Annotated in this window: 104 protein-coding genes, 1 tRNA gene and 2 pseudogenes (1 of these 107 only partly in view); 50 read left to right on the top strand and 57 right to left on the bottom strand. The window is 54.2% G+C overall.

Going from position 1 to position 114,705, the window contains the following annotated elements:
* From OGV50_RS18900 to OGV50_RS18880, 5 genes are all read left to right on the top strand, one after another.
* Nucleotides 1–241, top strand: a 241-nt coding sequence (locus OGV50_RS18900; RefSeq protein WP_032174470.1) for an IS5/IS1182 family transposase, incomplete at its 5' end; no start/stop codon positions are given.
* 243 nt (nucleotides 242–484) lie between these two features.
* Complete coding sequence (locus OGV50_RS18895; protein WP_071259860.1) at nucleotides 485–1,627, top strand: porin; 1,143 nt, start codon at nucleotides 485–487, stop codon at nucleotides 1,625–1,627.
* Nucleotides 1,628–1,918: 291 nt separating this feature from the next.
* Complete coding sequence (locus OGV50_RS18890; protein WP_012133466.1) at nucleotides 1,919–2,749, top strand: MetQ/NlpA family ABC transporter substrate-binding protein; 831 nt, start codon at nucleotides 1,919–1,921, stop codon at nucleotides 2,747–2,749.
* A 62-nt stretch (nucleotides 2,750–2,811) separates the two neighbouring features.
* The gene (gene sfbB / locus OGV50_RS18885; protein ID WP_199976718.1) at nucleotides 2,812–3,828 is read left to right on the top strand and encodes a virulence-associated ABC transporter ATP-binding protein SfbB; all 1,017 of its coding nucleotides are present in this window, start codon (nucleotides 2,812–2,814) and stop codon (nucleotides 3,826–3,828) included.
* On the top strand, nucleotides 3,821–4,480 hold the full coding sequence (locus OGV50_RS18880; RefSeq protein WP_012133464.1) for a methionine ABC transporter permease: 660 nt from the start codon (nucleotides 3,821–3,823) through the stop codon (nucleotides 4,478–4,480). The genes sfbB and OGV50_RS18880 overlap by 8 nt, the downstream gene beginning before the upstream one ends.
* 61 nt (nucleotides 4,481–4,541) lie before the next feature.
* Here OGV50_RS18880 and mnmH read toward each other — a convergent pair whose 3' ends face one another.
* The 5 genes from mnmH to ppiB form a co-directional block, all read right to left on the bottom strand.
* Complete coding sequence (gene mnmH / locus OGV50_RS18875; RefSeq protein WP_200091647.1) at nucleotides 4,542–5,624, bottom strand: tRNA 2-selenouridine(34) synthase MnmH; 1,083 nt, start codon at nucleotides 5,622–5,624, stop codon at nucleotides 4,542–4,544.
* A 99-nt stretch (nucleotides 5,625–5,723) separates the two neighbouring features.
* The gene (purK, locus tag OGV50_RS18870) at nucleotides 5,724–6,791 is read right to left on the bottom strand and encodes a 5-(carboxyamino)imidazole ribonucleotide synthase (protein ID WP_012133462.1); all 1,068 of its coding nucleotides are present in this window, start codon (nucleotides 6,789–6,791) and stop codon (nucleotides 5,724–5,726) included.
* Complete coding sequence (purE, locus tag OGV50_RS18865; protein ID WP_049011469.1) at nucleotides 6,788–7,297, bottom strand: 5-(carboxyamino)imidazole ribonucleotide mutase; 510 nt, start codon at nucleotides 7,295–7,297, stop codon at nucleotides 6,788–6,790. Before purE ends, purK begins: the two co-directional genes overlap by 4 nt.
* Before the next feature lie 118 nt (nucleotides 7,298–7,415).
* Nucleotides 7,416–8,138, bottom strand: coding sequence for a UDP-2,3-diacylglucosamine diphosphatase (gene lpxH, locus OGV50_RS18860; protein WP_200073847.1), 723 nt, complete (start codon nucleotides 8,136–8,138; stop codon nucleotides 7,416–7,418).
* A gap of 2 nt (nucleotides 8,139–8,140) precedes the next feature.
* Nucleotides 8,141–8,635 carry a peptidylprolyl isomerase B gene (gene ppiB / locus OGV50_RS18855; protein ID WP_003021875.1) on the bottom strand — a complete coding sequence of 165 codons (495 nt, stop codon included), beginning with the start codon at nucleotides 8,633–8,635 and terminating at the stop codon, nucleotides 8,141–8,143.
* Nucleotides 8,636–8,808: 173 nt separating this feature from the next.
* On the opposite strand from ppiB, the gene cysS reads away from it, so the two are divergent.
* Nucleotides 8,809–10,194, top strand: coding sequence for a cysteine--tRNA ligase (cysS, locus tag OGV50_RS18850; RefSeq protein WP_049011837.1), 1,386 nt, complete (start codon nucleotides 8,809–8,811; stop codon nucleotides 10,192–10,194).
* Between the two features lie 87 nt (nucleotides 10,195–10,281).
* Here the strand turns inward: cysS and ybcJ are convergent, their stop codons facing one another.
* Nucleotides 10,282–10,494: a ribosome-associated protein YbcJ gene (gene ybcJ, locus OGV50_RS18845; protein WP_047458327.1), complete on the bottom strand. Its 213-nt coding sequence runs from the start codon at nucleotides 10,492–10,494 to the stop codon at nucleotides 10,282–10,284.
* A gap of 1 nt (nucleotide 10,495) precedes the next feature.
* A complete protein-coding gene (gene folD / locus OGV50_RS18840) occupies nucleotides 10,496–11,362 on the bottom strand; it encodes a bifunctional methylenetetrahydrofolate dehydrogenase/methenyltetrahydrofolate cyclohydrolase FolD (RefSeq protein ID WP_012133456.1) in 867 nt (288 codons plus the stop codon).
* A gap of 576 nt (nucleotides 11,363–11,938) precedes the next feature.
* Between folD and fimA the strand changes: the two genes are divergently transcribed.
* The 6 genes from fimA to sfmF all read left to right on the top strand — a co-directional run bounded on the left by fimA (nucleotide 11,939) and on the right by sfmF (nucleotide 18,029).
* Complete coding sequence (gene fimA, locus OGV50_RS18835; RefSeq protein ID WP_024130577.1) at nucleotides 11,939–12,490, top strand: type 1 fimbrial major subunit FimA; 552 nt, start codon at nucleotides 11,939–11,941, stop codon at nucleotides 12,488–12,490.
* A 75-nt stretch (nucleotides 12,491–12,565) separates the two neighbouring features.
* Entirely contained in the window at nucleotides 12,566–13,099 is a 534-nt protein-coding gene (fimI, locus tag OGV50_RS18830; RefSeq protein WP_012133454.1) for a type 1 fimbrial protein subunit FimI, read from the top strand.
* A 44-nt stretch (nucleotides 13,100–13,143) separates the two neighbouring features.
* Complete coding sequence (fimC, locus tag OGV50_RS18825; RefSeq protein WP_012133453.1) at nucleotides 13,144–13,836, top strand: type 1 fimbria chaperone FimC; 693 nt, start codon at nucleotides 13,144–13,146, stop codon at nucleotides 13,834–13,836.
* A gap of 31 nt (nucleotides 13,837–13,867) precedes the next feature.
* Nucleotides 13,868–16,480, top strand: a complete 2,613-nt coding sequence (locus tag OGV50_RS18820) for a fimbrial biogenesis usher protein (RefSeq protein WP_058668727.1) — start codon at nucleotides 13,868–13,870, stop codon at nucleotides 16,478–16,480.
* A gap of 13 nt (nucleotides 16,481–16,493) precedes the next feature.
* A complete protein-coding gene (fimH, locus tag OGV50_RS18815) occupies nucleotides 16,494–17,501 on the top strand; it encodes a type 1 fimbria D-mannose specific adhesin FimH (protein WP_286488706.1) in 1,008 nt (335 codons plus the stop codon).
* Nucleotides 17,502–17,516: 15 nt separating this feature from the next.
* Nucleotides 17,517–18,029, top strand: coding sequence for a fimbria assembly protein (sfmF, locus tag OGV50_RS18810; protein WP_134769656.1), 513 nt, complete (start codon nucleotides 17,517–17,519; stop codon nucleotides 18,027–18,029).
* Nucleotides 18,030–18,084: 55 nt separating this feature from the next.
* Here sfmF and fimZ read toward each other — a convergent pair whose 3' ends face one another.
* The 4 genes from fimZ to fimW all read right to left on the bottom strand — a co-directional run bounded on the left by fimZ (nucleotide 18,085) and on the right by fimW (nucleotide 21,559).
* Nucleotides 18,085–18,717, bottom strand: a complete 633-nt coding sequence (gene fimZ / locus OGV50_RS18805; RefSeq protein WP_012133449.1) for a fimbria biosynthesis transcriptional regulator FimZ — start codon at nucleotides 18,715–18,717, stop codon at nucleotides 18,085–18,087.
* Between the two features lie 602 nt (nucleotides 18,718–19,319).
* On the bottom strand, nucleotides 19,320–20,042 hold the full coding sequence (gene fimY, locus OGV50_RS18800) for a fimbria biosynthesis regulator FimY (RefSeq protein WP_200091662.1): 723 nt from the start codon (nucleotides 20,040–20,042) through the stop codon (nucleotides 19,320–19,322).
* A gap of 19 nt (nucleotides 20,043–20,061) precedes the next feature.
* The gene (locus OGV50_RS18795; RefSeq protein ID WP_286488705.1) at nucleotides 20,062–20,787 is read right to left on the bottom strand and encodes an EAL domain-containing protein; all 726 of its coding nucleotides are present in this window, start codon (nucleotides 20,785–20,787) and stop codon (nucleotides 20,062–20,064) included.
* Between the two features lie 178 nt (nucleotides 20,788–20,965).
* Nucleotides 20,966–21,559, bottom strand: coding sequence for a fimbria biosynthesis transcriptional regulator FimW (fimW, locus tag OGV50_RS18790; protein ID WP_200091669.1), 594 nt, complete (start codon nucleotides 21,557–21,559; stop codon nucleotides 20,966–20,968).
* Between the two features lie 257 nt (nucleotides 21,560–21,816).
* Here fimW and OGV50_RS18785 point away from each other — a divergent pair.
* Nucleotides 21,817–21,893 (top strand) — tRNA-Arg (locus OGV50_RS18785).
* A gap of 57 nt (nucleotides 21,894–21,950) precedes the next feature.
* On the opposite strand, the gene OGV50_RS18780 is transcribed toward OGV50_RS18785, so the two are convergent.
* Nucleotides 21,951–23,402 carry a Cu(+)/Ag(+) sensor histidine kinase gene (locus OGV50_RS18780; RefSeq protein WP_012133444.1) on the bottom strand — a complete coding sequence of 484 codons (1,452 nt, stop codon included), beginning with the start codon at nucleotides 23,400–23,402 and terminating at the stop codon, nucleotides 21,951–21,953.
* Nucleotides 23,392–24,075: a copper response regulator transcription factor CusR gene (gene cusR, locus OGV50_RS18775; protein ID WP_024130574.1), complete on the bottom strand. Its 684-nt coding sequence runs from the start codon at nucleotides 24,073–24,075 to the stop codon at nucleotides 23,392–23,394. The genes OGV50_RS18780 and cusR overlap by 11 nt, the downstream gene beginning before the upstream one ends.
* A 194-nt stretch (nucleotides 24,076–24,269) precedes the next feature.
* Here cusR and OGV50_RS18770 point away from each other — a divergent pair, with 194 nt between their 5' ends.
* The 5 genes from OGV50_RS18770 to OGV50_RS18750 all read left to right on the top strand — a co-directional run bounded on the left by OGV50_RS18770 (nucleotide 24,270) and on the right by OGV50_RS18750 (nucleotide 31,888).
* Nucleotides 24,270–25,652, top strand: a complete 1,383-nt coding sequence (locus tag OGV50_RS18770) for an efflux transporter outer membrane subunit (protein ID WP_024130572.1) — start codon at nucleotides 24,270–24,272, stop codon at nucleotides 25,650–25,652.
* A gap of 31 nt (nucleotides 25,653–25,683) precedes the next feature.
* A complete protein-coding gene (cusF, locus tag OGV50_RS18765; protein ID WP_049011847.1) occupies nucleotides 25,684–26,031 on the top strand; it encodes a cation efflux system protein CusF in 348 nt (115 codons plus the stop codon).
* A gap of 98 nt (nucleotides 26,032–26,129) precedes the next feature.
* On the top strand, nucleotides 26,130–27,407 hold the full coding sequence (locus OGV50_RS18760; protein WP_200091914.1) for an efflux RND transporter periplasmic adaptor subunit: 1,278 nt from the start codon (nucleotides 26,130–26,132) through the stop codon (nucleotides 27,405–27,407).
* A gap of 11 nt (nucleotides 27,408–27,418) precedes the next feature.
* Nucleotides 27,419–30,565, top strand: coding sequence for a CusA/CzcA family heavy metal efflux RND transporter (locus OGV50_RS18755; RefSeq protein WP_200073842.1), 3,147 nt, complete (start codon nucleotides 27,419–27,421; stop codon nucleotides 30,563–30,565).
* A gap of 627 nt (nucleotides 30,566–31,192) precedes the next feature.
* Nucleotides 31,193–31,888, top strand: coding sequence for a flagellar brake protein (locus tag OGV50_RS18750; RefSeq protein WP_012133436.1), 696 nt, complete (start codon nucleotides 31,193–31,195; stop codon nucleotides 31,886–31,888).
* 64 nt (nucleotides 31,889–31,952) lie between these two features.
* Here OGV50_RS18750 and OGV50_RS18745 read toward each other — a convergent pair whose 3' ends face one another.
* Entirely contained in the window at nucleotides 31,953–33,128 is a 1,176-nt protein-coding gene (locus OGV50_RS18745; RefSeq protein ID WP_200075492.1) for a coiled-coil domain-containing protein, read from the bottom strand.
* 407 nt (nucleotides 33,129–33,535) lie between these two features.
* Between OGV50_RS18745 and OGV50_RS18740 the strand changes: the two genes are divergently transcribed.
* From OGV50_RS18740 to OGV50_RS18715, 6 genes are all read left to right on the top strand, one after another.
* Nucleotides 33,536–34,621, top strand: a complete 1,086-nt coding sequence (locus tag OGV50_RS18740; RefSeq protein ID WP_199971344.1) for a YncE family protein — start codon at nucleotides 33,536–33,538, stop codon at nucleotides 34,619–34,621.
* 125 nt (nucleotides 34,622–34,746) lie between these two features.
* Nucleotides 34,747–36,141 (top strand): phenylalanine transporter, encoded by a 1,395-nt coding sequence (pheP, locus tag OGV50_RS18735; RefSeq protein WP_024130568.1) that lies wholly within the window; start codon nucleotides 34,747–34,749, stop codon nucleotides 36,139–36,141.
* Nucleotides 36,142–36,339: 198 nt separating this feature from the next.
* A complete protein-coding gene (locus OGV50_RS18730; RefSeq protein WP_049010302.1) occupies nucleotides 36,340–37,581 on the top strand; it encodes an MFS transporter in 1,242 nt (413 codons plus the stop codon).
* Between the two features lie 15 nt (nucleotides 37,582–37,596).
* Complete coding sequence (locus OGV50_RS18725) at nucleotides 37,597–38,625, top strand: sugar phosphate isomerase/epimerase family protein (protein WP_060815862.1); 1,029 nt, start codon at nucleotides 37,597–37,599, stop codon at nucleotides 38,623–38,625.
* Nucleotides 38,622–39,773 carry a Gfo/Idh/MocA family protein gene (locus OGV50_RS18720; protein WP_200091917.1) on the top strand — a complete coding sequence of 384 codons (1,152 nt, stop codon included), beginning with the start codon at nucleotides 38,622–38,624 and terminating at the stop codon, nucleotides 39,771–39,773. The genes OGV50_RS18725 and OGV50_RS18720 overlap by 4 nt, the downstream gene beginning before the upstream one ends.
* 77 nt (nucleotides 39,774–39,850) lie before the next feature.
* On the top strand, nucleotides 39,851–40,831 hold the full coding sequence (locus OGV50_RS18715; protein ID WP_071259815.1) for a LacI family DNA-binding transcriptional regulator: 981 nt from the start codon (nucleotides 39,851–39,853) through the stop codon (nucleotides 40,829–40,831).
* 3 nt (nucleotides 40,832–40,834) lie between these two features.
* Here OGV50_RS18715 and OGV50_RS18710 read toward each other — a convergent pair whose 3' ends face one another.
* Nucleotides 40,835–42,079: a mechanosensitive ion channel family protein gene (locus tag OGV50_RS18710; protein ID WP_012133427.1), complete on the bottom strand. Its 1,245-nt coding sequence runs from the start codon at nucleotides 42,077–42,079 to the stop codon at nucleotides 40,835–40,837.
* Between the two features lie 74 nt (nucleotides 42,080–42,153).
* A complete protein-coding gene (locus tag OGV50_RS18705) occupies nucleotides 42,154–43,590 on the bottom strand; it encodes an MFS transporter (protein ID WP_200091922.1) in 1,437 nt (478 codons plus the stop codon).
* Between the two features lie 107 nt (nucleotides 43,591–43,697).
* Between OGV50_RS18705 and OGV50_RS18700 the strand changes: the two genes are divergently transcribed.
* The gene (locus tag OGV50_RS18700) at nucleotides 43,698–44,564 is read left to right on the top strand and encodes a helix-turn-helix transcriptional regulator (RefSeq protein WP_200091924.1); all 867 of its coding nucleotides are present in this window, start codon (nucleotides 43,698–43,700) and stop codon (nucleotides 44,562–44,564) included.
* 173 nt (nucleotides 44,565–44,737) lie between these two features.
* Here the strand turns inward: OGV50_RS18700 and nfsB are convergent, their stop codons facing one another.
* The 3 genes from nfsB to OGV50_RS18685 all read right to left on the bottom strand — a co-directional run bounded on the left by nfsB (nucleotide 44,738) and on the right by OGV50_RS18685 (nucleotide 46,461).
* Nucleotides 44,738–45,391 carry an oxygen-insensitive NAD(P)H nitroreductase gene (gene nfsB, locus OGV50_RS18695; RefSeq protein ID WP_047458272.1) on the bottom strand — a complete coding sequence of 218 codons (654 nt, stop codon included), beginning with the start codon at nucleotides 45,389–45,391 and terminating at the stop codon, nucleotides 44,738–44,740.
* A 120-nt stretch (nucleotides 45,392–45,511) separates the two neighbouring features.
* Nucleotides 45,512–45,880: an MmcQ/YjbR family DNA-binding protein gene (locus OGV50_RS18690; protein WP_012133422.1), complete on the bottom strand. Its 369-nt coding sequence runs from the start codon at nucleotides 45,878–45,880 to the stop codon at nucleotides 45,512–45,514.
* Entirely contained in the window at nucleotides 45,880–46,461 is a 582-nt protein-coding gene (locus tag OGV50_RS18685) for a TetR/AcrR family transcriptional regulator (RefSeq protein ID WP_012133421.1), read from the bottom strand. Before OGV50_RS18685 ends, OGV50_RS18690 begins: the two co-directional genes overlap by 1 nt.
* Nucleotides 46,462–46,651: 190 nt before the next feature.
* Between OGV50_RS18685 and OGV50_RS18680 the strand changes: the two genes are divergently transcribed.
* Nucleotides 46,652–47,752, top strand: a complete 1,101-nt coding sequence (locus OGV50_RS18680) for an MBL fold metallo-hydrolase (RefSeq protein ID WP_286488704.1) — start codon at nucleotides 46,652–46,654, stop codon at nucleotides 47,750–47,752.
* A 29-nt stretch (nucleotides 47,753–47,781) separates the two neighbouring features.
* On the top strand, nucleotides 47,782–48,123 hold the full coding sequence (locus OGV50_RS18675; RefSeq protein ID WP_024130566.1) for a RamA family antibiotic efflux transcriptional regulator: 342 nt from the start codon (nucleotides 47,782–47,784) through the stop codon (nucleotides 48,121–48,123).
* A gap of 36 nt (nucleotides 48,124–48,159) precedes the next feature.
* Here OGV50_RS18675 and OGV50_RS18670 read toward each other — a convergent pair whose 3' ends face one another.
* Nucleotides 48,160–50,304 carry a TonB-dependent siderophore receptor gene (locus OGV50_RS18670; RefSeq protein WP_286488709.1) on the bottom strand — a complete coding sequence of 715 codons (2,145 nt, stop codon included), beginning with the start codon at nucleotides 50,302–50,304 and terminating at the stop codon, nucleotides 48,160–48,162.
* A 157-nt stretch (nucleotides 50,305–50,461) separates the two neighbouring features.
* Between OGV50_RS18670 and OGV50_RS18665 the strand changes: the two genes are divergently transcribed.
* Nucleotides 50,462–52,087 carry an alpha/beta hydrolase-fold protein gene (locus tag OGV50_RS18665; RefSeq protein WP_112002148.1) on the top strand — a complete coding sequence of 542 codons (1,626 nt, stop codon included), beginning with the start codon at nucleotides 50,462–50,464 and terminating at the stop codon, nucleotides 52,085–52,087.
* On the opposite strand, the gene OGV50_RS18660 is transcribed toward OGV50_RS18665, so the two are convergent.
* The 5 genes and pseudogenes from OGV50_RS18660 to betI all read right to left on the bottom strand — a co-directional run bounded on the left by OGV50_RS18660 (nucleotide 52,016) and on the right by betI (nucleotide 56,360).
* Nucleotides 52,016–52,264 carry a DUF1158 domain-containing protein gene (locus OGV50_RS18660; RefSeq protein WP_012133415.1) on the bottom strand — a complete coding sequence of 83 codons (249 nt, stop codon included), beginning with the start codon at nucleotides 52,262–52,264 and terminating at the stop codon, nucleotides 52,016–52,018. The genes OGV50_RS18665 and OGV50_RS18660 overlap by 72 nt on opposite strands.
* Nucleotides 52,265–52,332: 68 nt before the next feature.
* Nucleotides 52,333–52,431 (bottom strand): annotated as a pseudogene (locus OGV50_RS18655) (glutamate-cysteine ligase family protein); the annotation flags it as partial.
* A gap of 159 nt (nucleotides 52,432–52,590) precedes the next feature.
* Nucleotides 52,591–54,267 carry a choline dehydrogenase gene (betA, locus tag OGV50_RS18650; RefSeq protein ID WP_286488703.1) on the bottom strand — a complete coding sequence of 559 codons (1,677 nt, stop codon included), beginning with the start codon at nucleotides 54,265–54,267 and terminating at the stop codon, nucleotides 52,591–52,593.
* A 13-nt stretch (nucleotides 54,268–54,280) separates the two neighbouring features.
* Nucleotides 54,281–55,753: a betaine-aldehyde dehydrogenase gene (gene betB, locus OGV50_RS18645; protein ID WP_058668742.1), complete on the bottom strand. Its 1,473-nt coding sequence runs from the start codon at nucleotides 55,751–55,753 to the stop codon at nucleotides 54,281–54,283.
* 13 nt (nucleotides 55,754–55,766) lie between these two features.
* Entirely contained in the window at nucleotides 55,767–56,360 is a 594-nt protein-coding gene (betI, locus tag OGV50_RS18640) for a transcriptional regulator BetI (RefSeq protein ID WP_024130562.1), read from the bottom strand.
* A 282-nt stretch (nucleotides 56,361–56,642) separates the two neighbouring features.
* Here betI and OGV50_RS18635 point away from each other — a divergent pair, with 282 nt between their 5' ends.
* On the top strand, nucleotides 56,643–58,676 hold the full coding sequence (locus tag OGV50_RS18635) for a choline transporter (RefSeq protein WP_047458253.1): 2,034 nt from the start codon (nucleotides 56,643–56,645) through the stop codon (nucleotides 58,674–58,676).
* A 169-nt stretch (nucleotides 58,677–58,845) separates the two neighbouring features.
* Here OGV50_RS18635 and entD read toward each other — a convergent pair whose 3' ends face one another.
* Nucleotides 58,846–59,499: an enterobactin synthase subunit EntD gene (entD, locus tag OGV50_RS18630; protein ID WP_101743894.1), complete on the bottom strand. Its 654-nt coding sequence runs from the start codon at nucleotides 59,497–59,499 to the stop codon at nucleotides 58,846–58,848.
* 48 nt (nucleotides 59,500–59,547) lie between these two features.
* Nucleotides 59,548–61,791, bottom strand: a complete 2,244-nt coding sequence (locus OGV50_RS18625; protein WP_012133407.1) for a TonB-dependent siderophore receptor — start codon at nucleotides 61,789–61,791, stop codon at nucleotides 59,548–59,550.
* 305 nt (nucleotides 61,792–62,096) lie between these two features.
* Here OGV50_RS18625 and fes point away from each other — a divergent pair, with 305 nt between their 5' ends.
* From fes to wzz(fepE), 4 genes are all read left to right on the top strand, one after another.
* Nucleotides 62,097–63,311, top strand: a complete 1,215-nt coding sequence (fes, locus tag OGV50_RS18620) for an enterochelin esterase (RefSeq protein ID WP_058668744.1) — start codon at nucleotides 62,097–62,099, stop codon at nucleotides 63,309–63,311.
* A gap of 29 nt (nucleotides 63,312–63,340) precedes the next feature.
* On the top strand, nucleotides 63,341–63,559 hold the full coding sequence (locus tag OGV50_RS18615) for an MbtH family protein (protein ID WP_058668745.1): 219 nt from the start codon (nucleotides 63,341–63,343) through the stop codon (nucleotides 63,557–63,559).
* Complete coding sequence (entF, locus tag OGV50_RS18610) at nucleotides 63,556–67,440, top strand: enterobactin non-ribosomal peptide synthetase EntF (protein ID WP_286488702.1); 3,885 nt, start codon at nucleotides 63,556–63,558, stop codon at nucleotides 67,438–67,440. Before OGV50_RS18615 ends, entF begins: the two co-directional genes overlap by 4 nt.
* Before the next feature lie 251 nt (nucleotides 67,441–67,691).
* On the top strand, nucleotides 67,692–68,828 hold the full coding sequence (wzz(fepE), locus tag OGV50_RS18605) for an LPS O-antigen length regulator Wzz(fepE) (protein ID WP_286488701.1): 1,137 nt from the start codon (nucleotides 67,692–67,694) through the stop codon (nucleotides 68,826–68,828).
* 72 nt (nucleotides 68,829–68,900) lie between these two features.
* Here wzz(fepE) and fepC read toward each other — a convergent pair whose 3' ends face one another.
* From fepC to fepD, 3 genes are read right to left on the bottom strand one after another with little or no spacing between them, the layout of a single operon-like run.
* Complete coding sequence (fepC, locus tag OGV50_RS18600) at nucleotides 68,901–69,698, bottom strand: iron-enterobactin ABC transporter ATP-binding protein (protein WP_047458235.1); 798 nt, start codon at nucleotides 69,696–69,698, stop codon at nucleotides 68,901–68,903.
* Nucleotides 69,695–70,687, bottom strand: coding sequence for an iron-enterobactin ABC transporter permease (fepG, locus tag OGV50_RS18595; protein ID WP_012133400.1), 993 nt, complete (start codon nucleotides 70,685–70,687; stop codon nucleotides 69,695–69,697). The genes fepC and fepG overlap by 4 nt, the downstream gene beginning before the upstream one ends.
* On the bottom strand, nucleotides 70,684–71,691 hold the full coding sequence (fepD, locus tag OGV50_RS18590) for a Fe(3+)-siderophore ABC transporter permease (protein ID WP_012133399.1): 1,008 nt from the start codon (nucleotides 71,689–71,691) through the stop codon (nucleotides 70,684–70,686). The genes fepG and fepD overlap by 4 nt, the downstream gene beginning before the upstream one ends.
* Before the next feature lie 111 nt (nucleotides 71,692–71,802).
* Here fepD and entS point away from each other — a divergent pair, with 111 nt between their 5' ends.
* Nucleotides 71,803–73,053, top strand: coding sequence for an enterobactin transporter EntS (gene entS, locus OGV50_RS18585; RefSeq protein ID WP_104868940.1), 1,251 nt, complete (start codon nucleotides 71,803–71,805; stop codon nucleotides 73,051–73,053).
* A 43-nt stretch (nucleotides 73,054–73,096) separates the two neighbouring features.
* On the opposite strand, the gene fepB is transcribed toward entS, so the two are convergent.
* On the bottom strand, nucleotides 73,097–74,053 hold the full coding sequence (fepB, locus tag OGV50_RS18580) for a Fe2+-enterobactin ABC transporter substrate-binding protein (RefSeq protein ID WP_286488700.1): 957 nt from the start codon (nucleotides 74,051–74,053) through the stop codon (nucleotides 73,097–73,099).
* Nucleotides 74,054–74,240: 187 nt separating this feature from the next.
* Between fepB and entC the strand changes: the two are divergent.
* From entC to OGV50_RS18545, 7 genes and pseudogenes are all read left to right on the top strand, one after another.
* Nucleotides 74,241–75,417: pseudogene (entC, locus tag OGV50_RS18575) on the top strand (isochorismate synthase EntC).
* A 9-nt stretch (nucleotides 75,418–75,426) separates the two neighbouring features.
* A complete protein-coding gene (gene entE, locus OGV50_RS18570; RefSeq protein WP_286488699.1) occupies nucleotides 75,427–77,037 on the top strand; it encodes a (2,3-dihydroxybenzoyl)adenylate synthase EntE in 1,611 nt (536 codons plus the stop codon).
* A 13-nt stretch (nucleotides 77,038–77,050) separates the two neighbouring features.
* Nucleotides 77,051–77,908 carry an isochorismatase gene (locus OGV50_RS18565; protein WP_012133394.1) on the top strand — a complete coding sequence of 286 codons (858 nt, stop codon included), beginning with the start codon at nucleotides 77,051–77,053 and terminating at the stop codon, nucleotides 77,906–77,908.
* Complete coding sequence (entA, locus tag OGV50_RS18560; RefSeq protein ID WP_012133393.1) at nucleotides 77,908–78,663, top strand: 2,3-dihydro-2,3-dihydroxybenzoate dehydrogenase EntA; 756 nt, start codon at nucleotides 77,908–77,910, stop codon at nucleotides 78,661–78,663. Before OGV50_RS18565 ends, entA begins: the two co-directional genes overlap by 1 nt.
* A gap of 2 nt (nucleotides 78,664–78,665) precedes the next feature.
* On the top strand, nucleotides 78,666–79,079 hold the full coding sequence (entH, locus tag OGV50_RS18555) for a proofreading thioesterase EntH (protein ID WP_200091985.1): 414 nt from the start codon (nucleotides 78,666–78,668) through the stop codon (nucleotides 79,077–79,079).
* Between the two features lie 175 nt (nucleotides 79,080–79,254).
* Nucleotides 79,255–81,360, top strand: coding sequence for a pyruvate/proton symporter CstA (gene cstA, locus OGV50_RS18550; protein ID WP_012133391.1), 2,106 nt, complete (start codon nucleotides 79,255–79,257; stop codon nucleotides 81,358–81,360).
* 60 nt (nucleotides 81,361–81,420) lie between these two features.
* Nucleotides 81,421–81,618 (top strand): YbdD/YjiX family protein, encoded by a 198-nt coding sequence (locus tag OGV50_RS18545; protein WP_012133390.1) that lies wholly within the window; start codon nucleotides 81,421–81,423, stop codon nucleotides 81,616–81,618.
* Nucleotides 81,619–81,699: 81 nt separating this feature from the next.
* On the opposite strand, the gene OGV50_RS18540 is transcribed toward OGV50_RS18545, so the two are convergent.
* Nucleotides 81,700–82,788 carry an oxidoreductase gene (locus OGV50_RS18540; protein WP_071259780.1) on the bottom strand — a complete coding sequence of 363 codons (1,089 nt, stop codon included), beginning with the start codon at nucleotides 82,786–82,788 and terminating at the stop codon, nucleotides 81,700–81,702.
* Nucleotides 82,789–82,918: 130 nt separating this feature from the next.
* On the opposite strand from OGV50_RS18540, the gene OGV50_RS18535 reads away from it, so the two are divergent.
* The gene (locus OGV50_RS18535; RefSeq protein WP_200091987.1) at nucleotides 82,919–84,079 is read left to right on the top strand and encodes a pyridoxal phosphate-dependent aminotransferase; all 1,161 of its coding nucleotides are present in this window, start codon (nucleotides 82,919–82,921) and stop codon (nucleotides 84,077–84,079) included.
* Here OGV50_RS18535 and OGV50_RS18530 read toward each other — a convergent pair whose 3' ends face one another.
* The 4 genes from OGV50_RS18530 to dsbG all read right to left on the bottom strand — a co-directional run bounded on the left by OGV50_RS18530 (nucleotide 84,080) and on the right by dsbG (nucleotide 87,954).
* Complete coding sequence (locus tag OGV50_RS18530) at nucleotides 84,080–84,697, bottom strand: IbrB-like domain-containing protein (protein WP_012133386.1); 618 nt, start codon at nucleotides 84,695–84,697, stop codon at nucleotides 84,080–84,082.
* On the bottom strand, nucleotides 84,670–85,905 hold the full coding sequence (locus OGV50_RS18525; protein WP_012133385.1) for a phosphoadenosine phosphosulfate reductase: 1,236 nt from the start codon (nucleotides 85,903–85,905) through the stop codon (nucleotides 84,670–84,672). The genes OGV50_RS18530 and OGV50_RS18525 overlap by 28 nt, the downstream gene beginning before the upstream one ends.
* A gap of 184 nt (nucleotides 85,906–86,089) precedes the next feature.
* Nucleotides 86,090–86,992, bottom strand: coding sequence for a DNA-binding transcriptional repressor CitR (gene citR, locus OGV50_RS18520; RefSeq protein WP_049011612.1), 903 nt, complete (start codon nucleotides 86,990–86,992; stop codon nucleotides 86,090–86,092).
* Nucleotides 86,993–87,207: 215 nt separating this feature from the next.
* Entirely contained in the window at nucleotides 87,208–87,954 is a 747-nt protein-coding gene (gene dsbG, locus OGV50_RS18515) for a thiol:disulfide interchange protein DsbG (RefSeq protein ID WP_104868933.1), read from the bottom strand.
* A 374-nt stretch (nucleotides 87,955–88,328) separates the two neighbouring features.
* On the opposite strand from dsbG, the gene ahpC reads away from it, so the two are divergent.
* Together ahpC and ahpF are read left to right on the top strand one after the other, a co-directional pair.
* The gene (gene ahpC, locus OGV50_RS18510) at nucleotides 88,329–88,892 is read left to right on the top strand and encodes an alkyl hydroperoxide reductase subunit C (protein ID WP_012133381.1); all 564 of its coding nucleotides are present in this window, start codon (nucleotides 88,329–88,331) and stop codon (nucleotides 88,890–88,892) included.
* Nucleotides 88,893–89,079: 187 nt separating this feature from the next.
* On the top strand, nucleotides 89,080–90,645 hold the full coding sequence (gene ahpF / locus OGV50_RS18505; protein ID WP_012133379.1) for an alkyl hydroperoxide reductase subunit F: 1,566 nt from the start codon (nucleotides 89,080–89,082) through the stop codon (nucleotides 90,643–90,645).
* Between the two features lie 76 nt (nucleotides 90,646–90,721).
* Here the strand turns inward: ahpF and uspG are convergent, their stop codons facing one another.
* The 11 genes from uspG to citC form a co-directional block, all read right to left on the bottom strand.
* Entirely contained in the window at nucleotides 90,722–91,150 is a 429-nt protein-coding gene (gene uspG / locus OGV50_RS18500) for a universal stress protein UspG (protein ID WP_024130553.1), read from the bottom strand.
* A 128-nt stretch (nucleotides 91,151–91,278) separates the two neighbouring features.
* A complete protein-coding gene (yldA, locus tag OGV50_RS18495) occupies nucleotides 91,279–91,368 on the bottom strand; it encodes a small membrane protein YldA (RefSeq protein WP_275148965.1) in 90 nt (29 codons plus the stop codon).
* A 137-nt stretch (nucleotides 91,369–91,505) separates the two neighbouring features.
* Nucleotides 91,506–91,916, bottom strand: coding sequence for a nucleoside diphosphate kinase regulator (gene rnk, locus OGV50_RS18490; protein WP_012133377.1), 411 nt, complete (start codon nucleotides 91,914–91,916; stop codon nucleotides 91,506–91,508).
* A gap of 218 nt (nucleotides 91,917–92,134) precedes the next feature.
* Nucleotides 92,135–92,941, bottom strand: coding sequence for a ribonuclease I (gene rna, locus OGV50_RS18485; protein WP_200091989.1), 807 nt, complete (start codon nucleotides 92,939–92,941; stop codon nucleotides 92,135–92,137).
* A 128-nt stretch (nucleotides 92,942–93,069) separates the two neighbouring features.
* Nucleotides 93,070–94,533 carry a citrate/succinate antiporter CitT gene (citT, locus tag OGV50_RS18480; protein WP_012133375.1) on the bottom strand — a complete coding sequence of 488 codons (1,464 nt, stop codon included), beginning with the start codon at nucleotides 94,531–94,533 and terminating at the stop codon, nucleotides 93,070–93,072.
* Between the two features lie 24 nt (nucleotides 94,534–94,557).
* Nucleotides 94,558–95,466 (bottom strand): triphosphoribosyl-dephospho-CoA synthase CitG, encoded by a 909-nt coding sequence (gene citG, locus OGV50_RS18475; protein ID WP_286488698.1) that lies wholly within the window; start codon nucleotides 95,464–95,466, stop codon nucleotides 94,558–94,560.
* Nucleotides 95,438–95,989 (bottom strand): citrate lyase holo-[acyl-carrier protein] synthase, encoded by a 552-nt coding sequence (citX, locus tag OGV50_RS18470; protein WP_012133373.1) that lies wholly within the window; start codon nucleotides 95,987–95,989, stop codon nucleotides 95,438–95,440. Before citX ends, citG begins: the two co-directional genes overlap by 29 nt.
* Before the next feature lie 3 nt (nucleotides 95,990–95,992).
* Entirely contained in the window at nucleotides 95,993–97,525 is a 1,533-nt protein-coding gene (gene citF / locus OGV50_RS18465) for a citrate lyase subunit alpha (RefSeq protein ID WP_012133372.1), read from the bottom strand.
* 9 nt (nucleotides 97,526–97,534) lie between these two features.
* Nucleotides 97,535–98,443 carry an aldolase/citrate lyase family protein gene (locus OGV50_RS18460; protein WP_024130551.1) on the bottom strand — a complete coding sequence of 303 codons (909 nt, stop codon included), beginning with the start codon at nucleotides 98,441–98,443 and terminating at the stop codon, nucleotides 97,535–97,537.
* Complete coding sequence (gene citD, locus OGV50_RS18455; RefSeq protein WP_012133370.1) at nucleotides 98,440–98,736, bottom strand: citrate lyase acyl carrier protein; 297 nt, start codon at nucleotides 98,734–98,736, stop codon at nucleotides 98,440–98,442. The genes OGV50_RS18460 and citD overlap by 4 nt, the downstream gene beginning before the upstream one ends.
* Nucleotides 98,733–99,809, bottom strand: a complete 1,077-nt coding sequence (gene citC / locus OGV50_RS18450; protein WP_012133369.1) for a [citrate (pro-3S)-lyase] ligase — start codon at nucleotides 99,807–99,809, stop codon at nucleotides 98,733–98,735. Before citC ends, citD begins: the two co-directional genes overlap by 4 nt.
* A 386-nt stretch (nucleotides 99,810–100,195) precedes the next feature.
* Here citC and dpiB point away from each other — a divergent pair, with 386 nt between their 5' ends.
* Together dpiB and dpiA are read left to right on the top strand one after the other, a co-directional pair.
* Nucleotides 100,196–101,857, top strand: a complete 1,662-nt coding sequence (dpiB, locus tag OGV50_RS18445) for a sensor histidine kinase DpiB (RefSeq protein ID WP_012133368.1) — start codon at nucleotides 100,196–100,198, stop codon at nucleotides 101,855–101,857.
* Entirely contained in the window at nucleotides 101,826–102,503 is a 678-nt protein-coding gene (dpiA, locus tag OGV50_RS18440; RefSeq protein ID WP_012133367.1) for a two-component response regulator DpiA, read from the top strand. Before dpiB ends, dpiA begins: the two co-directional genes overlap by 32 nt.
* Nucleotides 102,504–102,859: 356 nt before the next feature.
* Here the strand turns inward: dpiA and dcuC are convergent, their stop codons facing one another.
* A complete protein-coding gene (dcuC, locus tag OGV50_RS18435; protein ID WP_012133365.1) occupies nucleotides 102,860–104,245 on the bottom strand; it encodes an anaerobic C4-dicarboxylate transporter DcuC in 1,386 nt (461 codons plus the stop codon).
* 459 nt (nucleotides 104,246–104,704) lie between these two features.
* Here dcuC and pagP point away from each other — a divergent pair, with 459 nt between their 5' ends.
* Nucleotides 104,705–105,268, top strand: a complete 564-nt coding sequence (gene pagP, locus OGV50_RS18430) for a lipid IV(A) palmitoyltransferase PagP (protein ID WP_049011891.1) — start codon at nucleotides 104,705–104,707, stop codon at nucleotides 105,266–105,268.
* A 187-nt stretch (nucleotides 105,269–105,455) separates the two neighbouring features.
* Complete coding sequence (gene cspE, locus OGV50_RS18425) at nucleotides 105,456–105,665, top strand: transcription antiterminator/RNA stability regulator CspE (protein WP_000034825.1); 210 nt, start codon at nucleotides 105,456–105,458, stop codon at nucleotides 105,663–105,665.
* A gap of 54 nt (nucleotides 105,666–105,719) precedes the next feature.
* Here the strand turns inward: cspE and crcB are convergent, their stop codons facing one another.
* A complete protein-coding gene (gene crcB, locus OGV50_RS18420; RefSeq protein ID WP_024130549.1) occupies nucleotides 105,720–106,103 on the bottom strand; it encodes a fluoride efflux transporter CrcB in 384 nt (127 codons plus the stop codon).
* A 91-nt stretch (nucleotides 106,104–106,194) separates the two neighbouring features.
* Between crcB and OGV50_RS18415 the strand changes: the two genes are divergently transcribed.
* The gene (locus OGV50_RS18415; RefSeq protein WP_275155541.1) at nucleotides 106,195–106,983 is read left to right on the top strand and encodes a deaminated glutathione amidase; all 789 of its coding nucleotides are present in this window, start codon (nucleotides 106,195–106,197) and stop codon (nucleotides 106,981–106,983) included.
* Between the two features lie 129 nt (nucleotides 106,984–107,112).
* Nucleotides 107,113–107,316, top strand: coding sequence for a twin-arginine translocase subunit TatE (gene tatE, locus OGV50_RS18410; protein WP_012133359.1), 204 nt, complete (start codon nucleotides 107,113–107,115; stop codon nucleotides 107,314–107,316).
* Nucleotides 107,317–107,416: 100 nt separating this feature from the next.
* Here tatE and lipA read toward each other — a convergent pair whose 3' ends face one another.
* From lipA to mrdA, 8 genes are all read right to left on the bottom strand, one after another.
* A complete protein-coding gene (gene lipA / locus OGV50_RS18405; protein ID WP_286459456.1) occupies nucleotides 107,417–108,382 on the bottom strand; it encodes a lipoyl synthase in 966 nt (321 codons plus the stop codon).
* Between the two features lie 187 nt (nucleotides 108,383–108,569).
* Nucleotides 108,570–109,544 carry a YbeF family transcriptional regulator gene (locus OGV50_RS18400; RefSeq protein WP_047458193.1) on the bottom strand — a complete coding sequence of 325 codons (975 nt, stop codon included), beginning with the start codon at nucleotides 109,542–109,544 and terminating at the stop codon, nucleotides 108,570–108,572.
* A 300-nt stretch (nucleotides 109,545–109,844) separates the two neighbouring features.
* Complete coding sequence (gene lipB, locus OGV50_RS18395) at nucleotides 109,845–110,486, bottom strand: lipoyl(octanoyl) transferase LipB (protein WP_047458192.1); 642 nt, start codon at nucleotides 110,484–110,486, stop codon at nucleotides 109,845–109,847.
* A 97-nt stretch (nucleotides 110,487–110,583) separates the two neighbouring features.
* On the bottom strand, nucleotides 110,584–110,847 hold the full coding sequence (gene ybeD / locus OGV50_RS18390) for a DUF493 family protein YbeD (RefSeq protein WP_000850547.1): 264 nt from the start codon (nucleotides 110,845–110,847) through the stop codon (nucleotides 110,584–110,586).
* 106 nt (nucleotides 110,848–110,953) lie between these two features.
* On the bottom strand, nucleotides 110,954–112,165 hold the full coding sequence (dacA, locus tag OGV50_RS18385; protein ID WP_286488697.1) for a D-alanyl-D-alanine carboxypeptidase DacA: 1,212 nt from the start codon (nucleotides 112,163–112,165) through the stop codon (nucleotides 110,954–110,956).
* Nucleotides 112,166–112,304: 139 nt separating this feature from the next.
* A complete protein-coding gene (rlpA, locus tag OGV50_RS18380; protein WP_286488696.1) occupies nucleotides 112,305–113,429 on the bottom strand; it encodes an endolytic peptidoglycan transglycosylase RlpA in 1,125 nt (374 codons plus the stop codon).
* A 10-nt stretch (nucleotides 113,430–113,439) separates the two neighbouring features.
* A complete protein-coding gene (mrdB, locus tag OGV50_RS18375) occupies nucleotides 113,440–114,552 on the bottom strand; it encodes a peptidoglycan glycosyltransferase MrdB (RefSeq protein ID WP_012133352.1) in 1,113 nt (370 codons plus the stop codon).
* 2 nt (nucleotides 114,553–114,554) lie between these two features.
* Nucleotides 114,555–114,705, bottom strand: partial view of a peptidoglycan DD-transpeptidase MrdA gene (mrdA, locus tag OGV50_RS18370; protein ID WP_012133351.1) — the 3' portion only. It continues 1,751 nt past the right edge of the window; only the last 151 of its 1,902 coding nucleotides appear in the window; the start codon falls outside the window, past its right edge; the stop codon is at nucleotides 114,555–114,557.

Raw genomic sequence — 114,705 nt, 5'->3', positions numbered from 1 at the left:
GGTAAAAACCTTGAAGCAGCATCCGCGCAAGAACAAAACGGCCATCAACATCGAATACATGAAAGCCAGCATCCGTGCCAAGGTGGAGCACCCGTTTCGCATCATCAAGCGGCAGTTCGGCTTCGTGAAAGCCAGATACAAGGGGCTGCTGAAAAACGATAACCAACTGGCGATGTTATTCACCCTGGCCAACCTGTTTCGGGTGGACCAAATGATACGTCAGTGGGAGAGATCTCAGTAAAAACCGGAAATAACGCCAGAAATGGTGGAAAAAATAGCCTAAATAGGCTGATTCGATGTGTTTGCGGGAAAAAAATCGGCCCAGATCCGCGAAATTTTAATCAGCGAGTCAGCTTGGGAAGAAATGACCTGCTTATTCGCACCTTCCCTAAATAGTTAGCGGGCTATGCCCGTTGTTTTTTACGTTGCCGGTATTTTGCCAGCAGTGCGAATAATGACGGGTAAATCTATCAAGGAAAATATAATGACAATAAAAAAAACAGCGCTGGCGGCATCGATCGGCGCGGCAGTGGCATTAACGTCTTTCGCATCTCAGGCGGAAATCACTGTTCTGAAACAAGATCCACAGGCGGGTAATCCGCTGAGCCGTCTTAACTTCACCGTTGGCGGCAGTATTCGTCCTCAGTTCCAGAATATGGCTGGCGACGACGGTAAAAATGGTTACAAACGTAATGGCTTCGATGGCGGCACCCGTTTCCGTTTCGCGGCTGATTACTATCTGTTTGATGACATTAGCTGGGTCAGCTACTACGAGCTGGGCGTTAACTTCCCGGCGATGTTCAACTGGGATAACCACTACGCAGACGGCGCGAACGACACCACTCGCCGTATGCTGTACACCGGTCTGAAAAGCGATACCTGGGGTACGCTGACTTTCGGTCAACAGAACAGCGTTTATTATGATGTGGTTGGCGTGAAAACCGATATCTGGGACTATGACATGATTGGTCAGGCGCCAGGCAACGGTATCAACGGCGACTACGACGGTTCTTACCGTACCCGTAAATCCCTGAAGTATAAGAAAACAGTCGGCGACGTCGATCTCTACGCGTCTTATCTGTTCAGCGATGATTACAACCCGAACAACGGCCTGCGCTACAAGCGTAAAGGTGGCGGTTCTCTGGGTGCGGATTACCACATCACGGACGATCTGACCTGGGGTACGGCGTGGAACTATACGCGTGCGGAAATGCGCCCAGGTAACGGCGGCGACGGTAAAGACTACGATCAAAATATCGTTGGTACTGCGCTTAGCTGGACGCCGGATAACTGGACTTTCGCGCTGGGCGGCGGCTGGTATCAGAACTTCATGACCACCAAACGCGTAGACGCGCATGACTACTTTGCGGGCGACGCATGGGGTGTTGAATACTTTGCCGGTTATAAATTCCCGATCAACCAGTATGCGGTGAAATCTATTCAGCCGTACTTTATGGGTGACCGTATTGAATATGTGAACGGCCGTAACTACCAGCGTATTGATAATGGCGTTGGTATTAGCTTCCAGCTGGATTATGGTTTCCGCGTGGATTACGAACACGTATTCACCTCCAGCACCGACGATCTGGGCGATATGAACCTGGTTCGTCTGCGTTACGACTTCTAATTGGCGCCTGCCAAACCGAATGCCCGATGGCGCTTGCGCTAATCGGGCCTACGAGTGCAGCGCAATAATAGAGCGTCCAGGCCGGATAAGGCACTTATGCCGCTATCCGGCTTTTTCATTTCTGCTCATCCCCTTTCAACGACATACTCTGCAACATCATGAAATAATTTCAAGGACAACAGGTTGTGAACTGTGTCATGTTAACAAATAGCCTTGTATTCAGGCCCAAATGAACAACGTCGCATCGCACGGCGTACTGCACTGCATCACAACATTTAAAAGGGAGAAGTTATGGGACTGCGTCAGAGTTTACGCGTTGCCGCCGGGGCGCTTTTGCTGGCCTGCGGCCTGCAATTTGCTCATGCTAATAGCGATCCACAGACTATTGTATTCGGCGTCGCGCCGGGTCCGTATGGCGATATGGTCAAACAGGCCATCGCGCCAACGCTGAAAGAGAAAGGCTACAAGGTCGTGGTGCGCGAATTTAGCGACTATGTTCAGCCAAACATGGCGTTATCCAACGGCAGCATTGACGCTAACCTGTTCCAGCACACGCTCTATTTTGAAAAATTCACCGCCGATAAAGGACTGAAACTGACGAAGCTGATCGTCGTGCCGACGGCCGGAATGGGGTTCTATTCCCGTAAAATCAACAGTCTGGACGAGCTGAAGAAAGGGGACATTATTACCCTGTCGAATGACCCGACCAATCTGGCGCGCGGTCTGCGTTTCCTGCAATCAATCGGTCTTATCACCATTAAAGACAATATCGACCCGACGAAAGCCTCCGAGCGTGATATCGCCAGCAACCCGAAAGGGCTGGTGTTTAAACCGCTGGAAGCGGCACAGCTGCCGCGCACGCTGGATGGCGTGACCGGCGCGCTGGTTAACGGTAATTTCGCCGTTGCGGCGGGGCTGGATCTTTCCAGCGCGCTAAAACAAGAGCAACTGGATGAAAACCTGAAAAATATCATTGCCGTACGCAGTGAAGATGCCGACAAGCCGTTCGCGAAAGATATTGTCGATGCGGTGAAATCTCCGGCCTACCGTGCGGTTATTGACGATCCGAAGAATATTTACAGCGCCTTCCAGAAACCGGAATGGATGACCGCAGACAAATAATCGCTGCGCAAGGGAATTAACGGGGCAGCGGCGACTGCCCTTTTCGCATTTCTGAGGTGAGCATGATTGAGATTGAAAAGGTCTGCGTGGATTTTACGGCAGGCCGTGGCGCATCGACCCGCGCGGTGGATGATGTCAGCCTGCGGATAGCGGCGGGCGAAATTTTTGGCATTGTCGGCACCAGCGGCGCGGGAAAAAGTACGCTGCTGCGTACCCTTAATGCCTTAACGCGCCCGAGTCAGGGAAGCGTGAAAGTGAACGGTGTGGCGATCTCTGCGCTGGAAGGGGCGAATCTGCGTAAAGCCCGCCAGCGTATTGGGATGATTTTCCAGCACTTTAATCTGATGCATACCCGCACGGTGGCGCAAAACGTCGCTTTCAGCCTGAAATCCGCCGGATGGGAGCGCAGCAGGATCGCCCCGCGCGTCGCCGAAATTCTGGCGCTGGTCGGGCTGGCGGATAAGGCGAACCGCTTTCCGGTACAGCTTAGCGGCGGTCAAAAGCAGCGAGTGGGGATTGCCCGCGCGATCGCCAACCATCCAGATGTACTGCTCTGCGACGAACCGACTTCCGCGCTGGATCTGGAAACGTCAGCGACCATTCTGGCGCTGCTCAAACAGATTAACGAACAGCTGGGGATCACGATCGTGCTGATCACCCATGAAATGAATGTGATCAAGTCCATCTGCGATCGCGTGGCGGTGATGTCCGGCGGCAAAGTGGTGGAGTCGGGCGACGTGTTTGATGTTTTCGCTCATCCGCAGCACGCCTTCACACAGCAGCTGGTGTCGCACACTCTCAATCTGACGCTACCGGAACGTCTGCGCCAGCATCTGCCCGGTCAGTTACTGAAAATTCTGTTTATCGGTGATTCGGCGGAGCAGCCGGTGTTGTCTGATGTGGCGGTGAAGTTCGGCGTAGCGGTGAACATTCTGCACGGCAAAATTGAATATATCGGCGAACGCGCGTTGGGGATTTTAGTGGTGCAACTGACTGCGCCGCACAACCCGTCAGCGGTGGATGCCGCGGTAGCGCATATTCGGCAACGTACTGCGCAGGTGGAGGTGATTCGTGGATGATTTACTGCCGGATTTAACGCTGGCGTTCAATGAAACCTTTCAAATGCTGAGCATTTCAACGGTGCTGGCGGTTGTCGGCGGGCTGCCGCTCGGCTTCCTTATCTTTGTCACCGACCGGAATCTGTTCTGGCAGAATCGCTTCGTGTATCTGGTGAGTTCGGTTCTGGTGAACATTATCCGCTCGGTGCCGTTCGTGATTTTGCTGGTGCTGCTGTTGCCGCTCACGCAATTTTTGCTCGGCAATACCATCGGGCCGATTGCCGCCTCCGTCCCTCTCTCTGTTGCGGCGATAGCGTTCTATGCGCGTCTGGTCGATAGCGCGCTGCGTGAGGTGGATAAAGGGATTATCGAAGCGGCAGAAGCGTTCGGCGCCAGCCCGATGCGCATTATCTGCACCGTACTGCTGCCAGAGGCCAGCGCCGGTCTGCTACGCGGGCTGACCATCACGCTGGTGAGTCTGATTGGCTATTCCGCGATGGCCGGGATTGTCGGTGGCGGCGGGGTCGGCGACCTGGCGATTCGCTACGGTTATTACCGCTACGAAACCCAGGTGATGATTGTCACCGTGGTCGCGTTGATTATTCTGGTGCAGGTTGTACAGATGCTCGGCGACTGGCTGGCGAAACGCGCCGATAAACGCGACAGACATTAGGGCATAATATTTGTAGGCCGGATAAGGCGTTAGCCGCCATCCGGCAGAATGCCCGCAATCGCTAGTTTTGAAGCCACTGTGCAACGTCCTGCCATATGCCGCGAAAGACGATTTTCGCGGCTTTCTTTTCCAGTTGATAGCGATACATCGGATCGTAGTATTCGTTTAGGAGCGGCACCAGCCAGGCCAGATGCCCGTCGGTACTGCCGCTGGCCTGCTGCATGGCCAGCGCAGCGTCTAGTTTTACCGTCAGCTCTTTAAAACGCTGCAAACCAAGGCGGCGCTGAATGGCGGAAAGCCCATGATGCAGATAGTCGCTGTACGCCAGCCAGCCGTCTTCTTCCCCGCAGGCATGGGTGAAGTCGCGAAGCATGCGGATAAAATACTCTTCGCGCAGCCGCTCCAGACGCAGCTCGAACGGATCGTCCACAACCGCAATGGGTGCCTGCGCCATGCGTTCGCGCAGACATTCGGGCAGATGATTTGCGCCAATCATCCGGCCTTCGTCTTCCAGCACCCACATCTGCAACTCCTGACGGGCGTCGGTTTTCAACATCTCCACGGCGAGATGATTTTCAAAACTGGCCTGACTCAGCTGCGGCTTCAGCGTGCGGCCGAATGACGAACCGCGATGATGCGCCAGTCCTTCCAGATCCACGCCGTTCGGCTGCTGTCGAACCAACTGTGTTTTTCCGCTGCCGGTACAGCCGCCAATTAAGATCATGGGTTTTTGTACCAGCGTGTCGGTGATGTGCATGGCCGCCTGGCGGAGCGCTTTGTAGCCGCCCTGGATCAGCGGATAATCCACGCCGGACTCATGTAGCCATTGTTGTACGATATGCGAACGCTGACCGCCGCGCGCGCAGCAGAGATAACCCCGGGGATGTTGAATACAGGCTTTTCGCCAGGCCTCCAGCCGCCGTTGACGCTCGTCGCCGGCAACGAGTTTATGGCCCAACGCCAGTGCCGCTTCCGGCCCCTGGCGTTTGTAACAGGTGCCGACTGCCGCGCGTTCTTCATCATTCATTAAGGGCAGGTTAATCGCGGTGGGCATGGCGCCCTGCGTAAATTCTATCGGCGCGCGAACGTCGATTAAAGGCGTATCGGCCGCCAGAATGGCGCGATAGTCCGTCCCATCGTTCATTGTGGAATCCTGAAAAAAAACAAACGGCAATGATGGGGATTTTACGCGCTGAAGGAGGAGCCGGAAAAGGATAAGATTCCTTTCCCGGCATTTTATGTATTACTTAAGCTTACTTTGCGCCCAGATGATGCCGCTGGCGTATTCCGGCGGCAGCAAGGGAACTAAGGCTTCCAGCGTTGCGCTTAAGCGATCGGTATCGCTGTCGGTCAGGTTCAGGTGGCCCACTTTACGCCCCTCGCGAACCTCTTTGTCGTACCAGTGCAGATGCACCAGCGGCAGTTTCAGCCAGTCATAATTCAGAGCGCTGCCAATCAGGTTCACCATCACGGACGGGCTGTCCACGACCGGTGACGGTAACGGCAGGCCGGTAATCGCGCGCAGATGCAGCTCAAACTGGCTGATGCTGGCGCCGTTTTGCGTCCAGTGCCCGCTGTTGTGTACCCGCGGCGCCAGTTCGTTGATGAGCAACCCTTCTGGCGTGATAAAACACTCCATCGCCATGACGCCGACATAACCCAGTTCATGCATGATGGCAGAGAGCATGGCTTCCGCCTGTTCCTGCTGTTTTGCGTTGGCCTGTGGGAACGCTACGCTGGTGCGTAGAATCCCATCCTGGTGCAGGTTGTGCGTCAGCGGGTAGAACACGGTGCTGCCGTCATGGGCGCGGGCGCCGACTAACGACACTTCGCCAGAGAAGTTAATGCCCTGTTCAACAATGCACTCGCCGTAACCGTCGTCCGGGAACTGAGCGGTTTCATCCGCGCGTAAACGCCACTGCCCACGGCCGTCGTAACCGCCGACGCGCCGTTTGACGATAGCCAGTTCGCCCAGACGCGCAAATACGGCAGGCCACTCGTCCCGGCTTGCCAGCAACTGCCAGGGCGCCGTCGCCAGCGAGAGTTTGTCAAAAAGCTGCTTTTGCGTCAGGCGGTCGGCAATAATCGGGAAAACGTCGCGGTTGACGAAAGCCGGGTGGCGCGCCAGTTCGCGGGTCAGCGCGGTTTCCGGCCAGCGTTCGATTTCCGCTGTGATCACGCTTTGCTGAACCGGAACGGCGGTAGGTTCCGCGTCCAGCCCGACAGGCCAGACGGTGATGCCCAACGGTTCGCCCGCCTGACGCAGCATCCGTCCTAACTGGCCGTTACCCAGTACGCAGACCTGCTTCATGCCGCACCTCGTGGGTCGGGATTCTCAAGCACCTCATCGGTCTGGGCTTTACGCCAGTCCGCCAGACGTTGGCGCAGGTCTTTATCGTGTGTCGCCAGAATTTGCGCTGCCAGCAGCGCCGCGTTTGCCGCGCCCGCTTTGCCGATCGCCAGCGTGCCGACCGGAATGCCGCGTGGCATCTGGACGATAGAGTAGAGGCTGTCCACGCCGCTCAGCGCAGCGCTTTGCACCGGCACGCCCAGTACCGGCACCAGCGTTTTTGCCGCAATCATTCCCGGCAGATGCGCCGCGCCGCCAGCACCAGCAATAATCACCTGATAACCCTTCTCTTCGGCGCTTTCGGCGAAGCTGAACAGCTTATCGGGGGTGCGGTGTGCGGAAACCACTTCAACGTGGTGTGGAACGTTCAGGATATCGAAGATTTCGGCGGCAAACTGCATGGTAGCCCAGTCGCTTTTGGACCCCATCACGATGGCGACACGCGCCGGATTATTGCGGGAAGACATGCGTCTTAAAACTCCTGTGGTGCACAACTCTCGGCTTTTGAGGGCACAGAGAATAGCACGGAAATACGCCAAGGAAAACGGTTGCGTACCTTATGACGTCGTCAATTCACGGGCGAGGTTAAAACGGGAAATGGAGAAGCTCAACGTCATCCGGCGTGACTTTGACCATCGACCCTTCGCTATGCCAGGCGCCTAAAACAACGCGGAACGCGGGTTTGCCGTTAGCGCTCAGTTCGTGAACGTCCGGGCGATGGGTATGACCATGAATCAGCCATTGCACATGGTGTTTTTCCATTTCGACCACCACGGCCTGTGGATTAACGTCCATGATCTCCAGTGACTTGCTGCTGTTGGCGGCTTTGCTGCCTGCGCGCATTCTGGCGGCAATACGATTGCGGATAAACAGCGGCAGGGCGAGGAACAGCGTCTGTAGCCAGGGTTTGTGAACTTTGGCGCGAAACGCCTGGTAACCGGCATCGTCGGTGCAGAGCGTGTCGCCGTGCATAATCAATACGCGACGACCATAGAGGTCGAGCACCTTTTCCTGCGGCAATAGCGTCATTCCGCTTTCATGGGCAAAGCGTTTGCCGATCAAAAAATCACGGTTGCCGTGAATAAAGAAGCAGGGTACGCCGGAATCTACAACGGCTTTAATGGCTGCGGCCATTTCGCGGTGCAGCGGGTTGGGATCGTCGTCGCCTATCCAGGCTTCGAAAAGGTCGCCAAGAATGTACAGCGCATCGGCCTGGCGCGCGTCACCGGCTAAAAAACGCAGAAAACCGGCGGTGATCGCCGGTTCTTCCGTGCAGAGGTGAAGATCTGCAATAAACAGTGTCGCCACGATTACTCGCTGACGGTCACGTTTTCGATGATAACGTCTTCTTTCGGCACGTCCTGATGCATACCGCTGCGGCCTGTTGATACGCCTTTGATTTTATCAACCACGTCCATGCCTTCCACGACTTCAGCGAATACGCAGTAGCCCCAGCCCTGCATGCTTTCGCCAGAGAAGTTCAGGAAGTCGTTGTCGGCCACGTTGATGAAGAACTGCGCCGTTGCGGAGTGTGGAGCCTGAGTACGCGCCATTGCCAGCGTGCCACGGGTGTTTTTCAGACCGTTGTTGGCTTCGTTTTTGATCGCTTCTTTGGTCGCTTTCTGCTTCATGCCAGGTTCAAAACCGCCGCCCTGAATCATGAAACCGTTAATAACACGGTGGAAAATGGTGTTGTTGTAAAAACCTTCGCGGCAGTAGTCCAGGAAGTTTTTAACTGTTTCAGGCGCTTTGTCATCAAACGTTTTGATTACGATATCGCCGTGATTAGTGTGGAAAGTAACCATTTTTGCATCCTGTTCCGATATAGTGGTGCTTCGACCCCGGTAAGGGTCACATATAGGGGGGTGTTATAGCATAACCGCACGCTGCGATCACCTCGCAAAGTGTGCTGCTTCGATTACGAATAATATGTATCATACGGATATTATTACCCACACACGTCTATACGGAATCTTCGATGTTAAAAATCTTTAATACACTGACGCGCCAAAAAGAGGAATTCAAACCTATTCATGCCGGGGAAGTCGGCATGTACGTGTGTGGTATTACCGTTTACGACCTCTGTCATATCGGTCACGGGCGTACGTTTGTCGCCTTCGACGTCGTCGCGCGCTATTTGCGTTTCCTCGGTTATACGCTGAAGTACGTGCGTAACATTACCGATATCGACGACAAGATCATTAAACGGGCGAACGAAAACGGTGAAAGCTTTGTCGCGCTGGTCGATCGTATGATTGCGGAGATGCACAAAGATTTCGACGCGCTGAATATTCTGCGCCCGGATCTGGAGCCGCGTGCAACGCACCATATTGCCGAAATTATTGAGATCACCGAACAGCTGATCGCCAAAGGTCACGCTTATGTGGCGGACAATGGCGACGTGATGTTCGACGTGCCGACCGACCCGAACTATGGTCAGCTGTCGCGCCAGGATCTGGAACAGCTACAGGCGGGCGCTCGCGTTGACGTCGTTGACGTAAAACACAACCCGATGGATTTCGTGCTGTGGAAGATGTCCAAAGAGGGCGAGCCGAGCTGGCCGTCGCCGTGGGGCGCGGGTCGTCCGGGCTGGCACATTGAATGTTCCGCCATGAACTGCAAACAGCTGGGCAACCATTTTGATATTCATGGCGGCGGTTCCGACCTGATGTTCCCGCACCATGAGAACGAAATCGCCCAGTCTACCTGCGCGCACGACGGCGAGTATGTGAACTACTGGATGCACTCCGGCATGGTGATGGTGGATCGTGAGAAGATGTCGAAATCGCTGGGCAACTTCTTTACCGTGCGCGATGTGCTGAAATACTACGACGCGGAAACCGTTCGTTACTTCCTGATGTCCGGCCACTATCGTAGCCAGCTCAACTACAGCGAAGAGAACCTCAAGCAGGCGCGCTCCGCCCTGGAGCGTCTGTACACCGCGCTGCGCGGAACGGACAAAACCGTTGCGCCTGCGGGCGGCGAAGCGTTTGAAGCGCGTTTTGTGGAGGCAATGAACGACGATTTCAACACGCCGGAAGCCTACTCTGTGCTGTTTGATATGGCGCGTGAGGTGAACCGTCTGAAGAGTGAGGATATGGCTGCCGCGAATGCGATGGCGTCACATCTGCGTAAAATTTCCGGCGTGCTGGGGCTGCTGGAGCAGGAGCCGGAAGCGTTCCTGCAAAGCGGAGCGCAGGCGGATGACGGCGAAGTGGCTGAAATCGAAGCGTTAATTCAACAGCGTCTGGATGCGCGTAAAGCCAAAGACTGGGCGGCGGCGGATGCGGCGCGTGACCGTCTGAATGAGATGGGCATCGTGCTGGAAGATGGTCCGCAAGGGACAACCTGGCGCCGTAAATAACGTCATTGCCGGATGGCGATCCGGCCTACACTGGCATAACCAGTAGGCCGGATAAGACGCGATAGCGTCGCCATCCGGCACTCTGAATCAGGCGACGACGTTAACGCTTTGCCCTGCGAAGCTGACGGTTTGCCCGGCAACAATTTTGCAGCGTTTGCGGGTTTCAACCGCGCCATCAACCTTCACTAAACCTTCTGCAATGGCAATTTTCGCCTGGGCACCGCTTTCGCTCCAGCCTTCCAGTTTGAGCAGGTCGCACAACTCAACGTGCGGGTGCTTGCCTAAAGAGAATGTTGCCATGTTATTTACCTTGTGGATCGTGATATTCAACGCACGCCTGTAGCGTGTTTTCGATAAGTGTTGCGACCGTCATCGGACCGACGCCGCCCGGCACCGGGGTGATATAGGATGCGCGCGCGGCAGCGTCTTCAAAGACCACATCGCCGACCACTTTACCATTTTCCAGTCGGTTGATTCCGACATCAATCACGATGGCGCCTTCTTTAATCCACTCGCCGGGAATAAATCCGGGTTTGCCGACGGCGACAATCAGCAGATCGGCGTGTTCAACATGGCGACGCAGATCTTTGGTGAAGCGGTGAGTCACGGTCGTTGTGCAGCCTGCCAGCAGCAGTTCCATGCTCATCGGGCGACCGACGATATTCGAGGCGCCGATGACGACGGCATTCAGTCCGAAGGTATCGATGTTGTAACGCTCCAGCAGCGTGACGATGCCGCGCGGCGTACAGGGGCGCAGACGCGGCGCGCGCTGGCACAGACGGCCTACGTTATAGGGATGGAAACCGTCTACGTCTTTGTCCGGCGCAATGCGTTCCAGCACTTTGACGTTATCGATGCCCGCCGGTAGCGGCAACTGCACCAGAATACCGTCGATAGTGTTGTCGGCGTTAAGCGTATCAATCAGTTCCAGCAGTTCTGCTTCGCTGGTGGTTTCGGGCAGGTCATAGGAGCGGGAGACGAATCCCACCTCTTCACAGGCTTTGCGCTTACTCGCCACATAAATCTGCGAAGCCGGGTTGCTGCCTACCAATACAACGGCCAACCCTGGGGCGCGAAGTCCGGCCGCGACACGCGCCTGAACTTTTTGAGCAACCTCAGAGCGCACCTGCTGCGCAATCGTTTTACCGTCAATAATCTTTGCTGCCATCAGAGAGAGGATTCCGTCTGTTACATTAAGTCGAAGGGGATGTGGCTATTTTGTCAGAAGCGGGGCGCGCTGTCAGTTATCGTTTGCGTCTTTACGTGTGATCGGTGCAGTGACCGCTGCGATACGGGCTGCGGCGAGGGGCAAAATCCTGTGGGCAATTAATGAGCAACCTAATCAAAATTAACCTAAAAGAAACAATTCATCACCCTGCTAAAATTAGGGGGAATGCCGCGAAAAACGTGGCGTTAAGTGTGATATTGAACACTTTTATATAAAAAAGGCTTAGACCTGTCCTATATCCCAATAAGAATTTACCTGGGCTAATTAAAGAGATTGAAGGTATTTTTCACTTATTGAAATGTTTAATTTATCCCTGTGACGAATTGTCATATTCGTAAAGATTAATTAGTGAATCTAATGCTCAGGAGAGTTGGGGTAAAAAGGTTAGCTAATTCTCTTTCGATATATATCTTTACAGGATGCAGAGATAATTAGCCTGACATTATTATGTCGATTTTGATTCAAACGGTTCCCGCAGGAAACTGGAGCCGAATGTGCGTAATTCAAGGGAAATCCATGAAACTTAAATTAATGACCTCTTCCGTTATTGCTGGCCTGATGTTTGCTGCTGGTGCGGCTCATGCCGATCCGGTAAGCGTTAGCGGCGGTACGGTTCACTTCGAAGGTGAGCTGGTCAATGCAGCGTGTGCCGTTAGCACGAAATCTGCCGATCAGACCGTGACCCTGGGCCAGTATCGTACCGCCAGCTTTACCGCTGTTGGCGATACCAGCGCACAGATTCCGTTCACCATTGTACTGAATGACTGCGATCCGAGCGTAGCAGCGACCGCTGCCGTTGCGTTCTCTGGTCAGGCTGACGGTACAAACGACAGCCTGCTGGCAGTCGTGTCTGGTGACAATGGCACCACGGCAGGCGGCGTAGGGATCGAAATTCTTGATAACACCTCTTCTCCGCTGAAGCCAGACGGCGCGACCTTCTCTACGGCTCAGGCGCTGGTAGAAGGTAGCAACACGCTGCGTTTCACCGCGCGTTATAAAGCGACTGCTGCGGACACCACGCCGGGTCAGGCTAACGCCGACGCAACCTTCATCATGAAGTACGAATAAACCCACCAGGGATTCAGGGATGTGGCAAGCCTCAATGGATGAGGCGCTATCCGGGGACGATAAGTGATACAGCAGATGATTAGCAAAGGCGTGGCGCTGGTGGGGCTGATTTGCGCGATGCCCGCATTCGCGCATACGGTGATACTGGAGAGCGGTAATCTTCACCTGCGAGGCCAGCTGGTAAACGGCGCCTGCGCGGTGAATTCCGAAAGCCAGGATCTCCGTGTACAGATGGGGCAATACCGCACCAATGTCTTTTCTGGCACCGGGAGTTTCGCCCCGACCAGTATTCCTTTCGCGCTGCGATTAACCGATTGTAGTTCAGAGGTTTATAGCCATGTTGGGATCGCTTTTTCCGGTGTGACTCCCGCAGAAGATCCGCAGGTATTCCTGGCGCGCAGCGACACGGCGGCGACCTCCGGTATTGGTCTGGCATTATTTGATGAGGAACAACGGCAAATCATACCCAATTCCTTGCCGCTTCATTATGCCCCTATTTTAACGCAAGAAATGACATTTCATTTCACGGCTCGCTATCGGGCAATCTCGGAAAATATGACGCCGGGAAGTATTCATTCAGATGTGTGGTTTACGCTGGTTTACCCCTGATTTGTTTTCCGGGCGTTGATAAAACGCAAAAGGTATTTTTTGCCATGCTTAATTATATAAAATCAGGCCTTATTATTTTTATTGCCTTATGGACTTCAATGAGTGCGCAGGCGGCCGGGGGAATTGCATTAGGCGCCACCCGCGTTATTTATCCGGCGGACGCCAAACAGACCTCGCTGGCAATTAGCAACAGCGCATCGAAAGAGCGTTATCTGGTTAATTCATGGATTGAGAACAGCGCCGGCGTCAAAGAAAAATCGTTCGTTGTTACACCGCCGCTGTTTGTCAGCGAACCCAAAAGTGAAAACACGCTGCGTATTATTTATGCCGGACAACCCCTGCCTGCCGATCGGGAGTCTTTGTTCTGGATGAACGTGAAAGCGATACCGTCGGTGGATAAAAACAGCCTTGAAGGCAAAAACGTCCTGCAACTGGCGATCCTGTCGCGCATTAAGCTGTTTGTTCGCCCTGCCAATCTGCCGCAGGTGCAGGAAGACGCGCCAGGAATGCTGCAATTCTCCCGTTCCGGGAACCACCTGAAAATCACCAATCCGTCTGCTTACTATCTCACGCTGGTCAATCTCAAAGTGGGAAATCAGAAGGTTGATAACGTCATGGTCGCGCCGAAGAACAATACCCAGATTCTGCTTCCGGCAGGCGCGCAGGGAAGTGTGACGTTCCAGACGGTAAATGATTACGGTGCGCTGACACCGGCGAAAACGGTTAGCTTGCGCTGATCGGAACGTGTGAAGCCACACTGAGAAAACGATGAAGAAGATAACGTATCTTCCCGGTTCACTGCCGGGGTATACGCCACATCTGACGGGGGTGGCGTTGTCCATACTGGCGGCGCTCTATCCGGCGATAAGTCATGGCGAAAGTTACTTTAACCCGGCTTTTTTGTCGGCAGATGCTGCGTCCGTGGCAGATTTGTCACGTTTTGAGAAAGGCAATCACCAGCCCCCGGGCATCTATCGGGTGGATATCTGGCGCAACGATGAGTTCGTCGCGACCCAGGATATTCGCTTTGAAACCTCGTCGACGAAAACCGGTGAAAAATCAGGTGGATTAATGCCCTGTTTTGATCTGGCGTGGATCAAAAGGCTGGGGGTAAATACCACCGCCTTTCCTGTGCTTGGGCAAAGCCAGGAGGAGACCTGCATCAATTTGCCAGAGGCGATTCCCGGCGCTGAAATCGCTTTTGATTTTTCCTCAATGCGTTTAAATATCAGTCTTCCGCAGGCGTCAATGCTGAACAGCGCGCGCGGGTATATCCCGCCGGAAGAGTGGGATGAGGGGATTCCCGCCGCGCTTATCAACTACAGTTTTACCGGCAGTCGCGGGACGAACAGCGACAGCTATTTTTTAAGCCTGATGAGCGGCCTGAACTATGGCCCGTGGCGGTTGCGTAACAACGGCGCGTGGAGCTATTCCAAAGGCGACGGATACCACTCGCAAAGCTGGAAAAACATCGGCACCTGGGTACAACGCGCCATCATCCCGTTGAAAAGCGAACTGGTGATGGGGGACAGCAACACCGGCAACGACGTGTTTGACAGCGTGGGCTTTCGCGGGGCGCGGCTCTACTCGTCTGACAATATGTACCCTGATAGCCTGCAAGGCTATGCGCCGACCGTGCGTGGGATCGCCCGTACCGCCGCAAAACTGACTATCCGCCAGAACGGCTATGTGATCTATCAGAGCTATGTCTCACCGGGCGCTTTCGCGATCACCGACCTCAACCCAACGTCTTCAAGCGGCGACCTGGACGTGACGGTTGATGAGAAAGACGGCAGTCAGCAGCGCTATACGGTGCCGTACTCCACCGTTCCGCTGTTGCAGCGCGAAGGACGTATGAAGTTCGACCTGGTGGCGGGGGATTTTCGCAGCGGCAATAGCCAGCAATCCTCGCCATTCTTCTTCCAGGGAACGCTGATCGCCGGTCTGCCTGAAGGGTATACCGCTTATGGCGGCACGCAACTGGCTTCGCGCTACAGCTCGGTGGTGCTGGGGGCCGGACGGAACCTGGGCGACTGGGGCGCGGTTTCGGTAGACGTCACCCACGCCCGCAGCCAACTGGCGGATGACAGCACCCACCAGGGGCAGTCGCTGCGTTTCCTGTACGCCAAGTCGTTGAACAACTACGGCACTAACTTCCAGTTACTGGGCTATCGCTATTCCACGCGCGGATTCTACACGCTTGACGATGTGGCGTACCGCAGTATGGAAGGGTACGAGTATGAATATGACAGCGAAGGTAAGCGTCATAAAGTGCCGGTAGTGCAGAGCTATCACAACCTGAACTACAGCAAAAAAGGCCGATTCCAGGTCAACATTTCACAGAATCTGGGGGATTACGGCTCGCTGTATATCTCCGGCAGTCAGCAAACATACTGGAACACTTCGGATGCCAATACCTGGTATCAACTGGGATATGCCAGCGGCTGGCAAGGGATCAGCTACTCCCTTTCCTGGTCGTGGAATGAATCCGTAGGGATTTCCGGCACCGATCGCATTCTGGCATTCAACATGTCGGTTCCGTTCAGCGTGCTCACCGGGCGACGCTACTCGCGCGACAATGCCCTGGATCGCACCTACGCCACCTTTAACGCGAACCGGAACAGCAATGGACAGAACAGCTGGCAGACCGGCATCGGCGGGACATTGTTAGACGGGCGTAACCTGAGCTACAGCGTGAACCAGGGACACAGCAGCACCAATGGCTACAGCGGCAGCGCCAGCGCGAACTGGCAGGCGGCTTACGGGACGCTCGGCGTGGGGTACAACTACGATCGAGACCAGCATGACTACAACTGGCAGCTGTCTGGCGGCGTGGTCGGTCATGCGGACGGCATCACGCTCAGTCAGCCTTTAGGCGATACCAATGTCCTGATTAAAGCGCCAGGCGCCGAAGGGGTGCATATAGAAAACCAGACCGGGGTGCAAACCGACTGGCGCGGATATGCGGTCATGCCTTATGCCACCGTATATCGCTATAACCGTGTCGCGCTGGATACCAACTCAATGGATAACCACACCGATGTGGAAAATAACGTCAGCAGCGTGGTGCCGACGCAAGGGGCGCTGGTACGCGCTGCCTTTGACACGCGAATCGGCGTGCGCGCAATTGTCACCGCAAAACAGGGCGATCGCCCGGTGCCGTTTGGCTCAATTGTGCGCGAAACCGCCAGCGGCGTCACCAGTATGGCGGGCGACGACGGGCAAATTTATCTGAGCGGACTGCCGCTGAAAGGGGAACTGCTGATTCAGTGGGGAGAGGGAGCGAACGCCCGCTGCGTGGCGCATTATTCCCTGCCCGAAGAGAGCCTGAAGCAGGCGGTGACGCTGCTTAATGCAACCTGTAAACGTCCGTCGTCATGAAAGGTAAGAAAAGATGAAAATGAAATCAGGGTTGTTGCCGGGCGCCATCGCATTATTGCTGGCGAATCCGGCATGGGCGACGGTCTGCCATAACTCGAACGGTACGCCGACCGATGTGTTTTACGATCTGTCGAATGTTTTTACCAGCAGCAATAATCAGGTAGGACAGGTGGTGACGCTGCCGGAGAAATCGGGCTGGGTTGGCGTACAGGCGACGTGTCCTGCTGGTACGAATGTGGATTATACCTTTCGAAGCTATGTGACCGAACTTCCCGTGCAAAGTACGGAAGGAGGATTCCAGTATCTCAAGCTCAATGACTACCTGCTGGGGGCGATGAGCATCACCGACAGCGCTGCCGGATTATTTTATCCGCCCCGTAATTATATTCGCATGGGGACGCACCCCAATGTACCGAAACAAAAGCCCTTCGGCGTGATGGACTCGAAGCTGATCTTTAAACTCAAAGTGATACGGCCTTTTATCAACATGGTGCCGATTCCCCGCCAGACCATGTTCTCGGTGTATGTCACCACCAGCACCGGCGATGCCCTGAGCACGCCGGTTTATACCATCAGCTACAGCGGTAAAGTCGAGGTTCCGCAAAGCTGTGAAGTGAATGCCGGGCAGGTTGTGGAATTTGATTTTGGCGATATCGGCGCCGCGCTGTTCAGCAAAGCCGGGGCGGGGAATCGCCCGGAAGGGGTGACGCCGCAGACAAAAACGGTCGCCATAAAATGTACGAACGTCGCGGCGCAGGCCTATTTGTCGATGCGTCTGGAGGCGGAGAAAATCTCCGGGCAGGCGATGGTCTCTGATAATCCCGATTTAGGCTTTATCGTTTCCGACAGCGACGGTGTGCCGCTGACGCCTAACAATCTGGCCAGCAAAATTCCATTCCGTCTGGATGACAGCGCCGCCGCCAGCGTGGGGATCCGCGCATGGCCGGTAAGCATCACGGGGAGTAAACCGACGGAAGGGCCTTTTACCGCTCGTGGGTATCTGCGTGTGGATTACGACTAAGGGGAGCGCACAGCCATGAGACTTTTGCTGGCTATTTTTTGCAGCGTGTTGCTGAGCTCGCTTTGCCGGGCTGACACCGCTCTGGGCGAGATTAATATTGAACTGCGCGGTAATGTTGTGGACTTCACCTGCACCGCAGTGACCGGTGACAGTAACAAAACGGTCGAGCTGGGCACCTGGCCCACGAAGCAGTTGAAAACCAGCGGCGATACCACCCAGCCCGTGCCTTTCAGCATCAAACTTGAGGGCTGCCCGCCGGGCGCGGCGTCGATGACCTTTTCAGGAACACCAGCGGCGGGGACGTCGCTGCTGGCGCTGGATGATGCGGTCATGGCGCAAAAAGTGGCCATTGAGATCCGCGACAGCGATCGCAGCAGATTACCGCTTGAGCAAGCCAGCCAGGCGGTAAGCGTTGATGAAAACGGTAATGCTACGCTGACGTTTTATGCGAATTACATTGCGTTGGCCGATGGCGTTCAGCCAGGAGTCGCAAAGGCGGATGCGACTTTTATGATCAATTACAACTGAAGTCCGATCCCGATAACGTACTCCCGAACGATCTCTCGTCGGGAGTCAGCCACGATCACAGCAAGTCGTGTACCTTCGCGTAATCAATAAGCTCAACAATGGTATGCAGGCCGAGTTTCGAAAATATGTTCGCTTTATGCGCGCTGATGGTTTTGTTACTCAGCAAGAGCTGCTCTGCGATTTCTTTATTCGATAAACCGTTGGCGAGATAGCGCAGTACCGTAACCTCCCTGTTTGAGAGCGGCATATCATTGTGCTCACCTTTTCGTGAACTGGTATTACTGATAAAATTTAGCGTCTCTGAAGGAAAAAAAGAATATCCTGATAAGATCATTTTCACTGCGTTATAAATATCATTGAGATCCTTTCTTTTACTGACAAATCCGTTTGCGCCTGCCCGGATAGCTCTCCCGGCATAAAAAGATTCAGATTTAGACGACAAGAAAAGAATTTTGGTATTTTCTTGTATTGATTTGATTCGTTTAAGCAGTGTAAATCCATCTGTACCCGGCAGCTCTATATCCAGGATGACCAGATCCACAGGATATGTGCGCAGATAATCTACCGCGGTACGATTGTCATCGGTTTTCAGGACAACCTGGATATTACTATTCTTTTCGAGAAGCACTTCTATCGACATTCTGACAATAGGGTGTTCGTCCATAATGATAACGGATGCAGGTTTCATTGTTGTATGCCTCAGACTGTTTGCGCGTCTTCCGTTTGCGGATAAGCGTCAGACACTATTAATTATCAAATAGCCAGAATATACCTCACGAACCTGGGAAGTGGTGAAGGTAATACCATCCTTGTTAACTGACTATTTTGCGTAAGAGCAATAAGTGTGGGGAATATCCATTTCGCACCAACAAAAAAGAAAATTCTGATTAACTAAGAATAGGGAGGATTATACCTGGTCTATTTTTTCGGAAAAGGCTTACGGTACACAAATCGGTGCTGGCTGTTAGGATGTTCTGCATGTTTTAAACTGTTTAATAGCGTTTGGTTTTATTCTCTGTTGAATTAATGTTTCGTGGCTAAAAGTATTTTTTTTAAATATAAAAACAACACAAAAAACCAATTGTTTAGTTTCTGTTATGTGACTTTTGGGCAAATTTTCAACGATGAGGCCGTGAGAGCCCGTCAATTGAAGGATTATAGAGAAAGAGGGATTTTCCTATGATACCAGGAATAGTTGTAAATATTAATTTTATGTAAAAAATTTACATTTAGTCAGGCGTTAAAATAAGTAATTTCTTAAAAAATCTTATAGCTTAAGAGGTTAGCGTGTTAAATTAAGTGAAGAGAAGTGACGCTAAGGCGGTGTATCAGATACAGCAAACTGTGTCGATGCGGCAGATCCAACTGAGTAATAAGTTGATTGAGTCGGTAGATCACCCGGTGATAAGGCGTATTGAGTAAAAGCGCGATTTCCTTTAAAGACATACCCTGAGATAACGCGGAAATGATCTTCCAGTCAGTATGGCTAAAGGTGCCATCAGTATTTTGAACGGAGGGGGGAGATAATAAGGCGTTACGTAATGATGAGAGATTCTGGCGACGTTGCAGAATATAAAACTTACCGGCTTTTTGCATAAAACGCGTCAGACTAACATCCTTATCCGGCACCAGTAAGTAAACCTGGATATCGCTTCGCTCTCGGATAAGCAGGCGTAATCGCTCAAGCGTTTCGTAGCAGGAGACCGCCAGTCCAGCCATATCAACAATCAATTGTCTGATGCCCGTCTCTTCCAGCCTGCATGAGGGTGATTCCAGAGAGCTGAACACCGCCGTGCGTTTTCCAGAAAATAAATAGCGATTCAGTGTATATCCGAGATAGTTATCCGTCGTGATAATAACCTGAGAGATTGTATTGTCCGGTAGGGCATAATTGAGACGTTGGGTCAGATATTCCAGACGATCAAATACCTGTGGTTCAAGGTGATGGTAGTGGTGAGTGCAATCGGTATTTCTTAAACGGCGATGTCTTTCTTTGCGAAGTGCGCTGCGCATCCTTTCCCTTTCCGTTTTTCTACTCTTTGTTTTGCAAAAGCGCGGGCCATAAGTATCCCTGGCCTAATTGGGCGCCAGAATGAAAAGCAATTTCTTTTTGCGCATGATTTTCAATACCTTCAATGAGTATGACATCTGCAATGTTATACCCCATAAAAATCACCCGGCGCAGTTTCTGAGGATGCAGAATTAGATCCCAGAACGCATTTTTATCCAGTTTCAGACCACTAAAACGCCAGCGGGCGGCAGCCACTTCTTTGATCAAATTTTCATCGACATCATCCAGCCAGACGGGAATTCCGATAGACTCAACCTGTTTTATTTTTTCATAGAGTTGGGAACGCTGGCGGCTATTAAGTGAAAAAAGCGTTTCTGGGTCCTGGATTTCAAGGATCAGATTGGACGGGCAGGGGGGTACTCCTGAATTAAAAAAATCCAGGTGTAAAAATACCTTCAGCGGTAAATTAAGAAAATAATGTACGCCTTTGGGATAATGCGTAATAGTGGCGACTTGTTGATAAAAATTCGCCACTATTTTTTCTGGCGGAAGGTGGTGAAAAAAATGCTCAGTATTGACATGAAAAGGAACCTGAGTCAGAACTTCATAGCCAAAGGTACGGGCAGAAGATAAATGGACTATCGGTTCAAGCTTTAAAGGATACTCCCAACAAAAAGGACGTTCCTTTTGAGTGCGCAATGTTGCAGAGTCAAGAATATTTCCCTGTAATACCGGGCGAGTTGCCACAAAAACACTCCTGTAGGCATAAAGAATGCCGCCGAATATTTTCGGTTCCTGACGGTTGTGCAATCAGGAAATATGATAAGTGTCATTGTGGCAGTATGCGAAAAATCGCTGTAGATGACGTTACTTAATCATCTGTGAGATATTTCTCAACATGATGTATGGAAAATTGAGAATATGTCTATTCTTGCAGAAAACCCAGGTTAACTCTGATGTAATTTAAGAACTGCTGTTCATTTTTTACGTGCAGTTTCTTCATGATGCTACGGCGAATTGATTTGGTTTGTTCTTCGTTCAACGAAAGGAGTACGGCAATTTCGCTTAACCGGTGCCCGCGAGCGACCATCTTTAAAAACTGGCGTTCCAGAATGGAGAAATGGCGAGTCGTACAGTAATGGCAAACAGAAGGGGGAACGCTGCGGCGAAGTGCCCGTTTATGCAGGATAAGCACCATCTTTTTGGTTATCTCATCAACATCGTCCTCCCGGTAAATATGCGGCAGCATATAGAGACACGGTCTGAACATAAGTTTGTCTTTATCGTATTCATTACAAATAATGACTCTCTGCTGGTGCCGGGTATGTACCGGTATCTGATAACATCCGGCACTAAACCAGTCTTCATCCAGCGATAAAAATGCGATATCCGCTTTGTCTATATCATCAGCAGGTAGAAATTGAATTTTCTGATGCCACTGATGAGTCAGACGAGTCATGATGATTTTAAGACCGTGTTCGAAATGGCTATTTTGTTCTTTTATGGCGACACTCAGCATAAAAAATATCCTGAACAGCTGGGAAGTGGGGAGGAAATAGTAAGTAAACGCATTAATTTTCTAAATACATTTATCCTTAAAATGCCACTTTATGCAGGCCGAGTTCTTACCAGGTGATTTCCTGGATAGTTGCGTAGCGCCAGAAAAAAAGATATTCGTACACTTCCTCAGCAACCAGAACAAAAGCCATTGACTCAGCAGGCGCTCACCGTATAATTCACGCGTTTCATCCGCATGAAGCCATCGCTTCACACAGTGCGCCCTTAGCTCAGTTGGATAGAGCAACGGCCTTCTAAGCCGTGGGTCGCAGGTTCGAATCCTGCAGGGCGCGCCAGTCTTTATTCTCGCCTTTCTGTCAGACTCCATTTCGCTGCGTCGTTATCACTGCATTTCAATCGCCATGTTTCGGCAATGTCAGAATAAAGCGCGTTGCGCGCAGATCGGACGTTACGGACACGGTTCCCTGATGGGCGATGACGATTGATTTGACAATCGCCAGCCCAATTCCGCTGCCTTCGCCCTTACGCTGTCGGGAAGGGTCAACCCGGTAGAAGCGGTCAAACAGGCGCGGTAAATGTTCTGGCGCAATGGGGGCGCCGGGGTTTTCAACGGTAATCTGTGCCTGTCTGTCCATTTCTTTGAGCCGCACGGTGACGGCTTCGCCTTTCGGGGTGTAGCGCATGGCGTTAGACAGCAAGTTGCTGAGCGCTCTGCGTAACATGATGGGATCGCCGGATACCCAACACGCGCGTCCTTCAAAATGCAAACGCACTTCGCGTTCTTCCGCCCAGGCTTCAAAAAAGTCGAACACCTTGTGGACTTCATCCGCCAGGTCGAGCGCCTTTTTCTCCGGGATGAGCTGGTTATTGTCGGCCTGAGCCAGAAACAGCATGTCGCTTACCATCTTCGACATACGGCCAAACTCTTCGAGGTTGGAGTAGAGTACGTCTTCCAGCTCTTTTTGGCTGCGGGTCTGGCTTAGCGCAATCTCTGTTTGCGTCACCAGATTCGTAATCGGGGTGCGAATTTCATGGGCGATATCCGCAGAGAAATTCGACTGGCGGGTAAAAACATCCTCAATGCGTTCAAGCATATGGTTAAACGAGAGCACCAGCCGCTCCAGCTCAATCGGAACGGCCTGCGGGTCAAGACGCACATCGAGGTCTTTCGACGTAATATTTTGAATCCGGCGGCTGACGCTGCGAATCGGTTCATGGCCTTTGTAGACGGCGAACAGCACAATAAAAATGATCATCATGCTAATCAGCGAAGCCGTCATAATCAGCTTATTTTTCAGATCGTTAATATAGTGCAGATGGAAGTCTATCGATAACGCCATATAGAGCGTGTAGGCCGGTTGCCCGTCCGCGAGTTGCCCGACCGGCAGGCGAATCATGCGCCATGCGGAATGGGTACCGTGCCCGTTAGCGTGCCTCTTGCTTTGTAAGTCCGGGCTGGACAACAAAAAGACATCGCCGTTACGCGCGCTGCTATCCGGCGTGGCTTTGGCGATGAACTGGCGAAGATCAGGTGAACCGGGAGAGTGAAAAATCGCCCGCTGGTTGGCATCTTCCAGCGAAATAATGACGTTCGAGTAACCGGCGGCAACGTTTTTTAGGATTTCCAGCCGACGTGCTTCCGGTTCGTCGGGATGTGTGAGGATTCGCTCCAGCGTCGCGCTGATCTCTTTCAGGTCATTGATATCCTGCTCGGCAAAATGCACTTTTACGGAGTGAATCATGATCCAGGCAAACGCGAAAAAAGAGGCAATGGTGGCGAGGCTGATGAAAAATGTCAGGCGCGTCGCCAGCGAGAAAGGGCGCTGAAAGCGTTTAGTCACCATCCGGTACCTCAAGCACATAGCCCACGCCACGCACGGTCTGGATGAGTTTCGGTTCGAACTCGTTATCGATTTTCGCGCGCAGCCGTTTAACGGCAACGTCAATCGCGTTGGTATCGCTGTCAAAGTTCATATCCCAGACCTGGGAAGCGATCAGCGAGCGGGGCAAGACTTCTCCCTGGTGGCGGACGAAAAACTCCAGTAGCGTAAACTCTTTACTGGTGAGCGTGATGCGCATGCCGTTGCGGGTCACTTTTCTGCTGACCAGATCGAGCGTCAAATCCGCGACCTGAAACTGACTTTCGACCATCACCGCCGCGCCGCGACGCAGCAGCGTTCTGACGCGAGCCAGTAATTCAGCGAAAGCGAACGGTTTAACCAGATAGTCGTCAGCCCCCAACTCCAGACCTTTTACCCGGTGTTCAATGGTGCCCAGCGCGGTAAGAAGAAGGATTGGCATACCTTTGTTGGCGGTGCGCAGCATACGGACAATATCCCAGCCATTCACATCCGGCAGCATGATGTCGAGGATCAGCAGATCGTAATCTCCCGTCATCGCCAGGTGATACCCGTTAAGCCCGTTATCCGCCAGGTCCACCACGAAGCCCGCTTCCGTCAGACCTTTGGTCAGGTATTCACCGGTTTTTTTCTCGTCTTCGACTATCAGAATCTTCATCACGTCTTCCTTCACGTAAAGGTTGGGCGGGTTTTCAATTCTAGAGGAGCAGGATCGGATAGCAATCGGTTATTGGGAAAATGACAACTTTGTCATTTTCCTGTCACGGGCCGAACAGAGTCACTTCGTTAAGGTACAGGGCATAAATTCACATTCACTATATGGTTATCAGTCCCGTTGGGACGAGAAACGCTATGCGCAAATTTAAGCTTCTTACCCTCAGCGTGATGCTTGTTCTGACGGGCTGTTCGCTGGCGCCGGACTATCAGCGGCCCGCGTTGCCGGTGCCGCAACAATTCTCCCTGAGCCAGAATGCGCTGGTTTCTGCGCCTGCGGGGTATCAGGAGACCGGCTGGCGAACCTTTTTTGTTGATGAGCAAGTAAAGTCGCTGATCGGTGAGGCGTTACGCAATAACCGTGACTTGCGCATGGCGACGCTGAAAGTGCAGGAAGCCAGAGCGCAATACCGGGTGACGGATGCCGATCGTTATCCGCAGCTTAATTCCGATGCCAGCGGAAGCTGGGAAGGAAAATTAAAGGGTGACAGCAGCAGTACCCGCGAATATGAAGCCGGGCTGAATCTGAGTTTTGATCTGGACTTTTTTGGCCGGCTGAAAAACATGAGTGAGGCTGACCGACAGAACTATTTTGCCAGCGAAGAAGCGCGCCGGGCAGTGCATATCTTATTAATCTCAAACGTGGCGCAAAGTTATTTTAATCAACGGCTGGCGTACGCGCAGTTGCAAATCGCACAAGAAACGCTGGAAAACTATACACGCTCTTACGCATTTGTAGAAAAGCAGTTGCTGACCGGCAGCACGACCGTTCTGGCGCTGGAACAGGCGCGGGGCGTGATTGAAAGCACCCGCAGCGATATTGCGAAACGACAGGGCGAGCTGGCGCAGGCTAATAATGCGCTGCAATTGCTGTTGGGCACTTATTCTGTGCTGCCGGATGACAGAGCGCGCGATAGCGGAGATATTAAAAACGTGACGCTCCCGCCGTCGCTTTCCTCGCAAATCTTGTTGCAGCGCCCGGATATTATGGAAGCTGAACATACGTTGATGGCGGCGAATGCCAATATTGGCGCGGCGCGCGCGGCCTTTTTTCCCTCCATTACCCTGACCAGCGGGGTGTCCGGCAGCAGCAGCGATCTCTCCCGTTTATTTAATGCCGCGAGCGGGATGTGGAATTTTATCCCGAAAGTGGAACTGCCGATTTTTAACGCCGGACGTAATCAGGCCAACCTCGATCTGGCGGAAATTCGCCAGCAGCAATCGGTTGTGAATTATGAACAGAAGATCCAGACCGCGTTTAAAGAGGTGGCGGATGCGCTGGCTTTGCGCCAGAGCCTGACCGACCAGATAACCGCGCAACAGCGTTATCTGAGCTCGCTGCGTATTACGCTGCAACGCGCCAGAGCGCTCTATCAGCATGGCGCGGTCAGCTATATCGAAGTGCTGGATGCGGAGCGCTCTCTGTTTTCAACCCAGCAAACGTTACTCGATCTGAATTACGCCCGACAGGCTAATGAAATTACGCTGTTCACCGCGCTGGGCGGCGGTTGGGTGGAATAAAAATTTATCGTTATTTTCAGGAGAAAGCATGATGAACAATACAGTAAAAGCGGCGATTTTGGGTCTGTTCTCCGCCGTGGTATTTAACGTTCAGGCGAATGAACACCACCACGGCGAGATGATGAATAACGCATCAGCGGCGCAGCCGGAGCAGGTGATTCATTCAACCGGCGTGGTTAAAGCCATCGACAAAGACACGAAAAAAGTGACTATCGATCATGAACCTATTCCGGCGGTCAACTGGCCTGCGATGACGATGCGCTTTACCCTGACCCCGGAAACCCGTTCCGGTGACATTAAACCCGGCGACAAAGTGGCGTTTACTTTCGTTCAGCAGGGCAATCTCTCTTTATTACGCGATATTCAGGTCAGCCAGTAAAGCGTATTCGCTGTCTCTTTGTTCTTGCCCGGGTTTACAGAAGCGCGGGCATATCTCCCGCGTAACTGATCCAGAAAATGGATCGAATGGAAGTCACTATGGCGTCTTTAAAAATAAAAACTACCGCGCTTATTCTCGGCAGTATGATCGTCGGAGGGATTATCTCGGTCGGCGTTTACGCTTATTTTGCGTCTGCGCATCAGCCTGTCGATATTGCGCCTGCCTCCGAAAAAGAGGCCCGTAAGGTTCTGTTCTGGTATGACCCCATGTATCCGAATACGCGCTTTGATAAGCCCGGTAAATCGCCGTTTATGGATATGGATCTGGTGGCGAAATACGCTGACGAAGAGTCAGACACGACCTCTGCGCCAGGCGTGCGTATCGATCCGGTACAGACGCAGAATTTAGGGTTAAAGACGGAGGCTGTCCGCCGTGGGCCGCTGCGCTACGCGCAAACTTTTCCGGCTAACGTCAGTTTCAATGAATACCAGTTTGTGATTGTGCAGGCGCGTTCCGCTGGCTTTATCGATAAAGTCTGGCCGCTGACGGTGGGGGATAAAATTAAGAAAGGAACGCCGCTGATCGACCTGACCATTCCTGACTGGGTTGAAGCCCAGAGTGAATATTTACTGCTGCGGGAAACGGGCGGTACGGCAACGCAGGTGGAAGGCATTCTTGAACGACTGCGTCTGGCCGGGATGCCGGAAGAGGATATCCGCCGCTTAGTCTCAACCCGTAAAATTCAGACCCGCTTTACCCTGAAAGCGCCTATTGATGGGGTGATCACTGCGTTCGATCTGCGCGCCGGGATGAATATCGCCAAAGATAACGTGGTGGCGAAAATCCAGGGGATGGACCCGGTGTGGATCAGCGCGGCCGTTCCTGAATCCATCGCATGGCTGATTAAAGATGCCTCGCAGTTCGATATTGCCGTGCCCGCGTGGCCGGATAAACGCTTCACCATCAGTAAATGGGCGATTCTGCCAAGCGTGGACGCCACCACTCGAACCCTCCAGTTGCGCTTACAGGTTGATAACCCTGATGAAGCGCTCAAGCCCGGAATGAATGCGTACCTGAAGCTGAAAACGCAAAGCGAACCGATGCTGCTAATCCCGTCTAAAGCATTGATTGATAATGGAACGGAACAGCGAGTGATCGCCGTTGACAACGATGGTCGCTTTGTGCCGAAACAGGTCTCGGTGTTCCATGAGTCACAAGGCGTGACGGCGATTCGCGCCGGGCTTGCCGAAGGTGAAAAAGTGGTCTCCAGCGGACTGTTCCTGATTGACTCCGAAGCCAATATCTCCGGCGCGCTGGATCGTATGCGGGCGCAATCTTCCTCTGCTGCGCCCGATCATGCGGCCCATTCACATTGAGGGAATGACAAATGATTGAATGGATTATCCGCCGCTCCGTAGCGAACCGTTTTCTGGTTGTGATGGGGGCGCTGTTCCTCAGCATCTGGGGAACCTGGACCATCATTAACACGCCGGTTGATGCGCTGCCTGACCTGTCTGACGTGCAGGTGATTGTGAAAACCAGCTATCCGGGACAGGCGCCGCAGATTGTTGAAAATCAGGTGACCTATCCACTGACGACCACCATGCTGTCGGTGCCAGGCGCGAAGACGGTGCGCGGTTTCTCGCAGTTTGGCGATTCTTACGTGTACGTCATTTTTGAAGATGGCACCGATCCCTACTGGGCGCGTTCCCGCGTGCTGGAGTACCTCAATCAGGTGCAGGGGAAACTGCCTGCGGGCGTCAGCGCGGAAATGGGGCCAGACGCCACCGGCGTCGGCTGGATATTTGAATATGCGCTGGTGGATCGCAGCGGTAAACACGATCTGGCGGAACTGCGCTCTTTACAGGACTGGTTTTTAAAGTATGAGCTGAAAACCATTCCGAATGTGGCGGAAGTGGCCTCGGTCGGCGGCGTGGTGAAAGAGTACCAGGTCGTTATCGACCCGATGAAACTCACGCAGTATGGCATCAGCCTTGCGCAGGTGAAGTCGGCTCTGGATATGTCCAACCAGGAGGCGGGGGGCTCCTCCGTCGAATTGTCAGAAGCGGAATACATGGTGCGCGCCAGCGGATATTTGCAGACCCTCGATGACTTCAACAACATTGTGCTGAAATCCGGTGAGAACGGCGTTCCGGTGTACCTTCGCGATGTCGCCCGCGTACAGATTGGCCCGGAAATGCGCCGGGGCATTGCTGAGCTGAACGGCGAAGGCGAAGTAGCGGGCGGGGTGGTGATCCTGCGTTCCGGTAAAAACGCCCGGGACGTTATTTCCGCCGTGAAGACGAAGCTGGAAACGCTGAAAAGCAGCCTGCCGGAAGGCGTTGACGTCGTGACAACCTACGATCGCAGCCAGCTGATTGACCGCGCTATTGATAACCTCAGCTACAAATTGCTCGAAGAGTTTATTGTGGTTGCGCTGGTCTGCGCGCTGTTCCTGTGGCATGTCCGCTCTGCGCTGGTGGCGATCATTTCGTTGCCGCTGGGCCTCTGTATTGCCTTTATCGTGATGCATTTTCAGGGGCTGAACGCCAATATTATGTCGCTCGGCGGGATCGCCATTGCGGTAGGGGCAATGGTAGATGCCGCGATTGTGATGATCGAAAACGCGCATAAACGGCTGGAGGAGTGGGGGCACCAGCATCCCGGCGACCCGCTGGATAACGAAACGCGCTGGAAAGTTATCACGAACGCCTCGGTGGAAGTGGGCCCGGCGCTGTTTATCAGTCTGCTGATTATTACCCTGTCGTTCATCCCGATTTTTACCCTCGAAGGGCAGGAAGGACGCCTGTTCGGCCCGCTGGCATTCACCAAAACCTATGCGATGGCAGGGGCGGCCTTCCTGGCGATCGTGGTGATCCCGATCCTGATGGGCTACTGGATTCGCGGCAAGATCCCGGCAGAGAGCAGTAATCCGCTTAACCGCTTTTTGATCCGCATTTATCACCCGCTGCTGTTGAAAGTGCTGCACTGGCCGAAGACCACGCTGCTGGTGGCGGTACTTTCGATCCTGACGGTCATCTGGCCGCTTAATAAAGTGGGCGGGGAATTCTTACCACAAATTAACGAGGGCGATCTGCTGTATATGCCTTCCACGCTACCGGGGATTTCGGCGGCGCAGGCGGCGGATATGCTGCAAAAAACCGATAAGCTGATCATGACGGTGCCGGAAGTGGCGCGCGTGTTCGGCAAAACCGGCAAGGCGGAAACGGCCACCGACTCTGCGCCGCTGGAGATGGTGGAAACGACTATCCAACTGAAACCGCAGGATCAGTGGCGACCGGGAATGACGATGGACAAAATCATCGAAGAACTGGATAAAACGGTGCGCTTACCGGGGCTGGCGAATCTGTGGGTGCCGCCAATCCGTAACCGAATCGACATGTTGTCTACCGGGATAAAAAGTCCGATTGGCATTAAAGTGTCCGGCACCGTGCTGGCTGATATTGATGCCACGGCGGAGCAGATCGAAGAGGTTGCCAGAACCGTACCGGGCGTTGCGTCGGCGCTGGCGGAACGGCTGGAAGGAGGCCGTTACCTCAATATCGACATTCATCGTGAAAAAGCCGCCCGTTACGGGATGACCGTCGGTGATGTACAACTGTTTATTACCTCCGCAGTCGGTGGGGCGATGGTAAGCGAAACCGTGGAGGGGATTGCGCGTTATCCCATTAATCTGCGCTACCCGCAACGCTATCGCGACAGCCCGGAAACCTTACGTCAACTGCCGATTCTGACGCCAATGCAGCAGCAAATTACCCTGGCGGATGTGGCGGACGTGAAGATCGCGCCAGGACCGTCGATGTTGAAAACCGAAAATGCCCGACCTGCAAGCTGGATCTATATTGATGCGCGCGATCGTGACATGGTGTCGGTAGTTAACGATCTGAAAAAAGCGATCGCGGAAAAGGTGCAGTTGAAACCGGGAACCAGCGTGGCGTTTTCCGGGCAGTTTGAGCTGCTTGAACGCGCCAGCCATAAGCTGAAGCTGATGGTGCCGATGACGCTGATGATTATTTTCGTTCTGCTGTATCTGGCGTTTCGTCGGGTGGGAGAAGCGCTGCTGATCATTACCAGCGTTCCTTTCGCCCTGGTCGGCGGGATCTGGTTCCTGTACTGGATGGGCTTTCATTTGTCCGTTGCCACCGGAACAGGATTCATCGCGCTGGCAGGCGTCGCCGCAGAGTTTGGCGTGGTCATGCTGATGTACCTGCGTCATGCGATTGAAGCGGAGCCGTCTCTGGATAATCCACAAACCTTTACGGCAGAGAAACTTGATGAGGCGCTGTACCACGGTGCGGTTCTCCGCGTGCGGCCAAAGGCCATGACCGTGGCGGTGATTATCGCCGGTCTGTTACCTATTTTATGGGGAACCGGGGCGGGTTCAGAAGTGATGAGCCGTATTGCCGCGCCGATGATTGGCGGTATGATCACCGCGCCGCTGCTGTCGCTATTTATCATTCCGGCGGCGTATAAACTGATGTGGTTGCGCACGCATCAACATAAGCGCTCATAACGTTATACCTGCTGCGCCAGTCGTCCGGCCCGTGGAGTACGCTTCATGGGCCGGATGAGATGCCATAGCGTATTGAACGGTGAATTATGTTTATCTTTTAAAATCAAGTTATTACTGTTGCGTGGCGAATATTTTGTCTTTATCGCCGCAAAGAAAGTAAGCCTTAACAGGTTAATTTATTTTAAGTGTTTCTGCTCAGGTTCATTATTATTTTTTCCCTCCTGACGTTACATTTTTGCTCTCCAGATCTTCTTCAATATTAAAGACGATGCCGCAGTGTAAATTCCACGCATAATGAAAAAATCCGACAGTCTACTCCTTTAGTTTATATTGCAATCCCTCTTTTTTTATTTCAGAATCGCGGCGCGAGCAGCGATGTTATTCCAAATTGTTATAATTTTGAGTTAAATTTGTATTGTGTAGCACATAAGTTACGCTAACTTTAATCATTTATGAATGTTTTTATGTATCAATAAAACAGCAAAAATAGTTAAAAACTTAATTTCTCACGAATTATTTGATCTGGAATCCATTATGGTAATCAAAAGCCAGGGATGGGGGACGATTTTGCGTTTTTCACATAAACGAGAATGAGATGTATCTCGAATAAAAAATAAGGACTTGCTGATGAGTTTTGGATTGATGAAGGATAACAAGTTTGAAATTATCGCTGTTTTCCGTGAAGAGCTACTAAAGAAGACTAAACTAGAGCTTAAATATGCCAACACTAGTGTGGTCACGCAGCTGGAAAAAGTTGATTTTGAACATTTTGTTATCCCTCACCATAAGGATATTGTCACCAAAAAGATCCAAACGTTTATTCTCCATAGTGAAAATGGAATTATAAAATTTAACGCCAGAATTGATCAGGAAATGTCAGACGGCATGGAGAATGCGCTGGCGTATTTCATTCCCGAGATGGTCTTTCTTATACAACGACGCCAGCATCAGCGCTTCTCCTTCCTGAAGGGACACAGTTTCAACTGCTTTGGACGATATAAAAATGGAGAGAATTATTCTTTCAAAATTAAAAATATGTCCAGGGGTGGATGCGCATTAATTGCGCAGGATGCGAATACGCGTTTTCTCTATAAAGATGCCGTCATAAAAGGCGCGTCTCTGGATTTTGAACAATTCGGCTATTTGCAACTCGACTTAAAAGTGGTGGATGTGGTGATGGTCAATGAATTTGATGCAGAGAATCAGCTGTATTCCTGTTATCAGGTCTCCTGTCGTTTTGATTTTAAAAATTCGCGTGAAGAAGCAGAGATCGAAAGAATCATCATTAGTTTTTTAATGGGCAATAAAGTTCGACGGCTATAAAGGGTAAAGGGTGGTCATGATGATGTTGTGAGCAAAGGTATCCCTGCCTCCCTGACGCTCCGCCTTACCCGGCGAGGATCTCTTGTTCCGCATGTTTTACCTGAACTTCCAGCGTATCGCGAATTTCCGCTAATGCGCGCTCCTGCTCGGCAAAGTACGCTTCTTTGTCGGTTACGGATGTGGCAAGACGCCAGGCGTTCTCCGTTTCCAGCTCGCTTATCTCTTTGAGCAGGGCGTTAATTTGCGTTCTGAGTTGCTCTATCTTACTGCGCAGATGGGCAAGATTGTTCAGCCTGTCGCTCGCCAGCATCGGCTCCAGACCGCTTTGCAACTGGGTAAGTAGCGAACGGATCGTGGCCAGGTCGGCATTCTGCCTGGCCTGGTTAAGTTGAACCATCATCTGGTGCGCTTTTTCTTTCAGCTCATCGGCGACCACGTCCGGGTGGCAGAGTCGGCTGGCCTGGCGCCACAGGCGTTTAAGCTCATTACGTTCATCAGCAGAGAGGCGCTGATCGCGCGCATAGCGGTACTGCGCATCCTGATGCTGCTCCTGATATTCCTCATATTCGTGATCGGCCTCTTCACGCGCCTGTCGGGTTGCGCTGTCATCCTGACGTGAGAAATCATTCTCCAGCTCGCGAATTTCCGCCAGCAGGGAGGTGATAAGTTCCGTCTGCTGCTGAATACGCTCTCTGGTTTCCACCGCTTCCCGGGAGGTTGAGCTAAGGCTTACCCAGTGCTGTTTAAGCTTCACTAACTGATCGATAGCCTGAGAAATATACTGCTGGCAGGACTGATAGTCCTTTTCACGTCGTCTGAGTTCGGCCTCTTGCCTACGCTGCGCGCTGGCGGCCAGCTGTTTGCGCAGCTCCAGAATACGGCCCATGAGCGGGCCAAGGCGCAAGTGATACAAATCGTTGAAGTCGTCGAGGATCTGGATGCGGGCATTGCGTTTGTCGATCAGCTCGCGTAGCTGCGTTTCGAGCGCCTTCAGTTCCAGCTTGCTGGCGGCGATGCCGGGGTCCTGCCACGTCGAGACGGCGCGCTGGGACTGTAACCAGGCGGCAATTTCACGCATCGCGTCGCCGAAACGTCGCTCCTCGATCGCCAGGGCAATGGTGCCGATGGCCGCATCCAGAGAGGCGTCTTTCAGGTGCGCAAGTTGCTGATGGATGATCTCCTCATCCTCAAGTTCGATGGCGCTTTTGACGATCTCTAACCGTTTAATGATTTTATTCATGACAGCCGATGCCCGACGTGACTCAAAAACGAGTGACAGATAGTAGATCCGACTCACGCGTTTGAAAATATAGAAAAAAAATTAAAACATATTCTGTGGTGTGTGAAGCCTTTTCGTCCAGAACAATTCACGAAAATTATACGATGTGCCCAGGTATGTCTATCTGACTTGTACTTCAAACCACCGTTTTGAAATTTCGTCTTTCGGGTGAATTATTCTTGCTTCGCTAAAGAGAATAAGTATAGTTCTCATTCTCTTTATTATTTAATGGCCTGGCGGCGAATGCGCTTACGGTTCGTAAGACTTTCCCTCTCTACACGGATGGTTCATCACGTCACTGCCGCGTGCAAAGGACGTTATCAGGCTTTTTTCACATGGTTCACATTACCCAGGTAAGGATTTCCAAAATGAAAAAGACAACATCCGCGTTGGCCCTGCTGATTGCCGTTGCATTAAGTGGTTGTGCGGCCACTTCCGGTTCTTCAACCCCCGTTGCGCCGCAGGCAACGCCGACTGCGCCAGCCGTTGCGACCGATGTTCAGAAACGTGATTTAGCCGATGGATTGTATGAAATGGCGTTAAGCCCGTCAGGCGATGCGCTTTACGTTGCCAGCGCCGAAGGTTTTAAAGATGTGCAGGGCGGGGTGGTCTACAAACTGGACCCGAAGACGCTGAAAACCATTGGCGCCAGCCACACTGACCTGAAAAACTTCGGTATGGCGATTTCGCCGGACGGTAAAACCGTCTATGTCACCAATTCGCTGGATGGCGGCGTGAGCGCGCTGAATACCGCCGACGGCAAAGTGAAAAACCGTGTGCTCTTCCCGGAACGTAACCCGGAAGGATTCCCGTACGGCGCGCGTCAGGTTCTGCTGCATAACGGCCTGCTGTATATCGGCGCCGTTGCCGATCCGGCGGTGATCTGGGTCGTCGATGCCGACACCCTGAAGCTGAAAACCCGCATCAAAAATACCGGTAAATGGATGACCGGTCTGCACTACTCTGACAGCACGCAGCGTATCTATGCCGCGAATGGCGGCGGTGAAATTCTGGTTATCAATCCTCGCACGCAGCGCGTAGAAAAACGCTGGAAACCGCTGGGTGATAAACCGGCGCTGCTGCTGAATATGGCGGAAGATACGCAAACCAGTCGCCTGTTTGTTACCGACAACTCCAAAGCGAAAACCACGCTGGTGCTGGATATCCATACGGGCAAACTCATCAAACAGCTGGATGTGGGCGATTCCTTATCGGTGAAATTCAACCCGAAACGCAATGAACTTTATATTTCTCAGCGTGAGTCCGGGAAGTTGCTCAGCCTCAACGCGACGGATTACAGCGTGAAGAAATCCTGGGATCTGCCGCCGAATCCAAACAGCCTGCTGCTGTCCGCCGATGGTCAGACGCTGTATGTCACGGTGAAACAGAAATTCAATAAAGATCACTCGACTGATGCGCCAGACAGCGTGGTGCGTATTGATCTGAACAAATAATAAATAGCGTTGCCTCGGGGCGTCAGGCAGGGATGCCTGGCGCATCCCTGAGGATTGTGCCTTGCGGCAACTATAGCGAAATGTTAAAAGGTGCCCCTTCAATAAAAACGATACAGGGGTAGGGCGTGAAAAACGCGTCAACTGCATCTGGCAACAGTTTGCCTGATGCTGCGTCGAACGGAGAGCCGACGCTTCAACGGGGGTTGCAAAACCGCCATATTCAATTGATTGCGCTGGGCGGCGCAATTGGTACAGGTCTGTTTCTGGGGATTGGCCCCGCCATTCAAATGGCTGGCCCGGCGGTTCTGCTGGGTTACGGCGTCGCCGGAATTATCGCTTTCCTCATCATGCGCCAGCTGGGTGAAATGGTGGTTGAAGAACCCGTTTCCGGCTCTTTCGCGCACTTTGCATACAAATACTGGGGCCCCTTCGCCGGTTTTCTTTCCGGCTGGAACTACTGGGTCATGTTCGTACTGGTTGGGATGGCGGAGCTGACTGCCGCCGGTATCTATATGCAATACTGGCTTCCCGATGTTCCAACCTGGATCTGGGCCGCCGCGTTCTTCATTATCATCAACGCCGTTAACCTCGTGAACGTGCGCCTGTACGGTGAAACGGAGTTCTGGTTTGCGCTAATCAAAGTGCTGGCGATTATCGGCATGATCGGCTTTGGCCTGTGGATGCTCTTTTCTGGTAACGGGGGAGAACATGCCAGTATCGAGAACCTCTGGCGCTACAACGGCTTTTTCGCTACCGGCTGGAACGGGCTGATCCTCTCTCTGGCGGTGATCATGTTCTCTTTCGGCGGGCTTGAGCTTATTGGGATCACCGCCGCTGAAGCGCGCGATCCGCATAAAAGTATTCCAAAAGCGGTGAATCAGGTGGTTTACCGTATTCTGCTGTTTTATATCGGTTCGCTGGTGGTGCTGTTAGCGCTTTATCCGTGGGTGGAAGTGCAATCCAACAGCAGCCCGTTCGTGATGATTTTCCATAATCTCGACAGTAACGTGGTGGCTTCTGCGCTGAACTTTGTCATTCTGGTGGCCTCGCTGTCGGTTTATAACAGTGGCGTCTATTCCAACAGCCGTATGCTGTTCGGTCTTTCCGTTCAGGGAAATGCGCCGAAGTTTTTAACCCGCGTCAGTCGCCGTGGCGTACCGGTGAACTCGTTGGTGCTCTCTGGCGCTATCACCTCGCTGGTGGTACTCATCAACTATCTGCTGCCGCAGAAAGCCTTTGGCTTACTGATGGCGCTGGTGGTCGCCACGCTGCTGCTGAACTGGATTATGATCTGCCTGGCGCACCTGCGTTTTCGCGCGGCGATGCGGCGCAAAGGTCGCGACACGCAGTTCAGGGCGTTGCTGTACCCTGCCGGGAACTACCTGTGCATTGCTTTTCTGGCGATGATTCTGGTTCTGATGTGTACCATTGACGATATGCGCCTGTCGGCGATATTGCTGCCGGTATGGATACTGTTCCTGTTCGTTGCCTTTAAATTACTGCGCCGTAAAACCCGTTAATCCTGCTGCCCGGTGGCGTTGCGCTTACCGGGCCTGCACAGCCGCCACCCGCAACATCGCGCGCCGCGCCACACTTCACCTTTATCGTGACTCTCCTCGCAATTCTTATTTGATCCGCAGGATCTTTGTTTTGTAATCGATTACTTTTCATTTTGAGTTTATTTGTAATCGATTACTTTTTAAAGGTGAGGCAAAAAAATGGTGTCGACAACCGAAAGTAGTGGAAAACAGACCGTACAGTACCGGCTGCTGGTGCCGAGACTGTCGTTAATGATGTTCTTACAGTTCTTCATCTGGGGGAGCTGGTCGGTGACGCTGGGGCTGGTGATGACCCAGTACAACATGTCGCTGCTGATTGGCGATGCGTTTTCCGCCGGGCCGATCGCCTCCATCCTGTCGCCGTTTGTACTGGGGATGCTGGTGGATCGCTTCTTTGCGTCGCAAAAAGTGATGGCGGTGATGCATGTGGCGGGGGCGGCGATTCTGTGGTTTGTGCCGCAGGCGCTGGTGGCGCAAAACGGGGCATTGCTCATCGGGCTGCTGTTTGGCTATACGCTGTGCTACATGCCAACGCTGGCGCTGACCAACAATATCGCCTTTCATAGCCTGTCAGATAAAGATAAAACCTTCCCGGTTGTGCGCGTGTTCGGCACGATTGGCTGGATTGTGGCCGGTATTTTTATCGGCGTGACGGGGATTTCCGACACCACCGGGATCTTCACGCTTGCCGCGCTCTGCTCTGTGATTCTGGCGCTCTACAGCCTGACGCTGCCGCACACCCCTGCGCCAGCGAAGGGGTTGCCGGTGAAGATACGCGATCTTTTTTGCGCTGATGCGTTTGCATTACTCAAGACCCGCCACTTCTTTGTGTTCTCGCTTTGCGCGACGTTAATCTCCGTGCCGCTGGGAACTTACTACGCCTATACCGCCTCGTTCCTGGCGGATGCTGGCGTGGGCGATGTCAGCACCGCGATGTCATTCGGCCAGATGTCCGAAATCGTCTTTATGCTGGTGATCCCCTTCCTGTTCCGCCGTCTGGGGGTGAAATACATGCTGCTGATCGGGATGTGCGCCTGGTTTGTCCGTTATGCCTTCTTTGCGCTCGGCATCAGCGAAGAGGGGCGCTTCCTGCTCTATCTCGGTATTTTGCTTCATGGCGTGTGCTATGACTTTTTCTTTGTCGTGGGTTTTATCTATACCGATCGTATTGCCGGAGAAAAGGTGAAGGGGCAGGCGCAAAGTATGATCGTCATGTTTACCTATGGCATCGGTATGCTGCTCGGCTCGCAGATCTCCGGCGCGCTGTACAACCGCCTGGTGGCGGGGCAGGCGGTTCCCCAGGCCTGGGTGACGTTCTGGTGGCTCCCGGCAGTGGCCGCTGCGGTGATTGCCGCGATTTTCCTTTTCGCTTTCAAGTATGACGAGAAAGAGCAGGCGTAATTTTCAGGAGGGGTTATGAGAACCATTAAGGGACCGGGTATTTTTCTGGCGCAGTTTATCGGGGGGCAACCCCCGTTTAATACGCTGGAAGGGCTGGCTGGTTGGGCGGCAGGGCTGGGTTATAAGGCCTTGCAGATCCCCTGCAATCATAAAGCGTTGTTTGATGTTGAACAGGCCGCCGTGAGCCAGACCTACTGTGATGATATTCGCGGGATGCTGGCGGATCACGGCCTGGTCATCAGTGAATTATCGACCCATCTTGAAGGTCAACTGATTGCGGTACACCCGGCCTATGATGAGGCGTTTGCCGGTTTTGCGCCGCCGTCGGTGCGCGGAAACCCGCAGGCGCGACAGGCATGGGCGACGCAGACGTTGCAACAGGCTGCCGCCGCTTCGCAAAAACTGGGGCTGACTGCACATGCCACCTTCTCCGGTTCGCTCGCCTGGCCCTATTTTTACCCCTGGCCACCGCATAATCGTCAGCGTTTTGACGAGGCGTTCAGCGAACTGGCGCGCCGCTGGCGACCGATTCTCGACTGCTTTGATGAGCATGGCGTGGACGTGTGTTATGAGATTCACCCCAGCGAAGATTTGCACGATGGCGTCACGTTCGAGCGTTTTTTAGCGCTGGTCGACGATCATCCGCGTTGCCATATTCTGTACGATCCCAGCCACCTGCTGCTGCAACAGATGGATTATCTGGGTTTTGTGGATGTGTACCACTCGCGCATTAAAGCGTTTCATGTGAAAGATGCCGAGTATCGCGCCAGTAGCCGTAGCGGCGTATACGGCGGGTATCAACCCTGGATTGAGCGGGCCGGGCGGTTTCGTTCGCCGGGTGACGGACAGGTGGATTTCAAAACGCTGTTCAGCAAGTTCGCCCAATATGATTACCCCGGCTGGGCGGTACTGGAGTGGGAGTGCTGCCTGAAAGAAGCCGCCACCGGCGCGCGTGAGGGCAGTGAATTTATTCGCCGTCATATTATTCCGGTTTCTGAGCATGCGTTTGATGATTTCGCTGCGGGTGATGAGGTACGTAAATGATTCAGGTTGGTATTATCGGAACCGGGTTTATTGGCCCTGCGCATATTGAAGCCTTGCGCCGACCGGGAAACGTATCGGTGGTTGCGCTTTGCGACAGTTCGCTGGAGAAGGCGCAGGAGAAAGCCCGGGCGCTAAACGTTCCGCACGCTTACGGCAGCGTGGAGGCATTACTGGCGCATCCGGGATTGCAGGTGGTACACAACTGCACGCCAAACCACCTTCATGCCGACATCAATCGCCAGGTGTTGCGGGCGGGGTTGTCTGTGTTCTCCGAAAAACCGCTCTGCATGACGCCGGATGAAGCGCGTGAACTGGCCGCGCTGGCGGAGCAGGCGGGGGTGGTGCATGGCGTGAGTTTTGTCTACCGGCAGTTTGCGATGGTGCAGCAGGCCGCCAGCATGGTACGCGCCGGGAGCGTCGGGCGGCAGTTTTCCGTGCAGGGCAGTTATTTGCAGGACTGGATGCTGCTGGAAACCGACTATAACTGGCGCGTAGACCCCGCGCTTGGCGGGAGCTCACGCGCGGTGGCGGATATCGGTTCACACTGGTGCGACACGGTGCAGTTTGTTACTGGAAAGCGGATTGTGGAGGTGATGGCGGATCTTGCCACGGTCTGGCCAACGCGTAAGGCCAGCGTGGAAGGGGGCTCGACGTTTACTCAGCCGCTCACGGAACGCCAGTGGGTAGATAAACCGGTCAGCACGGAAGACAGAGGCGCGGTGCTGGTACGTTTTGATGACGGCAGCAAAGGCTGTTTCAGCGTTTCACAGGTGAGCGCCGGGCGGAAAAACCAGCTGACATTTGAGATTAACGGCAGTCACTGTTCGCTGGCCTGGGATCAGGAGGTGCCGCAGCAACTGTGGATCGGCCACCGGCAGCAGGCGAATCAGATCCTGACGGACGACCCCGGATTAATGAATGCGGATGTGGCTGGCAGCGCGCACTTTCCCGGTGGGCATATTGAGGGCTGGCCGGATGCCTTTAAAAACATGATGCAGCAGTTTTATCTTGCGGTGCAGGCAGGAAAAATGCCCGCGCCGGAGGTGCGTCGTTTTGCCTCGTTCGCGGACGGTGCTGACGTGATGTATATCATTGACGCCATTGTGAAAAGCCATCAACACCAGCGGTGGGTGAGCGTGATGCGGTAAACCTTCGCCCGGTTCGCCGGAGGGCGATTTTATGGTAGCCTCAACACAAAGCGCAAACCGCAGGATGTGTCGCCGTTATGTCTATTCAAAAAATCGCCCAGCTCGCCGGTGTGTCGGTGGCGACGGTATCACGCGTGCTCAATAACAGTGATACCGTCAAAGCCAAAAACCGCGAGCGCGTGCTGCAAGCCATCAAGGAAAGTAACTATCAGCCCAACCTGCTGGCGCGCCAGCTTCGCACCGCGCGTAGCTCAATGATTCTGGTGATGGTTTCAAATATTGCGAACCCTTTTTGCGCAGAAGTGGTGAAGGGCATTGAAGAAGAGGCGGAGAAAAACGGGTATCGCATTCTGCTGTGTAATTCAGGCTCGGATATGGCGCGTTCAAAATCGGCGCTGAAACTGCTCTCGGGGAAAATTGTCGATGGCATTATCACTATGGACGCGTTTTCAAAATTACCGGAGCTGACCACCATGATCGGCGATGCGCCGTGGGTGCAGTGCGCGGAATACGCCGATAAAGGCGCGGTCTCCTGTGTGGGGATCAATGACGTTGATGCCGCACAGTCGGTCATCTCCCATCTGGTCGAAAAAGGGTATCAGCGGATTGCGCTGATCAACCATGACTTAAGCTATAAATATGCGCGTCTGAGGGAGCGGGGGTATAAGGCGGCGCTTCATGCCTGGTCTCTGGATTATCAGGCGGTAGAGTATGCCAGCGAACTGAGTTCCAGCGCCGGAATGGCGGCGATGGACGTTTTGCTGGCGGCAGAAACGCGCCCGGATGCGGTTTTTGCGGTATCGGATACCCTGGCGGCAGGTGCCATGCGCGCCATTGCCAACGCCGGATTGCGCATCCCGCAGGATATCGCCGTCGTGGGTTTTGACGGTACGGAGCTGGCGGAGATGGTCTCCCCGCAGCTGACCACTATCGAGCAGCCTTCCCGCGATATTGGCCGTAAAGCGGTCGGGCTGCTGCTGAACCGGATTGAACACCCGGATGCGTCAACCGAAAGGGTGATGATGGACTGGCGCTATATTTCCCGCGCCAGTACCTGAATATTAGCGCTGAAACGCCCCGGACAGCGCGCGAATATCGTTTCCTGTAGGGGACTGGTGAATCCGTAAGCCAAACTCTTCGACCACGGCAAAAATGTGGTCGAAAATATCGGCCTGAATACTTTCATATTCCAGCCACACCACGGTATTGGTAAACGCGTAAATCTCAATGGGTAAACCCTGATCGTCCGGCGCAAGCTGGCGTACCATCATGGTCATATCTTTGCGGATACGCGGATGGTGGCGTAAATATTCATTCAGGTAGGCGCGGAAAGTGCCAATATTGGTCATCCGACGATGATTGAGTACGGATTCTGGCGCAGTCTGCTGTTGGTTCCATTCCTGGATTTCCTGATGACGGGTGGTTAAATAGGGCTTTAACAAATGCGCTTTATATAAACGCTGCTGCTCATCCTCATCAAGAAAATGAATGCTGGTGGCGTCGATACTGATGCTGCGTTTAATTCGGCGACCGCCAGAGGCGGACATGCCGCTCCAGTTTTTGAAAGAGTCCGAAACCAGGGACCAGGTGGGGATGGTGGTAATGGTATTATCCCAGTTGCGCACTTTCACGGTGGTTAAGCCGATATCGATCACCGCGCCGTCCGCGCCGTATTTCGGCATTTCCAGCCAGTCGCCCAGCTTCAACATATCGTTCGCTGAAAGCTGTATACCCGCGACCAGACCGAGAATGGGGTCTTTAAACACCAGCATTAAGACGGCGGCCATCGCGCCGAGACCGCTAATGAGAATGGCCGGAGACTGACCTATCAGCAGGGAGATCATCAGAATACCGATGATAATGGCGCCGATGAGTTTGATGCCCTGGAATATCCCTTTCAGCGGAAGCTGAGACGCCGCCGGGAATTTTTGCGACAGGTTGAGAATAACATCCAGTAATGAAAAGACGGACAACAGGGCATACATCATGATCCACAGCTGTGCGCAGGTGGTTAATATCTCAGCCGCCTCAGTCCCCTTTTGTAGCCAGAGCACAGCCTGAATATTGACGATAATCCCCTGGAGCGTAAACGCCAGGCGGTGAAATAATTTATTCTGGGTAATGATTTGCAGCCACAGGCGTGAACTGGCGCTGGCGCGCTTTTCAAAGGCTCGCAGCACCACCCAATGCAAAATAATATGCACAATGATGGCAGTGAGAAAAATAATGCCAAAAATCATCACCAGCGAAGTGGTGTGATTCATTTCGATCCCGAGTTCTTCTACCTGAGATATTAATTCCTGCATAACGTCTCCTTTATAAACAGCGGTCTATGATGACCGCTGTGCGGATATTATGCAAATTGCACGATGCAGGTTTGCTATTTTGACGCCATACAGGGGCGGGCTGCATTGATATTCAATGCGCGGCGAAACCATAATGTCGCCAGAACCAGACTGAGCATCATGGCGGCTTCGACGGCCAGAAAACCGATCACCGACTGCGTATAATCGCCGTGACTATTGTGTTGCAGATGCAAAAATAACGCCCCCAGCACCGCCGGGCCAAGCCCCAATGTGGCTTGCTGCAACGTGCTTAAAATGGCGCTTCCGGCTCCGGCATCCTGCGTGCTGATATCGCGCATGCCGATACGATAAAAGCTGTTCACGATCAGCGCCTGTCCATAACCTATCAGGGCCGTTGCCGGCGCCAGCGCGAAGGTGGATGTTTGCATGCCCGAATGCCAGAAGGTCATCATTAACCCGGCTAAGCCGACTATCTGAATCGCCAGACCCATCAACAGAATACGCCCCATGCTGTAGCGCGCAATCAATCGCGGTGCGTAGCAGGCCGAGATGAAATAGGTCGCGCCGAGGGCGATAAAGCTGTTGCCGGATTCCCACGGCGCCATCCCCAGACCCATTTGCAGAGTCAGCGCCATACAGAACATAAAACCCGACCATGCGCTAAAAAACAGCAATGCGATCAGAATGCCGAAACGGATGCTGGTCAGCCGTAACAGGCGCGGCGGCAGAAGCGGGTGCTGGTGGCGCAGCTCCTGCCGGAGCGCATTTTTACGCATCCACCATCCCAGCGGGAGAATGGCAAATAGCGCCGCCTGAGCCTGCCAGGGCCAGCCGGTTTCTGGCCCCAGCGCCATAGGAAAAAGCAGGCAGCAGAGGATGGCGGCCAGACAGACGGTGCCCAACCAGTCGATGTCGGCGCGGGTTTCGCTGGCCGTTTCGGGAACGTGGCGGCGGCTGAATGCCAGTACCAGAAGGCAGACCGGGACATTAATAAAAAATGCGTTGCGCCAGCCAAGCCCGGCGATATCCGCCGAGACCAGCCAGCCACCGCCCATTTGACCGACGATAAAGGCAATGCCGCCAATACCGCCATATAAACTGATGGCCTTTGCGTGCGCGCTTCCTTTTAGCGTGACGTGAAGCGTGGCGAGAATTTGCGGCACGATCAACGCCGCGCCAGCCCCCTGCAAAATACGGGCGCCCAGCAGCATGTGAATAGAGTTCGCCAGACCGCAGAGCAGGGAGGCGACGCCAAAGAATGCGACTCCCCACATAAACAGGCGGCGGCGACCGTAGTTATCGCCGAGCTTGCTCCCCAGCGCCAGACAGACCGCGAACGTTATCCCATAGAGGGCGACAATTAACTCCAGTTGCGTCGTCGTCGCCTGCAAAGACCGGGTGATGGACTCCAGGGCGACGTTGGTAATCGATGTATCAATAAGCGGCAGCATTTGGCCTGTCAGCAAGAGCGATAGCCCGGTGCGACTGAGTGAAACGACTGACGTATTCATGGTAACTCCATTGCGTCATTCAACAGATGGACGTAGCATTACTGAAGAATTAAACGGGTACCAGTTCCTGGTTATACTGGTATTGGTACTACCATGCTGGAGGTAATATGACGGTGATGACGCGACGTGAACCCACGGTGATGCAACCCGCAGACAACCGGAAGCAGCTCGGCGCATTTTTACGCGCCCGGCGGGAAAGCCTCGATCCGCAACGTATGGGGCTGCCGCGCGTCGGTCGGCGGCGAACGCCCGGTCTGCGCCGCGAAGAGGTGGCGATGCTGGCGGAAGTTGGCGTGACCTGGTACACCTGGCTGGAACAGGGGCGGGAGGTGAATCCCTCTGAGTCGGTACTGGTTGGCGTTGCGAATGCGCTGCAATGCAGCCCGCTGGAAACCCGACACCTGTTTGTACTGGCCGGACTGACGCCGCCGGAATCGACGCAGATCACCGTGTGCGAGGGGATCAGTGCGGGAACCCGCCGTATGCTTGACAGCCTGATGCCGCAGCCAGCCAGCATTCAGAAACCCAATTTTGATATTGTGGCGTGGAATGAGAGTTTTTGTCGGCTGATGGGCGTGGATTTTGCCTCGATCCCGGATGACGATCGCAACTGTATTTACCTCTACCTCACCAACGAAACCTGGCGCAGCCGCATAGAAAACCGCGACGTGCTGCCGACGTTTGTCTCTTATTTCCGTGCGGCAATGGCGGAACACCGTGGCGATCCGGGGTGGGAAAATAAACTGGCGCGCTTTTTCGCCGCATCTTCTGAGTTTGAAGCGTTATGGCATCAGCGTTATGAAGTGCGTGGCGTGGAAAACCAGGTGAAGAATTTTCTCCATCCCCGGTTAGGGCGTTTTAGTTTGCAGCAGATGTACTGGTATTCCGCACCGCGTAACGGCTCCCGGTTGTTGGTGTATTTACCGATGGATGAGGCCGGAGAACAGGCGCTGGCGTGGCTGGATAAGCAGTAAAAGGCCCGGTGGCGCTACGCTTACCGGGCCTACAATAACGTATGCTCCGTAGGCCGGATAAGGCGCAGCCGCCATCCGGCATAATGCCCGGTGGCGCTGCGCTTACCGGGCCTACAATAACGTGTGCACCGTAGGCCGGATAAGGCGCAGCCGCCATCCGGCATAACAAGAAATCAGACTTCCGTCAGGGTGGTTTCCTGCGGCAGGCGGGATTTCGGCAGCGCAGCATTAAAATCTTCTACGCTGTGATGGCCGACAGGCACCACGACCAGGCTGGTATAACCTTTCTCTTTCAGGCCAAATTCAGCGTCAAGAACCGCGGCGTCGAAGCCTTCAATCGGTACGGCGTCCAGACCCATCGCGGCGACGCCCAGCAGGAAGTTGCCAACGTTCAGGTATACCTGTTTCGCCATCCACTGATCGTCATCTTTCAGGTCGCGGCGGTGCAGATCCGCGAAAAAGCGACGGCCTTTGTTATTTGCCGCTTTGGCTTCCGGCGTGGCAAAACGGCCATCGGCATCTTCCTGATCGACAACGCGATCCAGCCAGGCGTCGTCCATTGCGGTTTTTGCGCAAAACACGACGACATGGGAAGCATCCAGCATTTTGCGCTCGTTAAACACGAAATTACCGGCGGCGGATTTCGCAACGCGCGCTTTCCCTTCTTCGGTACTGGCGACGATGAAATGCCACGGCTGAGAGTTGGTGCTGGAAGGGCTATATTGCAGCAATGTTTTGAGTTTTTCCGCTTCGTCTGCGGTCAGTTGTTTGCTGGGATCGAACGCCTTAGTGGAGTAGCGTTTTAAGGCGACAGAAACGATATCCATAAATACTCCTGATGTTTTTTAATACCCTGCGGGTGCGTTTTCGTGCCAGCAGGGTACAGGGTTAGCGCATAAAAGATAAGAGAGAAAAGTGCGAAAACACTTATCGATATCAACGATAAATCAGGCGGGGCGCAGACGCTTTTGATCTTTTTTAGCCAGACCATCCACCACCAGATTCCAGGAGTCGCCGATCAGGTCGGCAAGCAGCGACGGTGTGATATCGTCTCCTGCGTAAACGGAAATCCAGTGTTTTTTGTTCATGTGGTAACCGGGTTCAATACTGCGGTAAATCTGCTGATTTAACAGGGATTTCTGTGGATCGGACTTCAGGTTCACAAACCGACGGCCGCGTTGTTCAGAAACGATCATGAATATCTTGCCGCCGACTTTAAAGACATCGAACTCCGGGCCGAACGGCCAGCAGTGTTCGGTGAAAGGCAGTTCGAGCGCGATGCGTTTCGCACAATGATGCAGCGTCTGGCCGTCCATTATTTTTCCTCGCGGGTGAGGGCGCGCCACATTGCTTCAAAACCCAGCGAGATGTACTCATTTGCGTGGGCCGGATCGCGGGCGGCAAATTCCATCGTGGTTTCCGCCAGGGTGAGGAACAGGGCATCGCCAAAGGCGCGGTATTCGTCAGACATGAAAATGGGCAGAACCGAGCGATGGCAGAGATCGCGCAGTTCCGGGAACATATCGTCCGCCAGTTGCTCGGTTTCTTTCGTGATTTTCTCACTAACCGCAAGCTGGCGGATGGTGCGGTGTCCGTTAGTGTTGTTTAGGCCCCAGTTGATGTAGCTGTTCCAGATGAAGTGCGTCATGGTTCTGGTGTCGGTGATTGAACGGTCCAGATTCGCCATCATCGACTGGCAGAGATCCTGCTTCAAATGCAGATAAAGCTCGTTGATTAAGTCATCTTTTGTCGCGAAATAGCGAAACAATGTTCCCTCAGCAACACCTGCGTTGCGAGCAATGACGGCGGTGGAGGCGGCAATGCCGGATTGCGCGATCGCTTTTGTTGCGGCTTCCAGTAACGCCAGTTTTTTGTCTTCACTCTTCGGACGAGCCACTACACTTTACCCTTAATGATGTAAAAAACACGATTGAAACACGCTCTTTGCAGCGCCGCAACGGTGAATGTCAAAGATTGAAAATCATCTTGACGAGATTCCTTCGCTTTCTATAATGAGTGCTTACTCACTCATAATCAAGTGACAGTCGCGCAAACCAGCGGAAAGGGGCGCGTTTTCGGATCAGGATATGAAGCGTCTCACAATTTGTGTGGTTGTTATTATGCTTATTGCTTCTACAGCGAGTCTGCCGTTTGTCCTTAACGCCGGGTTTGGTCAGGTGCCGCAGGGCGCTCAACTGAGCCTGGTGGAACAGTCTCCACACTATCGTGATGGACAGTTTCATAATCAATTACCCACCCCCGGTTACACCGGGGATAAGGGGATGCTCGCCGCATGGTGGGAGTTTCTGGTCGCTAAACGTGAAAACGCGCGGCCTGCCCAGCCGTTGCCGCTGGTAAACACCGATCTCGCCAGCGTACCGCGCGATCGGGACACGCTCATCTGGCTGGGCCATTCCTCCTGGTATCTGCAACTGGCGGGAAAACGCATTCTGATCGACCCGGTATTCAGCAGCTATGCCGCGCCGTTTTCGTTTCTGAATAAAGCCTTTGCCGGAGACTACCCCTGGACGGCGCAAAATATGCCGGAGATCGACCTGCTGATCATCTCGCACGAACACTATGACCATCTGGACTACGCCACCATCAAAGCGCTGATGCCGAAGATTAAGCGGGTCATTACGCCGCTGGGTGTGGGATCGCATTTGCGCTACTGGGGCATGAATGGCGGGATTATCGACGAGCGCGACTGGAACCAGTCCGTCAGGATCGATGACGCGCTGCTGATCCACGTCCTGCCCGCGCGCCATTTTTCTGGTCGGGGGCTCAAACGTAACCAGACGCTGTGGGCGAGTTTTATGTTTGAGACGCCTGAACAGAAGGTTTATTACAGCGGGGACTCCGGTTACGGGCCGCATTTTAAGGCGATTGGAGAACAGTTCGGCTCAGTCGATCTGGCCATCATGGAAAACGGTCAGTACGACCGGGACTGGCGATACATTCACATGATGCCGGAAGAGACCGCGCAGGCGGCGCAGGATCTGCGCGCAAAAGCGATTTTACCCGGTCATGCCGGGCGTTTTGTCCTGGCGAAACACAGCTGGGACGATCCGTATAAACGTCTGGCGCTGGCGAGTCGTCATAAACGCTACCGTCTGCTGACGCCGACGCTGGGAGAACCGGTGATGTTGGCCGATCCGACCCAGCAGTTTACGGCCTGGTGGGAATAAGCGACTATTTTTCGGAGGGGGAGAGCACGATGACCATTTCCGCTCAGGTAATCGACACTATTGTCGAGTGGATTGATGATAATTTAAATCAACCGTTGCGCATTGATGATATTGCCCGCCACGCCGGGTACTCCAAATGGCATCTGCAACGCCTGTTTATGCAGTACAAAGGGGAGAGTCTGGGGCGCTATATCCGGGAGCGTAAGCTGCGGCTGGCGGCGCGTGATTTACGCGATACCGACCAAAGGGTGTATGACATCTGCCTGAAGTACGGTTTTGATTCGCAGCAGACCTTTACGCGGATCTTCACCCGAACCTTTAATCAGCCGCCGGGTGCCTACCGTAAAGAGAATCACAGCCGTACGCACTGAGTTTCCCCGGCAGCGCCTGGCTGCCGGGAATCTTTCTTACCAGGAATAGCTCACTGTTGCCGTAACCGTACGACCTACGCCATAGAAGCAGGCGGTGTCGCTGGCGCAAGAGGCCACGTATTTCGTATCGGCGATATTATTGACATTAAACTGTACGGCTGCGCCTTTCAGGCTGCTGTTCAGTTCTCCCAGTTCGTAGCTCACCATCGCGTCATACAGATCCACCGCCGGCACTTTAAAGGTGTTTTTCGCATCGCCGTAGCTGGTGCCGATGTAGCGTACGCCCACGCCGGTCGTCAGGCTTTTCAGCGGGCCGCCAGGGAAGGTATAACTGGCGAAGGCGGAAGCCATGTGGGCAGGAATACGGGCAGGGGTTTTCCCTTCCGTACCCGCTACCGTGGTGTTGACGGTTTCCGCATCCGTGTAGGTATACGAGCCAATCAGGTTGACGCTATCCCACAGTGAAGAGTGAATTTCCGCTTCCACGCCTTTGGAACGCACTTCCCCCGCGTTTTCGAACCAGCCCAGCGTGCTGTTGTAAGTGGACACATTGCTCTGTTTGAGATCGTATAACGCCAGCGACATCAGCGTGTTATCCACCGGCTGATACTTCACGCCCACTTCAGTTTGTTTACCGGTAGTGGGTTTAAACGGCGCGCTGCCCGGCGCGCGGTTGGTTTGCAGATTAGGCTCATACGAGGTGCTGTAGCTGATGTACGGCGAGAGGCCGAAATCAAAGGCATACAGCAAGCCGGTACGCCAGGTGAACTTGTTGTCGTTCTGCTGCGTTTTCTCACTGTTGATGTAATCGGTGGTGCGAACTTCCGTCCAGTCATAGCGCCCGGAGAGCAGCAGCTCCCAGTTGTTCCAGCTCATCTGATCCTGCAAATAGAGGCCCATCTGATCGAGGTTCTGCTGTTCGTGGCTGGCGGTGCTGAAGGTGCTTTCATCGACGTTTACGCCATAAACCGGGTGCGTCCAGTCCATATCGTACTGCGAGCCGGAACCGCGCATTAACAGTTGCTTGTCGTTGCTGGACTTGTAATCCAGCCCGCCGAGCAGCGTATGGTTCATCTGCGCGGTCGCAAACTGTGCTTCCAGTTGGTTATCAATGCCAAACTCATTGGTCGTGCGCTCCTCATGCTGGGCGCGACGGCTGAGCAGCGTGCTTTCCGGTTTGCTGTTGAAGTAAACCAGATAGCGGTATTTTTGCTTGATGCTGGCATAGCGGGCGTTCTGGCGGAAGGTCATCATGTCATTGAACTGATGTTCAAACTCATAACCCACCATCGTCTGCTCACGCCACGACTGATCGTAATCAGGATCGCTGACGTTAAAATCGAGCGGAATATATTTTCCGTTGGCGCTGGTGACGGTGCCGTAAGCAGGCAGGAAGTTACGGTAGCCCGCATCGGGATCTTTCTGGTAGCTGGTCAGCAGCGTGAAACGGGTCTGATCGTTTGGATACCAGGTGATAGCCGGAGCAATCGCGACGCGCGAATCTTTATAGTCTTCAACCTGGTTATGCTGAGTGCGGGCGATCCCGTTCAGGCGATACAGTACCCGGCCGTCATCGCTCAGCGGGCCGCCGAAATCAAATGCGCCTTCCGCCAGATCGCGATTACCGGTGCTGAACTGAATCTTATGAATCGGTTCGCTGGTGGGGCGTTTGCTGGTCATGCTGATAAGCCCGCCGGGGTTCACCTGGCCAAACAGAACCGAAGCCGGGCCGCGTACCAGCTCTACCCGCTCCAGCAGCCACGGATCAACGGTGCCGGTTTGCGATGACGCCGTTGCGCCAAAGCTCAGACCATCAAGGAATTTAGGAACGTAGCTGAAGCCGCGTACAAACACTTCATCGTTACGGTTGGATGAGCCGCGATACTCCGTAAATGCCCCGGCGGTGTAGCGCAGCGCCTGGGAGACGGAGGTGGCGTCCAGCGCGTCCATCTGGTCGCGGGTAACGACGGAGACGGACTGCGGCGTTTTCACCAGCTCCGCGGAGGTTTTGGTTGCCGACAGGGTTTTGGTCGCCACCATTCCCTTCACCGGCGCAGTGGGTTCCTGGCTGACGCCTTGCGTCACCAGAATGGTCTCCTCCTGCGTTTTGGCAAACGTCGTCGTACTGACGGTCGCCAGACTGAGAACCCAGAGTTGCATTATCTTGTTATTTTTAAATATCATTTAGCATCCTTTTCTATGCCATACCTGAAATTGTCCGGTCGTCCTGTCAGACAAATACCGGACTGCCATCCTCATTAAACGCGACAGATGTTATTGCAAATCATTACCATTTGCATTAGCGTTGTTAACAAATTTCATCAGGAAAGCACCGTTAATGAAGATGGCATGGAGTGGTTTGGTGATTGGGCTGGGGACGATGTCGGCTCAGGCGATGCCGTGTTCGACGCCCTCCGTTCAGGGAGAGCAGCAGGGGAAATTTGATGCCAGCGGCGAGATCTGCTTTGTGCTTCCCGCGCTGAGTGAAAATTATGTTTCGGCCACCCTGTCGGGGATTACCGATGCTCGTTTGCTGGACGGTCAGAACCGTCGCATCCGTACTTTACTGGAAGGCGGCCCGGCCGATGGCGAGCATCAGCTGTTGTTTTCTTTGCCGGTACAACAGGCCACCTCGCTGGTGTTGCACGGTAATGAGGGCGCTCGCTGGCGGTTTACATGGCAGATGAAAGAGACTACGCCGCTGCCGAAAATACAGCGCGTCGCTCCCGTCAGCCCAACCTTGCAGCAACTGGAAAAAGCGCTGGCGGCAGGCGCCGGAACCGCTCATTTCTGGCAGGATCTACAGCGCAACGGTACGCCGCTGGTGGAGCCGGTTGACGACAGCCATAAGCGGGTTACGTTTCTGTGGCGCGGTGCGAAGCAGAACGTTTTTATTCTCGGTTCTCCGGCAGGCGATCACGATCCCCTGTTCCGCCTGGGCGATTCCGACGTCTGGTTCCGCAGCTATGTGGTGCCTGCGGATACGGTAATGCAGTATAAACTGGCGCCGGATGTTCCGCTGGTGAACGGTTCGCCGCGCGATCAGCGGCGGGCGATTCTGGTCAGCGCGCAGAGAGATCCGCTTAACCCGCTGACGCTTGGCGAGAAGTATGCCGATCGCTGGAATCAGTTTTCCCTTCTCGATCTGAGTCCCGCGCGCTTTTGCTCTGCGCAAGCTACCGCGCAGCCTGTTCGTTACGGTTCGCTTACGCGCAAAACATTGTTCAGCGAACGTCTGGGCAACAGTCGTGAAATTGCGATTTATCGCCCACACAGCGCGCAACCGGCACGCTGGACGCTGATGCTGTTTGACGGCAAAACGTATCTTGATGATTATCATATCGATCGCGTGCTGGATGGGCTGATCGCGCGCCATCAACTGCCGCCGATAAACGTGGTGTTTATTGATACGCTCGATCACGCCAGACGGGCGAAAGAGCTGCCGCCGAACCCTGATTTTGCCGACTTTATGGCGCATGAATTATTGCCCTGGCTGCGTCAGCAGGGGGTGACTACGCAACGACAAAAAACGGTGCTGGCGGGCTCCAGCTATGGCGGGCTGGCGTCATCCTGGGTCGCGTTGCGCTATCCGCGTCTGTTCGGCAACGTGCTGAGTTTATCCGGTTCGTACTGGTGGGCGCCAAAAGACGAGGAGGCCAGCTGGCTGACGCGTCAGTACCAGAATTCGCCGCGTTATCCTGTCCGCTTCTGGTTGCAGGCTGGCCGCTTTGAAACCAAAGGCCCGGACGGCGGTATTTATCGCAACACGCTGGAATTTGCGCAGGTACTACGTGAAAAAGGCTATCCGGTGAGTTTCCATCCGTGGTCAAGCGGACATGATTACGCCGCGTGGTGTGAAGCGCTGGTTCACGGTATGCGGGATTTCACCGGCTTAGTCAGCCAGCGAAAACCAGCGACGCCAGATAAAACGGATCACGAAATATTCGAGAGCGCCAAGCGTTAAAAACCACAGGCAAAACAGCAGGGTGTAAAGCTGGTTGAGATCCATTAAATGGAAGGTCGCAACCAGCTTTTGCGCCAGCACCATGCCAGGCGAGGGCACAGGCAGCAGCAGGCAGGAGAGAAAAGCCATCAGCAGGATGCCGGCAGCGGTCATCAACGATTCAAGCGGGTGTTTCATGGCATTGTTAAACTTGAGTTAAAAAGCCATTGTCCGGGATATCGCCGGGTAACGCAAATCGTCGCCTACTGAATCAGATAACCGAAGTTTTCCAGCGTACGCAGGTAGCGCGCATTGTCGCACACCTTCTGGCGCTGCCACTTTTGAAAAGGGTGCGTGCCCCCGCCAGTTCAATTCCCAGCGTAAACGGTTCGGAAACGTGAAAATCGGGTAGCGGCATAACGTTCTCTTTTGTCAGGGCGTTGCGTTGAGTATAGATGTCAGGGAGGAGGAGGGGGGGCGTGGTCTTTTCCCGCTCAGCAGCAGAGCGGGAAAAAGAGGCGGGATTAACGCAGCGGCGGCTGACGCACGGGCGCATCACCTGCGACGTAATAGCTTGCGGTGCTCTTTGCCAGCGGTTCGCGGCCACGAATCGCATCGGCCATCTTCTCGCCGATCATAATGGTGGTGGCGTTCAGGTTGCCGGTGATAATTTGCGGCATAATGGAGGCGTCCACCACGCGCAGATTTTCCACGCCGTGAACCCGGCCTTCGCCGTCGACTACCGCCATCTCGTCGTAACCCATTTTGCAGGTGCCGCAAGGATGAAACGCGGTCTCCGCGTGGTCGCGCACAAACGCATCCAGCTGTTCGTCGGTCTGGCACGTAATGCCAGGGCTGATTTCGCGTCCACGGTATTTGTCCAGCGCAGGCTGGTTGATGATTTCACGCGTGATGCGTATGGCATCGCGGAACTCCTGCCAGTCCTGCCCGGTAGACATATAGTTAAACAGAATGGCCGGATGCTCGCGCGGATCGCGCGATTTAATGTGCACATGCCCACGGCTGGGTGAGCGCATTGAACCGACATGGCACTGAAAACCGTGCTCTTTCACCGCATTCGAGCCGTTGTAATTAATCGCCACCGGCAGGAAGTGATACTGAATATTCGGCCAGCTAAACGCTTCGCTGCTGCGGATAAATCCACCTGCCTCAAAATGGTTGCTGGCGCCCACGCCGGTGCCGCCAAATAACCACTCAGCGCCAATTTTCGGCTGGTTCCACCATTGCAACGCCGGGTAGAGAGAGACGGGTTCTTTGCACTCATACTGTAGATACATCTCCAGATGGTCCTGCAAGTTTTCACCCACGCCCGGCTGGTGGTGCACCAGCGGAATATCAAACGCTTTCAGCAGCGATGCGTCACCCACGCCGGAGCGTTGCAGGATTTGCGGCGACGCAATGGCGCCCGCGCACAGCAACACCTCTTTACGCGCCGTCGCCCGGGTCGGGATGGTGCTGTCGCCTTCCAGCCACTCAACGCCTGACGCTTTTTTACCTTCGAATAGAATATGGTCGGTCAGCGCATGGGTGATGATGGTCAGATTCGGCCGACCTTTGGCCTGATCGAGATACCCGCGTGCCGTACTGGCGCGTCGTCCTTGCGGCGTCACGGTTCTGTCCATCGGCCCAAACCCCTCCTGCTGATAGCCGTTGAGGTCGTCGGTACGTGGATATCCCGCCTGGACGCCTGCTTCTATCATCGCATGGAACAGTGGGTTGTTATTGTGCTTTGGCGTGGCGACGCTTACCGGGCCGTCGCCGCCGTGGTAGTCGTTGGGGCCGATATCACGGGTTTCCGCCTTGCGGTAATAGGGCAGGCAGTTGAGGTAACTCCAGTGTTCGAGGCCTGGCTCCTGCGCCCAGTTGTCGAGATCCATCGCGTTGCCGCGAATGTAACACATGCCGTTAATCAGCGATGAGCCGCCCAGCCCTTTACCACGGCCGCACTCCATGCGGCGGTAGTTCATATGCGGCTCCGGTTCGGTCTCATACGCCCAGTTATAACGTTTACCCTGTAGCGGAAACGCCAACGCAGCAGGCATCTGGGTGCGGAAATCCGCACGGTAGTCCGGGCCGCCCGCTTCCAGCAGCAACACGGTGGTGTCGCTGTCTTCGGTCAGCCGTGTTGCCAGTACGTTGCCCGCCGAACCGGCGCCAATAATGATGTAGTCAAAATGCAAACAAACCTCCTGGTTAAAATATGGATTGAAACTGACCCATCTCAACCTGGATGGACTTCACCTGGGTGTAGCTTTGCAGCGTCATGATGCCGTTCTCGCGACCAATACCGGAATGTTTGTAGCCGCCGACCGGCATTTCAGCAGGAGATTCCCCCCAGGTATTGATCCAGCAGATTCCCGCTTCAAGCTGGTGGATTGCGCGATGAGCGCGGTTGAGATCGGCTGTCACTACCCCGGCGGCCAGTCCGTAATCGGTGTTATTGGCGCGGCGGATCGCCTCTTCTTCGTTTTCGTAGGTCAGAATGGACATTACCGGGCCGAAAATTTCTTCGCGTACGATGGTCATCTCATCCCGGCAGTCGGTGAATACGGTGGGGGCGACCCAGGCGCCGTTATCAAACGCCTCGCCTTTTAATACGTCGCCGCCGCAAAGCAGCGTTGCGCCTTCCGCTTTTCCGCTGGCGATATAGCGCAGAACGTTGTCGCGATGGGGGAAGCTCACCAGTGGGCCAAAATTGGTTGCCGGGTCAGACAGATCGCCTGCGCGAATGCGGCTTACGCGCGCCAGAATTTTTTGCTCGAAGGCGCTTTTCATGTGCGCCGGAATGAATACGCGCGTGCCGTTGGTGCAGACCTGGCCGGAGCTGAAGAAGTTCGCCATCATGGCGATATCCGCCGCGAGGTCGGGGTCCGCGTCGTCAAAGATAATCAGCGGTGATTTGCCGCCCAGCTCCATCGTCACCTCTTTCAGCGATGAAGCCGCTGAATTGGCCATCACTTTCTTGCCGCTGGCGACGCCGCCGGTGAAGGAGATTTTGGCGATATCAGGATGTTCCGTCAGGAACTGCCCTGTTTCCGCGCCGGTGCCTGGCAGCACGTTGAACACGCCGTCCGGGAGACCGGCTTCGCTGTAGATTTCCGCCAGTTTTAACGCGGTTAGCGGCGTGACTTCACTGGGTTTGAAGATCATGGCATTGCCTGCCGCCAGCGCCGGAGCGGATTTCCACAGGGCGATTTGAATGGGGTAGTTCCATGCGCCGATCCCGGCCACCACGCCCAGCGGCTCGCGACGGGTGTAGACGAATGACGTCTCGCGTAGCGGGATCTGGCTGCCTTCCAGGGCTGGGATCAGCCCGGCGTAATACTCAAGCACGTCTGCGCCGGTGACGATGTCCACGCTGGCGGTTTCGCTCAGTGGTTTACCGGTATCGAGCGTTTCCAGTTGCGCCAGCTCGTCATTGCGTTCACGCAGAATATCAACTGCCCGACGCAGGATTCGCGAGCGCGCCATTGCGCTCATCGCGGCCCACATTTTTTGCCCGCGCTGCGCGCTTTTCACGGCGCGATCGACATCGTCGCGGCCTGCGGCCTGTACGGTAGCCAGTACCTCGCCGTTAGCGGGATTGATCGTCTCAAAGGTGCGACCGCTGGTGGCGGCAGTATATGCGCCATCAATATAAAGCTGTTGTTCTGCCATTCGGGGCATGAGTTCTCCTCGGTTAGTCAGTGGCGTTCGGCAAATGCTGACTGATGAAATGGGTGGTCAGCGCCTGAGCGAGACTGAGATTAAACGGTTTTCCGCTCAGCGCGGCGCGTAGCCACAGTCCATCGATAAGCGCCGCCAGGCCATAACCGGCCTGTTGAGCCTGCTGGCGCGGAAGTTCGCGTCTGAATTCGTACACAATGTTCGACAGCAGCCGCTTGCTGGCGACCTGTTGCAGGCGGTAGAGCATCGGCTGATGCATGCTGCTTGCCCAGAATGCGAGCCAGGCTTTCATCGCAGCCTGGCTTATCTGGCTGTCGTCAAAGTTGCCCGCTACGATGGCGCGCAAACGCAATTCAGCGCTGGCCTCTGGAAGGGCGTGCAACCGACGCAGGACGGCATAGCGAAGCTGGCTGGTGATGTCGCGCATCGTCGCTTCCAGCAATCCATTTTTATCCTTGAAATAGTGACTGATGATGCCGGTCGACACGCCTGCTCGTCGGGCTATTTGCGCAATGGTTGCGTCATGCATTCCGACTTCATTAATGGCCTCCAGGGTGGCGTCAATCAGTTGCCTGCGACGAAGGGTTTGCATCCCCACTTTGGGCATTTTTATCGCTCCAGTCATCAGTTATGGTTATGTATTAAACCGTTTTTTGATTGGACGTTCAATATAAAATGTGTCTTAATTGTTATCAATTTGGCGGTTAACAGGTAAGGAGAATGTAATGGGGTATTAGATAAACTTAATAAAAACAATAAATTGAAAATATCATCATTTCTGTTAATAAGGCTATTTTTGCAAATCTGTTAAAAATGCCATCGCCTTACAGAATCTCAAAAAGTTAGCTGCTCGACAGAGTAGTCACCGTTACTTAATCAGAGGTAATCGATGACGAACCTTGCTCAGAACAGAGAAAAGGACAAAATCAATCCCGTCGTGTTTTATACGTCTGCCGGACTGATTTTGTTGTTTTCCCTGACGACCATTTTTTTTAGTGATTTCTCCGCAGTCTGGATCGGCCGCACGCTGAACTGGGTCTCCAGAACGTTTGGCTGGTACTATCTGCTGGCCGCCACGCTCTATATCGTTTTTGTCATATTCATTGCCTGCTCGCGTTTCGGTTCCGTCAAGCTCGGGCCTGAGCAGTCGAAGCCGGAATTTAGTCTGCTAAGCTGGGCGGCAATGCTTTTCGCCGCCGGGATTGGCATCGACCTGATGTTCTTCTCGGTGGCGGAGCCCGTCACCCAATATATGCAGCCGCCGGAAGGCGCAGGGCAGACCATTGAAGCCGCCCGCCAGTCGATGGTCTGGACGCTGTTTCACTACGGCCTGACCGGTTGGTCGATGTATGCGTTAATGGGGATGGCGCTTGGCTACTTTAGCTATCGCTATAACCTGCCGTTGACCATTCGCTCAGCGCTCTATCCGATCTTCGGTAAGCGCATCAACGGGCCGATTGGGCATAGCGTAGATATTGCCGCAGTTATCGGCACCATCTTTGGTATCGCCACGACGCTGGGGATTGGTGTGGTGCAGCTCAACTACGGTCTGAGCGTGCTGTTTGATATCCCGGATTCAATGGCGGCCAAAGCGGCGCTGATTGTGCTGTCGGTGGTGATCGCCACGATCTCGGTGACTTCTGGCGTGGACAAAGGCATTCGGGTTCTGTCGGAGCTGAATGTGCTGCTGGCGCTGGGGTTGATCCTCTTTGTGCTGTTTATGGGGGACACCTCATTCCTGCTCAATGCGCTGGTGCTGAATGTGGGCGACTACGTTAACCGCTTTATGGGGATGACGTTGAACAGCTTTGCGTTCGACAGGCCGGTTGAGTGGATGAACAACTGGACGCTCTTTTTCTGGGCGTGGTGGGTTGCGTGGTCGCCGTTTGTCGGGCTGTTCCTGGCGCGTATTTCGCGTGGCCGCACCATTCGCCAGTTTGTCTTCGGTACGTTGATTATCCCGTTCACTTTCACCCTGCTGTGGCTGTCGGTGTTTGGCAATAGCGCGCTGTATGAAATCATTCATGGCGATGCCGGTTTTGCCGAAGAAGCGATGGCGCACCCTGAGCGCGGCTTTTATAGCCTGCTGGCACAGTATCCGGCCTTCACCTTCAGCGCGTCTGTCGCCACAATCACCGGTCTGTTGTTCTACGTGACATCGGCGGACTCCGGTGCGCTGGTACTGGGCAATTTCACCTCAAAACTGAAAGACATCAACAGCGATGCGCCAGCCTGGCTGCGTGTTTTCTGGTCGGTAGCGATTGGCCTGCTGACGCTGGGGATGCTGATGACCAACGGGATTTCAGCGCTGCAAAATACGACGGTGATCATGGGGCTGCCGTTTAGTTTTGTGATCTTCTTCATTATGGCGGGATTGTATAAGTCATTGAAAGTTGAAGATTATCGTCGGGAAAGCGCCAGTCGTCATACCGCGCCGCGTCCGATGGGCGTGCAGGACCGGCTGAGCTGGAAAAAACGACTGTCGCGCCTGATGAACTACCCGGGAACGCGCTATACCCGCGAAATGATGGAGAAGGTATGTTTCCCGGCAATGGAAGAGGTCGCCCATGAGCTGCAACTGCGCGGCGCATCGGTGGAGCTGAAAAGTATGCCGCCGCAGGAAGGGGAAAACCTTGGCCATCTGGATTTGCGGGTTCACATGGGCGATGAGCGCAACTTTATCTATCAGATCTGGCCGCAGCAGTACGCAATCCCCGGCTTTACCTACCGGGCGCGCAGCGGCAAGTCGAGCTATTACCGGCTGGAAACGTTCCTGCTGGAAGGAAGCCAGGGAAATGACCTGATGGACTACAGCAAAGAGCAGGTGATTACGGACATTCTCGATCAGTATGAACGTCATCTGAACTTTATTCATCTGGATCGTGAAGCGCCTGGCAACGGGGTGTTGTTCCCGGGAATGTAAGCGGATCTCACGTTTTCTGAAAATAGTTCCGTCAACCTTGAGGCTAACAACCCGAACACGACAATTCGGCTTGTTAGTCTCTTCTTCGCATGGAGGCGATATATGCTGACGAAATACGCTTTTATGGCAATGCTTGTGCTCCGCAGTCAGCAATGGCTGCGGGCAAATTCTACAGGGCGGACGCGCAGAGCGTAATGACCTGACCGTCGTACTCACGCCACGAAATATCCACTGTGCAATCAGCAAGCTGCGGCGAAAACGCCGACGTCATTTGCATGGTTAAATGTGTTTTCGTCACTGAAACGATCCTGGCGCTGGCAAAACCCGGTAACGTTGCCGCGCGATCGGAGAACGCTTTATAGACGCTCTCTTTGGCAGAAAACGCCAGGGTTAACGCGAGCGGAAAAGGGAGAGAACTGCGCTGTAAAACGCGTTGTTCATCGTTATCGACGATACTGCTGGTGAGTTCTGCTGCTGTTTGAGGCGTGAAGATTGCTTCGATATCAACCCCTACCGGAGTGAGGGAGACGACTGCCAGCGCCGTGGCGGCGCTGTGGCTGATACTGCCGAACAGACCTTCCGGCCACAAGGGCTGCCGTTTATCGCCGATAGCGGGTACGGTTTTGTGCCCATATTCAGTCAGAGCATGAAACGCGGCGAGACGTCCCGCTAAATGTTCAGCCTGACGTTTTCGCCCGGCGGGAAGCAGCTGCGCATGGTGCGGCAACCAGAGCAGATCGTGTTCGTGGAAGCTATCGATATCGAACCCGATAAGATGAAGTTTGTGGCGGGAAAAAGAGAGGGGGGTGTAAGTGGTTCGCATGGTTTCTCATAAAAACCCTCTCCCCGTTCAGGGAGAGGGCGGTCGTTATCAGAAGCGTGTGTTAACGCCCATGTACCATGTACGACCCGGTTCGTTGTAGGTGTAAGCACCTGCACCGTACATATAAGCGCCGGTCGCGTCGTTACCCGTGGTCTGGGCATTCCCCGCACGCCATTGACGCTTGTCGAAGACGTTATCCACGCCGCCGGTCAGGCTGACGTTTTTGGTTACGTCCCAGGTCGCGCTCAGGCCGACAATGCTGTACGGGCTGACTTCATCTTTCTCAGAGCCGGTAGCAGGCTGGCCCTTATAGTTGTATTTCTTCGGCTGCTGCTTGCCGTACCAGGTGAAGGTTGACTGCACTGACACATCCTGATGTACCTGCCAGCTCAGGGTTGAGTTCAGCGTGTACTCCGGGATGATCGACAGACGATCGCCGGTTGTTTTGTTCTTGCTCTGTAGCATGTAGGTAATGTTGTTGGTCCAGTTTATCGCATCGCTGACCGGAATATTCAACGATCCTTCCAGACCTTCTACCACGGCCTTCGGCACGTTTTCCCACTGGTAGATATCGGTTTGCACTTTACCTGAAGAGGTATGGCCGACTGGCGCATAGCCCGCTTCAATCTTATCGCGGTAGTCGTTACGGAACCAGGTCACACCGGCCTGCCAGCCGTCGTGTTTCCACTCAAGACCAATCTCTTTGTTGACGCTGGTTTCCGCTTTCAGGTCATCGTTACCCATCATGTAGCAACCGACGCCATCGGAGCTTGCATAGCAACCCTGGCCTTTGCTGTACAGCAGGTAGTTCGGGTTGGTCTGATAGAGGCTCGGTGCTTTATAGGCACGGGCGATACCCATCTTCAGGGTGAAATCATCGCCCAGCGCCTGCGACAGGTTCAGGGACGGGCTCCAGTTGTTGCCGACGATAGTGTGGTGATCAAAGCGCAGCGCCGGGGTCAGCATGGTGCTGTCAGTTATCTCCATGTTGTTCTCGGCAAACAGGGAGAAGATTTCTGCGGATGAGTACGGACTGCGATCGTCGCTCATGCCTGGAATGGCTCCGCCCTGTTGAGCCTGAGTATTCGAGGCGGAATCCTTCATGCGCTGCTGGTTCCACTCAGTACCCAGCGTCAGGTTTTGATTAACGATGAAATCAAGCGGCAGGTTAATTTCACTGTGCAACATCACGTCGGCCAGGTCGGTGTCGGTGAATTCGTCGCTGTTGAACAACCCTTCGAGACCGCCCGCCAGCCCTTCGCCCAGACGCGAGTTGCGGGTGTGTTCGTACTGTGCCCAGTTGCTGGTGGTGATACCGTTATCCCAGCCGCCGTTCCAGGTCACTGCGAAGTTCTGGCGATAAATACGGTTAGTCTCTTTACCGTAGTTTTTCTTCACCAGGGCATTGTCGTTATTGGTGTTTTGGGTATCGCCCGCGTAAAGGTTGTTCTGGCGGCTGTAGCCTGCTTCAAACTCCAGCGCCTGCATCGGTGCGAAATCCCAACGTACGACACCATTAATATCTTTGTTTTCAACCCCTTCACGACCTGCTGGCAGGGTGTTGGCGTAGGCGCCGGTACGCTCAGACTGGTGGCCCTGGTTGATGTCCCAGGCGTCGGCCTGAGTTTTATCCAGGTTGCCGTACATGCGGAAGCTGAATTCGCCGCCCAGCGGGCCGCTCAGGCTAAAGTTGGTGCGCTTGGTGGAACCTTCGTCTTTGTGTTCCGGCGCATTCAGATAGGTGTTCCACGAACCGTGCCACTGATCGTCGAATTTCTTGGTGATGATGTTTACCACGCCGCCCGCTGCGCCGTTGCCGTAACGTGCTGCCGCAGGGCCACGAATCACATCAATGCGTTCGATCATCTCTGGCGGCACCCAACCGGTATCGCCACGGGTGTCACGCTCACCGCGCCAGCCCAGACGGATGGAGTTGCGGCTGGTCACCGGTTTGCCGTCGATCAGAATCAGGGTGTTTTCCGGGCCCATGCCGCGAATGTCGATCTGGCGGTTGTTGCCGCGCTGGCCGCTGGTTGAGTTACCGGTCAGGTTCACGCCCGGCATGGTGCGGATGATTTCGGCAACGTCGCGAGCGGGAGGATTTTTACGGATTTCGTCGGCGGTGATGGTCGATACGCCCGGTGCCTGGAGGTTCTGCTGGGCGGCGGTGACCACGATGGTGTCTTCATGAAGCGCTGCGCTATCAGTGGTCTCCTCCGCCATAACAGGCAGAGCGACCCCATAAATTCCCAGATTGACCAGTAAGGCCAGGGAATGAATCTTATTGTTCATTGTATTTCCTGCTTATCTTTATTTAGCCACATGCGCCAAACTCTCGTGGTGAGGTGTTTAGCCTGATGTCGCCCGCATCTGCGAAAGCCATACATTCCAGAAAAAGCACGCAGTGCAGGTTTCAGGTTGTGTTTCTCATTTGAACGTGGCGTCAATGCACGAATGAGAGACCCAGCCTGGGTGGTGAAATAATGTTCGCGCTTCCCACGGCGCGACAATACGCTATTGCAAATGAAAATAGTTATCAATAATATTATCAATATATTTCATCATTAAATAAAAAATTACACAATAAACATGAGGTTATGACGGTGACGGCGTTAACGACAGGAAGTGAGACCTGGTGGCAGTCAAAACACGGTCCCGAATGGGAGCGTGAAACAGACGAAAAATATCGGGTGACTTTCTGGTGGCGCGATCCGCAGGGAACGGAAAACCGCTCTTCAATTCGCCGCGTATGGGTCTACATTACGGGCGTCACCGACCATCACCAGAATGCGGTTCCGCAATCCATGCAGCGTATTGCGGGCACGGATGTCTGGCGATGGAGCACGACATTAAGCGCCGACTGGCGTGGCAGTTACTGTTTCATCCCTTCTGAACGCGATGATATTTTTGCTTCTCTGGCAGTAGATGAAACGCCTGACAGAACCACGCTGCGTGAAGGCTGGCGTCAGTTATTGCCGCAGGCGATTGCCGATCCTCTTAACCCGGTGAGCTGGAAGGGGGGGCGGGGCCATGCGGTTTCCGCGCTGGAAATGCCAGACGCGCCAGTGCAACCCGGCTGGGATAAGCCTGAAAATCCGTCAGCTCCCCCGGTATGTTTGCAATGGCGCAGCGAGCGGCTGGGCAATACGCGTCGCGTGTGGGTGTTCACGACCGGCGACGCCCGGCCTGAACGTCCGCTAGCGATTCTGCTCGACGGGCAGTTTTGGGCGGAAAGCATGCCCGTCTGGCCCGCGCTCACCTCACTGACCCGGCGGCGTCAGCTCCCTCCTGCGGTCTACCTGCTGATTGATGCCATTGATACCCCCCACCGTAGCCGTGAACTGCCCTGCAATGCCGATTTCTGGCTGGCGGTACAACAAGAACTTCTGCCGCTGGTGAAAACCGTTGCGCCATTCAGCGATTGTGCAAAAAGGACGATCGTCGCCGGGCAGAGTTTTGGCGGGCTCTCCTCGCTGTATGCCGGTCTGAACTGGCCTGAGCGCTTTGGCTGCGTACTGAGCCAGTCGGGATCGTTCTGGTGGCCGCAGCGCGGCGCAGATCGGGAAGGCGAGATTATTGAACAACTGAAGGCGGGCACATTGACCGCCAGAGGATTGCGCATCGTGCTGGAAGCCGGTATCAGAGAGCCGCTTATTTTCCGGGCGAATCAGGCGCTTTACAGCCAACTACACACTACGCAGCAGTCGGTTTTCTGGCGTCAGGTTGACGGCGGACATGATGCGCTTTGCTGGCGTGGCGGATTAATGCAGGGGTTGATGACCCTCTGGCAACCGTTAACCGACACGCTGTAGCTGGCGATTTTCCACGACAGGAGTTGAGTATGGAATTCAGTAATCCCTTCGATAACCCGCAGGGACAATTTTACATTCTGCAAAACCCGCAGCGTCAATTTAGCCTCTGGCCACAGCAGTGTTCTCTCCCTGCTGGCTGGCAGGTGGTGTGCGAACCGCAATCGCAGGCGCTTTGCCAGCAGTGGCTGGATGCACACTGGACCACGCTAACTCCCGCCCATTACGCCGCTGCGCAGGAGGCTCAATGACTACGCGTTTACCGTTAGTGGCCGCCCAGCCAGGGATCTGGATGGCGGAAAAACTCTCTACGCTGCCTTCCGCCTGGAGCGTGGCGCACTATGTGGAATTACACGGCACGCTGAATGCCCCTCTGCTGGCGCAGGCGGTTGTAACCGGTATGGCGCAAGCGGATACCCTCCGTATGCGATTTACTGAAGATAACGGCGAGGTCTGGCAGTGGGTGGACCCGGCATTCACGTTTGCACAACCTGAGCTTATCGATCTGCGTGACGAGCCCGATCCGCATGCGGCGGCGCTGGCGCGGATGCAGGCCGATCTGCGACAAAATTTACGCGTTGATGGCGGCAAACCGCTGGCGTTCCACCAGTTGATTCAGGTCGATGATACCCGTTGGTACTGGTATCAGCGTTATCACCATCTACTGGTGGATGGCTTCAGTTTCCCGGCGATAACCCGTCAGATCGCGGCGATTTACCGCGCCTGGCAGTGTAACGCCCCGACGCCCGACTCGCCGTTTACGCCATTTGCTGACGTGGTGGAGGAGTATCAGCGTTACCGTGAGAGCGAGGCTTATCAACGCGATGGCGCCTTCTGGGCGGAGCAGCGTCGCCAGTTGCCGCCTCCCGCTTCGCTGTCGGCTGCGCCGCTTCCCGGGCGGGCGGCCAGCGCCGATATTTTGCGTATGAAACTGGATATGCCCGACGGTGTTTTCCGTCAGCTGGCGGCACGTATGTCTGATATTCAGCGTGCGGATTTAGCGCTGGCGCTGGTGGCGCTATGGCTGGGCCGCCTGTGCGGCCGGATGGACTATGCCGCCGGATTTATATTCATGCGGCGTATGGGCTCGGCGGCGTTAACGGCGACCGGCCCGGTACTGAACGTCCTGCCGTTAGGGGTAAGCATTAATGCGGCGGAAACGCTGCCGGAACTGGCGACGCGTCTTGCCGGGCAGATGAAAAAAATGCGTCGCCATCAGCGTTATGACGCCGAACAGATCGTTCGCGACAGCGGCCGCGCGGCGGGTGAAGAGCCGCTGTTTGGCCCGGTGCTGAACGTGAAGGTCTTTGATTATCAACTGGATATTCCCGGTGTACAGGCGCAAACCCATACGCTGGCGACCGGCCCGGTTAACGATCTTGAACTGGCGCTGTTCCCGGATGAAGAGGGCGGCCTGAGCATTGAAATCTTAGCCAACAAACAGCGCTATGATGAGGCGACGTTATCCTGCCATGCGTCGCGGCTGACGGCGCTGATACGCCAGTTTGCGGACAATCCGGCGCTGCGCTGCGGCGATGCCGAAATGCTCCTGCCTGCCGAATATGCGCAACTGGCGCAGATTAATGATACGGCGGTAAGCATACCGCTCATGACGCTCAGCGCGCTGGTTGACGAACAGACACGCAAAACGCCGGACGCGCCCGCGCTGGCTGATGCGCGCCATCAGCTCAGTTATCAGGAGATGCGCGAGCAGGTGATCGCCCTGGCGCACCTGCTGCGTGAACGTGGCGTTAAACCGGGCGACAGCGTCGCGGTGGCGTTGCCGCGCTCGGTTTTCCTGACGCTGGCGCTGCACGGTATTGTGGAGGCCGGAGCCGCCTGGCTGCCGTTAGATACGGGGTATCCAGACGATCGTCTGCGAATGATGCTCGAAGACGCGCAGCCGAAATTACTGATCACAACCGCAGAACAGCTGCCGCGATTTAACGATATCCCCGGCGTAGAAAGCCTGTGCTACAACGCGCTGCTGCCGACGAGCGGCGCTGAATCGCTGGCGTTGTCGTTGCCGCACCACACGGCATACATCATCTTTACATCCGGTTCGACCGGCAGGCCGAAAGGGGTAATGGTCGGGCAAACCGCGATCGTGAATCGCCTGCTGTGGATGCAGGATCACTATTCGTTAACGGCAGAGGATGTGGTCGCACAAAAAACGCCGTGCAGTTTCGATGTTTCGGTGTGGGAGTTCTTCTGGCCGTTTATTGCCGGGGCGAAGCTGGTGATGGCGGAGCCGGACGCGCACCGCGATCCGATTGCCATGCAGCATTTCTTTGCGAAGTATGGTGTGACCACCACCCATTTTGTCCCGTCAATGCTGGCGGCGTTCGTCGCCTCGCTCACCCCTGAATCTGCTCATGAAAGCTGCGCTACGCTACAGCGCGTATTTTGTAGCGGCGAGGCGCTGCCCACCGGGCTGTGCCGCGAGTGGGAACAGTTGACCGGCGCGCCGCTGCACAATCTGTACGGGCCGACGGAAGCGGCGGTGGATGTCAGCTGGTATCCCGCCTGCGGCAAAGAACTGGCGGATGTCACCGGAAATAGCGTGCCGATTGGCTATCCGGTCTGGAATACCGGGCTGCGTATTCTTGATGCGATGATGCGCCCGGTGCCGCCGGGCACCGCGGGTGATTTATACCTGACCGGCATCCAGCTGGCGCAGGGGTATCTGGGGCGCCCGGATCTGACGGCGAGTCGCTTTATTGCCGATCCGTTTATGCCGGGCGAACGCATGTATCGCACCGGAGACGTGGCGCGCTGGCTGGAAAATGGCGCGGTAGAGTACCTTGGCCGCAGCGACGATCAGCTAAAAATTCGTGGTCAGCGCATTGAACTGGGCGAGATTGATCGGGTTATGCAAACGCTGCCGGACGTCGAGCACGCCGTGGCTCACGCCTGCGTGTTTAACCAGGCGGCCGCGACAGGAGGCGATGCCCGCCAACTGGTAGGCTATCTGGTGTCACAATCCGGCTTACCGCTGGATATTCCGGCGCTTCAGGAACGGTTACGCGAGACATTACCGCCGCATATGGTGCCTGTGGTTCTGCTACAGCTTGCGGAGCTGCCGCTCAGCGCAAACGGGAAACTGGATCGTAAAGCGCTGCCGATGCCGCAACTGACGCAACGTACGCCGGGGCGCGCGCCATTACCAGGGACGGAAAAAACGGTGGCTGACGCCTTTGCCGGCCTGCTGGGTTGTGAGGTCAATGATGTGGAGGCCGACTTCTTTGCGCTGGGCGGGCATTCGTTACTGGCGATGAAACTCGCCGCGCAGTTGAGCCGCGCGTCCGGGCGTCAGGTGACGCCGGGGCAGGTGATGGTGGCGTCAACCGTTGGTCAGCTTAGTGCGTTGCTGGATTCCGCCGATGACGAGCAGTCTCAGCGTCTGGGCTTTGAAACGCTCCTGCCGCTGCGTGAAAGCAGTGGACCAACGTTATTCTGCTTCCATCCGGCGTCCGGTTTTGCCTGGCAGTTTAGCGTGCTGGCTCGTTATCTCAGCCCACACTGGTCGATTACGGGGATTCAGTCGCCAAGGCCTGATGGACCGATGCAAACGGCTGCGAATCTGGATGAGGTGTGCGAGCGTCATCTGGAAACGCTGTTGGCGCAGCAGCCGCACGGGCCTTACTACCTGCTGGGGTATTCGCTGGGCGGAACGCTGGCCCAGGGCATTGCGGCGCGCTTGCGTGCGCGTGGCGAAACGGTTGCCTTCCTCGGGCTGCTGGATACCTGGCCGCCGGAAACGCAAAACTGGCAGGAAAAAGAGGCCAATGGTCTGGACCCTGAAGTGTTAGCGGAGATCGCGCGTGAACGTGAAGCGTTCCTTGCTGCGCAACAGGGAAATGCCTCCGGGGAGTTATTCAGCACCATCGAAGGAAACTACGCCGATGCCGTGCGGCTTCTGACAACCGCGCATAGCGTACCGTTCGATGGACGCGCAACGCTGTTTGTTGCGGAGCGCACCCTGCCGGAAGGAATAAGCCCTGAACGCAGCTGGGCGCCGTGGATGGCTGAACTGGATATCTACCGCCAGGATTGCGCCCACGTCGATATTATTTCACCTGCCGCGTTTGAGAATATCGGGCCGATTATTCGCGCATTGCTCGACCAGTAAGCGAAGCGTTCTGACGCCTTTAAAAATCTAATTCTACTGATGCCCATAATAGCTACCAATTATTATGGGCTTTTTATTTGTCTTCAGCATTGATTTAACATAAGTGAAACATAATCAGACAGTTGGTAAAATTCTGAATATTGCATGCTACCTGTGGAACAAACAAAGATCGTTTCGGATAATTCTGAGATGCTGTTAGAATATTAGAAAGGATGTTTTTATTCATTGGACTCAATGTCAGGTTACACAACATGTCATCACTCAATGTTAAGCAGGAAAAAGATTCGGAATTTACTGGCTATCCGTTAGCGCCGTCAAACAGTAATGAAATTGATTTGTTAAGCCTTGTTGATGTTTTATGGCGGGCGAAAAATCGCATTATTGCGACTGTTTTTGCGTTTGCGCTGGCAGGTATTCTGCTGTCCTTTATTCTGCCGCAGAAATGGACCAGTCGGGCGATTGTCACCCCGGCAGAGGCCGTACAGTGGCAGGAAGTGGAAAAAACGCTGACCACATTGCGTGTGCTGAACCTCGACATTAATTTGCAGCGAGATGCCGTCTTTACGCTTTTCATTAAGAAGTTCAGCTCAACATCGCTGCTGGATGAATATCTTCGCGCCTCCCCGTATGTGATGGATCAATTAAAAGGGGCGGATATTGATGAAATGGAACTGCATCGGGCGATTGTTGCGCTCAGTGAAAAGATGAACGCGGTGGATACCAACGCCGGTAAGAAAAACGAGACGTCGTTATTTACCTCGTGGACATTGAGTTTTACTGCGCCAACGAAAGAAGAGGCGCAGAAGGTGCTGGCCGGCTATATCCAGTATGTGTCGGACATCGTCGTGAAAGAGACGCTGGAGAATATTCGTAACCAGCTGGACACCAGAACGCATTTTGAGAAAGAAAAACTGGCGATGGACCGGGTGAGATTGCGCAACCAGCTTGATGCGAACATTCAGCGACTCAATTATTCCCTGGAGATTGCCAACGCCGCCGGGATTAAGAAGCCAGTCTACAGTAATGGTCAGGCGGTAAAAGACGACCCGGATTTCTCTATTTCTCTGGGCGCCGACGGTATTGCGCAAAAATTGCAAATTGAAAAGTCCGTCACGGACGTTGCGGAAATTAACGCTGAAATACGCAATCGCCAGTATTACGTAGAGCAACTGACCGCGATGAATATCAATGATGTGAAATTTATGCCGTTTAAATATCAGCTATCGCCTTCGCTGCCAGTGAAAAAAGACGGCCCGGGCAAAGCGTTGATCGTGATTCTGGCTGCGTTGCTGGGTGGTATGATCGCGTGCGGCGGTGTTCTGCTGCGTCATGCCATGCTGTCCCGTAAACTGGATGATGCGATTCAACTGGAAGAACGGTTAGTCTAAGCGCCATCCGGCAAATCGCCCGGTGGCGCTGTCGCTGACCGGGCCTGTATTGTTAACCATCAGCTATTGAGATTACTTCGGGCGACCCAGCGGTACAACCAGCGGCGTTCCGGCGATCGGATCGTCGATGATCGTGCAACGTAATCCATAAATTTTCTCAATAAGATCCGCTGTCACAATCTCCTTTGGCGCTCCCTCTGCGACGATCTTGCCTTCACGTAACGCGATTAAATGCGTGGCGTACCGGCAGGCCTGGTTAAGGTCGTGCAGAACCGCAGCGAGGGTGTAACCTTTCTCGCGATTCAGCTCGCTCAACAGCTCCAGCAGATCGATCTGGTGGCTGATATCCAGCCAGGTCGTCGGTTCATCCAGCAACATGATGGACGTTTCCTGCGCCAGCACCATGGCTATCCATGCTCGCTGCCGCTGCCCGCCGGAAAGCGTGTCCACGCTTTGCGTCGCCAGGTGGGTAATCCCCGTGGCGCGCATCGCACCGGCGACGGCGTCTTCGTCTTCTTTGCGCCAGCGGGTAAACAAAGGCTGATGCGGATAGCGGCCCCGGGCAACCAGCTCCTGTACGGTGATATCGCCCGGCGTGGTGGCGTTTTGCGCCAGCAGGCCAATTCGTCGCGCCACCTCTTTACTGGCGTAGTGCTGAATATGCTCGCCGTCGAGCCAGACGTGGCCATGTACGGGCGACATCAGACGGCTTAGCGTACGCAATAACGTTGATTTGCCGCAGCCATTCGGCCCAATAATGGCAGTGAAGTGACCATCCGGGATAGAAACATTCAGATTTTCCGCGACGGTATACTTGCCATAACCCAGCGTTAACTGGTCGCCACGCAAACGGGCTACTGATTCGGTCATTTTTTGCGGGACTCCTGAATTAACAAGACGATAAGGTAAATACCGCCGAGGCTTACGGTGACAACGCCTACCGGAAGCTGGTAAGGCATAAACAATTGTTGGGCGCACAGGTCGGCGGCCAGCAGCAATAGCGCGCCGCACAATGCGGACTGGGTTAACCCCCAGCGTGCCGTGCCGCTAAGGCGCCGCGCGATGTGCGGCGCAACCAGCGCAATGAAAGAGATCGGGCCTGCGAGCGCCGTCGCGGCGGCGGTCAGCACCACGGCGACCAGCATCATCATTAACCGGGAACGTTCAACGCTGACGCCAAGCGCGCAGGCGCTGTCATCACCCATTTCCAGCAAGCGCAGACGGCGTACCAGCAATGCGGCACACGCCAGCATCAGAACGATCAGCGGTGCCGAGGGCCACGTTTTGGCCCAGGTCAGTCCGTTGAGCGACCCGGCGTTCCACAATCCGGCGGAGAGGGCCGTTTCTAACGACGCCTGTAACAGCAGCCAGGTGTTGAACGCCACCAGCATGGCGCGCACGCCGATGCCGATAATAATCAGCCGGAAGGTCTCAATGCCGTTGCGCCAGGCAAGCAGCCAGACGATCAGCGAGGTGAGAATCCCGCCAGCCATTGCCGCCATCGCGATCGCCGTCAGGTTCTGGCCAAACAGCACCATTGCCACCAGCACGCCGCTCCAGGCCCCGGTGTTAAAACCCATTACGTCCGGGCTACCCAGCGGGTTGCGCATCAACGACTGAAAAATCGCGCCGCTGACGCCCAACGCGGCGCCAATCAGTAGCGCCATCAGCACGCGAGGCAGACGCCATTCGGTCACCACAAGGGTAATGCTGCGCGGGGCGTCTCCCAGCAACGCATTGATGATTTGCGAGACTTCCAGCGTAACGGCGCCGCTGCGCAGGCTCCACAAGCCGACAGCGATACAGCCGAGCACCAGCAGCAGACAACTTATGATCAGGCGGCGGGAAAGGTGCATCATACGGCACCTCCGCGCTGCTTGCGCCGCACGAGGAAAATAAGCACTGGCGCGCCGAGAAAGGCGCTGACAACCGAAACGCGCAATTCACCGGGAACGATGAGTCGCCCGATAATATCGGCAAACAGCAGCAGGGTCGGGGTCGCCAGCAACGTGACCGGCAGCGACCAGCGGTGATCCGCCCCCACCAGCCAGCGGGCCATGTGCGGCATCATCAGACCGATAAACGCGATGGGGCCAACAACCGCCGTCGCGCTGCCGCATAACACGGTAATCACCAGCAGGCCGATGAGCTGGGTACGCGCCACTTTGCTGCCCAGCGCGGTGGCAGTATCGCTACCGAGACTCAGGCTGTTCAGCGCGCGGCTGAGAAACAGCGCGGTAGCACCGGCAATCAACACCGGCACGACAATAACCTTGAGCGTTTGCAGACTGCGAATGTCCAGCGAGCCGGCCTGCCAGAAACGGAGCTGATCGTACACATCCGGGTTCAGCAACGCGATACCGTTGGAAAGCCCCTCCAGCACTGCGCCGAGCGCGACACCCGCCAGCGTGAGGCGAACCGGGCTTAACTGCCCGGCGCCTTGGCTGCCGGTAAAGGCGACAATCAGCGAGGCGACCAGCGCCCCGGCAAATGCCATCAGCAACTGTTCCTGCGGAGAGGAAAAACCAAACAGCGCCGCGCCGAGTACGATCGCGAAACTGGCGCCGGAATTGACGCCGAGAATGCCCGGGTCGGCAAGCGGGTTGCGGGTGAGCGTTTGCATTAACGCCCCGGCGAGCCCCAGTGCGCCGCCAGCCAACAGGCCAGCCAGCGTGCGCGGCAATCGCGCGTCCAGCACGATGGTGCAGTCAGCGCTTTGGCAGGTGCCGGTAATTGCTTCAAGTACGACGGACGCAGGCAGTGATTTTGCGCCGATAGCCAGACTTAATGCCGTGGCGAGAATAAGTAATAACAACAAGCCGGGCACGGCGATGGCGCGTGCCACGGAAACAGAGCATGACATATCAACTTCCCTGATAATGATAGTAATTATCGTTATCGATCTTATTCGGTTATGTTAGCATGTGCAGCCATTGAATGGATATTTAAAAAAAGTTCGCATTAAGGCGTTGTAATGAATCGACAATCCTGGCTGCTGAATCTCAGCCTGTTGAAGACGCACCCTGCATTTCGCGCTGTCTTCCTCGCCCGTTTTATCTCTATTGTCTCGCTGGGCCTGCTGGGCGTAGCGGTGCCGGTACAGATCCAGATGATGACCCACTCGACGTGGCAGGTTGGTCTGTCGGTGACGCTGACCGGCAGCGCGATGTTTGTTGGCCTGATGGTCGGCGGCGTGCTGGCGGATCGTTATGAACGTAAAAAGGTGATCCTGCTGGCGCGCGGCACCTGCGGTATTGGCTTTATTGGCCTGTGTCTGAACGCGCTGTTGCCGGAACCTTCGCTGCTGGCAATCTATCTGCTCGGTCTGTGGGATGGCTTTTTTGCCTCGCTGGGGGTCACGGCGCTACTGGCGGCGACGCCTGCGCTGGTAGGGCGAGAAAACCTTATGCAGGCCGGGGCGATTACGATGCTGACGGTGCGTCTGGGATCGGTGATTTCACCGATGCTGGGCGGCGTATTGCTGGCTACCGGCGGCGTGGCCTGGAACTACGGTCTGGCGGCGGCAGGAACATTTATCACGCTGCTGCCGTTGCTGAGCCTTCCGGCGCTCCCGCCGCCGCCGCAACCGCGTGAGCATCCGTTGAAATCGCTGTTGGCGGCGTTCCGTTTCTTGCTCTCCAGCCCGCTCATTGGCGGCATTGCGTTGCTTGGCGGACTTTTGACGATGGCAAGTGCGGTGCGCGTGCTTTATCCGGCGCTGGCGATTAACTGGCACATGTCTGCCGCGCAAATCGGTTTACTTTATGCCGCTATTCCGCTGGGGGCGGCTGTTGGCGCGTTAACCAGCGGGCAACTGGCGCACAGCGTTCGTCCTGGACTGTTGATGCTGGTTTCCACCGTAGGGTCGTTCCTGGCGATTGGGTTGTTTGGGCTGATGCCTGTCTGGCTGCTCGGGGTGATCTGTCTGGCGCTGTTCGGCTGGCTCAGCGCGATTAGCTCGTTACTGCAATACACCCTGTTGCAGACGCAAACGCCGGAAGCCATGCTCGGGCGAATCAACGGCCTGTGGACGGCGCAAAACGTGACCGGCGACGCCATCGGCGCAGCGCTGTTGGGCGGGCTGGGCGCCATGATGACGCCGGTTGCGTCAGCGAGTGTGAGCGGGTTTGGGCTGGTGATCGTTGGGTTGTTGTTAATGCTGCTACTGGGCGAGTTGCGTCGTTTTCGCCAGCCGCCGCCGGTGCCAGATGGCGCACCGCTTTAAAATGCAGGCCGGACAGGGCATTGGCCGCTATCCGGCAAATAAATTAAAACAGCGCGGCGAGACGGTTAAGCAGTAACGTTGCGCTGTAGTAGTCCAGACGGAACGTTTCGGTGCCCAGCGCATAAACGCGCTTGTTTTGTACGGCAGGCAGGTGAGCAAGCAGTGGGTTGGCGTAAATAGCGTCGGCATCTTTGCTGTCACCGGCAAACAGGAACAGCGCTTCGCCGTTCAGACCTGCCGCCAGGTTTTCCCCGCCAAGCTGGATGATGTCATGACGTTTGCCCTGGCTTTTACTGGTTTGCAGTCCGGCAGGGAGGGGCGCCAGCGTAAAGCCTAACTGCTCCATCAGCTTGCCCTGGGCTGAATCCTGCGTCCACAGGTTGGCGCTGTGTGCGGCAGCGGTGTAGACCAGCGCGCTGACCGGTTGCGGCGGTAATGTGAGCTGTTGTTTAACGGTCGCCAGTTGTTTATCGAATTCCGCGATGCGCGCAGCGGCCTGTTTTTCCTGGCCGGTGATCTCGCCCAGTTGCGTCAGCAGAGACTGCCAGCTTTTATCGTCGTAATTGATGATAAGCGTGGGGGCAATAGTAGAAAGCTGATCGTACAGCGCCAGCGCAGAGTCGCCGCCGGTTGCGCTAATCAGAATAAGGTCCGGCATTTGTGCGGCAACGGCTTCAGCGCTTGGTTCGCCGATGTACAGGCGCGCCAGCTTGCGCGCTTTCGCAACGTCGCTCCATTGACGCAGAAATCCCCGATCGTCGGCAAAGCGGTTGTTAGGGGTGGTCGCTCCGCTGGCGACAACGGGAGCATCAATCGCCAGCAGCGAGCCCGTCAGGGTCACGCTGGTAGAGACGATACGTTCAGGTTTATGGTCCAGCGTATGCGTGCCGCGGCTGTCGGTGATCTGGTGCGGCCAGTCAGCGGCATGACCTAAAGAAATTCCTGAAATGAAAAGCCCAACCAGTATCAGGGATGTTCTGCAAAGCAGGGGAAGTCTCACGAATCAGCGTCCTGTTATTAATGGAGTTAATGCTTCTCATTTTCATTGTTAGCGGGAAGGGATGCAAGTCTAAGTCGCACATTGTGCTACCCCAAGAGTTGACATGCTGTCTGTTTACTTTTAGGTTAGCGCCCGAAAATATAAATGATAATCATTATTAAAGCCTTTATCATTTTTGGAGGATGATATGGATACGTCACTGGCCGAGGAAGTTCAGCAGAAAATGGCAACGCTCACCCCCGATCGCTTTTTCTTTATGTCGCCGTATCGCAGCTTTACGACGTCAGGATGCTTCGCCCGTTTCGCTGAACCAGCGGTTGACGGGGATTCGTTAGACAGCCCCTTCCAACAAAAATTACAGCAAGCCTTTGCCGACGCCAGAGCGCAGGGTATCGCAAATCCTGTTATGGTCGGCGCTATCCCCTTTGATACCCGCCAGCCATCCTCGCTGTTCATTCCTGAGTCCTGGCAGACTTTCTCCCGACCGGCAAAGCAACAATCCTCGCGTTACTTTACCGGGCATCAGGCACTGAATGTTGTTGATCGTAAAAGTATCCCTGAACAGGAAACGTTTGAAGCGATGGTGGCGCGCGCGGCAGCGCTGACGGCGACGCCTGAAGTCGACAAAGTGGTTCTGTCACGCCTGATTGATATTACGACCGATGCCACCATTGACAGCGGCAGCGCTGCTGGAGCGGCTGGTGGCGCAGAACCCGGTGAGTTACAACTTCCATGTGCCTCTGGAGGATGGCGGCGTGCTGCTTGGCGCCAGCCCGGAATTGCTGCTGCGTAAAGAGGGCGATCGCTTTAGTTCGCTGCCGTTGGCCGGGTCGGCGCGTCGCCAGCCTGATGATGTGCTGGATCGTGAAGCGGGCAACCGACTGCTGGCTTCTGAAAAAGACAGACACGAACATGAGTTGGTCACTCAGGCCATGAAGACGGTGCTGCGCGACCGCAGCAGTGAATTACAGCTGCCTGCATCTCCACAATTGATCACCACCCCGACGTTATGGCATCTCGGTACGCCGTTCGAAGGTAAGGCGAATGCGGAAGAAAATGCCCTGACGCTGGCGTGTCTGCTGCATCCGACGCCTGCGTTGAGCGGTTTCCCGCATCAGGTGGCGAAAAAATTAATTGCCGAACTGGAGCCGTTCGATCGTGAACTGTTCGGCGGCATCGTCGGCTGGTGTGACGCCGAAGGAAACGGCGAGTGGGTCGTGACGATTCGTTGCGCGAAGCTGCGACAAAACCAGGTTCGCCTGTTCGCGGGCGCCGGGATTGTGCCTGCTTCGTCTCCGGTCGCGGAGTGGCGCGAGACCGGCGTGAAGCTTTCTACTATGTTGAACGTTTTTGGACTGCATTAAGGAGCGATGATGACCATTCCTTTCACCCGTTGGCCGGAGGAGTTTGCCCGCCGCTATCGTGAAAAAGGGTACTGGCAGGATCTGCCGCTGACCGATATCTTAACCCGCCACGCAGACAGCGATAAAACGGCGGTGATTGATGGCGATCGACACCTGAGCTATCGCGAACTGAACCAGGCGGCGGATAATCTGGCCTGTAGCTTGCGTCGTCAGGGGATCAAACCCGGCGAAACCGCGCTGGTGCAACTGGGCAACGTGGCGGAGCTGTATATCACTTTCTTCGCCCTGCTGAAGCTCGGCGTCGCACCGGTTCTGGCGCTGTTCAGCCATCAACGGACGGAACTTAACGCTTACGCAAAGCAAATTGAACCGGCGCTGGTGATTGCTGACCGCCAGCACGCGCTGTTCACCGGGGACGACTTCCTCAATACGTTTATTGCCGAACACAATTCCGTGCGTGTGGTGCTGTTGCTCAACGATGCGGGTGAACACAACCTGCAAACGGCGATTGACCAGCCTGCGGTTGATTTTACCGCCACGCCATCACCTGCCGATGAGGTGGCTTATTTCCAGCTTTCCGGCGGGACAACCGGAACGCCGAAGCTGATCCCGCGCACCCATAATGATTATTACTACAGCGTGCGCCGCAGCAATGAAATTTGCCACTTTACCGAAGCCACGCGTTTCTTATGCGCGATTCCGGCTGCGCATAACTACGCCATGAGTTCGCCGGGATCGCTGGGCGTCTTTCTGGCCCAGGGAACGGTGGTGCTGGCGGCTGACCCGAGCGCTACGCTCTGTTTCCCGTTAATTGAAAAGCATCAGATTAATTCAACGGCGCTGGTGCCGCCTGCGGTGAGCCTGTGGTTGCAGGCGATTCAGGAGTGGGGCAGCAACGCGCAACTGGCCTCGTTGAAACTGTTGCAGGTAGGCGGCGCGCGGCTTTCAGCGACGCTTGCCGCGCGTATTCCGGCGGAAATCGGCTGTCAGTTGCAGCAGGTATTCGGCATGGCGGAAGGACTGGTGAATTACACCCGTCTGGACGACAGCCTGGAGCGCATCATCAATACTCAGGGTTGCCCGATGTGCCCGGACGATGAGGTCTGGGTGGCTGACGCTGACGGCAATCCGCTGCCGCAGGGGGAAACGGGACGCCTGATGACGCGCGGGCCGTACACGTTTCGCGGCTATTTTAAAAGCCCGGAGCATAACGCCAGCGCGTTTGATGCCAACGGCTTTTACTGCTCCGGCGATCTGATCTCCATTGATCCAGATGGCTATATCACCGTGCAGGGACGTGAAAAAGATCAGATCAATCGCGGCGGGGAGAAGATCGCCGCGGAAGAGATTGAAAACCTGTTACTGCGCCACCCGACCGTAATCCATGCCGCGCTGGTCAGCATGGAAGATGAGCTGATGGGGGAAAAAAGCTGCGCCTGGCTGGTGGTGAAAGAGCCGCTGCGCGCGGTACAGGTACGCCGCTTCCTGCGTGAGCAGGGGGTCGCCGAATTCAAATTGCCGGATCGCGTGGAGTGCGTCGAGGCGTTGCCTCTGACCCCGGTCGGTAAAGTCGATAAAAAACAATTACGTCAGTGGCTGGCGTCACGTTCACTGACCTGAAGGAGAAAGAGAGATGGCAATTCCGAAATTGCAGGCGTACGCGCTGCCTGGCGCGCTCGATATTCCGCCCAATAAAGTGAACTGGGCCTTTGAACCTGAACGCGCAGCGCTGTTGATCCACGATATGCAGGATTATTTTGTCAGCTTCTGGGGCGACAACTGCCCAATGATGAAACAGGTGATCGCGAATATCGCCGCCCTGCGTCAGTACTGCAAAGAGCACAACATTCCGGTCTATTACACCGCTCAGCCGAAAGATCAGAGCGATGAAGATCGCGCCCTGTTGAATGATATGTGGGGGCCGGGCCTGACGCGTTCTCCCGAGCAGCAAAAGATTGTCGATGCGCTGGCGCCGGACGAGGCGGACACCGTGCTGGTGAAATGGCGTTACAGCGCGTTTCACCGTTCGCCGCTGGAGCAGATGTTAAAAGAAACCGGGCGTAATCAGCTGATTATCACGGGGGTGTATGCGCACATTGGCTGTATGACCACGGCGACCGACGCTTTCATGCGCGATATCAAGCCGTTTATGGTGGCGGATGCGCTGGCCGATTTCAGCCGTGAAGAACATGTGATGTCGCTTAACTATGTTGCCGGTCGCTCCGGTCGCGTGGTGATGACGCAGGAACTGCTGCCGACGCCGGTTCCGGCGAGCAAAGCAGAGCTGCGGGCGCTGATCCTGCCGCTGCTGGATGAATCCGACGAGCCGCTGGATGATGAAAACCTGATTGATTACGGGCTGGACTCTGTACGTATGATGGCGCTGGCGGCTCGCTGGCGTAAAGTGCATGGCGATATCGACTTCGTGATGCTGGCGAAAAACCCGACGATTGATGCCTGGTGGACGCTGCTTTCCCGTGAGGTGAAGTGATGGCCGGATTGGATTTTAACGGCAAAACCGTCTGGGTGACCGGCGCGGGAAAAGGGATTGGTTATACCACGGCGCTGGCATTTGTTGCGGCTGGCGCGCAGGTGACGGGATTCGATCGCGAGTTCACGCAGGATGCGTATCCCTTTGCGACCGAAGTGCTGGATGTCGCAGACGCCGCGCAGGTCGCGCAGGTTTGCCAGCGCGTGCTGGCGCAAACCGAACGGCTGGATGTGCTGGTGAATGCCGCCGGGATTTTACGGATGGGGGCGACCGATGCGCTAAGCGCTGAGGACTGGCAGCAGACGTTCGCCGTCAACGTCGGCGGCGCGTTTAACCTCTTCCAGCAAACGATGGCGCAATTTCGTCAGCAGCAGGGCGGGGCGATTGTTACCGTCGCGTCTGATGCGGCGCACACGCCGCGCATTGGCATGAGCGCCTATGGCGCGTCCAAAGCGGCGCTGAAAAGCCTGGCGCTGACCGTTGGGCTGGAGCTGGCGGGCAGCGGCGTTCGCTGTAACGTTGTCTCTCCGGGATCTACCGATACCGATATGCAGCGCACGCTGTGGGTGAGCGATGATGCGGAACAACAGCGTATTCGTGGCTTTGGCGAGCAGTTTAAGCTTGGCATTCCGCTGGGAAAAATCGCGCGTCCGCAGGAAATCGCGAATACCATTTTGTTCCTCGCATCCGATCTGGCCAGCCACATTACGCTACAGGACATTGTGGTTGACGGCGGCTCAACCCTGGGAGCGTAACGATGATCTGGAAACGCCATTTAACGATTGATGAGCTGAACGCCACCAGTCTGAACACGATGGTGGCGCATCTGGCGATCGTCTATACCCGTCTGGGCGATGACGTGCTGGAGGCGGAAATGCCCGTCGACGCGCGAACGCATCAGCCTTTCGGTCTGTTACACGGCGGCGCTTCGGCGGCGCTGGCGGAGACCCTGGGGTCAATGGCCGGGTATCTGATGACCCGTGACGGCCAGTGCGTGGTGGGAACCGAGCTGAATGCCACGCATCATCGCGCCGTGTCGCAGGGGAAGGTGCGCGGCGTTTGCCAGCCGCTGCATCTGGGCCGGCAAAGCCAGAGCTGGGAAATTGTGATTTTTGACGAACAGGGACGACGTTGCTGTACCTGCCGCCTGGGGACGGCGGTGATGGGCTAGGCCCAACAAAATGCAATGATGTTGCAGCGTTGACCGGCCAATGAAGTGATCCAGTTAACAATGCAATGTAAATAATCAGTTTTATAGCGTTGTCAGGTTGTTAAAACCAGCAGAGGTGTTATAGAAACAAAATGTAACATCTCTCTGGAACACAACACGCAAACGGACAACAACTATGAACAAATCAGGGAAATACCTCGTCTGGACATTGCTCTCCGTTATGGGAGCATTTGCCCTGGGATATATTGCGTTAAACCGTGGGGAACAGATCAACGCGCTATGGATCGTCGTGGCGTCAGTTTGTGTCTACCTCATTGCCTACCGTTTTTATGGTCTGTATATCGCCAAAAATGTGCTGGCGGTTGACCCGACGCGCATGACGCCTGCGGTGCGTCATAACGATGGTCTGGACTACGTACCTACCGATAAGAAAGTGCTGTTCGGTCACCATTTTGCGGCGATTGCCGGGGCAGGGCCGTTGGTTGGGCCGGTGCTGGCGGCGCAGATGGGGTATCTGCCCGGTATGATCTGGCTGCTTGCCGGGGTTGTGCTGGCAGGCGCGGTGCAGGACTTTATGGTGCTGTTTGTTTCTACCCGTCGTGACGGTCGTTCGCTGGGTGAACTGGTTAAAGAAGAGATGGGCCCAACGGCTGGTGTGATCGCGCTGGTGGCCTGTTTCATGATCATGGTGATTATCCTTGCGGTACTGGCGATGATCGTCGTGAAAGCCCTGACCCACAGCCCGTGGGGGACGTACACCGTTGCGTTCACCATTCCGTTGGCCATTTTTATGGGCGTCTACCTGCGTTACCTGCGTCCGGGACGTATTGGCGAGGTGTCTGTTATTGGCCTGGTGTTCCTTGTCTTTGCCATCATCTCCGGTGGCTGGGTGGCGGAAAGTCCAACCTGGGCGCCGTATTTTGACTTTACCGGCGTACAGTTAACCTGGATGCTGGTGGGCTACGGCTTTGTGGCGGCGGTTCTGCCGGTATGGCTGCTGCTGGCGCCGCGTGATTACCTCTCAACCTTCCTGAAGATTGGTACGATTGTCGGTCTGGCCGTCGGCATTCTGATTATGCGTCCGACGCTGACGATGCCTGCGCTGACCAAATTTGTGGATGGCACCGGCCCGGTGTGGACCGGTAACCTGTTCCCGTTCTTGTTCATCACCATTGCCTGTGGCGCGGTGTCTGGCTTCCATGCGCTGATCTCTTCCGGCACCACGCCGAAGATGCTGGCGAACGAAGGGCAGGCCTGCTTTATCGGCTACGGCGGGATGTTGATGGAATCCTTTGTGGCGATTATGGCGCTGGTTTCCGCATGTATCATCGATCCGGGCGTTTACTTCGCCATGAACAGCCCAATGGCCGTACTGGCGCCAGCCGGAACCGCTGATGTGGTTGCTTCTGCTGCGCAGGTGGTCAGTAGCTGGGGCTTTGCGATTACGCCTGATACGCTGCATCAGATTGCCAACGAAGTGGGCGAACAATCCATTATTTCTCGTGCCGGTGGCGCGCCAACGCTGGCGGTGGGGATGGCCTACATCCTGCACGGCGCGCTGGGCGGTATGATGGATGTGGCGTTCTGGTATCACTTCGCGATTCTGTTTGAAGCCCTGTTCATTCTGACGGCGGTTGATGCCGGTACGCGTGCGGCGCGCTTTATGTTGCAGGATCTGCTGGGCGTGGTCTCTCCGGGTCTGAAACGTACGGATTCACTGCCTGCGAACCTGTTAGCGACGGCGCTGTGCGTGCTGGCGTGGGGATACTTCCTGCACCAGGGCGTGGTGGACCCGTTAGGAGGGATCAACACTCTGTGGCCGCTGTTTGGTATCGCGAACCAGATGCTGGCGGGTATGGCGCTGATGCTCTGCGCGGTTGTACTGTTCAAGATGAAACGTCAGCGTTACGCATGGGTGGCGCTGGTGCCTACCGCCTGGCTGCTGATTTGTACGCTGACCGCAGGCTGGCAGAAAGCGTTTAGCCCGGATACCAAAATTGGTTTCCTGGCGATCGCCAATAAATTCCAGGCGATGATCGACAGTGGCGATATTCCTGCGCAGTACACGCAGTCTCAGCTGGCGCAACTGGTGTTCAACAACCGTCTGGATGCCGGTCTGACCATCTTCTTCATGGTGGTGGTGGTGGTTCTGGCTCTGTTCTCAATCAAAACTGCGCTGGCAGCGCTGAAAGAGGACAAACCGACGGCGAAAGAAACGCCGTATGAAGCCATGCCGGAAAACGTTGAAGAGATTGTGGCGCAGGCGAAAGGCGCGCACTAATTTTTAAATAAGCGGCCCTCTTCTTAACGGGAGAGGGCATTTGCGTCACAGGTGGTAACGATGTTTGATACGCTTTCTAAGGCCGGGAAATATCTGGGTCAGGCGGCAAAACTGATGATTGGCGTGCCGGACTATGACAACTACGTTGAGCATATGCGCGTGACGCACCCGGATCAGACGCCAATGACTTACGAAGAATTTTTTCGTGAGCGGCAGGATGCGCGTTATGGCGGGAAAGGCGGCGCACGTTGCTGCTGATGTTTTGTGTTGCCCGGTGGCGCTACGTACAGGGTATTTTGTAGGCCGGATAAGGCGCAGCCGCCATCCGGCAAGCCGCCGCTAAACCGTAAACGACTCTACCTTTTCAAACGCGGCGCGTAATGTGGCTGGCGTTAACGTCACCGGCAGAAAGTGGATGGATTCAACCGGGCGCAGGGTGTGGGCAATCACGTTATCAATCTCCGCCTGGTTCTGGATATCGACATCCAGCGCCGCCAGCGTAGTGGGCAGACTAAAGCGCTGATAAGCGGCGACAAGCTGCGCCAGTACCTCATCCTGACCCAGCAATGCGCTTTGCACCAGAATGCCATAGGCCACTTTGGTGCCGTGCAGAAACTTCTCGGTTTGCGGCAATACGGTGAGCCCATTATGGACGGCGTGTGCCGCCGCCACACGGGTATAACGCTCGCCAAGACCGCCGACCATGCCGCCCCCGGCAATAATCGCATCCACCACATCGCGAAATGCCTGGGTGAGTTCTCCACGCTCTTTGTCCGCCAGCGCCTGTTCGCTGCTCTCCAGTAGCACATCACGGATCGCCAGCGCGCCGTTAATGCCCAGACGCACGGTAAGCGGTAAGGTTTCTGGCTGTGGCGCTAATACAACGGCTTCGTACCATTTTGCCAGCGTGTCGCCGATGCCGGCCAGCAGATAGGCCTCTGGCGCGCGGAGAATGATTTCCGGTTCTACCAGCACCAGATAATTGGCGTCGTCAAAAATTTCAAAGTGCAGCGCCTGACCGGCATCGTTGTACCAGACCGACAGCGGTGTCCAGGCCGCGCAGGTGGCCGCGATAGTCGGGATCGCCACGAAGGGGAGTTGTAGCCGACGGGCAAGGGCTTTGGCGGTATCAAGCAGCGTACCGCCGCCGATACCGATCACTACGCGGCGGTCGTCGCCTGCTTTCGCGGCCAGTTGTTTCACATCGCTTTCGCTGCAATGGCCGGTAAACGGCAGGTGTCTGGCTCCCGGAAGATCAAACGCATCCGGCAGGTAAGGGCGGGCGGCGGCAATCGCACGTTCGCCATACACCCATACTGCGGCGGAGAGTTGCCCGGCGCTGAAAAAATCCTTCAGTCTGGAGAGGCTGCCGGTATGGGAAAAGTAGTTAGCCGGGCCGGTAACGACGCGGATGTCAGTGTTGCTCATGGTGTGTTGTCCTTGTGGCTGCGCTGTCCGGGAGTTGTTTTTATTTAGACGTCTAAGCGTCTTGATTGCCAAATGCTAACATCGTGTTATAGTGGTTTCAACATCGACATCACCCTCGGGTATGATAACTATGAGTAATAACCCACTGATTCCGCAAAGCAAACTGCCTAATTTAGGCACCACAATCTTTACACAAATGAGCGCCCTGGCGCAGGAGCATCAGGCGATTAACCTGTCGCAGGGATTTCCTGATTTCGATGGCCCGCGCTATCTACAGGAACGTCTGGCCTGGCATGTTGCACAAGGGGCGAATCAATATGCGCCGATGACCGGCGTGCCTGCATTACGCGAAGCCATTGCGGAAAAAACGGCGGCGTTATACGGCTATAAGGCTGATGCCGGGAGCGAGGTGACGGTAACGGCGGGGGCAACGGAAGCGTTGTATGCCGCCATCGCCGCGTTGGTTCGTGCGGGAGATGAGGTGATCTGCTTCGATCCCAGCTATGACAGCTACGCGCCAGCCGTTGAACTGTCCGGCGGCGTGCTGAAACGTCTGGCGCTTCAGCCGCCGCAGTTTCGCGTTGACTGGCAGGTATTTGCTGCGTTACTGAGCGAACGTACCCGGCTGGTGATCCTCAATACGCCGCATAACCCGAGCGCGACCGTCTGGCGCAAAGCCGACTTTGAAGCGCTGTGGCAGGCGATTGGCGATCGCGAAATCTATGTATTAAGCGATGAAGTGTATGAGCATATCTGCTTTGCGCCAGAAGGCCATGCCAGCGTACTGGCGCATCCGCAGCTACGTGAGCGTGCTGTCGCGGTCTCGTCATTCGGTAAAACCTTTCATATGACCGGCTGGAAGGTGGGGTACTGCGTAGCGCCAGCGGCGATCAGCGCGGAATTGCGTAAAGTGCATCAGTATCTGACGTTCTGCGTCAACACACCGGCGCAACTGGCGCTGGCCGATATGCTGCGTGCTGAACCGGAACATTACCGCGATTTACCCGCATTTTACCGGAAGAAGCGTGACGTTCTGGTTAATGCCCTGCGTGACAGTCGTCTGGAAATCCTGCCCTGCGAAGGCACCTATTTTCTGCTGGTGGATTACAGTGCGGTATCAGACCTCAATGACGTGGATTTCTGCCAGTGGCTGACCCGGGAAATCGGCGTTGCGGCGATTCCGCTGTCGGTATTTTGCGCCGATCCTTTCCCACATAAACTCATCCGTTTATGTTTTGCCAAGCAGGAATCCACGCTGCTGGCGGCCGCAGAACGCCTGTGTAAATTGTAATTACTTTACGGTCCAGGCTTTGGAGAATCGACGGTCGGCAAAGAGTTCCTGTAGGCCGTTGATTTGTTTCAGACGCAGGACTTCATCTTTATCCATGCCCAGCTCTTTTCCGATTCGCGTCTCGTCCCAGCCCAACAGGGAGAGTTCTCGCACAATTTCCGACATCGCGTGAATCTGATGACGGCCACGGGCGCGGTTGTGACGAATGGTCGCCGCAATTCGTTCATGGCGATTGCGTTCCAGACAGGTGACGGGAAGATAGCCTTTTAACTTTGAGCGTAATGTGGATTTCCCTTTACCGAGTTCGTGACGGTGAAAGCCATCCACGATTTCATATTTTTCTGCCGCCGTTTCTGCAACGACAATAGGCTGTGTGAAGCCATCTACCTCAATAGACTTCAGCAGGAGCCTTTTCTCCGGGGGCGCCACATTGTTTGGGTTGTAATCATTAGGCTCGATTTGTTCGTTTTTTACCCATTGCACGCAGTCTACCGGCTGATCGCGAAAGGGGCTGACGCGGTGGATCGCCATCCTGAATTCGTTGATTGCCGCAATTCTCTCTTCTTCGTTCAGCGTGGAGAGAAAGTCGGTTATTTGTTGGGTGAGTCGCTGTTGCATAAAATCCCCCATTCTTTGCGCTTTGCTTTCATGCGTTCATTGTAGCGCTGGTAGTGTTTAGGCTTTGTCGGGCTGAATGAGAGCGCCCGACACCAGTAATCATTGTTCAATAGCACCTTGCAGATACGTCGCCATGAGGGGATATCTTTGGAGCCGATATCGCCTTCCTGCGTTTGTGGAATGTTCTCCATTCCTTTCTTTTTATACCATTGCAGGTAGACCGCGATTTTGTTGCGGTAATGCTCGGCGCTCTGTTCCGGCATGCTGTCCAACAGCAGCATGGCGTAGCTTTGCCAGCTATGGTGCTCGGGTTTCAGTATTTTTCGATGGCCGTAAAAATGGTTATCCTGGCCTGCATATATCCCTCCGCTGCGCACGCCGCTTACCCTGGCGCACATTGCTGCCCAGCGTTCGGGTTCAATGACATGATAGAGCCACAATCCCTGACGTTGCTCCGGGCCGAAAGGTTCGCAGATGCGCATATACCGGAGCGGCACGTTGGCCTGGTACATCAGGTTATAAAGCGGGTTGCAAGGCTGCTTCGTTTTTGCGAACCATGTCCAGATGTCTGCCGTTTTCCAGTCATACATCGGGTAAATATACCAGGTGTGCCCGCCCTGAGCGGCGGTCGTCCAGGGTTTGTCGTCCGCAAAACGCTGTTTGCTCAGGGAGGCGATAGCGACAAACCGATTGTAAGACTCGTCAGCGCGGATGCCGATCAGCATCGCCGCAGGACGCTTTTCTGAAAACCACTCGGCAAAGTCGCGAACAAATTGTTCGAAGGTCATGCCTGGCTGATAAAAAGGAAAGTAAGCCGGATCGGTAATGGCGTCGGCAGGCGGTTGACGCACCCATTCGGCATTCGGGTCCCAGCATTGCCATTCGGGTTGGTATTGCGACAGCGAATTTTGTGTGGTGAGCGGCAGGGCAACCCAGTAAAAATGTTCAATGACATCGGAATATTGTTCGCGTAATGACTGAACATAGTCAATTGTGCAGGAGAATTGCACTTCCCAGTCAATAAATAATACGCAGATCTTCTTCTTTAACTTACGCGCGATTCCGGCGGTAAGGTGCAGCATCAACCCTGAGTCTTTCCCCCCGGAAAATGACACGCAAATACGCGGTAAGGTGGTGAGTGTCCATGTAATGCGCTCTTCCGCAGCTTCCAAAACATTTTGGTCAAGTGGGATTTTATAAACAGACATAATGAGTTCATACCTGAACGGAAAATGGCTATGTGTAGAATACAGAAAAATAATTATATATATTATATGATATAATCAACAAAATGTGCAAGGTTTAAAAAAGCATCCAAAACTTAAATTAATTTTATATTAATTATTTTAATTTTGAATGCTTGTGCCGGCGATGGCCCCGTATGCTTTCGTTTCAGCTATTTTCCGTCATTTTGTTAATGATACTCGTAAAACCTTTGTTATTCAGTGACGTTCGATTATATACCAGGTATAACTGAACTGAAGGTAAATCCTGATCAATATTAACCCGTTGCAGTTTAAGGGTGGAGTGAAAGAAGTCATATATGACTTCAGGAACGATGCCAATTATGTTGGTTTCAGCAATAGTATTAATGATTGCAACCATCGAGTCACTGCGAAACCCAATTTTCCGGCTGGCAAGAAGGGAGTTGACCAGCGACTGGTATTCTTTAACGCCTGGCTCCTCTCCCTGGTATGAGGTAAACGGTTCTTCGAGTATTTGCGCTAATGTACTGGCGTCACTGATTCTGGGGTGATCGGCACGACACACCAGTACGCTTTTGATTGTTTTAAAAGGCGTACAGACAACCGAATGGTTGTTCAGCGGCGTGGTGGTGATCACCATGTCCGCCTTGCGGTATGCCAGCAGGTCTTCTGCTGATTCCGCAGACATCAGGATATCATGATGCTCAATTTCAACGGAAGAATCTTCCATAATAAAATTAATCAGCTTTATTACGTTCATTGCAGTAAGTAGCTGAGGGCTGTAAATGATAAATTTTTTCTTAAGGCTGGAACTATGCATAATATTAATTGTTTGTTCCAGACTATTGAGGTTTTCCTCAAGATGATGATGCAGATTTATACCGGTGACGGTCGGCGTGATGCCTTTTCCTGAACGAATAAATAAAGGATCGTTGAATTGAGTTCGTAATCGTTGCAGAGATTGACTCACGGCTGACGGGGTGATGTACAGCGTTTCCGCCGCTTTACTAATGCTTAAATTCTGGTAGATACACTCAAAAATAATCAGCAAGTTGAGATCGAATTTTTTGAGATCGTAGAGATTAGCCATGTTTTTTTCTTCCTGTTTTGTGACTATTGTCATAACTATATTTGCTATAGTTATGCAACACATCCAATGCTTTACAATAGTGATGTTTGCTAAGCTTAAATTCTCTTTCAATAATACTAAAATAGCATAGCTCAGAATATCTTTGCGAGCGATTTATAATGGAAAAGGAGATTGACAGAAAAACAATGACAATCCCCCCCCCCTTTAATTTAGGTTTAATGTTCACCCATCATAATGTCCAGCTGCGCTTTTTCCGGTAACCCGACGACCTGCTGTAACATATTCTCTTTATTCATATAGTAAATGGCTGGCGTTGCGTTCGCCCCCAGATCGTCCATGAGTTTCTGATGAATATTCAGCATTTTCATCTTATCTTCTGGCAGCGGTGAAGGGATCGCCAGGTTGAGTTTACCCCCTGACGCTTCATAGTCATGCCAGGTTTTTGCCGGATCGCGGGTGGATAAGATAGCGGCAGCCGTTGCCGGGCTTTCGGGTTTGATCACGCCCACCAGTAGCGTCCGCAATTGTACTTTGCCGGATTCGACCCAGGGGCGCGCCTGCTGCCAGAACTGTTTGCAGTAAGGGCAGAAAGGGTCCGCAAAGACATAAAGAATCACCGGCGCCTCTTTTTTGCCGTCCAGAATCCACGACGCTTTTTCCATCCGCTGCCACATTTCTCTGCCGACCGGGGCGTAGATCTCTTTTTCTATCAGCGCATTACTGAGGTTTGCGCCTTTTTCGTCGTACATGTAGCCGGAAATCGCGTGTTTCCCGTCAGGCGTGAGGTAGATGGTCACGCCCATATCCTGGTATTTGCCCAGATAGCCTTTCATTCCGCCGGGGGCGTCAAAAGACTTCAGGATCGTAATTCCCTGTTTTTCTATCGCTTTAACCGGGGCAGGCAGTTCTTCAGCAAAGGCGATGAGCGGGAGCAACGTCAGCAGCAATGTTCGTTTTATCATTATATTTCCTTAAAAATCAGTGCAAAAGGAACATTGACGGCAAAACCTATCACAGTCATAGGTAAGGTCTGCCGTCGGAAGATTGCCCTTTCTTTGGTAGGGTGATGTAATCCTTTCGCTGTTACAGCCTTTGTTAAGGTAATGTAGAGCGCAACACATAGCCAGTTTCACTGGCGCTGAAGTTACCTACGGGTAGTTCAGGTAATGGGGCCGCCTGTAAAGGGGGCCTTTTTACTTTTTGTCGCTAAACGTTCACAACGTTGTCTTGTGTGAGTTGTTAGGTATCGCTGATTGATTTGATAATGCAAACGCATTAGCCCAATCACGGAAAGTTGGTTACTTTACATCTCAACGAAAACACGGAGGAAGTATAGATGTCCTTGATTAATACCAAAATTAAACCTTTCAAAAACCAGGCGTTCAAAAACGGTGAATTCATCGAAGTAACCGAGAAAGATACCGAAGGCCGCTGGAGCGTCTTCTTCTTCTACCCGGCTGACTTCACTTTCGTATGCCCGACCGAACTGGGCGACGTAGCAGATCATTACGATGAATTGCAGAAACTGGGCGTAGACGTTTACTCTGTTTCTACCGACACCCACTTTACTCACAAAGCATGGCACAGCAGCTCTGAAACCATCGCAAAAATCAAATATGCGATGATCGGTGACCCGACTGGCGCCCTGACCCGTAACTTCGACAACATGCGTGAAGACGAAGGTCTGGCTGACCGTGCGACTTTCGTTGTTGACCCGCAGGGTATCATCCAGGCTATCGAAGTTACTGCTGAAGGTATCGGCCGTGACGCATCTGACCTGCTGCGTAAAATCAAAGCGGCTCAGTATGTTGCCGCTCACCCAGGCGAAGTTTGCCCGGCTAAATGGAAAGAAGGCGAAGCGACTCTGGCTCCGTCCCTGGACCTGGTCGGCAAGATTTAAGTCAGCAAAGCCCGGCGGCGCTGCGCTTGCACAGGCCTACAACACCGTAGGCCGGGTAAACGAAGTGCCACCCGGCAATCAATGGGCGCACTCGCGCCCATTTCATTCCAGCACCATCATGCAAGTCGCATTCAGGCTGCCGGTATAAGGCAACTTGCATGATGATGTTTTTAGAGAGGGAAGAATAATGCTCGACACTAACATGAAAACTCAGCTCAAAGCGTATCTTGAGAAACTGACCAGGCCTGTTGAGCTGATTGCCACGCTGGACGACAGCGCTAAATCGGCAGAAATCAAGGAACTGCTGGCTGAAATCGCTGAATTGTCAGAGAAAGTCACATTTAAAGAAGATAACAGCCTGCCGGTGCGCAAGCCTTCTTTCTTGATAGCAAACCCGGGTTCTGACCAGGGGCCGCGCTTTGCGGGTTCTCCGCTGGGGCATGAATTTACCTCGCTGGTGCTGGCGCTGTTGTGGACTGGCGGCCATCCGTCGAAAGAGGCGCAGTCTCTGCTGGAGCAGATCCGCGATATCGACGGCGATTTCGAGTTTGAAACTTATTACTCGCTCTCCTGCCACAACTGCCCTGACGTCGTACAGGCGCTGAACCTGATGGCGGTGCTGAACCCGCGTATCAAACATACCGCGATTGACGGCGGCACATTCCAGAATGAAATCACCGATCGTAATGTGATGGGCGTTCCGGCTGTGTACCTGAACGGTAACGAATTCGGTCAGGGACGTATGACGCTGACGGAAATCGTCGCCAAAGTGGATACCGGCGCAGAAAAACGGGCGGCGGAAGAGCTGAATAAGCGTGACGCTTACGACGTACTGATTGTCGGTTCCGGCCCAGCGGGGGCGGCAGCGGCAGTTTACTCCGCACGTAAAGGCATTCGTACCGGTCTGATGGGCGAGCGTTTTGGCGGTCAGGTGCTGGATACCGTTGATATCGAGAACTATATTTCTGTGCCAAAAACGGAAGGGCAGAAGCTGGCTGGCGCACTGAAAGCGCACGTTGATGATTACGATGTTGACGTGATCGACAGCCAGAGCGCGAGCAAACTGCTTCCGGCGGCAACGGAAGGGGGCCTGCATCAGATTGAGACCGCTTCCGGCGCGGTGCTGAAAGCCCGCAGCATTATCATTGCCACCGGTGCCAAATGGCGCAACATGAACGTGCCGGGTGAAGATCAGTACCGCACGAAAGGCGTAACCTATTGCCCGCACTGCGACGGCCCGCTGTTTAAAGGCAAACGCGTTGCGGTAATCGGCGGAGGGAACTCCGGCGTGGAAGCGGCGATTGACCTCGCGGGGATCGTTGAGCACGTTACGCTGCTGGAATTTGCGCCAGAAATGAAAGCCGACCAGGTTCTGCAAGATAAAGTGCGTAGCCTGAAAAACGTCGACATTATTCTGAACGCGCAGACAACGGAAGTGAAAGGCGACGGCAGTAAAGTGACGGGGCTGGAATATCGCGATCGCGTAAGCGGCGACATCCACAACGTTGCGCTGTCCGGGATCTTCGTACAGATTGGCTTGCTGCCAAACACCAACTGGCTGGAAGGCGCGATTGAGCGTAACCGTATGGGCGAAATCATCATTGATGGCCGGTGCGAAACCAGCGTGAAGGGCGTATTCGCCGCAGGCGACTGCACCACGGTTCCTTACAAACAGATCATCATCGCGACGGGCGAAGGCGCGAAAGCCTCTCTGAGCGCATTTGATTATCTGATCCGCAGTAAGACGGCATAAAAAGAAAGTAAGACTACACCTGCAATGCAAGAGGCTGCCAATGGCAGCCTCTTTTTTTATGCAACAACCGTGCGATTTACCGCACAACCAGCACCGGCAACGTAGCATGGCGGACAACGCTGGAGGCGTTAGAACCCAGCAAATGCGTGGTGATAGACGGATTGCGGGAGCCAATGACCACGACGTCCGCATTCAGCTCTTCGCCCAGTTCGTTCACCACATCCCGCACGTTACCAAAGCGGACGTGCTGCTTAATCCGGGAAGGGTCGATACTGAAATGACTCACCATCGTTTGCAGGCGAGTCTCTGCTTCGTGCTGCAAATGCTCCTCAAAACGACGAACGTCGGCGGCAAAGCGGTGCAGACTCAGGCTGGCGGAGCCCGGAAGAACATGCAACAGATGAATGACGCCATCCTGTTGCGCCAGAAACTCTGCGTGGCGCACGGCCTTGTCGCTAAGTTCCATTTCGAAAACATCAACCGGCATAATGATTGTCTTATACATACCCGTTTCTCCCTGTTAACTAATACTGAATTCATTCAAACATATAATAATATTTCTTTCTGGTATCTGCCCGGCACTTTTCATATCACAACGTTTCTTTACGACTGATTGATGCTTATGACCAGAAGCTACCAGTGTCGCTCAAGGTAAAGCACGGCCACGACGATAATCGCCATCATAATAAGAAATGCCAGCGTGATGAAAAGAGCCTCATTCATGACCGTACTCGCGGCAATGAAACGGATTAATTCTGGATGACGGGGAATGGGGGTGAACCAGGAGGAATGGGTGATTTTCGGAAAGAGGATGCAGGGAGCATCCTCTGTGTAAACGGGTGAACGCTTATCCAGATGGTTTAGCGCAGGTAGTCGCCCGCTGCTTCAGGCTGATATTCAAGCTCCAGCACTTCAAGGTGAGTGGACGCCCCGCCAGGCAGATCCCAGTGAATGGTATCGCCAACGCGCAGGCCCAGCAATGCCGCGCCCACCGGCGCCATTACGGAAAGCTGCGTATTGCTGTCGGTCATATTCGCCGGATACACCAGCGTGCGCACGCGAATCTCGCCATCGCTGAGATTGCGGAATTTCACCCGACTGTTCATGGTGACGACGTCGTGCGGCATGGCTTCCGGCGAGCACATCTGGGCGCGATCCAGCTCCGCATTTAATGCGTCAGCAATGGGTAAACCAGCAAACGCAGGCTGCTCCAACAGGCGGTCGATGCGTTCGGCGTCGAGGTCGTTGATGATAATAGTTGGTCTGGACATTTGTTACTCCATGTCGTCGATGCTGCGAGTGCCGCAGGTAAATAATCCCAAAAGAAAACCCTCACCGTCAGGCGGCGAGGGTTTAGCTTTCATGATAATACTGAGACTTCCCCCTTCTTTGAAGTGATTTAGCTCACATTCGGGGAAATCCTCAATACGGTTGTCTTTGCGTAAATTTTAGTCGCAAGCCGTGATGGTTCTCAAGTCTGCATGTCGTCTCAGTAACCCGCTTTGTCAATCACAAACAGCTTCCCGCAATTGCCCGGATGGGGTTGCGATATAAACGAGGAAGCGGAAAGCGGATCGTTAATCCTGGCGGCGTTGAGCGAGAACTGTATTTCCGTCAGATAAGCCGGGTTCCCGTGGCAGCTCAGTTTCACCGCCTTCACGTTTTCTTTCCCCCAGCTTTGGGCGACGGCGGCGTCAAACGCGGCGCGGCTGACCCTTTTCCCGTAATTTGCAGCCAGAAAATCGCCCAGCGCGCTGTGTTTTATCTCATGGTTCAGCCGTACCATTGTGCCGAAATAAACGTCTGGATCAAATCCAAAGCAGGCACCGTGTTTGGCGTATTCATAACGTTCCAGGCAGGATTTTCCACCGGCTCCGGGCATGACCGCGCTGAGTTTTGCCGCGCTCTCCAGTGAAAGGCCGGTTTCAGGCGCGGCGCATTTACGGCTGGCGCGCGCTTCCGGCAGATTGGGGATCGGACGAGTCGCGCAGCCAAACCGCATCCAGCGGCGCTCGTCCACGCCACGCGCGGCAACCGATCCCGGCAGACCTGGCCACAGACCGTGGACAGTCAGAAAATCAGCTTTGTTGGGAATCTCTTTCTGCTGACGGCACTCTTCGGGTTCCCGATGATCGCGCTCATGCTGACTTTGACAAAAACCGGTTTGCCAGGAGAGCGCCAGCACATAGCGGTCAAAATCAGCGTACTGTTTTGCCTGAAGTGGCTCAGCGTTAACGTTGAAGAGGGGAAGCAGGAATACCGCCAGGAGAGAACCATAACGCCATGTTGATTTCATGATGGATGCTGAAACTCATACAAATATTGAATATCACCTATTTAACCATAAAAAAAGCCAGTCAGGTTTATCTGACTGGCATGAGAGGGATAACGCGTTAGCCGTCATCCGGCATTATGTGCCGATGTTTAGTTCCACAGCGCCAGAATCGGCCAGCCAACCACCAGCAGCATGGTGATGTAGATGACCCCAAAGATCGCGCCGAGACGCCAGTAATCTTTGGATTTTACATAGCCGCAGCCGTAGATGATGACCCCCGGCCCTGTTGCATACGGCGTCAGGCAGCCCATGATACCGATGGACAGCACCAGCAGAATACAAAGTTGCTCCATCGGAACGCCTGGAATACCTTTACCTATCGCCAGAATGACCGGCAGCATGGTTGCGGTATGTGCGGACAGGCTGGCGAACAGGTAGTGAGCAAAGTAGAACACCAGTACCAGCACAATCACCGTTGCGTTAGGTGAGAAGCCTTCCAGATGGGCGCTCATTGTGGTAGCAAACCAGTCGATAAAACCCGAACGGGTTAAACCGTTGGCCATGACAACCAGCGTCGCGAGGTTAACAAGGGTGTTCCACGCACTGTTATAACGCGTGATGTCTTTCCACGGCACAACGTGCAGCGCCAGCATCAGGGATACCGCCAGCAGACCGACAGCGGTGGCATCAATCACTTCACCGCCAAATACCCACAGTCCGAGGCTGAGCAACACCAGACCGATCAGCGTCATCTCTTTGCGGGTCAGCGTGCCCATCGTTTTTAACTCTTCACCAGCCCATGCCGCAACTTCGGCGCTGTGGGTCACTTCGGGTTTGTAGAGTACGTAAGAGAGCCACGGTGCGACGATCAGCAGAATGATCCCTACCGGTAAGAAGCCCAGGAACCACTGCAACCAGCTGATCTGAATACCAGCAATTTTGCTGACGAATTCCAGACCCAGAACGTTAGGCGCCGCGCCGGTCACGAACATGGAAGAACTGAGGCTGGTACTGATGACCATCATCCACATCAAATAACCGCCAATGCGGCGCGCGGAAGGATCGTTTGGAAACGACTTAAACAGCGGCGGCAGGTTCTTGATTACCGGGAATACCGTACCGCCGGTACGTGCGGTGTTGGACGGCGTAAACGGCGCCAGCAGAATATCGATGATGACAATGGCATAACCCAGCGTCAGGGTACGTTTACCCATGAATTTCACCAGGAAGAGCGCAATACGGCGGCCCAGACCGGTGACTTCATAGCCCAGCGCGAAAATGAATGCGCCGAACACCAGCCAGACGGTGGTGCTGGAGAAGCCCGCCAGACCCCATTTCAGCGCCTGCTTGCCCGCGTTAAAGGCCGGGTCGGCCAGCTCTGAGGCATCAAATAACAGATAGTTGCTGCCGATAACGCAAATGGTCACCGCGATAAAACTGATCGCGGTGGCCGGAATCGGCTCCAGTATCATCCCGACGATCATCGCCACGAAAACGGCGAAGTAGTGCCATGCCTGAGGGGGCATGCCGTCCGGGACGGGGATCAAAAACATGATGCCCATAACGACTAATGGGGCCAATAACTTCCATATATTATCTTTAGATAAAGACATAAGTGATTCTCCGAAAAGGATCTTTCAATAATTATGTAAATGATTAACTTGCGAAATTTGTGCTAAAAACCAGGTGACGATCAGTAAGTCGGCGCTGCCGCCAGGACTGAGGTTGTGTGCAATGCACTGCTGATCGAACCGGTGTAGATGTTCAAGATCGGCAGGAGAACGAATGCCTCCTTGCCGTAATAATGTTGTCGCCTGCTGTTGTATCCAGCGCAGACCTTCCGCGCCGCCGCGTGATGCGACGTTGGTGTCGCCGTTCATTGAGATCAGCAGCAGCAGGGTGTCGAGCAGCGCCAGCTCGGGGTCGCGCCCCTGCGCCAGCAATGCGCGGTAGTGTGGTAAAGCATGGCGGATCACTAACGGGTAACCCGCTTCGGCTTCGCCGCGCGCGCCAGTTAACCCCAGCTGTTGGTACAAGCGTTGACCTGCGGTGAGTTGTTGATTGTTCTGTCGCAGTTCACGCTCGGTCAGACCCCGGCAAAATGTTGCGGCGGTCGAGCAGATGTTTACAGGAGTGATCGGGGAATGCTGCTGGTGCAGGCGTCCGATGGCGGCGCACAGCAGTCCCAGGGAAAATATGCTGCCTTTATGCGTGTTAACGCCGGCAGTGGCGCGAAACATGTCGGCTTCGCAGGCCATACCTAATGGACGTAGCCCTTTCAGTACATCGTCTGACGGCAACTGCGCGCAGCTCGCGCCATATTCGATAAAACGCGGCAGCCAGCCCTGAATGGCCAGCGCGCTGCGATGGAAATCTTCCAGCGCCATGTCTTTGTGCGCGCCGCAGTTAATGCGATCGACCAGACCCGGCTTGGGAGATAAATTGACCTCAGTCAGCATGGCGCGCCACGCCAGCAGGGCGTAGGCGTCAAGCAGCGTCTGAGGAATGGCGGCGGAATCAGTTGATGTGGCTGGAATCGGCATCATGCAGCAGCGCCTCCATGCGAATAAGTAAGTCGGAAAGCGCGTGGGTTTTCCCCCGGGCGCATTCAGCGGCGCTTTGCTCGCACAACAGGCAGCGGCGGGCAGGAAGCGAAAAATGACGGCGGGACAGAATGTCGCCTTCCGGCGTCAGCACATCGATATCCCATAAACGTCCCAGCGGGTGCTGATGCTCAAGCTCGATCGTGGCGAGCTTGAGATCGCGGGCCGGCGCCTCAATGGCGAGGAACCCTTCCGGCCCACTGGCTGAGGCCAGTGCAGCCTGTTCCCTGACAGACCAACCTGCTTTTTTCGCCACGGCGAGCAGGGCGGTTACGCCGTGATTGAAGATTCGGCGAGTAAGCTCGCTGTCTTTAATCGGGCCGGGCGCCACCACGGTAAAGGAGACCAGTGGAGTGAGATGGCGCGTCAGCCAGGCGTGTTGCCGCGCTTGTCTCTCATCACGGCTGACGAGCAGCTCGGGAATGGAAACCGCATGGCGAGTGGCCTGTTCAGGGAGCAGGTGCATGGCTTATTCCTTCACCTGATGAACAACGTCAATGACCGAACCGTCGCGGTAACGCACTACGGCGATGACGCGATCGGTATATTCAATGGCGCGAGGTTGACCGGTGAGCAACTGCGCACGTTCACGCAGCCATTCAATGGAGACCACTTTCATTCCCGCTTCTTTCAGGCGTTCCGCCAGTTCCGGGCGCGCCGGGTTGACGGCGATGCCGTGGTCGGTCACCAGAATGTCGACGCTGGAGCCAGGCGTTACGCAGGTGAGCACGTTATCGACCAGCGTCGGGATGCGGCCGCGAACCAGCGGTGCGACGATGATCGACAGCGCGGCGGCAACGGCGGTATCGCAGTGACCGCCTGAAGCGCCGCGCAGTACGCCATCGGAACCGGTCAGCACGTTCACGTTGAACTGGGTATCCACCTCTAGGGCGCTCAGTACCACGACATCCAGACGATCGACCGATGCGCCTTTTGAGCCCCAGTTGGCGTACTGGTTGGCGCTGATTTCGATGTGATTCGGGTTGCGGGCCAGCGATTCTGCGGCGTTACGGTCGAAGCTCTGTACGTCCAGCAATTTGCGGATCAGCCCTTTTTCATGCAGGTCGACAATCGTGGCGGTAATGCCGCCCAGCGCGAAATCCGCGTGAATATCGCGGCTGCGCATTTTGTCTTCCAGAAAACGGGTTACCGCCAGAGAGGCGCCGCCGGTTCCGGTTTGCAGAGAGAAGCCTTCCTGGAAATAGCCTGAGTTGGCAATCACGTCTGCCGCGCTGCGGGCAATTAACAGTTCACGCGGGTTGGTGGTCATACGGGTCGCATCTGCGCCAATTTTGTCGGCGTCGCCTACCCGTTCGATCTGCACGATGAGATCCACCTGGTCCTGGGCGATACTGGCTGGATTATGCGGATACGGCAGCAGCGCTTCCGTCAGCAGAACAACCTGGCGGGCGTTTTCGGCATCCACTTTCGCATAGCCCAGCGAACCGCAGCAGGCTTTACCGGTGTAGCCGTTGGCGTTGCCAAACGGATCGCAAGACGGCACGCCGAGGAAGGCCACATCGATATTGAGCTCACCGCTTTGCACCAGATGGACGCGACCGCCGTGGGAGTGGATTTGTACGGGCTCATCCAGCAATCCGCGGGAGATCTCTTCCGCCAGGGGGCCACGCAGACCAGACGTGTAAATTCGGCTCACGACGCCCTGGCGAATATGCCCGACCAGTGGCGCGTGGCAATCACTCAGCGAACTGGAGGCCAGCGTCAGGTTTTTAAAGCCCATGCTGGCGATGGTGTCCATCACCAGGTTGATCGTCAGGTCGCCGCCACGGAAAGCGTGGTGGAAAGAGATGGTCATTCCATCCTGTAAACCAGAACGGCGGATGGCTTCTTCAAGCGTGGCGCACAGTTTTTTATCGCGCGGTTTTTGCGCCTGTAAATTTAGTTTTGAAGTGCTCTGAAAAGCGGAAAATTCGCTTTCGGCATGGCGACTCCAGGCCGCTACCCGTTCTTGTCGTTGAAGTTGTTCGATTTTCTGCGTCATTTTTTTGCCTTATTCTTCGCGAATGCCGGAAAGTTCTGCACGGGAGAGCACCAGACGGGCGCGTTCAATCACCGGGCTGTCTACCATTTTGCCGTTCAGGGAGACGACGCCGCGGCCTTCACGGGCGGCGGCTTCTGCGGCTTCCACGACCAGACGCGCATGGGCGACTTCTTTAAGCGTCGGGGCATACAGGTTGTGCAGCAGTTCAATCTGGCGTGGGTTGATGAGGGACTTGCCGTCAAAACCCAGCTGTTTGATGTGTGACGCTTCGTGCAGGAAGCCCGCTTCGTTATTGGCATCGGAATAGACGGTATCGAACGCCTGAATGCCTGCGGAGCGTGCCGCCTGTAAAATGGAGCAACGGGCAAACAGCAGCTCGGTGCCTTCCGGGGAACGTTCGGTACGCAGATTGCGCACATAGTCTTCCGCCCCCAGCGCGATCCCGATGAGACGTTCGGAGGCGTGGGCGATTTCAACGGCGCGGGTAATGCCCAGCGGCGACTCGATTGCGGCCAGCAGCCCGGTGCTGCCGGGTTCACGACCGCAGGTTTGCTCAATGCGCAGGATCTCTTTCTCGATGTCGGTAACATCCTGAGCGGTGTCGGTTTTCGGCAAACGGACAACGTCAGCGCCGCCGCGAACCACCGCTTCAAGGTCGTTAATGCCCCATTCGGAATCCAGCGCATTAACGCGGACAATGGTTTCCACATCACGGTACAGCGGGTGTTGCAGGGCGTGATATACCAGACGGCGAGCGGTATCTTTTTCACGTAGTGCGACGGAATCTTCCAGGTCGAACATCAGCGCATCGGCCGGGTAGATAAACGAGTTGCTGACCATCGCGGCATTTGCGCCGGGGACGAACAGCATGCTGCGGCGGGTGCGGGATTTACGTTGTTGCAGAGAAGCGGAAATCATTGGCGATCCTCCCACGGCAGAGCGGGGATGCCGCTGGCGCGAGCCAGTAACGCTTCCAGCCGCGCGCGCAAAATGCAGTCCAGCGCGCCTTTGTCGTCAACATTTAGTTGCACGCCGCGGACGTTATAACGGGCAAGCACATCCAGAATGGTGGCGCGAATGGCGTCACCAAACTGTTTTTCAACGCTGCTGTTGATTTGCAGGTCAATATCCTGCGTGTCGAGTGGAGCAATGCGAATCATCACATCACCGGACTCAAGTGTGCCAGCGACGGCAGCCTGGTCTATTTTCATTTTTCACCTGTTTCTAATGCGGGGGTCTTTTGGCGGACTACCGCGCTGGACGGGTTACGTTCAACCATGCCTTGCAGATAGTGCAGAGTGGGGTTGGGAACCAGCGGTGCGATAGCCGTGAGATCTTTTTTAACCAGCAGCTTGCGCACCCAGGAGGCGGAAATCGGCATCTCCTGGAAACACAGCCGCTCAATTTCCACCAGCTCGATGGGTGGGGCGGGAAGCGTTGGCGTCTCCAGCCAGTAGCGCATATCGTGGTTGTACTGGGAGGTGACGGTGCAAAACGGTTCCGTGCCGACAAAACGGTGTGTTACACCCAATGCTGGCGCCAGGTACTGGCGGAAAATCTTCAGGTCGATTTCGGTGTAACAGTGGTTAATGACGCTTTGTTCTTTGATGAAGTAGCACGGAAAGGTCGCACGCGAGATGATGTACTCGGAACCGCGATGCACGGTCAGGCGTGGAATATCCGTTGTTCCTTTGATCACCAGATCAAACCTGTCCTCGTACGGAAAACGCGACGTATCCTCTTTTACCAGGAACAGATGCAGCCAGTCGCACTGTGCGGCGGCCTGCTGGATCAGATAGCGATGCCCGTTTGTGAAGGGGTTGGCGTTCATGACGATACAGCCGATTTTTTTCCCGTCATGACGCAGTTTCGTTAAAGATTCAGCGTAGCGTTTCAGGCGCGTATTGCTGTTTTCCATGAGCACCATCACGCCAGGCACATCAGCCAGCGTTGAGAAGCCGCACTGTTTAAAGAGCGCTTCGTATTCTGTTTTGGTGTAGATGAAGAGGTGCGTACAGTGCCTTTCGTAGGCGAGGTTGATTAACTCTGTAGCCAGCGTCAGCGCCAGCCCTTCGCCGCGCACGGATTGGCAGATAGCAACGCATTTAATGATATTTCCGGCAATACCGCCGCAGGCAATAAGACGATCATCGCGCGTAACGGTAATAAAAACTTCGACGGTGGTATCTACGCTTAAATCATTCTCTTTCAGAAATTGCGTGATAACCGCCATCTTTTTATTTTCTGAGCGTTTCACTTGCGTGAATACATTATTACCGAACATAGTATTGAGCGTCCTGATGATTTATTTTGTTGCCAGTTTTTTGCGTATGTTGTGTGTCGTTGCAACCTGATAACGTTTTGTTTTCAATTGGAACGGTCGTTGTTTTTATTACGACGTATTTCTTTTTCTCTCTGTTGCCTACATCGTAAGGGGTATTTTGGTGGTAAATTTTGATTTATTTCACAAACACTTAGATGGTTTTTATGTGTTTAATGGTTTTAAGTTTTTTAATTAATTTAATAGCAAATTGCGCGGTGGGTTTTATTTGTTTAATTGATTTAAGGTGGGGAATCTGTAACGATCGCTATTAAATGCACAGCAGAAAGTTAAAACATTTTTATTACATATACGGGAAATGAGACGCTTACGCCAGCGAAGGAATAACAATGCCCGACCCAAAAAATAAAAAACGGTTTCTTTTTTTTCGTCAACTCGCGTTCCCGCTGCGGATTTTTCTGCTCATTCTGGTCGTTTCTGTTTTCATCATCGCCGCGTTAGCACGCTATTTTTCCGCCAGCTTTGAAGACTATCTGGCATCGCATGTCAGGGATATGGCGATGAACCAGGCAAAGATTATTGCCTCTAACGACAGTATCATCACGGCCGTGAAACACCGGGATTACAGGCGGCTGGCGACCATCGCGGATAAACTACAAAGCGACACCGATTTTGATTATGTGGTCATCGGCGACAAAAACTCGATTCGCCTCTACCATCCTAACCCGGAAAAAATTGGTTATCCGATGCAGTTCACGAAACCCGGCGCGCTGGAGAACGGTGAGAGCTATTTCATCACCGGCAAGGGGTCTATTGGTATGGCGATGCGCGCTAAAACGCCGATATTTGACGACAATGGCAACGTGATCGGCGTGGTTTCCATCGGTTATCTGGTCAGTAAAATTGACAGCTGGCGACTGGATTTTTTACTGCCGATGGCGGGCGTATTCGTCCTGCTGCTGGTGGTGCTTATGCTGCTTTCCTGGTTTTTCGCCGCCCACATTCGCCGCCAGATGCTGGGGATGGAGCCAAAGCAGATTGCGCGCGTTGTGCGCCAGCAGGAGGCATTATTCAGTTCAGTGTATGAAGGATTAATTGCAGTCGACCCGGAAGGGCACATTACCGCCATTAACCGCAACGCGCGAAAAATGCTGGGGCTGCGTTCGCCGGGGCGGCAATGGCTGGGTAAGTCGATAGAGACGGTTGTTAATCCTGCGGACTTCTTCACACAGCAGATTGCGGAAAAACGCCAGGATGTGATGGCGAATTTCAATGGGTTGAGCGTTATTGCCAATCGTGAGGCCATTCGCTCCGGGGATGAATTACTGGGGGCGATCATCAGCTTTCGCAGCAAGGATGAAATTTCCACCCTGAACGCCCAACTGACGCAAATAAAACAGTATGTGGAGAGCCTGAGAACGCTGCGTCATGAACACCTGAACTGGATGTCGACGCTCAACGGTCTGCTCCAGATGAAAGAGTATGATCGGGTCAGGGAAATGGTGCAGGGCGAGTCGCAGGCGCAACAGCAACTGATCGATAGTCTACGCAGCGCGTTTGCCGATCGCCAGGTCGCCGGTCTGCTGTTCGGCAAAGTCCAGCGGGCGCGGGAGCTGGGGCTAAAAATGACGATCGTGCCTGGCAGTCAGCTGCACCGACTCCCGGAAGGGCTTGATAGCACCGAATTTGCCGCGATTGTCGGCAATCTTCTCGATAACGCGTTTGAAGCCAGTTTGCGTACCCGGGAAGGGAATAACGTCGTTGAACTCTATTTGAGCGACGAAGGGGACGATGTGGTGATTGAAGTTGCCGATCAGGGATGCGGCGTTCCTGAATCTCTGCGCGAAAAAATATTTGAACAGGGTGTCAGCACCCGAACCGATGAACCAGGCGAACATGGCATCGGGCTGTATCTGATTGCAAGTTATGTGGGGCGCTGTGGCGGGGTGATTACGCTGGAAGATAATGATCCCTGTGGCACCTTGTTTTCTCTATTTCTTCCGAAAGTGAAAAAAAACGATGACGGAACCATTAACCCTATTGATCGTTGAGGATGAAACGCTGCTGGCGGAAATGCATGCGGAATATATCCGCCATATTCCCGGTTTCAGCCAGATATGGCTGGCGGGCAATCTGGCGCAGGCCCGTATGATGATCGAACGTTTTAAACCCGGGCTTATTCTGTTGGATAACTATCTGCCGGATGGGAAGGGCATCACGTTGCTGCATGAACTGATGCAGGCGCGCTATCCCGGCGGAATCGTGTTTACCACGGCCGCCAGTGATATGGAAACCGTCTCCGAAGCGGTGCGCTGGGGGGCGTTTGATTATCTGGTGAAGCCGATTGCCTATGAGCGCCTGGGGCAGACGCTTACGCGGTATCAGCAACGCCGGCGTATGCTGGCGGGTAACGATAGCGCCAGCCAACGGCAGATTGACGAGATGTTTAATGCCTACGCGCGAGGGGAGCCAAAAGGTGATTTGCCGACCGGGATTGATGCTCTGACGCTAAATGCCGTGCTGAAACTGTTTAGTGACCCAGCGACGCGCCATACGGCTGAGACGGTGGCGCAGGCGCTGACGATCAGCCGTACCACATCCCGGCGGTATCTGGAGTATTGCGCCAGTCAGCATTTGATTATTGCCGAGATTATTCACGGAAAAGTGGGCAGGCCGCAGCGTATTTACCACGGTTGAATTCGGGATTGACCAATCGCCCGGTGGCGCTGCGCTTACCGGGCCTACGGGGAGTTTTGTAGGCCGGATAAGGCGTTACCGCCGCCATCCAGCGAATCGCCCGGTGGCGCTGTGCTTACCGGGCCTACGGGTAAGATTTGTAGGCCGTAATAAGGCGTTACGCCGCCATCCGGCAAATCGCCCGGTGGCGCTGCGCTTACCGGGCCTACGGGTAAGTTTTGTAGGCCCGGTAAGGAGTTACGCCGCCATCCGGCGAATCGCCCGGTGGCGCTGCGCTTACCGGGCCTACGGTAAGATTTGTAGGCCGGATAAGGCGTTACGCCGCCATCCGGCGAATCGTCTACAAATTACTTCGCTTAACCACCTGCTACAGCGGAAGAAGTGCCTGGCACCATCACTTCAGTTGCAATGATGACAACCAGCAGCCCGACCATAACCGGAACGGAAGTACGCTTCACCACTTCAAACGGCGAAATCTTCGCCATCCCTGCCACCGCAACAACGACGCCAGAGACCGGGGAGATCGTGCGCCCCAGATTTGAAGCCTGCAACATCGGAATGGACAGGTAAGCCGGGTTAATACCGGAAGAGTGCGCCAGTTTGGGAATCATTTCGACAAAGGCATAGAAAGGCGCGTTACCGGAACCGGTGGTCATTGCCGCGAGCATGGTCAGGATCACCAGTACCAGCATGAGGATAATACTGGCGGAGCCAAACGAGGTGGCGATAGAGATCAGACTCTGGATGAAACCGATAGTGCTCAGCCCCTGAGCGAATACCCCGGCTGCGACCAGCAGCATCACCACGCCCGCAAACGCGTCAGCCATCCCGCGGTACGCGACTTCCAGACCGGAAAAGACTTTCTGTGTATTGAATCCGCGAATGAACTCCAGCACGGCAGCGAGCAGCATACAGATGACGAGAATAGTAATAATGTGCAGCTGCGGACCCCATTTACCATCAAAAACCAGAACGCCGATAATCGGTGTGAATGGCAGAATGGCGTAAAACGCCGGGGCGGTGGTGGTAATTTCGTTTACATCCAGCATTTCATGGGAGATGTTCTCTTTTTTATCCAGATAACGCTGCCAGAAAAAGTGGGCAATCGCCATACCGATAATGGCGGCAATGGAGATCGGCAGGGTCGTTTTAAAGGCAAAATCAATCAACGGCATCTCAGCCGCTTTTGCCGCCAGAACCACGTCGCCTGAGGTCGGAGAGAGGATGATCGCTGCGGGGGAAGCGCAGATTGCTGCGGCAGCGCCACGGCTGATCCCGACGTTAACCATCACCGGAAAGAGCGTTGCCATCAACAATACGCCAAGCCCTGTTGCCGAAGAGACCGCCAGCGACATCAGGCAGGCGACAAAATAGGCGGCGATCATCAGCAGGTAAGGTGAGTTAATGTATTGCAGCGGTTTGGAGGCCAGTTTTACAACCATGTCGTTTGCGCCGATATGCGTCATGTAGGCGGCGAAACCGCACAGCATCATGATCATCATACCGAGGTCGCCACCACGGCTCATCAACAGAATCTTAATGTATTCAACGATGTCCGTTGCAGTGTAGCCGGTACTGGTTTCACTGGCGGGCAGAACTTTATGCCCCATTAACGCGCTGATAATCAGCAGCACCAGGCCGCCCACAAAGAGCACGCCGGTTGCCGAATAACCTTTAATGATGTAGCGCGCTACACCCACAATAACCATAACCCCAATAAGGAGTTCAATAAACGTTAGCATTGTTTCCCCTGTCGCCTGGACGCCCAGAAAGTAAGAATAAAAAAGGAACAGAAAGTGGTGTGAAAATGTGCCGAATAAACCGCTTCCCCTTGCTGATTAAAATCAAGAAAAGGACGGATTAAACGTCCTGTGTTGTTATTTTTTCATGCAGGCAACGAATATGAAATCTCTCAGGCGAAAAATTTACGTAGAAACGTATTTGTTTTGTATTTGTTGTTTTTATGGAAATGTAATGTTAATTGTGAAGTGGTGTACAGAATTATAACAGGCCAGATTCCCTTTCCTGATGATAAAAAGTTTCAGTAAACGGCGATGATCCGTATGAAATAAACGGGAAATAAGCGGGTTCGTTATTGCAAAGGGGAGTTTTCTGATTTTTCGTTACCTGTTTTTTGTTAAGATTCCATTCAGGTTCGTTTTGCTACGATCGGTATTGAACTCCAGGATGGTAATTAAGTTGTGATTGTCGCTAAAAAATATTTTCTTACTCTTTCATTTCTCTTTGTGCAATTCGCCCTTCTGCCCCAGGCCTTTTCAGCAGATAAAGGCTGGTTTGATACGCTGAAAGATAATGTGTCGGAAACCTGGCAACAACCCGAGCATTATGATTTGTACGTGCCGGCCATTACCTGGCATGCGCGGTTTGCCTACGATAAAGAAAAAACGGATCGCTACAATGAGCGCCCGTGGGGGGCAGGGTTTGGTCAGTCTCGCTGGGATGATAAAGGCAACTGGCATGGGCTTTACATCATGGCGTTTAAAGACTCCTTCAATAAGTGGGAGCCTATCGGCGGTTACGGTTGGGAAAAAACCTGGCGACCTCTGGCAGATGAAAACTTCCACATGGGGCTGGGATTTACCGCTGGCGCAACGGCGCGTGATAACTGGAAGTACATTCCGGTGCCGGTTCTGTTGCCGTTAGCCTCGATAGGCTACGGTCCGGCAACGTTCCAGATGACCTACATCCCCGGTACGTATAACAACGGTAACGTTTACTTTGCCTGGATGCGTTTCCAGTTTTGATGAGTGATATGCCTTGTTAGTGGTATATAGAATAGCGTTATAAAACAATAGGTAATACAAAAAATCTAAAAAATAACGCGATATTTATCACTTTTTGGCAAAGTTGGACTGGACAAAATGCACCACAATTGATGTACTGGTACCCGACACAGCATTTGTGTCTATTTTTCATGTAAAGGTAATTTTGATGTCTAAGATTAAAGGTAACGTTAAGTGGTTTAATGAATCCAAAGGATTCGGTTTCATTACTCCGGAAGATGGCAGCAAAGACGTGTTCGTACACTTCTCTGCAATCCAGACTAATGGTTTTAAAACTCTGGCTGAAGGTCAGCGCGTAGAGTTCGAAATCACTAACGGTGCCAAAGGCCCTTCTGCTGCTAACGTAATCGCTCTGTAAGCATACGACAGCAAGAATTCCAAAACCCGCCAACTGGCGGGTTTTTTTATGCTCTTAATGCGCGGTGGATGCCGAAAACAGCCAAAACGCAAGCGCGGTCATGGCAAATGACCCGAGCAGGTTGACCAGTATATTCACCATCGCCCAGCCAAAACGCCCATCCTGGAGCAAAAAAACAACTTCCGCTGAGAAGGTGGAAAACGTGGTCAGGCCGCCGCAAAAACCGGTGGTAATCAACACCTTCCACATCGGATCAATATTCGTCATGCGACTAAATAAGGCGAAGCCCATACCGATGATGAAGGCGCCGATCAAATTCGCCGTCAGGGTGCCGAACGGAATGGACTGATGAAGCGGATTAAACCGCATACTCAACATCCATCTCGCTACGCTTCCTGTACCACCGCCAATAAAAACTGCTAAAAGGAGTTGTAACACTGAATATTCCTGCTATTTGATTGTATATGGGATGAGTGTAACGCCGAATAAACATCTTTGGCGAGTTTAACGAATCTGGTCGGAGGGGAGTATGCTCGTTGCAGCAGGACAATTCGCCGTGGCGTCGGTCTGGGAAAAGAACGCCGAAACATGCGTTTCGTTAATGTCTCAGGCGGCAGAAAATGGCGTTTCCTTACTGGTGTTGCCTGAGGCACTGCTGGCTCGCGACGATCGCGATCCCGATCTGTCGGTTAAGTCCGCGCAGCTACTGGAGGGCGGATTTTTGCGCTGCTTACTGCGTGAGAGCGCGCACAATACGATGACGACAATCCTGACGATTCATGTTCCTTCAACGCCGGGGCGGGCATTCAACATGCAGGTTGCGTTGTGCGGGGGAAAGATTGTTGCGCACTACGCCAAGCTGCATTTGTACGATGCCTTTTCGATTCAGGAGTCCCGCAGCGTTGATGCAGGCGACACCATTGCCCCGCTGCTGGATGTTGAGGGGATCAAAGTCGGGTTAATGACCTGCTATGACCTGCGCTTCCCGGAGTTGGCTCTGGCGCTGGCTTTGCAGGGGGCTGACATTCTGGTGCTGCCTGCCGCCTGGGTAAGAGGAGCGCTGAAAGAGCATCACTGGGCGACCTTACTGGCGGCAAGAGCGCTGGATTCAACCTGCTATATCGTTGCCGCAGGGGAGTGCGGCAACAAAAATATCGGTCAAAGCCGAATCGTCGATCCGTTTGGCGTCACAATAGCCGCTGCGGCAGAGACTCCGGCGCTGATTATGGCCGAGGTCTCCGCCGAGCGCGTCAGGCAAGTTCGGGCGCAACTTCCCGTTTTACGTAACCGTCGTTTTGCGCCACCGCAATTATTATGATGTTTTTTTAAACTAAGCTTGATTCACCTTGTTACAGATTGCTATTGTGTGCGCGCGTCGAATGACCGTTAATATTCTCAGGTTAATATGGCGCGTTAAGCCGCCTGATTTTAAGTCAAGAAGGTATCTATGGGTGAGATTAGTATTACCAAACTGCTGGTGGTTGCCGCACTGGTCGTTCTGCTGTTTGGTACCAGGAAGTTACGTACGCTGGGCGGAGACCTGGGCACGGCAATTAAAGGTTTCAAAAAGGCGATGAATGATGAAGACGCTGGCGCGAAAAAAGAAGCGGGCGGCGATATTCAGGCTGAGAAACTCTCTCATAAAGAGTGATCATGTCGCGAGCAGGATGCTCCTTCATCTGACTCTGAAGAGAAAAAACCCGCGTTTAAGCGGGTTTTTTATGCGTTAAATGTAAGCGAGTATTACTCGATTACTTCACTTCCAGTCCTTTCGCCTGCATGTCTGCATGGTAAGAAGAACGAACAAACGGCCCGCAAGCGGCATGGGTAAAGCCCATCGCTATGGCTTCGGCTTTCATCTCATCGAACTCTTCCGGGCTAACATAACGCTGTACCGGCAGGTGATGGCGGCTTGGCTGTAAATACTGGCCCAGCGTCAGCATGGTGACGCCATGACGGCGCAAGTCGCGCATAACTTCAATGATTTCAGCGTTGGTTTCTCCCAGACCGACCATCAGACCCGATTTGGTTGGGATTTCCGGGTGGGCCTCTTTGAAACGCTCCAGCAGCTTCAGCGACCAGTTGTAATCGGCGCCTGGGCGTACCTGACGATAGACACGCGGTACGTTTTCAAGGTTATGGTTGAAGACATCTGGCGGAGTGGCGTTAAGGATCTCCAGTGCGCGATCCATACGGCCACGGAAGTCAGGCACCAGCGTTTCAATTTTAATTGCCGGGCTTTTTTCACGAATCGCGGTAATGCAGTCAGCAAAGTGCTGAGCGCCGCCATCGCGCAGATCATCGCGGTCAACGGAGGTGATAACCACATAGCGTAACGCCATATCCGCAATCGTCTGAGCCAGTTTTAATGGTTCGTTGGTATCCGGGGCGACAGGGCGACCGTGGGCAACGTCACAGAACGGGCAACGGCGGGTACAAATCGCGCCGAGGATCATAAAGGTGGCGGTTCCGTGATTGAAACATTCCGCCAGGTTAGGGCAAGAGGCTTCCTCGCAGACAGAATGCAGGCCATTTTTGCGCATTGCCGCTTTGATGCCCTGGATACGAGTGGAGTCCGCTGGAAGCTTTATTTTCATCCATTCCGGTTTACGCAGCAGGGCTTCGCGCTCTGTTGCCACATTTTTAACCGGGATAAGGGCCATCTTATCGGCATCGCGGTATTTAACACCGCGTTCCATCACAATGGGTTTACTCATAGCGTGCGTGTTCCAGTTGCGAATAACGAAGGAAAGCGTTTCAATTCAAGGGAATGTTGTATTTATCAACTATTTTTGAATTAACTACAGGCAGTATATCATTGAAACGGGCCATAAAGCAGCCTGAGTGGTCGGCAAAATGTAAAATAGTTGTTGTTTTGTGCCATTTGCCCAACATCTCCTGTGACTAAGCAGCAACATCTCCGGTTCGAAACGCATCGCGTATTACATCAATAACATTCTCCAGCACCGGGTCACGCAAGCTTAATTTGTTGTAATGCAGCGAAAAGTCGATTCTCTCATCGCTTAGTGGCGCATAGGGAATGCGCTTGAGCGGCCAGCAACGGCTAAATAAGGTGTAGAACCGGGTGGGCATCATCCCCAGCAGGTCGCTGCTGGCGATGAGTGAGGCAATGGTGAAGATGTTGTAGCTGCTAAAGTTGATTTGTCGTTCAGGGAAGAGGTCCTGGATACGCTGACGCACCAGGCTGAAATTCTGCCCTTCGAGCATCAGCAGAGTATGGTCGACCGCTTTCAGCTTCTCTTCGGTTAGCGGGGCGGAAAGTGAAGGGTGATCCTGGCGACAAACCAGCTCAACAGTATCGGCAAACAGCACATGGTGATGAATGGCCCGACTACTGTAGATATGGGTATCGATGACCAAATCGGTCTGAAACTGGCTGAGCTGGCATTCGGCGTCGCTTACCGGAATGTTGCGTAACAGAAGCTGCGGATACCGGGATTTGATCGCCTGATAGATGGTTGGCATGACTAACGCCCCGATAGAGGGAGGCGTGCCTATCGTGATGGTGCGCTGTTTGTCGTAACTGCCGGTCAGATCCAGCGCGCCCAGAATAGATTCCAGCCCCTGGCTAATATACTCATGCAGATGGGTGGCATAGGCCGTCGGGGTCACGCCCTGGCCTTTACGGATAAATAGCGGGTCGGGAAATATAGCGCGTAATTTTTGAATAGACTGGCTAATAGCGGATGGCGTTAAATTAAGAATTTTCGCAGCATTGACGATGCCTTTATGAACGTATACCGCTTCAAAAATAGTCAAGAGATTAAGGTCAATATTTCTCAGCGTTCTGAAAATTTGAGGTTTGTCTTCTGGCCGTTGCTCGATTAGACGTCGTCCCGGCAGATTATTATCATTCACGCTCTCGCTCCGAATTTATTCACGTTATAAATAATAGTAGGGTTTATATTTATTGCATTTTTGATTTGGCTTAAATATCGCCTGAATGTCAATATCAGTAACAATTTCAACAGGGTAACAAACAGTACATTCGGATTTTAGCCACGGCGAATCCCCTCATTCTGATGGCTGATGAGGTTGCGTCATTGACGGTTTTAGCTTAGGCATAACGAAAATATAGAAACCGGGCGGAGAAGTAAAGCATTCAAGCAATATATAGTTAATGACCCATGAATTGCGTGGGTCATTATATTTTATTGATTAAGCAGGAATATATTCATGAGGTGGATTGTTTAGCAGGGCTAAAATATTGGCCAACAGGCGAGGGGCAATATTATCCGTCGTTGCGTTATTATCCCATTGCGATATTTTCGCCATTTCCATCCCGGCATAACCGCAAGGATTGATGCGTAAGAACGGAGAAAGATCCATATTGACGTTTAATGCCAGACCATGAAAAGAGCAGCCGCGACGGATTCGTAAACCCAGTGAGCAGATCTTTTTTTCTCCCACATAAACTCCGGGCGCATCGGCTCGCGGATGCGCATCAATACCCAGTTCGGCAAGCGTATTGACGACGGTTTGTTCCAGCAGCGTTACCAGCTCCCGCACGCCCAGCTTACGGCGTTTAAGATTCAGCAGAACATACATTACCTGCTGGCCGGGGCCGTGATAGGTGACTTGCCCGCCACGATCGCTCTGGATCACCGGAATATCGCCGGGCATTAATACATGCTCCGCTTTACCGGCCTGACCCTGGGTGAAAACAGGAAAGTGCTCAACTAACCAGATCTCATCGGGCGTGTTTTCATCGCGGGTATCGGTGAATTCGTGCATGGCCTGGGAAACGGGTTCGTAGGGCTGAAGACCGAGCTGGCGGACAAGAATTTTATCCTGATACAAAACGGCATCTCCGTAGAGAATGAACAAAAGAGGGAGAAAAGTATATCACAGCGGGGGAGAATGTTACCCGGGCAACGCCGGGTAACGAACGGATGTATTACAGCACCATACGAACGATATCGATATTACCCAGTTCTTCGTACAGTGTTTCAACCTGCTCGATATGGGTTGCGTTGATGGTGATTGAGACCGAGTGGTAGTTACCTTTGCTGCTCGGTTTTACCGTCGGGGAGTAATCACCTGGCGCATGGCGCTGTACCACTTCAACCACCTGATCAACCAGCTCAGGCAACGCCTGCCCCATTACTTTGTAAGTAAATGGCGTAGGGAATTCAAGCAGTTCGTTAAGTTTGGTTTTCATGTCAGCTCCGGCATTACATCAAAAAATAATAACTCCCACAGCGTGTGGGAGTTATCAGGATACTCAGTATATGGGGATGGAAATCACACTTTCAAGTGCTTAATTTTTAACCAAACCAGTGATGGAACATTAATTTAATGTAATCAATGATTTTGCCGAAGAAGTTACCTTCAGGAATTTCCTGTAGTATCACCAGCGGGCGCTGCTCAATGGTTTTGCCATCCAGCTGGAAGTTGATTGTGCCGACGACCTGGTTTTTCTGCAACGGGGCATGCAGTTCAGCCGTGTTCAGCACGTAGCTGGCTTTCAGATCTTTCATGCGGCCGCGAGGAATAGTCAGATAGACGTCTTTATCCACACCCAGCGAGGCGCGGTCGGTATCGCCAAACCAGGCCGGTTCAGAGGCAAACTCTTTCCCGACTTTCAGCGGGTTTACGGTTTCAAAGAAGCGGAAGCCCCAGGTCAGCAGTTTTTTGCTTTCTGTTTCACGACCTTTGTAGGTACGTCCACCCATCACCGCAGAGATCAGGCGCATCTGGCCTTCAGTTGCCGACGCCACGAGGTTGTAGCCGGCTTTATCCGTGTGGCCGGTTTTGATCCCGTCAACGTTCAGGCTGTTGTCCCACAGCAGACCATTGCGGTTTAACTGGCGAATCCCGTTGAAGGTGAACTCTTTTTCTTTGTAGATAGAGTATTCGTTTGGCACATCGCGGATTAACGCCTGGCCGATCAGCGCCATGTCGCGCGCAGAGCTGTATTGTCCATCAGCATCCAGGCCATGAACGGTCTGGAAGTGGGTGTTTTTCAGACCCAGGGCATTCACATAGCTGTTCATCAGCCCGACGAAGGCATCCTGGCTACCGGCGGCAAAGTCGGCCATCGCCACGCAGGCGTCGTTGCCGGATTGCAGGTTAATACCACGGATTAACTGGGAAACAGGAACTTGCATACCTGGTTTCAGGAACATCAGGGATGAGCCTTTAAATACCGGGTTGCCGGTAGCCCAGGCGTCGTTGCCGATCGTCACCAGATCGGTTTCTTTAAATTTCCCTGCTTTCATCGCCTGGCCGATGACATAGCTGGTCATCATTTTGGTCAGGCTGGCGGGATCGCGGCGCGTATCCGCATTTTGTTCCGCCAGCACTTTGCCGGAGTTGTAGTCGATCAGGATATACGACTCCGCATCGATCTGCGGAACGCCTGGGATCATGGTTTTGATATTCAGGTCATCGGCATGCGCGCTTGTGATAAAGGCGGCGCAAAGAGCCGTGGTGAGCGCCATGCGCTGCATGAAACGAGCGGAAAAAGTGGTCTTCATGGTCTGAACTACGACGTCCGTGATGGAATTAAAAAAAGTGCCCTACTATAGCAAAAGCATAACCGGCAGGCATCTGACTTTCCGCGTGACTTTGTTAATGTCATTTACAGAAATTGACAATTCAGATGCCCTTTGCAGGCTACTGCGCGCTGGCGATAAAGGACTGTAACTGGGCTTCAGATTGCAGACGCTGCTGCAACGCGCTGGCTTCAGTTTTGCTGGCGAATGGCCCAAGCTGAATGCGCCAGACCGCGCCGTTTTGCATCACACGGCCCGGTACGCCAAACTGCTGGCTTAAACGCTGCTGGTACTGCTGCGCGCGCGTTTGATCGCTGACCGCGCCAACCTGAACCACGAAACCGCTGCTTGCGGCGGCCGGAGCTGGAGCCGGCGTCGGGGCAGCGACTGCGCCCTGAGTCGAACCAGGAGCCGTTACCGGCGCGGCGGGTGTCGCTGCGGCGGGCTGTGGCGCGGACGTTGCTTCGCTGCCTTCGAGCACCCCGGAGGCGAGCGTGGTCGGCGCGCCAAGGAAGCCGCTGCTGTTGACCGGTGCGCCGCTCGGGTCATCGCTTTTCAGCGTCGAATTGCTTATCGCCCGGACATCGCCTTGCGGCTGTACTGATTCCGGCGCGGAAGAGACGCTGCCCATGCCGCCGCTTAAATCAGGGCGCGCGGGCAGGGCGTAGGTCTGTTTCGCCACTGTCGTGCAGGCCATGCCTGGCCCTGACAGTGAACCATCCTGCGCAACGATAATGGGATCAATGCGGACTTTGGTGTTATTCGACGTATTCAGACGATCGGCCGCCGCGCGGGAGAGTGAAATCACCCGATCGTTACCGTAAGGGCCGCGATCGTTAATGCGTACCACGATCATCCGGCCATTCGCCAGATTCGTGATTCGCGCATAGCTCGGGATCGGCAGCGTTGGATGCGCAGCGGTGAGCTGCATCGGGTCAAACGCTTCGCCTGATGCGGTCAAATTGCTGCCGGGTTCCGCATCATAAATGGCGGCAAGCCCGGCCTGGCTAAAGCGAGACGGGTCCTGGACAATTTTGTAGCTTCTACCGTCTCGTTGATAATCCTGATTTGCTGTCGGGCTCAGAGGTTCATAACGTGGCTCCGCCCCGCCGATCTCAACAATCGGCCCGTTACACACCGCAGGCTGCGGCGCGACGGCAACCTGCTGCTGACCATCATCACTCGAACACGCCGCGAGTAACATTATTCCTGCCGCGACGCAGACTCCTGGCAACTGCTTACGCATTGCGCACCCCTTACACGCTTTTCGACAACATTTTTCTGTGGGTGTGGATCGACATAACAATCCCGAACCCGGCCATCAGCACTATCAGTGCGGAGCCTCCGTAACTGACCAGCGGGAGTGGAACCCCTACAACGGGCAGAATACCGCTCACCATACCAATATTTACGAAGACATAAACGAATAATATCAACATTAAACCACCGGCCATCACGCGGCCAAAGGTGGTTTGCGCGCGGGCAGCGATCCACAGTCCGCGCATAATCAGCAGAATGTAGAGCGCCAGCAGGATTAATATTCCCACCAGGCCTAACTCTTCCGCCAGTACGGCGAAGATAAAGTCGGTGTGGCGTTCGGGTAAAAACTCAAGCTGCGACTGAGTGCCGTGCAGCCAGCCTTTACCGCGCAGGCCGCCGGAGCCAATCGCAATTTTAGACTGGATGATATGATAACCCGCGCCTAAAGGGTCGGTCTCCGGGTCGAGAAGCATCATGACGCGCTGGCGCTGATAATCATGCATCAGGAAGAACCACATGATCGGGATAAACGCGGCAATCAGCACCACCGCAATGCCGATTAAACGCCAGCTCAAACCAGACAAAAACAGCACGAACAGGCCGGAAAGGGCGACCAGAATCGAGGTGCCCAGGTCAGGCTGCGCGGCGACCAGCAGAGTCGGCATAAAAATCAATACCAGCGCGATAGCCGTGTTTTTCAGCGACGGCGGGCAGACATCACGGTTGATAAAGCGCGCCACCATCAGGGGGACGGCGATCTTGGCGATTTCAGAAGGCTGAAAACGGACGATCCCCAGATCCAGCCAGCGTTGCGCTCCTTTGGATATCGCCCCGAAGGCGTCTACCGCCACCAGCAGGATGATGCAGAAAATATAGAGATAGGGCGCCCATCCTTCGTAGACACGAGGCGGGATTTGCGCCATCACCACCATAATGACCAGACCCATCGCGATCTGACCGATTTTTCGCTCCATCATGCCAATATCCTGGCCGCTGGCGCTCCAGATGACTAATGAACTGTAAACCAGCAGCGCCAGCAGAATCAGTAACATCGTGGGATCGATATGGATTTTATCCCAGAATGTTTTTTTGTTCGGATTATCCGTCACGATTATTGGTCCTCCGCCGCTGCAACCGCCGGGTTTTCCGCAGGCAAATTGGTGTTGTTGTCGCCCAACATGATGTGGTCAAGAATCTGACGCATGATTGTACCGACAGCCGGGCCCGCACCGCCGTTTTCCAGGATTATGGCGACAGCAACC

Source organism: Citrobacter sp. CK180 (assembly GCF_030333655.1).
Lineage (GTDB): Bacteria > Pseudomonadota > Gammaproteobacteria > Enterobacterales > Enterobacteriaceae > Citrobacter_B > Citrobacter_B koseri.
Note: the sequence above shows the minus strand (reverse complement) of the source record. Positions and strands in the feature narration are given on the sequence as shown.

What these genes read in the sequence shown, in the direction of transcription:
- OGV50_RS18895 (WP_071259860.1), top strand. Translation starts at nt 485, where the DNA reads ATGACAATAAAAAAAACAGCGCTGGCGGCATCGATCGGCGCGGCAGTG.
- OGV50_RS18890 (WP_012133466.1), top strand. Translation starts at nt 1,919, where the DNA reads ATGGGACTGCGTCAGAGTTTACGCGTTGCCGCCGGGGCGCTTTTGCTG.
- sfbB (WP_199976718.1), top strand. Translation starts at nt 2,812, where the DNA reads ATGATTGAGATTGAAAAGGTCTGCGTGGATTTTACGGCAGGCCGTGGC.
- mnmH (WP_200091647.1), bottom strand. Translation starts at nt 5,624, where the DNA reads ATGAACGATGGGACGGACTATCGCGCCATTCTGGCGGCCGATACGCCT.
- purK (WP_012133462.1), bottom strand. Translation starts at nt 6,791, where the DNA reads ATGAAGCAGGTCTGCGTACTGGGTAACGGCCAGTTAGGACGGATGCTG.
- purE (WP_049011469.1), bottom strand. Translation starts at nt 7,297, where the DNA reads ATGTCTTCCCGCAATAATCCGGCGCGTGTCGCCATCGTGATGGGGTCC.
- ppiB (WP_003021875.1), bottom strand. Translation starts at nt 8,635, where the DNA reads ATGGTTACTTTCCACACTAATCACGGCGATATCGTAATCAAAACGTTT.
- cysS (WP_049011837.1), top strand. Translation starts at nt 8,809, where the DNA reads ATGTTAAAAATCTTTAATACACTGACGCGCCAAAAAGAGGAATTCAAA.
- ybcJ (WP_047458327.1), bottom strand. Translation starts at nt 10,494, where the DNA reads ATGGCAACATTCTCTTTAGGCAAGCACCCGCACGTTGAGTTGTGCGAC.
- folD (WP_012133456.1), bottom strand. Translation starts at nt 11,362, where the DNA reads ATGGCAGCAAAGATTATTGACGGTAAAACGATTGCGCAGCAGGTGCGC.
- fimA (WP_024130577.1), top strand. Translation starts at nt 11,939, where the DNA reads ATGAAACTTAAATTAATGACCTCTTCCGTTATTGCTGGCCTGATGTTT.
- fimI (WP_012133454.1), top strand. Translation starts at nt 12,566, where the DNA reads ATGATTAGCAAAGGCGTGGCGCTGGTGGGGCTGATTTGCGCGATGCCC.
- fimC (WP_012133453.1), top strand. Translation starts at nt 13,144, where the DNA reads ATGCTTAATTATATAAAATCAGGCCTTATTATTTTTATTGCCTTATGG.
- OGV50_RS18820 (WP_058668727.1), top strand. Translation starts at nt 13,868, where the DNA reads ATGAAGAAGATAACGTATCTTCCCGGTTCACTGCCGGGGTATACGCCA.
- fimH (WP_286488706.1), top strand. Translation starts at nt 16,494, where the DNA reads ATGAAAATGAAATCAGGGTTGTTGCCGGGCGCCATCGCATTATTGCTG.
- sfmF (WP_134769656.1), top strand. Translation starts at nt 17,517, where the DNA reads ATGAGACTTTTGCTGGCTATTTTTTGCAGCGTGTTGCTGAGCTCGCTT.
- fimZ (WP_012133449.1), bottom strand. Translation starts at nt 18,717, where the DNA reads ATGAAACCTGCATCCGTTATCATTATGGACGAACACCCTATTGTCAGA.
- fimY (WP_200091662.1), bottom strand. Translation starts at nt 20,042, where the DNA reads ATGCGCAGCGCACTTCGCAAAGAAAGACATCGCCGTTTAAGAAATACC.
- fimW (WP_200091669.1), bottom strand. Translation starts at nt 21,559, where the DNA reads ATGCTGAGTGTCGCCATAAAAGAACAAAATAGCCATTTCGAACACGGT.
- OGV50_RS18780 (WP_012133444.1), bottom strand. Translation starts at nt 23,402, where the DNA reads ATGGTGACTAAACGCTTTCAGCGCCCTTTCTCGCTGGCGACGCGCCTG.
- cusR (WP_024130574.1), bottom strand. Translation starts at nt 24,075, where the DNA reads ATGAAGATTCTGATAGTCGAAGACGAGAAAAAAACCGGTGAATACCTG.
- OGV50_RS18770 (WP_024130572.1), top strand. Translation starts at nt 24,270, where the DNA reads ATGCGCAAATTTAAGCTTCTTACCCTCAGCGTGATGCTTGTTCTGACG.
- cusF (WP_049011847.1), top strand. Translation starts at nt 25,684, where the DNA reads ATGAACAATACAGTAAAAGCGGCGATTTTGGGTCTGTTCTCCGCCGTG.
- OGV50_RS18760 (WP_200091914.1), top strand. Translation starts at nt 26,130, where the DNA reads ATGGCGTCTTTAAAAATAAAAACTACCGCGCTTATTCTCGGCAGTATG.
- OGV50_RS18755 (WP_200073842.1), top strand. Translation starts at nt 27,419, where the DNA reads ATGATTGAATGGATTATCCGCCGCTCCGTAGCGAACCGTTTTCTGGTT.
- OGV50_RS18750 (WP_012133436.1), top strand. Translation starts at nt 31,193, where the DNA reads ATGAGTTTTGGATTGATGAAGGATAACAAGTTTGAAATTATCGCTGTT.
- OGV50_RS18745 (WP_200075492.1), bottom strand. Translation starts at nt 33,128, where the DNA reads ATGAATAAAATCATTAAACGGTTAGAGATCGTCAAAAGCGCCATCGAA.
- OGV50_RS18740 (WP_199971344.1), top strand. Translation starts at nt 33,536, where the DNA reads ATGAAAAAGACAACATCCGCGTTGGCCCTGCTGATTGCCGTTGCATTA.
- OGV50_RS18730 (WP_049010302.1), top strand. Translation starts at nt 36,340, where the DNA reads ATGGTGTCGACAACCGAAAGTAGTGGAAAACAGACCGTACAGTACCGG.
- OGV50_RS18725 (WP_060815862.1), top strand. Translation starts at nt 37,597, where the DNA reads ATGAGAACCATTAAGGGACCGGGTATTTTTCTGGCGCAGTTTATCGGG.
- OGV50_RS18720 (WP_200091917.1), top strand. Translation starts at nt 38,622, where the DNA reads ATGATTCAGGTTGGTATTATCGGAACCGGGTTTATTGGCCCTGCGCAT.
- OGV50_RS18715 (WP_071259815.1), top strand. Translation starts at nt 39,851, where the DNA reads ATGTCTATTCAAAAAATCGCCCAGCTCGCCGGTGTGTCGGTGGCGACG.
- OGV50_RS18710 (WP_012133427.1), bottom strand. Translation starts at nt 42,079, where the DNA reads ATGCAGGAATTAATATCTCAGGTAGAAGAACTCGGGATCGAAATGAAT.
- OGV50_RS18705 (WP_200091922.1), bottom strand. Translation starts at nt 43,590, where the DNA reads ATGAATACGTCAGTCGTTTCACTCAGTCGCACCGGGCTATCGCTCTTG.
- OGV50_RS18700 (WP_200091924.1), top strand. Translation starts at nt 43,698, where the DNA reads ATGACGGTGATGACGCGACGTGAACCCACGGTGATGCAACCCGCAGAC.
- nfsB (WP_047458272.1), bottom strand. Translation starts at nt 45,391, where the DNA reads ATGGATATCGTTTCTGTCGCCTTAAAACGCTACTCCACTAAGGCGTTC.
- OGV50_RS18690 (WP_012133422.1), bottom strand. Translation starts at nt 45,880, where the DNA reads ATGGACGGCCAGACGCTGCATCATTGTGCGAAACGCATCGCGCTCGAA.
- OGV50_RS18680 (WP_286488704.1), top strand. Translation starts at nt 46,652, where the DNA reads ATGAAGCGTCTCACAATTTGTGTGGTTGTTATTATGCTTATTGCTTCT.
- OGV50_RS18675 (WP_024130566.1), top strand. Translation starts at nt 47,782, where the DNA reads ATGACCATTTCCGCTCAGGTAATCGACACTATTGTCGAGTGGATTGAT.
- OGV50_RS18665 (WP_112002148.1), top strand. Translation starts at nt 50,462, where the DNA reads ATGAAGATGGCATGGAGTGGTTTGGTGATTGGGCTGGGGACGATGTCG.
- OGV50_RS18660 (WP_012133415.1), bottom strand. Translation starts at nt 52,264, where the DNA reads ATGAAACACCCGCTTGAATCGTTGATGACCGCTGCCGGCATCCTGCTG.
- betB (WP_058668742.1), bottom strand. Translation starts at nt 55,753, where the DNA reads ATGCCCCGAATGGCAGAACAACAGCTTTATATTGATGGCGCATATACT.
- betI (WP_024130562.1), bottom strand. Translation starts at nt 56,360, where the DNA reads ATGCCCAAAGTGGGGATGCAAACCCTTCGTCGCAGGCAACTGATTGAC.
- OGV50_RS18635 (WP_047458253.1), top strand. Translation starts at nt 56,643, where the DNA reads ATGACGAACCTTGCTCAGAACAGAGAAAAGGACAAAATCAATCCCGTC.
- entD (WP_101743894.1), bottom strand. Translation starts at nt 59,499, where the DNA reads ATGCGAACCACTTACACCCCCCTCTCTTTTTCCCGCCACAAACTTCAT.
- OGV50_RS18625 (WP_012133407.1), bottom strand. Translation starts at nt 61,791, where the DNA reads ATGAACAATAAGATTCATTCCCTGGCCTTACTGGTCAATCTGGGAATT.
- fes (WP_058668744.1), top strand. Translation starts at nt 62,097, where the DNA reads ATGACGGTGACGGCGTTAACGACAGGAAGTGAGACCTGGTGGCAGTCA.
- OGV50_RS18615 (WP_058668745.1), top strand. Translation starts at nt 63,341, where the DNA reads ATGGAATTCAGTAATCCCTTCGATAACCCGCAGGGACAATTTTACATT.
- entF (WP_286488702.1), top strand. Translation starts at nt 63,556, where the DNA reads ATGACTACGCGTTTACCGTTAGTGGCCGCCCAGCCAGGGATCTGGATG.
- fepC (WP_047458235.1), bottom strand. Translation starts at nt 69,698, where the DNA reads ATGACCGAATCAGTAGCCCGTTTGCGTGGCGACCAGTTAACGCTGGGT.
- fepG (WP_012133400.1), bottom strand. Translation starts at nt 70,687, where the DNA reads ATGATGCACCTTTCCCGCCGCCTGATCATAAGTTGTCTGCTGCTGGTG.
- fepD (WP_012133399.1), bottom strand. Translation starts at nt 71,691, where the DNA reads ATGTCATGCTCTGTTTCCGTGGCACGCGCCATCGCCGTGCCCGGCTTG.
- entS (WP_104868940.1), top strand. Translation starts at nt 71,803, where the DNA reads ATGAATCGACAATCCTGGCTGCTGAATCTCAGCCTGTTGAAGACGCAC.
- entE (WP_286488699.1), top strand. Translation starts at nt 75,427, where the DNA reads ATGACCATTCCTTTCACCCGTTGGCCGGAGGAGTTTGCCCGCCGCTAT.
- OGV50_RS18565 (WP_012133394.1), top strand. Translation starts at nt 77,051, where the DNA reads ATGGCAATTCCGAAATTGCAGGCGTACGCGCTGCCTGGCGCGCTCGAT.
- entA (WP_012133393.1), top strand. Translation starts at nt 77,908, where the DNA reads ATGGCCGGATTGGATTTTAACGGCAAAACCGTCTGGGTGACCGGCGCG.
- entH (WP_200091985.1), top strand. Translation starts at nt 78,666, where the DNA reads ATGATCTGGAAACGCCATTTAACGATTGATGAGCTGAACGCCACCAGT.
- cstA (WP_012133391.1), top strand. Translation starts at nt 79,255, where the DNA reads ATGAACAAATCAGGGAAATACCTCGTCTGGACATTGCTCTCCGTTATG.
- OGV50_RS18545 (WP_012133390.1), top strand. Translation starts at nt 81,421, where the DNA reads ATGTTTGATACGCTTTCTAAGGCCGGGAAATATCTGGGTCAGGCGGCA.
- OGV50_RS18540 (WP_071259780.1), bottom strand. Translation starts at nt 82,788, where the DNA reads ATGAGCAACACTGACATCCGCGTCGTTACCGGCCCGGCTAACTACTTT.
- OGV50_RS18535 (WP_200091987.1), top strand. Translation starts at nt 82,919, where the DNA reads ATGAGTAATAACCCACTGATTCCGCAAAGCAAACTGCCTAATTTAGGC.
- OGV50_RS18530 (WP_012133386.1), bottom strand. Translation starts at nt 84,697, where the DNA reads ATGCAACAGCGACTCACCCAACAAATAACCGACTTTCTCTCCACGCTG.
- OGV50_RS18525 (WP_012133385.1), bottom strand. Translation starts at nt 85,905, where the DNA reads ATGTCTGTTTATAAAATCCCACTTGACCAAAATGTTTTGGAAGCTGCG.
- citR (WP_049011612.1), bottom strand. Translation starts at nt 86,992, where the DNA reads ATGGCTAATCTCTACGATCTCAAAAAATTCGATCTCAACTTGCTGATT.
- dsbG (WP_104868933.1), bottom strand. Translation starts at nt 87,954, where the DNA reads ATGATAAAACGAACATTGCTGCTGACGTTGCTCCCGCTCATCGCCTTT.
- ahpC (WP_012133381.1), top strand. Translation starts at nt 88,329, where the DNA reads ATGTCCTTGATTAATACCAAAATTAAACCTTTCAAAAACCAGGCGTTC.
- ahpF (WP_012133379.1), top strand. Translation starts at nt 89,080, where the DNA reads ATGCTCGACACTAACATGAAAACTCAGCTCAAAGCGTATCTTGAGAAA.
- uspG (WP_024130553.1), bottom strand. Translation starts at nt 91,150, where the DNA reads ATGTATAAGACAATCATTATGCCGGTTGATGTTTTCGAAATGGAACTT.
- yldA (WP_275148965.1), bottom strand. Translation starts at nt 91,368, where the DNA reads ATGAATGAGGCTCTTTTCATCACGCTGGCATTTCTTATTATGATGGCG.
- rnk (WP_012133377.1), bottom strand. Translation starts at nt 91,916, where the DNA reads ATGTCCAGACCAACTATTATCATCAACGACCTCGACGCCGAACGCATC.
- rna (WP_200091989.1), bottom strand. Translation starts at nt 92,941, where the DNA reads ATGAAATCAACATGGCGTTATGGTTCTCTCCTGGCGGTATTCCTGCTT.
- citT (WP_012133375.1), bottom strand. Translation starts at nt 94,533, where the DNA reads ATGTCTTTATCTAAAGATAATATATGGAAGTTATTGGCCCCATTAGTC.
- citG (WP_286488698.1), bottom strand. Translation starts at nt 95,466, where the DNA reads ATGATGCCGATTCCAGCCACATCAACTGATTCCGCCGCCATTCCTCAG.
- citX (WP_012133373.1), bottom strand. Translation starts at nt 95,989, where the DNA reads ATGCACCTGCTCCCTGAACAGGCCACTCGCCATGCGGTTTCCATTCCC.
- citF (WP_012133372.1), bottom strand. Translation starts at nt 97,525, where the DNA reads ATGACGCAGAAAATCGAACAACTTCAACGACAAGAACGGGTAGCGGCC.
- OGV50_RS18460 (WP_024130551.1), bottom strand. Translation starts at nt 98,443, where the DNA reads ATGATTTCCGCTTCTCTGCAACAACGTAAATCCCGCACCCGCCGCAGC.
- citD (WP_012133370.1), bottom strand. Translation starts at nt 98,736, where the DNA reads ATGAAAATAGACCAGGCTGCCGTCGCTGGCACACTTGAGTCCGGTGAT.
- citC (WP_012133369.1), bottom strand. Translation starts at nt 99,809, where the DNA reads ATGTTCGGTAATAATGTATTCACGCAAGTGAAACGCTCAGAAAATAAA.
- dpiB (WP_012133368.1), top strand. Translation starts at nt 100,196, where the DNA reads ATGCCCGACCCAAAAAATAAAAAACGGTTTCTTTTTTTTCGTCAACTC.
- dpiA (WP_012133367.1), top strand. Translation starts at nt 101,826, where the DNA reads ATGACGGAACCATTAACCCTATTGATCGTTGAGGATGAAACGCTGCTG.
- dcuC (WP_012133365.1), bottom strand. Translation starts at nt 104,245, where the DNA reads ATGCTAACGTTTATTGAACTCCTTATTGGGGTTATGGTTATTGTGGGT.
- cspE (WP_000034825.1), top strand. Translation starts at nt 105,456, where the DNA reads ATGTCTAAGATTAAAGGTAACGTTAAGTGGTTTAATGAATCCAAAGGA.
- OGV50_RS18415 (WP_275155541.1), top strand. Translation starts at nt 106,195, where the DNA reads ATGCTCGTTGCAGCAGGACAATTCGCCGTGGCGTCGGTCTGGGAAAAG.
- tatE (WP_012133359.1), top strand. Translation starts at nt 107,113, where the DNA reads ATGGGTGAGATTAGTATTACCAAACTGCTGGTGGTTGCCGCACTGGTC.
- lipA (WP_286459456.1), bottom strand. Translation starts at nt 108,382, where the DNA reads ATGAGTAAACCCATTGTGATGGAACGCGGTGTTAAATACCGCGATGCC.
- ybeD (WP_000850547.1), bottom strand. Translation starts at nt 110,847, where the DNA reads ATGAAAACCAAACTTAACGAACTGCTTGAATTCCCTACGCCATTTACT.
- dacA (WP_286488697.1), bottom strand. Translation starts at nt 112,165, where the DNA reads ATGAAGACCACTTTTTCCGCTCGTTTCATGCAGCGCATGGCGCTCACC.
- rlpA (WP_286488696.1), bottom strand. Translation starts at nt 113,429, where the DNA reads ATGCGTAAGCAGTTGCCAGGAGTCTGCGTCGCGGCAGGAATAATGTTA.